This is a genomic window from Bradyrhizobium sp. 604_D8_N2_3 (genome assembly GCF_051810765.1).
Classification (GTDB): domain Bacteria; phylum Pseudomonadota; class Alphaproteobacteria; order Rhizobiales; family Xanthobacteraceae; genus Bradyrhizobium; species Bradyrhizobium barranii.
This window is the reverse complement of the sequence record NZ_JBPWPM010000001.1, coordinates 7786074-7898250: the sequence shown is the minus strand read 5'-3', so window position 1 is coordinate 7898250 and position 112177 is coordinate 7786074. Positions and strand designations below refer to the sequence as shown.

Genomic DNA, 112177 nt, shown 5'->3' with positions numbered 1-112177 from the left:
CGTGAACTTCCAGTTCTTGGTGAAGTCGAACGCGGCGGTGCCGCCGGTGAACTGGGCGTAGACCGCCTTGCGGTGCTTGTCGGCCTGCCAGAACGGGCTGGCCTGGCTTTCTTTGGTCACCGGGAACCAGCGGCCGAGCGCGCCCTCGATATAGGGGCGAACATTTTCTTCCTGGAGCAGGAAGCTGATGAACTGCTTGGCCTCGGCCTTGTTCTTGGCCGCGGTGAACACCAGCCCGGTCTTGACGTCGGAGCGGTAGCGGATGGTCGAACCGTCGGGCGCCTTCGGGAAGGACGCCGTGACGATGTCCTGCTCATAGGCCTTCTTGCCGGCGTCGCGCTGCTCCTGCGTGAGAGCCTGGTTCTGCGAGTCCTCGAACCACTTCGCCGCGATCGAGATCGTGAAGTTGTGGGTCATCACGATGGTCTTGTTGTGGAAGGCGACGTTGTTGTCGGGGTCCTTCCAGGTTGTGGAAGAGGGCGGCGTGCAGCCCTTGATATAGGTGTCGGTGTAATCCTTCAGCGCGCTGATCAGATTCTCGCGCACCTTGGGATCGTCGACCAGGAGCTTGCCGTCGTCGTCGACCAGCTTGACGTGGTAGGCGTCCATGAAGGTGTAGAACGACTGGAAGGCGTCGGTGGATTCCACGCCCATCGGCTGGCCGACGCCGTAGATGCGCTGGCCGGTGGCTTTACGGATACCCGGCTGCACCTTGTCGCACCAGAACGTCCAGTAGCCCGCCCAGTCGGTCGGGATGTCGCTCAGCTTGAAGCCGGCCTTCTCCAGCATGTCGTTCCAGATCTCGACATGCATGCTCTGCTGCTTCAGCGGGAAGCCGTAATAGGCCTTCTTCTTGGTGACGTCGTTATAGAGGATCGACGCGTCCAGCGTGTTCTGCACGAACCGGCCCTTGATCGGCTCCATGACGTCCGTGAGGTCCTCGAGCTTGCCCTCATAGGCCCACTTGCCCTGCGCCTGCACGTCGTAGGAATCGGAATAGGCGACATCGGGCACGGTGCCGGCATCGAGCGCGGCGACCGTCTTCGGAATCATGTCCTGGATCGCGTACTGCGACAATTCGACCTTGATGCCGGTCTTGGCTTCGAACTTCTTGATCGTCTCGATCAGCGCGTCGTCTTCGGACCGATAGAAGCCCTTGCCCCACCAGACCGTGATCGTTTTCTGCTGCGCAAAGGCGGGTGCAGTGGCCGCAAAAAGCCCAACCGCAGCGACCGCCAATGAAACTGCGCCAATAACCTTGGATCTCACGTTTTTCTCCCTCAAACGGCCGGTGTTTTTAACCGGTCGTATAAAACACTAGCGCATGGCCGTCAGCCGATCTAGCGGCATCTTGTCAGACATAGGTCGTGGGGTGTCGGGCCAGCGGAGATGCTTAATCCGCGCATCGATCCAATCGCCGCATCAATTCGGCCGGATCAATTCGCGATGGTCCGGCAGCGCCGGACGATCGCCGTCCTCAGTTGGACTTCGCGTTGCCCTTGGCGTTCTCGGCCGTCGGCGAATCTGTCGGTGCAGGGTGCTTCTCGCCGGTGATGCGCCGCTTCAGGAGGTCCAGGAAGGGGGACGCCGCAGGCGACTGGCGGATCAGGCTTTCGGGGTCGGGGAAGATCAGGGGATCGTCCCAGGGACCCTGCACCATGAAGGGCAATTGAAAGCCGGACGTCGTGTTGAGGCTCGCCACGCCCTTCATGTCGTATTCGCGCGTCGGCACCGAGGCAGTGCCCGTCAGCGTGATCTTCGCAGCCGGCCCCTCGATGCGGATGTCCTCGGCAGTGGCGATCCCATCGGAGAACTTCACCGCGACGGTGAGAGTGTCATAAGGGGTCGAGCCGTTGCGGAAATTGCCGCCACCCGACAGCGGCCGCCGCTCCAGCCGCTTCAGGAGCTGCTCGGCGTTGAAGCCCGAGATCGCACCGTCGTGCCCGGTCACGGTGGCAGTGCCGTCGAGCGACTGCACGAGGCCGAACGGGCTGGAGCCGGAGGCCAGCAGCGAGACGTTGATGTTGCCGCGGCCGGACAGCTTGTTGAGGCCGAACAATTCGGAGGCGCAGGCCTGGAGATCGACATCGGTGAACTGGAATTGCGCCTTGACGTCGGCGACGGTGTCGGAGCGCGCGATCCCGAACGAGCCCTTGGCGATGCCGCCATAGACCTGGGCTTCGCCGACCGAGAGCGCCAGCGTGCCGTTGCGCAGATTGGCGCCGATCGCGGTGCGGCCGAGCTTCGACGACCCGACTGTCAGCCTGGCTGCCGACAGGCGCATGTCGAGGTCGGTGGTCGAAAGCCCGTTGAGATCGAACAGCTGCCTGTTCCAGTCGCGGGCGCCGCTGGCGAGCAGGCGGAAGGTCGAGATATAAGGTGTGAAGTCGAGCGCGTCGGCGGCAAGCGTCGCTTGCAGCGTCTGCCGGCCGTTATTGGCGTAGGTCATCACGCCCTCGGCGGTGTTGCCGTCGAGCTCGACATTGACGTTGGTGAGCGCGATCGAGGCGCCGACGACATTGGCGCGCGCCTTCAGCGCGAAGCGGCCGAAGCCGCCGCTGCCGGGCTGCGGCTGACCGGTCCAGCGCAGCGCATTGCGCAAGGACGGGCTGTCGATGGTGAGCGTGCCTTCCATCATCGGGCTGGTGCGGTTGGCGACGCTGCCGTCGAAGGCGAGCTTGAGCGGGGCGCTGGCGATCCGCGCCTTCAGCCCGGAGCGGTCGCCGGAGAGGGCGGCGACGAAATCGGCGAAGCTGATCGAGCCGTCGACGCGCTCGCCGCGCCAGTCGAATTGTCCGGTCGCGGCGAAGGACCGCGAGATCGAGGGCCAGGCCAGCGACAGGTCGATGTCCTCGAACTTCTCGGCGGCGTGGGTGGTGGCGTCCTCGTAATTGAGCACACCGTCCTGGATCCTGATCTCGGAGAACGACACCTGGTTCTCGGCGCCCGGCTTCATGGTGCGCGCAATGGTCTGGATGAAGGGCGTCCAGTTGCTTTCGCCATCCTGCTTCAGGCTGACATGGATGCGCGGCCGCAGCAGGGTCAGGTCGGCGATCTCGAACCGCTGCAGCAGCAGCGGCAGCAGCCGGAGATTGGCGGTGAGCACGTCGACATGGAGCGCGGGATCGCTGGTGCCGCCGCCCTTCAGGCCGACGTCATGGAAGGAAATGTAGCTCGCCGGCAGCAGCGAAATGTCGATGCTGCCTGCCACGCTGAGCTCGAGCCCGGTGACGTCGCGGATCTGCGTTTCCACCGCCTTGCGCAGCGCGTCGCGGTTGATGAGCCAGGAGGTCGCGATCAGGGCGATCAGCGCGAGGCCGAGCAGCGCCGCGATCGGCGTCCCGAGGCGCTTCATTCCTTGGGCCATGGTCAATGGCATGTCCTGATCGGGTTGGTCGCGGGAGCCAGAAGGGCGGACCGGAAACCTGCGTGCCCACGCCCAACCCCCGCAACTTGATGGGTTTTCTTGTCGCTTTCAAGGCCGCGGACGGGTCTGCCCACGGCGTGGGCAGCTTCTATCACCGGAGGACGGAACGGAGAACCCCGTATCATTGACGGCTTTGGACGATTTCGCCTAATAATCGCCGCCAATGAGGCGCGACGCCTGCCAGCCGAAGGTTCACCCGAAGGTTATTTGCATGAACAAGGTCTATCCCGACGCCAAGTCGGCTCTCGAAGGCGTTCTGAAAGACAACATGATGATCATGTCGGGCGGCTTCGGCCTCTGCGGCATCGCCGAGGAGCTGTCGGACGCAATCCGCGAGTCCGGCGTCAAGGGCCTGACGGTCGTCTCCAACAATGCCGGCGTCGACGGTATCGGCCTCAGCCGCCTGCTCGAAACCCGCCAGATCAAGAAGATGATCTCGTCCTATGTCGGCGAGAACAAGCTGTTCGCCCAGCAATTCCTGGCCGGCGAGCTGGAACTCGAATTCAATCCGCAGGGCACGCTGGCCGAGCGCATCCGCGCCGGCGGCGCCGGTATCCCGGCCTTCTACACCAAGACCGGCGTCGGCACGCTGATCGCCGAAGGCAAGGAAGTGAAGGAGTTCGACGGCGAGAAGTACCTGATGGAGCGCGGCCTGTTCGCCGACCTCGCCATCGTGCACGCCTGGAAGGGCGACACCGCCGGCAACCTCATCTACCGCAAGACCGCGCGTAACTTTAATCCGATGATGGCGACCGCCGCCAAGATCACGGTCGCCGAGGTCGAGCATCTGGTTCCGGCCGGTGAACTCAATCCCGACCACATCCACACGCCCGGCATCTTCGTGAAGCGCATCGTCGAGGTCGGCACGGCCAAGAAGCGCATCGAATTCCGCAACACCCGCCCGCGCACGGCAGCTTGAGATCAGGAGACTAAGATGGCCTGGACCCGTGAACAGATGGCTGCGCGCGCCGCCAAGGAACTGCGCGACGGCTACTACGTCAATCTCGGCATCGGCATCCCGACGCTGGTCTCGAACTTCATCCCCGTTGGCGTCGATGTCAGCCTCCAGAGCGAGAACGGCATGCTCGGCATGGGCCCGTTCCCCTATGAGGACGAGGTGGATGCCGACCTCATCAATGCCGGCAAGCAGACCGTGAGCGAGCTGCCGTCGACCTCGTATTTCTCGAGCGCGGATTCGTTCGGGATGATCCGCGGCGGCCACATGGACCTGTCGATCCTCGGCGCCATGCAGGTGGCCCAGAACGGCGATCTCGCCAATTGGATGATCCCCGGCAAGATGGTCAAGGGCATGGGCGGCGCGATGGATCTCGTCGCCGGCGTCAAGCGCGTCGTCGTCGTGATGGAGCATTCGGCCAAGGACGGCTCGAAGCTGCTGAAGAAGTGCAATCTGCCGCTGACCGGCGAGCGCGTGGTCGACATGGTCGTCACCGATCTCGCCGTCTTCACCATCGACAAGCATGGCGACGGCGGCATGGCGCTGATCGAGCTCGCCGACGGCGTCTCGCTCGACGAGGTCAAGGCCAAGACCGAGGCCGAATTCCGCGTCGCGCTGAAGAACACGTAAGGTCGTCGCAACGGGGGCGCGCATGACGATACGGTCTGCGCGTCCCGAAGACGCCGATTTCATCGCACAAACCATCCTGTCGTCGCAGCGCGGCTATCGGCCGCGCGGTTGGTTCGACGTCACGCTCGGCTGGCCCCAGGCACAGTGCCGCGATTTCATCGCGCGCATCACGACCGCACACGCGGTGTCGATGTGGCATGTCTCGCAATTCCTGATCGCCGAGATCGATGGCAAGCCTGCTGCCGCGTTGTGCGCACTGCCGGCGGCCGGCACGGGACCTGCGGCCTGGCGAGCCATCGAGGAGGTCGGTGCCGCGACCGGGCTGGCCGCGCCGGAGCTGGAAGCCATCCGCCGACGCGGCACCTACACGCGCGCCTGCTGGGTTCAGGGTGGCGAGGGCGACTGGATGATCGAGCACGTCGCGACCGATCCCGCCTATGGCGGTCGCGGCCTCGTGCAGGCGTTGCTTGCGCACGCACTGGATAAGGGACGAGCGGCCGGATTTGCCCGCGCGACGATATCGTTCCTGATCGGCAATCAGCCGGCCGAACGCGCCTACGCCAAGGCAGGATTTGTCTTCGCCGAAGAGAAGCGCGATCCCGCGTTCGAGGCGATCATCGGCGCGCCCGGATTTCGCATGTTCGCGCGAACGATGTGATGCGCCGTAGCCCGGATGGAGCGTAGCGAAATCCGGGGTGCTCGTGGATGGTCCGATCCCGGATTGCGCTGCGCTCCATCCGGGCTACTCGGCGATACCTACGACCTTGCCGCCCACACCTTGCCCCACCGCGCCGACACGCTTGCGACCCATGACGGCTCCTCGCGCACCAGGCGGAAACCGAGATTGGCGGGCGGCACGCCCTGTGCGCAGCCACCGGCGCGGGCGTCGCGGATGAAGTCGGTGACGTAGGCGCGGTGCGCACCCTCGGCGACGCGCACGCCGCAATTCACGGTGGGGCGGCCGGCATTGCCGGCTGCGTCGATCCGCGAGCGCACGAAGCAGGTCGAGGTCCATTCCCAGACATTGCCGGCGAGATCTTCGATACCGTGCTCGTTGGTGCCGAACTTGCCGAACGGATAGGCCGTCGTGTCGGAGAGGTCGCGCTCGGATTCACGCTCGTAACGGCTGATCCAGCGCTTTGAAGGATCGTCTGCGTCCACAGGCGCGCCGTCGTCCCTGAACCGGGAGCCGGCCGCAAAGGCCCATTCCGCGTCGCTCGGCAGGCGATAGGTGTGGCCGGTCTTGCGCGACAGCCAGCCCGCATAGGCCTGCGCATCGTGCCAGCTCACCTGGACCGCGGGACGATCGGACGCAATCGCGACGCCGCGATCGAGCGCGCGGCACGCGCTATCCTGCACGCAAAGCTGATAGTCGGATGACGAGACCTGGTGCCGCATGATCTGCAGCGGCCGGTTGAAGCGCATCGCGCGCAGCGGCACTTCGGCCTGCAGCCCCGCGCGGGTGAAATCGCCGGCCTCGCGATAGGAGAGATTGCCCGGCGCGACCCTGACGATGGCAGGCTCCGTCGCCGCGCGATGGACCGCCATGTCCGAGACCAGCGGCGCCACCGCGATCGGCCCTGCGAGCCCTGCGGCGCAGGCGAGCAGCAGTTTCAGCTTGAATGCGATCAGCATGGTCGTCCCCCGAAGAAGGAAGGGGCCGGCGATGACCGGCCCCCTGTCGCGTCTAATTGGTGTTGGGAGCCGGTATCTCCGCGGGCGCCTTCACCTGGGTCATCAGATCGTCGTTCCACTTGCCTTCGACCTTGAAGTGCGCGGTGGCGCCGAGGTCGGCTGCCTCGATCAGATTATGCGTGACATAGGCGTAGATGCCGGGCTGCAGGAACTTGTAGAGCGCAGCGCCCGCCGAGCCGCCGCGGATGAACCAGGTCTCGAGCCCGGTCTCCGGCGCGTTGGAGAATTTTCCGGTCTCCCAGACATAGTCGCCATGGCCACCGATCAGGTGCGGACGGCTGTCGCGATTGGCCTGCGAATGCACGATCAGCACGTTCTCGCCGACCTTGGCCGTCAGCGCGTTCTTGCCGGTGAGCGCACCGACCTTGCCGTTGAACACGACGTGGGAGGGTATCAGCTTCTTCATCACCTCTTCGGTCTCGGTGAAGGCTTCGCCCGGCGAATCATAGGACTTGAAGTTGCCCTTCTCGTCGCGCGGCACATACATGTCCTGCTCGCCGACATAGTAGACCTTGTCGTATTTCAGCGCGTGGCCCTTGCCGTCATTCAGACCGTCGCGCGGCAGCACCAACACCGCGCCGTTCATGCCGGAGACGACATGCCAGGGGATCATCGGGCCGCCCGGGGCGCAGTGATAGACGAACACGCCGGTCCGCGTTGCCTTCCAGCGCAGCACGACCTGCTCGCCGGGATTGACCAGCGTGAGCTCAGCGCCGCCGAGGGCGCCGGTCGCGGAGTGGAAGTCGATGTTGTGCGGCATGGTGTTGGTCGCGGGATTGACCAGCGTCACCTCGACGTAGTCGCCTTCATGCACGACCATCAGCGGGCCCGGCATCGAGCCGTTGAAGGTCATGGCCTGGAACGTGGTGCCCTTGTCGTCGATGACGACCTTCTTCTCCTCGATGTTGAGCTTGAACTCGACGATCTTGGGCCCCTGCGTCGTCGCTTGCTCGTGCGCGTGCACGAAGGGCGGGGCGACCAGCTCGACCTTCTGTCGCGGCAGCTTGAGGTCGCCGGCGGCGAACGTGGGTGTCGCGAGCATCAGGGCGGTCGCGGCGGCGCTGATCAATGCGGCTCTGCGGGTGAACATCGGAAGCATCCTTCATCTGAAAGGGTTTTGATGACGGATGCAGTCTGCGCCTGTTACGGCAAGAGTGTTTGCGCTGCGACAAGCTTTTGCCGAATTCGCCTCCGGTAAAATCCTTAAGAGGTTTGCCGAAGCGCGTATCGGCCGTGCGAAGCGCACGACGTCGCGCGGCGCCAGTTGCGCCAGCGGCAAATCGTTCGCATGTTCAACGACGCTCGACTGTGAATGTTTGGTTATCGATCAGAGAAGCTGAATCGCAATCCAGACCGTGCCCCAGACCGCGAGCGACAGCGCAGCAAAGATGGCGGCCGTGATCGCCAGCACCCGCACGAGATAACCTGCGCCGACGGAGGGTGCCGCGGGGACGGGACGAAAATCGTCGAAGCGCGGGATATGACCGCGAACGCCGGTGAGCCAGAGAACGAGATCGAGCGCGAGCGACGCCATGGCCTATCTCCAGTGAGTCATGATTGAACGTGATCTTGGCTCCGATCCGGCGCTCGGACTTTGAGCGAGCGCAAGGTGGTTCGCCCGAAAACGGGTCATCCAATGCCATCCGGGATTTGCCGCGCCACCGCGCGGCATCGATTTACGAATGGGTAAGATATGAGGACCGATCTCGCAGCGAGCTACGGCGAAGAGAGATTGCCGCGGTACACGAGCTATCCGACCGCGCCGCATTTTTCGCCGGCGGTCGGCCCGGATACTTATGCCGAATGGCTCGCCGGGCTCCCGGCAGGCGCCAGCGCGTCACTCTATCTGCACGTGCCGTTCTGCCGCGAGATGTGCTGGTATTGCGGCTGCCATACCCAGATCGTTCGCCGCGACGGGCTGATCGCATCCTATCAGCGGACGCTGCGCAGCGAGATCGCGCAGGTGTCTGAGACCATCGGCCGCCGCATCAAGGTCGAGCACATCCATTTCGGCGGCGGCACGCCGACCATCATGGCGCCGGAGGCTTTTGCCGAGTTGATGGCGGCGATGCGCCATTCGTTCTTCGTGCTGCCCTCGGCCGAGATAGCGGTCGAGATCGATCCCCGCACATTGACTGCCGAGATGGTGGAGGCCATGCGGCTCTCCGGCGTCAACCGCGCCAGCCTGGGCGTGCAGAGCTTCGATCCGGTCGTGCAGCGCGCGATCAATCGCGTGCAGAGCTATGAGCAGACGGCCTCCGTCGTCGATAGGCTGCATCGCGCCGGCATCAACGGGATCAACTTCGACCTCATCTATGGGCTGCCGCACCAGACCGTCGCGTCCTGCCTGGACACTGTTCGGCGCAGCCTCGAGCTCGGGCCCGATCGTTTCTCGGTGTTCGGCTATGCGCACGTGCCTGACTTCAAGAAGCACCAGCGCATGATCAACGAGGCCGTGCTGCCCGACGGCCTCGCGCGTCATGACCAGGCCTGCGCGATCGCCAATGCGTTGAAGGAGGCCGGCTACGTCCAGATCGGGCTCGACCATTTCGCGCGCCCCGACGACGCGATGGCCGTGGCCTTCGAGGAACGGACGCTGCGGCGCAATTTCCAAGGCTACACCACCGACAAGGGCGAAGTCCTGCTTGGTTTCGGCGCGAGCGCGATCGGGCATCTGCCGCAGGGCTATGTGCAGAACCAGGTGCAGATCGGCGCCTACGCCCAGAGCGTCGCCGCCGGCCGCCTCGCCACCGCGAAGGGCTACGGGCTCACCGACGACGACCGGCTCCGCGCCGACATCATCGAACGCATCATGTGCGAGTTCAGCGCCGATCTCGGCGACATCTGTGCGCGCCATGGTGCGGAACCCGAAGCGATGCTGAAGTCGGCCGCGCGCCTGAAGCCGTTGATCTCGGACGGCATCGTCAGGCTCGACGGCGACCGTCTCGCGGTCGCAAGCGACTCGCGCTTTCTGGTCCGCAGCGTCGCCGCGGCGTTCGATGCTCATCTGGACCCGGCGAAGCAGTTGCACAGCAGGGCGGTGTAATTCACCTCGCGCCGCCTACGGCAGGGAATTTTGCATATGAGCTTGGCGGGGTCTGAGCGAGCGCCTCGTCCTTCGAGACGACCGCTCCGCGGTCTCTTCAGGATAAGGCTGAGCAGCAGCTTTGCCTGTCGAAATAGCGGCCACGTACTCCGTCCTCATCCTGAGGGCCCGCCGGAGGCGGGCGTCTCGAAGGATGGCCGCAGGCGAGCTTCCCGCCACGTTTTCTCATATGCGATAGCCCTGCGGCTTGCGGGGAGAGGGAGAAGCAACCACCAGCTTGCGCTTCAACAAAGAAGCTCGGACCCACCCCGCTATCGTCACTTCGGAACGGAGTTGTCCATGCCCTTCCGATCCGACGATCTGGTCGATGACATCATGCGTACGGCGCCGCACACGATCCGCGTGTTCCTCGCCTTCAGGATGGCTTGCGTCGGCTGTCCGATCGCGACCTTCCATACCGTGGAAGACGCCTGCCGCGAGCATGGCATCGATCGCGACAAATTCCTCGCTGCGCTGTGCGAATGCGTGCCGGCGTGAGGCGGGTTGGAGTTCGCACGGGTCGCGTGCGGATTCCCGGGTGAGGGCGGGCTTGCGCCGTAAGCGGGAGCGCCCTCACCCCTATCTTACGCAGAATTGCCGTCCGCCGTACGCTCCGCCAGTACGACTATCTTGTGCGGATCGCGCAGGATGATGCGCTGGCGGCCACTCTCGACGAGGCCCTGGCTCTCCCAGCCGCTCAGGATGCGGCTGACGGTGTGCAGCGTGGTGCCGGTCATCTGCGCGATGTCCTGGCGGCTGATCGGGAAGTCGATCTCGATGCCGTGGTCGAGCTTCTTGCCGGACTGTTTTGCGAGCCGCAGCAGCGCATGCGCAACGCGCTGCTCGACCTGCTGGGTCGACATTTCGAGGATGCGGGTGTGGCTCTCCTGCAGCCGCGCGCCGACGGTTTGCAGCGTGTTGGCGGCAATCGCCGGAAACCGCTCGATCAGCCGCGGCCAGGCCGAATTCGGCCAGATCAGCACCACGCTGTCGTCGACCGCCATCGCGGTCGCCGGATAGTGCGCGGCTCCAATCGCCATCGCGAGCCCGAAGGTCTCGCCGGGGGCGACGTAGCGCACCACGATCTGCTCGCCGGTCGGGGTGGTCTTGGCCGCGCGGACGTGGCCGTGCAGCAGCAGGAAGAACGATTGCGCGTCGGCGCCCTGCTCGAAAATGGCGGTGTTCCTGGGGTACCGCGCCGAGCGGGCCTCGCGCAGGATTTCCTCGAGGTCGTCCGGCTTGACGCCTGAAAACAGCGGCAAATGCGCAACCAGCGATGTGTCGACCTTGGCCATTCTGCCTCCTTGGCATCAGGGAGTGTGATGGCACCTGTATTCGTCAGGCAGTTTGCGATAGCGCAAAACGGGCCGGCCGGACGGCAGTATTTTTCCAAATGACGATCCAAGTGACCGTCCGAATTCACAGGAGTTGCCCCCATGGCTGGCGCCCGATCCCGTAACTTTGAGGGCTGGCCGCTGTTTGCGAACAGCTTTCGGCCGTTTTTCCTGCTCGCCGCGATCCAGGCGGGGCTGTCGATCCTGGCGTGGCTGCCGATGTTCTACGGCGAATTGTCGGTCAGTTCCGCGTTTGCGCCGCGCGACTGGCACGTCCACGAAATGCTCTATGGCTTCCTGCCGGCGGTGATCACGGGATTCCTGTTCACGGCGATCCCGAACTGGACCGGGCGGCTGCCGATCCAGGGGACGTCGCTGGGCGCGCTGCTGGTCGTCTGGCTGGCCGGACGTTTTGCAGTGACCCTGTCCGCCGATATCGGTTGGGCGTTCGCGCTCGTCGTCGATGCCGCCTTCCTGGCATTGGTTGTTGCTGCGGCCACGCGCGAGATCATCGCGGGCGGCAATTGGCGCAATCTGCCGGTGGTGGTGCTCGTGCTGGTGCTGCTCGCCGGTAACGTCGCCTTCCATCTCGAAGCGCACTTCGAGGGCGCGGCCGATGTCAGCATCCGCGTCGGCATCGGCGTGGTCGTGCTGCTGATCTCGCTGATCGGCGGCCGCATCATCCCGAGCTTCACCCGCAACTGGCTGGTCAAGTTCAATCCCGGTCGCCTGCCGGTGCCGTTCGGGCGTTTTGACGGCGCGGTGATCGGATTGAGCGCGCTCGCGCTGATCGCATGGATCGTGGCGCCGCTGAACATGATCACCGGCGCGGTGATGGCGCTCGTCGGTGTGCTTCATTTGGTGCGGTTCGCGCGCTGGGCTGGCGATCGCACCACGCGCGAGCGGCTGCTGCTGATCCTCCATGTCGGTTATGTCTTCGTGCCGCTGGGCTTCCTGCTGCATGCCCTGGCTGTCTTCGGGGCGCTGCCGCCGAGCGCGGGAATTCACGCCTGGATGGCTGGCGCGGCCGGAACCATGACGCTTGCGGTGATGACGCGCGCGAGCCTCGGGCATACCGGACAGGCGTTGACGGCCTCGCCCGCGACGCAGGGGATTTACGCTGCGATCATCGTCGCGGCGCTGGCGCGGGTCGCTGCCGTGGTGTTGCCTGCGCATGGCGATATCCTGCTGCACATCGCCGCCTGCGGGTGGGTCGTCGCGTTCCTCGGCTTTGCGATTGCGTTCGGGCCGCTGCTCGCCGGCAGCCCCCGGCGCGCCCTTGCCATCATGGGCGTGCCCGCTCCGGCACGCTGAGCCTAGGCCGTGGACGCCGAGGGAACGCCGGGGCGTTTGGCCAGCGGCCGCACGCCCTTGCGCCATGCGGTGATGGTGCAGCCGAAGCGGCCACGGAACCAGCGCGCCATCGCGCTCTGCGCGGAGAAGCCGAGCTGGGTGGCGATGTCGGCCAGCGGCCGGCCGGGGTCGTCGATCAGCTGGGTCACGAGATCGGCGCGCTGCGCGTCGAGGATCGCCGAGAAGCTGGTGCCTGATGCGGCGAGGTGCCGATGGATGGTGCGGCGGGTGCAGGCGAGATGCTCCGCCACGCGCTCGACCGTGCAGTCGCCGCTTGCGAGCAGGATGCGTACCACCTCGTCGACCTTCTCCTCCCAGCTTGCCGGCCGCGTCTCGATCGCCTCGATCCGTTTGCGCAAATAGCTCGCGATCAGCGGATGCGCGCTCGGGATCCGCCGCTCCATGTCATGCGCCGACAACAGGATCGCATCGTCATCGGCATTGAAGGTAACGCGGCAACCGAAGAAATCGCGGTAGCGCTTGCGGTCGTGTGGCGGCGGATAATGCAGATGCACCTCGAGCGGCCGCCAATCGCTGCTGAACAGCGACTGGATGATGCGGTGGACGCTGCCGAGCGCCATGTCGATCGACTGGCGCGGCGCGGTCGGCTGCCGGCCGCGCAGATGCAGCGTGACCGTCACGGTCTGCTTGTCGCGCGTGACCTCAAGCTTCATGCCGTCGTGATGAACGTGGATGAAGCGCGAGAACGCTTCGATCGCCTCGCTGACGGTCGCCTGTTCGCGCACGATCAAACCGACCGCGCCGAAATTGGTGAGCCCGCCACGCTCGGCGAGCCGCAAGCCGAAATCTTCGGCACCCGATGCCTCTGCCGACAATTCGAGCAGCCGGCGCAGGCTGGTCACGGCAATGGGGGTATCGGGCTTGTCGAGCACGGCCAGCGGCAGCCTGACCTTGCGCATCATCTGTTTGGGGTCGAGTCCGACCGACCGGGCGACATCCGGGTAGTAGCTCAAGCCTGCGCTGCGCATGAGGTCGGTCATGCGACCCGTTCCTGTCAGCCATTCCCGCAGATGTCCCGAAATGTAAAGTTTCTGTCCCGATCCGTCAAATCCGGGAACAGGATGGAACATACATAAGGGAAACCGAAGCACGGGCGTGAATGCCGTGCGTGTGACGACGCGGCGCGACGAAGCCCCGCTGCCGTCTCGGGCCATTTGACCAAGACATTGCTGGATCGGGATGATGCCGGGAAACATGCTTTCCAAGGGTGAGGTATTCGTCATTGAAACTGACGCGGCCTCCCGCGAACAACTTTCAATGGCGCTTCAACAGAGCGCTTATGACGTAATCTGCTTTGCCGACGGCGCGTCGCTGCTCTCGGAAGCAAAGGCGCGGATGCCGGCCTGCGTGCTGCTGGAGATGCCGCCGGATCGTTCCGCCCTCGACGTGCTCAAGCGCCTGCGCGAGGAGAACTGCATGGCGCCGGTTCTGGTGACCTCGGCGAACGGCAGCATCGCCATGGCGGTCGACGCGATCAAGAGCGGCGCGGCCGACTTCATCGAGAAGCCGTTCCGCACCCGCGACATCGTCGACCGGATCGATGCTGCCATCGACGAGTTCGCGCAGCCGGGTTCAAACCGGCAACGCTGGCTGCCCGGCTGCGAGCCCCTGACCGGGCGCGAAGTCGATGTGCTCGAGCACCTTGCTGCCGGCCTGACCAACAAGGAGATCGCCCGGCGCATACATCTGAGTGCGCGGACGGTCGAAGGCTACCGCGCAGGCATCCTGAAGAAGGCCGGCGCCCGCAACGTGACCGATCTGCTCCGCCGCATCTTCGGCCAGGGTTCGCCCACCCCGGTTTAAGGACCTAGGTTTAACGGCTTCGCCGCGAGTCGACGACACGTTCCGCGGCCTTGGTGCGGCCGCGGCGGCGCCCCAAGGAAACCCCAATCGAACCAGTTCCTTCCCTGCCGCGTCCAACCATGTTGGCGAGGCATTCGATCGCACGCGTCCGGCTGGCGGCGCGGCGATACGGCAGGAGGGACTTTATGCGCATCACCGCAAGATGTTTGGCAACGACGAGCCTGGTTCTGGTGACCATGGCGGCCGCGTCGCCATCATGGGCCGCCGATGTGGACGCCACATCGGCCATCGACACCGTCACGGTCTATCCGGACGGCGCCACCGTCACCCGTATCATCGCGCTGGACCTCGCCTCCGGCGACAGCACGCTGGTCGCCAAGGACTTTCCGCTCTCGCTCGATCCGTCCTCCCTCCGTGTCGAGGGCGAGGCGGGCGCAAAACTGACCATCGGGACCATCGACGCGCGGCCGCCGCGCGCGGCACAACCCGCGAATCTGCCCGAGCTCGATAAGCGCATCGAGGCGTTGAAGGATCAGCGCGCCGATCTGCAAGGCGACATCGACGCGGCCAACGCCCGGCGCAAATTCGCGCAGCACTTTGCCGAGGCTTCTCCCGCCGGCCTTGGCGAGAAGGGGGAGGCTCGGCCGATCACCGAATGGCGCGCAGCCTTTACCGCGGTCGCCGAGGAGATCGCGACCGCCGACACAGCGATCCGCGACGCCACGCGAAAGCAGCGCGAGATCGATCGGCAGCTCGCGCAACTTGAAGCGGAGCGTTCGGCCAAGCCGCCGAGCAAGCTCGAGGTTCGCATCGATGTCGCTTCCGCCGCCGCGACGAAGGCGACGTTGCGGGTGACTTATGCAGTCCGCAATGCGCGCTGGCTGCCGCTGTATGACGCCCGGCTCGACACCGGTGCCAAGGACCGCAAGCCGCAGCTCGAGCTGGTTCGCCGCGCCGAGGTTACACAGTCGACCGGCGAAGACTGGTCGAATGTCAGCCTCGGCGTTTCCACCGTTCGCGTCAGCCGCGGCGGTAGCGCGCCGGAGCTGAATTCGCTGGTGGTGAGGTATCCGCAACTGCCGAAGCCGCTGGCATTGGGCGCGGCGTCGGACATGGCGATGCCCGCGCAGCCGATGACGCGGCAGGCGCAATCTCCGGCGATGGCGAAAGCGGCGGAGCCCGAACTGCGTGAGCGCGCGGACGAGCAGCAGGCCAACGCCGAGATCGGTGATTTCCAGGCCGTGTATCAGATCAGCGGCCGCGTCAGTCTTGGCGCCAATGAGGGCGCCAAGAGCCTGCTCATCTCCTCCATGACAGTGACGCCCGACCTCGCCATCCGCGCCGCCCCGGTCGCGGATCCCACCGCTTACCTCGAGGCGTCATTCAAGCTTGCCGAGGATACCAATCTGCTGCCCGGTAAGGTCGCGATCTTCCGCGACGGCACGTTCGTCGGTCGCAGCAAATTTTCGACCGCCGCGCGGAACGACGCGATCCGGCTCGGCTTCGGCGCCGACGACAAGATCAAGATCGAGCGCACCGTCATCAGGCAGAACGAAGGCACGGCCGGCGTGATCTCGTCCTCCAAGACCGACACGCGTTCGTTCCGCACCGTCGTCCGCAACGGGCACGACTTCCCGATCCGCATCGCGATCGAGGATCAGCTTCCGGTCAGCGAGAACGAGGATATTGGCGTCGAGATGCTGTCCTCGACCACGCCGCCCACGACCACCAATCTGCGCGACAAGCGCGGCGTGCTGGAATGGGCGTTCGACGCAAAACCCGGCGAGATCAAGGAGATCAAGTTCGCCTGGCGCGTCCGCTGGCCCAAGGACAAGGGCATGGTGATCGTGCCGGCGGGTTAGGAGCCTGAGGCGTGACGCCCTCTTACCTCGCCCCGCTTGCGGGGAGAGGTCGGATTGCATCGAAGATGCAATCCGGGTGAGGGGGACTCTCCGCGAATTCAACTTTCACCGTCCCCGCGGAGACTCCCCCTCACCCCAACCCTCTCCCCGCAAGCGGGGCGAGGGAGCGCAGCTTCACCGCGGAGGCAGTTCGGCTCGCGCCGCCGGCCGCATCGATTGCGGCAGCACGTAGGGCACGCCGTCGTCGGCCTGATGGACGACGGCGTCGATCTCGAAGATGTCGCGGATGGTCTCCCGTGTAACGACATCGGCACGCGGGCCGTCGGCGGCGAGCCTGCCGCCGTTCAGGACGATCAGCCGGTCGGCGAAGCGGATCGCGAGGTTGAGGTCGTGCAGGATCGCGATGACAGCCGTGCCGCCTGCGGCGCGGCGGCGCGCGGCTTCGACGAGGTCGATCTGGTGACGCAGATCGAGGCTCGATGTCGGCTCGTCCAGCAACAGGAGCCCCGGACCGTGTTCCGATTCGCCGCAGGCGAGCTGCACCAGAACGCGGGCGAAATGGGTGCGCTGCTGCTCGCCGCCCGATAGCGTCGGCAATTGCCGTGCGCGGAAATGTGCGAGGCCAACCTCGTCCAGCGCGGCGTCGACGAGCGACACGGCATCGCGCAGGCTGCGGTCGCCCGCACCCATCAGCACGATCTCCTCGACCGTGAACGGGAAGGTGACGTTGATGTGCTGGGACAGCATCGCGCGGCGCGCGGCAAGCTCGCGCGGCGTATAACTGCTGATGTCGCGCTGCTTCAGGTGCACCTCGCCCTCGCTCGGGCGGAGATCGCCGGAGAGCAGCCGCAGCAGCGTCGACTTGCCGGCGCCGTTCGGGCCGATGATCGCGACCATCTCGCCGGCTTCAACCGACAGGCCGACGCCATCGAGCAGCGTGGCGCGGCCGGCGCGCTTGCTGAGAGATCGCGCCTCGATCACGGCGCTCATAGCGAGGCGAGCCCGCGCTGGCGCAGCAGGATGCCGAGGAAGACAGGCGCGCCGACCGCGGCGGTCAAGATGCCGATCGGCATCTCCGCGGGCGCCACGATCGTGCGCGCCAGCGTGTCGGCGCCGACCATCAGGATCGCGCCGAGCAGCACCGAGGCCGGCAGCAGCAGGCGATGCGCAGGTCCAATAACGAGACGGAGCAGATGCGGTACGACGATGCCGACGAAGCCGATGACGCCGCTGATCGACACCGCGACCCCGGTCATGGCGGAGACCATGACGATCGAGATCCGCTTGAGGCGCTCGACGTCGACGCCGCCGTGAAACGCGTCGGCCTCGCCGAGCACCAGCAGGTCGAGGCCGCGCGCAATATACGCGCAGGCGCCGAGCCCGATGATGAGGATCGGCGCGAGCACGGCGGCCTTGGTCCAGGTCGCGCCGCTCATCGACCCCAGCAGCCAGAATGTAATGTCGCGAAGCTGGCGGTCGTCGGCGATGAACACCAGAAGCCCGATGCCGGCATTAGTGATGGCGGTGATGGCGACGCCGGCGAGCAGGAAGATCGCGATCGAGGTCCGCCCCGCGCGGCTGGAGATGCCGTAAAGGATCGCGGTCGTGGCCAGCGAGCCCGCGAAGGCCGCGAGCGGCAACAGCTCGGTTTGAAGGAAACGCAGCGTCTCGCCGAAGCGCGAGTCCGTGAACACGATCGCGCTTGCCGCCGCGAGCGCGCCGCCGCTGGAGACGCCGACCAGCGCGGGATCGGCGAGCGGGTTACGAAACAGTCCTTGCATGATGGCGCCGGCCGCGGCGAGCAGGCCGCCGACCATCGCGGTCGCCGCGATCCGGGGAATCCGGATCGACCACAGCACGAGCTGGTCGCGCGCCGTCATGGCATCGGCGGCGGAGTTGCCGGCAAGGCCGAGCGCAGCGGGCAGGCGGGAGAGGGGAATGCCGGCTGCGCCCACGGTCAGCGCGACGATGGCGGTGGCCGCGAGGATCACCAGGAGCAGGGGAATGGCAACCGACGTAAATCGCCGTCCTGCGCCCGCGCGCCGCGGGCTCCGCGAGTCCGTCCCGATCGCCACGCTCATTGCCGGCAGTTCGCCGCCGACAGAGCCGACGTGAAGGCGCCGCCGTTAGCCAATGCCGGATAGAGTTTGACGGAGAGATCGCGGGCCGCCGCGGCCGTGCGCGGGCCGAAGCCGAGCAGATAGAGCCCGTCCATCGTGATGAAGCTCTTGTTGGCCGCGACCGGCGTCAGGGCGAAGCCGGGATGGGCGTAGACCGCGTCGGCCTGCAGTGAATCCTTGCCGCGCTCGATCGACAGCACGACGTCGGGTTTTGCCGCGACGATCGCCTCGTCGCCGATGTTCTTGTAGCCGTCGTAATCCTCGACCGCGTTGGTGGCGCCTGCAAGCTGGATGATCTCGTCGGCGGCGGTCTTGTGACCGGCGACCATCGCCCGTCCGTTCAGGAGCGACATCACGAACATCACGCGGACCGGCTTCGTGACCTTGGCACGCAGTGCGCGCAGCTGCGCAAGATCCGTAGCCACTGCGGTGCTCAGGCATTCGGCGCGCGCATCGACGCCCATGGCATGGCCGACCAGCTTGATCTTCTCGATCAGGCCTTCCTCCGAGAAGGTCTCGGGCACCAGCACCAGCGGCACCTTCGCCGTCTCCAGGAGGTCCATGGTCTCGCGCGGGCCCGATCCCTGGATCGCCAGGATCAGGGTCGGGTTGAGGCCCAGCACGCCCTCGGCCGAAATCTGGCGCATGTAGCCGACATTGGGTTTGTCGTGCAGCGCCGCCGCCGGATAGAGGCTCGTGGTGTCGACGCCGACCAGGCGGCTCTCCAGCCCGAGCGCATAGAGGATCTCGGTGATGGCGCCGCCGATCGAGACCGTGCGGGCGAAGTCGGCAACGGCGACATCGCGATTGCGCGCATCATGCACCGTGATACCGGCGGCGTGCGCGGTCGAGGCGAGCGCGATGGTGCCGGTGAACATGAGGTTTGCGAGGGTGCGACAAAATGTCATTGCAGGTTACTTCGTCAGGATCAGCTTGTTCTGCGAGGTCAGGCGAAGGCGATAGGCGTCCTCGCCATGCGCGATGATGATCTCGCGCTCCGCCGCAAACAGCTCGCGGCTGTCGATCCGGCTCCCGCGTATGGTCAAACTTCTCGTTGTTGCAGAAGGGCTTTGTGTCGGCCCTGCCGCATCGCCGCTATTGTCTCCGGACGTTGCTGACATGGTAGGTGTGATGCGCTTTCGAGATTTCAGATGCGTCTTGTTTGTATAAGCGGCATCAGGCGCATTCCAACGGCGGCAATTTACAATCGATATAAACTGCAACCCGATGACATTGACCGTCAGGGTGTTGCCACGTAACCAAATGGAACAATGCGGGCCGGGGGGCCTGCACCAGAGAATAGCCAGCCAGTCGCTCGCCGCGCGAGCGCACGCCAGCCAAACAAGACATATCATGATTGGGTTGGGTGTATGGCTGACGGGGCTAGGTATTCGCGCGCGCTGATTTTGGGCGCGTCGGTGGTTTCAATTGCGGCGGTGTCGCCGGTGAGCAGCTTTGCGCAGACCGCAGATCAAACCGCGCAATCATCCAAGCCGGCGAAGCCCAAGCAGGCCAAGCGCAATCCGGCCAAGCCGCAAGCTGTTCAGCCGCAGCAGGCCAGCACCAGCGTGTGGGATGCGCGCGCGCAGGCGATCGTCGGCGTCCAGGCGCTCGACACCATCACGGCCGCGGCGTCCAAGACCGAAGAGCGCGCGGTCGATGCGCTCGCACCGGTCAGCGTCGTGACGTCGTCGCAGATCCAAAGTCGCCAGGCCAGCACGGTCGGCGATCTCATCTATAATGTGCCGGGCGTATGGGTTCAGAACCGCGGTGACGAGCCGTCGACCTCGATCAATATCCGCGGCCTGCAGGATTTCGGCCGGGTCGCCGTCGTCGTCGACGGCGCGCGGCAGAACTATCAGCGCACGGGCCATTTCGCCAACGGCTCGTTCTTTCTCAACCCCGAGCTGATCAGCGGCATCGACATCGTTCGTGGTCCGACCGCCAACATCTACGGCTCAGGTGCGATCGGCGGCGTGGCGTCGTTCCGCACCAAGGATATCGAGGACGTCGTGCGTGCCGGCGAGCGCTGGGGCGTCGACGTCAAGACCATCCTTGGCAGCAATTACGGACGCGCGCTCGGTTCGGCCTTCGGCGGTGTTCACGTCAATCCGAATGTGGACGTGTTCGCGGGCGGCACCTATTCGACGCAGGAGAGCTACAAAGACGGCACTGGCTTCGAGGTCGCCAATACCGGCAACCGGCTCACCAGCGGTATCGCCAAGCTGACGGTGCGCCCGGCCGACGGGCACGAGATCAAGCTCGGCACCATCTTCCAGGAGGACATCTACAGCGTGGGTCAGCCGCCACGCCGTGCCGGCGATCCCAACTCGACCAATGCGAACGGCGCCAACAACCTGAGCGGCACGTCGATCTACAGGTCCGACGTCAAGAACTACACCACGACGCTCGGCTGGAAATATTCGCAGCCGGATGACCAGTGGTTCGACTGGGATGCGAAGGTCTACTGGAATCGCACCGAGAACGACCAGGTCAAGACCGCGCATACCAGCACGACGCCGTCGGTCTTCTGCGGCGGCGTGCCCGGCAATGCCGTGTCCGGCTGTATCGGCAGCAACCGCGGATATCTGCTCGATACGGTCGGCGTCGACGTGTACAACACCACGCGCTTCGATACCGGCAGCTGGCGTCACGCGGTGACCTACGGACTGGACGCGTTCCAGGACAAGGTGTCGACGCAGGACAGGACCGGCACGTCGGAAGTGACGACGCCTGGCGGTCAGCGCACGGTGTCCGGCGGTTTTGTGCAGTGGAAGGCCAATTACACCTCCATGCTCGAGGTGATCGGCGCGCTTCGTTACGACAATTATCAGCTCTCCTCGGCATCCTCGTCGTCCGGCGGCGACCGTTTGTCGCCGAAGATCACCGTAGGGCTCGTTCCCACGGCGGTCGTGACGCCCTATGTCAGCTACGCCGAAGGTTATCGCGCGCCGTCGATCACGGAAACGCTGGTCAGCGGTCCGCATTCGGGCGCGACGGTCAACGACTCGTTCTTCCGCTGTCCGTCGGGCACGCCGGGTCCGGGCGCGGATTCGACCTTCTGCTTCGTCCCGAATCCGAATCTGCGGCCCGAGGTCGGCAAGAACAAGGAGATCGGCTTCAACATCAAGAAGAACGATCTGTTCACGGCGGGCGATACGCTGCGCGGCAAGATCAACGTGTTCCGCAACGACATCTCCGACTTCATCGATCAGGTCGCCTATGGAAATCCGCTGGTGGTCCCCACCGGCCCGCCGCCGGCGCCCTCCATCACCGTGCTTCCGTTCCTGCAATATCAGAACGTCGCGTCCGCCCGCATCCAGGGTCTCGAGGCCGAGGCGATGTACGACGCGAACACCTGGTTCTTCGGCCTCTCCGGCAGTTACCAGAACGGCAAAAACCTTCAGACGGGATTTGGCCTGTACAGCGTTCCGCCGCAGAAGGTCACGACGACCGCCGGCGTGCGGTTGCTGGACCGGACCCTGATCCTCTCGGTGATGTGGACGTCGGTGATCGCGAACACCGACATTCCGCCGACCTATACGCCGGCGACGTCGTACGATCTCGTCAACCTCTACGCCCAGTATCAGCCGCGGCCCGATCTCACGCTGAACTTCTCGGTCGAAAATCTTCTCAACCAGTACTACCGGCCTTACGCCATTCCGGTCGGCAGCACGGGCGATACGCAAAACGACGTGAAATGGGCGAGCGCCGGCCCCGGGCTCGTGGTCAAGGGAGGCCTGAAGTACCACTTCGGCGGCATCTAAGGAGTACGCCGACGACAGCAAACGGGACGCCGTATTGACCGCCAGAGCCACGCTGATGTCCCAGCGTGGCTTCGGCACGTTCTGAAACATCCGCTCGGCATTCGCCGATCAACAAGACTGACAGGAGAAAAATCTTATGTTCATCGCCATGAATCGTTTCCAGGTGAAGCTCGGCTCGGAAGCTGCTTTCGAGACCGTCTGGCGCACCCGCGAATCCTATCTCGGCAGCATGGCCGGCTTCGTCGAATTCCACCTGCTCAAGGGGCCGCTGCTTGAGGACCACACGCTGTATTCCTCGCACACGGTCTGGGTCGACAAGGCGGCGTTCGAGGCCTGGACGCGGTCGGACGAATTCCGTCGCGCTCACGCGCGCGCCGACAACAAGACCGGCGAAAGCCTCTATCTCGGCCATCCCAAGTTCGAAGGGTTCGAGGTCATCATGACCGAGCGCAAGACGAACGCGGCCGCCTAGATCGCGGCGGATCACGAAAGGGAGCCGGACATGCTGAGCACCGATCTCGCCGATCTCAAGGCGTATATGGCTGACAATCCCGGCGCGGTGATCGAGGACGTTGCGCGCGAGCGCAAGGTCACTCCGCGCGCGGTGATCGAGGCGCTGCCGTCGTCCATGGTGCGCGTTGGTGGCGGCGAGCATTTCGCCGCCGCCATGCAGGACATCGCGGCGTGGGGCGAGGTCACGCTCATCGTGCACACGGATGACGCGATCTTCGAGTTCACGGGCGCGGTCCCGGCGGGCGAGGTCGGCCGCGGCTATTTCAACCTGATGCAGCCGAAGGGATTGCACGGCCACCTCCGCCACGAGCGCTGCGCGGCCTTGGCCTTCGTCGAGCGTCCCTTCATGGGCAAGACCTCGGCTTTCGTCGCCTTCGTCAATGCCGACGGCGGCATCATGTTCAAGGTCTTTGTCGGTCGCGACGAGACCCGGGCGCTGCGGGCGGATCAGCTCGTGCGGTTCCGTCAGCTGGCGGACCGGATCGCGGCGCAGGGCGTGGCATAATTTCCTTCTGCCGATCGGGAGATCAGGATGCAGAGCAATTTCGGGCTTCGGCATGTGATCCTAACAATTGGGCTGGTGCTCGCGCCGGCCCCGGCCTTCGCGATCGACGAAGCGCTGTTGCCGCGCAATCTGTCGCCCTGGGGCATGTTCCTCGGTGCCGACATCATCGTGAAGGTGGTGATGGTCGGGCTCGCCGTCGCTTCGCTGGTGACGTGGACGGTGTGGCTCGCCAAGACCATCGAGCTGCGCCGCAAGAGCGCGCTCGCCGTGCAGCGGACGCGCGCGCTCGAGGGCAGGATGAAGCTGGCGGAGGCGGCGGAGCGGACCGGCGACGCGCATGATGCGGTCGCCCAGCTCATCCAGTCCTGCGCGAAGGAGGCGGAGCTCTCCGGCGGCATTGTCGATGACGGCCTCCAGGAGCGCGTGGCGCTGCGGCTGGAACGGGTCGAGGCGGCGATGTCCAGGCAGATCGCGCGCGGCACCGGCGTGCTCGCGACCATCGGCGCCACCGCGCCGTTCGTCGGGCTGTTCGGCACGGTCTGGGGCATCATGAATTCCTTCATCGGCATCTCCGAGAGCCACACCACGAGCCTTGCAGTGGTCGCGCCCGGCATCGCCGAGGCGCTGCTTGCGACAGCGCTCGGACTCGTCGCGGCTATTCCGGCGGTGGTGATTTACAACCATCTCGTCCGCGGCATCGCCAATTACCGCGTGCTGCTCGGCGACGCCTCGGCGCAGCTCATGCTGTTGGTCAGCCGGCAGCGCGACAACAGAGAGTTCCGCCTGGCGCGGGCGGCGGAGTAGGCCATGGCCGCGAAACTCGGCGCACGCGGGGGATCGCCGCTGAGGCGCGGCGACCCCGGCGATCTCGACGTCACCCATGAGATTAACGTCACGCCGTTCATCGACGTGATGCTGGTGCTGCTGATCATCTTCATGGTGGCGGCCCCGCTTGCCACCGTCGACATCGGCGTCGAGCTGCCGGCCACCGCCGCCGAGCCCGCGCCGCGGCCGGACAAGCCCACCTTCGTGACGGTGAAGCCGGATCTCACGGTGGCCGTCGGCGAGGAGACAATGGCGCGCGAAGGCCTCGTCACGGCGCTCGATGCCGCCACCAAGGGCCGCAAGGACGAGCGCATCTATCTGCGCGCAGACAAGGCTGTCTCTTATGGCGACCTGATGGAAGTGATGAACACCTTGCGCAATGGCGGCTATCTCAAGGTCGCCCTGGTCGGCCTTGACGGACGCAGCTGATGTCGGCGAGCGCTTTTGCCCTGCATGAACCGCTCGGCGAGCGCGAAACCGCGCGCTGGGGTGCATCGGGCGCGGTGATCGTGGCGTTGCATGTCATCGCTGCGGTGATCGCGATGAATTGGGTGCGGTCGCAACCGGAGCAGGGCGTCACCCTGCCTGCGATCATGATCGACATGGCGCCGATCACGTCGGCGCCCGAGGCGACGCCGGACGACGTCGTGCCGGGGCCGGTGATGAAGGAGGCCGATGCCTCACCGCCGGAGCCGATGCAGCGGCAGGCGGTCGAGGAGACCATCGCGCCGACACCGCCGCAGGAGAAGCCCGACGTGGTGGCGCCGCCGGAGCAGAAGCTCGAGCCGACACCGGCCAAGCCGGAGCCCGCGAAAATCGTGCCGCAGGAAAAGCCGGCGCCCGAAAAGCCGAAAGTAGTTCGTCCGGAGGCAAAGAAGCCGTCAGAGGCGCCCCCCGCGCCTCGCACCAGTGCGCCACCGCGCGCCGAGCGGGAGGCACCTGCAGCGTCCGCCATGAGCGCGGGCGCGGTCGCATCGCTGGTTGCGAGTTACAATCAGCGCGTCCGTGCGCATCTGATGCGCCTTCACTCCTATCCGTCCGGCGGCAACGGTCAGCGCGGGCTGGTCCGGGTGAGTTTCACGATCGGCCGTAACGGCCAGGTCACGTCCAGCCGCATCGCTTCGTCCGGCGTTGCCGCGTTCGATGCCAAGGCCACGTCGATGATCCACCAGGCCTCGCCGTTCCCGCCGATCCCGGCGGAGATCAAGAACAGCTCGATGAGCTTTACTGTTCCGGTGGACTTTATCGTGCGGTAGCCCGCTCTTTCTACCTCGCCCCGCGTGCGGGGAGAGGTCGGAATGCGCGCTGAAAGCGCGGATTCCGGGTGAGGGGGACTCTCCGCGAGTCGCACTCCCACCGCCTTCGTGGATGGAGCCCCTCACCCCAGCCCTCTCCCCGTAAGAACGGGAAGAGGGAGAGGAGAGAGCGTCGGCTTACTTCGCCTTCAGGAAATCCGAGACTTCGAGCAGCATGAACTCGTCGTCGTCGGCCTTGTTGGGATCGCGGCTGGACGAGAACGGCAGGTTGTTGTCGTTGCCGACGATGATGTGGGTCTCGTCGACGCGATCGACGTTCTCGATGGTGAAGAACGGGAGGGTGTAGACGCCGTCATTGAGCGGCTTGCGCGCCTTCTTGTCGGGGTCCTGGATCTTCATGAGGTCGATATAGCCGATCTTGCGCACGGGCTTGCCGACATTGGCGTCGGTCAGCTCGATCTTGTAGACGCGCTTGAACTTGGCGATGTCGGGGAAGCAGTTCTCGCCGCGGGTGCCTTGCGGGCAGGCCTTGTCGGCGGTGCCTTCGCCGTTGTCGCGCTCGATGATGAGGCCGGAGGCCTGATCGATCATGTTGAAGTCGCCGATGGCGTTGCCGTTCTGCTCGAACACATACTGCCAGTAGCGGCCGGTGAACTTTTCGGCGGCGACGTCGAATTCGAGGATGCGGGAGGCTTCCTTGCCGTCGACCTTCTCCCAGTCCTTCTTGTCGGCGTCCCACAGCGGGCCCTCGAGCAGGCCGTAGAGGAACTTGCCGTCCTTGGACGACGCAAAGCCCTCATAGCCCTTGGAGCGGCGGAGGTTGACGTTGGTGTAGGTCGCGCCCGGCGCGCCCGGCGTCGCCACGGCCCAGTTGTCCGGCGAGCGCACCGGCTTGCCGTCGGCAACCGTCTCGAACACGCCGAGGATCTTGCCTGATTTGTCGGCCTTCAGGATATAGGGGCCGAACTCGTCGCCGATCCAGAAGGTGTCGCCGATGATCTGGAAACCCTCGGTGTCGAAATCGGAGCCGGTGAGATAACGCTTCTGGGTGTCCTCATGCACGATGCGGAACGGCACCTTCTTGTCGGGATCGTGCAGGAAGATGGTTTCCTGGCGCTCGATCTTGCCGCTGGCCCAATCCATCTTGTAGCGGTTCAGGTACAGCATCGAATCCGGCGAGTTGGCGCGCGCGCCCATGCCGTTGTCGGTGATGACCCAGTAGCTGCCGTCGGACATGTGCTTGATGCCGGAATGGCCCTGCAGCGGCTGGCCCTTGAAGGGCAGCGAGACGCCGGTCGCCCGCTCATAGGACTTGCCCATCACGGTGCCGAGCGCGTCGACGCGCTTGCCGGTGGTGTACTTGCCCGAGGTCTTGAGATCGGCAGGGGCGTCAGCCGGCGCGTCGATGAACGTTGCGGCCGGCATCACCACGTGGCCGGCGAGCTTCGCCGGGAATTCACCCTCGTTCTGTGCAAGCGCGGTGCTCGCGGTGAGAATGATCGTTGCGACGGTGCTGAGAAAAGTCGCGCGCATGTGCGTCTCCTGTTAGTGGACGACGCCTTATGCGGATCGCATGTTGCAGTTTTGTGAAAGCGGGCCAAACGCCGCAGCAGCTATTGTTTCGGCGGTGCCGGAGAGCGCGCCGGAATCTCGAAGCTGATGGTCTTGCTGTCGATCACGCGGTGCGTGGGATCGGCCAACTCGAACAGTACCTTGTGCGGGCCCGGAGGCAGTCCGACCACGATCACGGTCTCGCCACTGGCATCGACAAAATGCCAGGGCGCATCATCGACCGTGATGTGGACGTGACCGATGCGCGGCGACACGTCGAGCGCGCCCTTGCCGAACACCGGCACGATCCGGAGATTTTCCGTGGTGTACTGGATGAAGACGAGGCCCTGCGCCAGTTGTTCGGCCAGCGGTGGATCGACTATCAGGCGGGCGGGCGCCTGCTTGTCGATGGCAACTAGCGGAGAGGGCCCGCGCACGTCGCGGGCGCTTTGGGCGACGGCGGCTGCCGCAAACATTGTGGAGACCGCCAGAGCGGCCACGACGTGGAGGGCCGCGTTCATGTTCGTTCCTTCCAGGTTATCAGGCGATCTTGCGGGCGAGGAAGTCGCGGATCAGCGGAACCATCTCGTCGAACCTGTCCTCGAGCGCGAAATGACCGGTGTTGATCAGGTGAAACTCCACTTGCGGCAGGTCGCGCTTGTAGGGATGGGCGCCGTCGGCCGGGAAGATGAAATCGTTCTTGCCCCAGACGATCAGCGTCGGCGGCTTGTGCTTGCGGAAGTAGGCTTGCACCGCGGGATACAGCGGCAGATTGGTCCGGTAATCGTAGAACAGGTCCATCTGGATATCGCTGTTGCCGGGCCGGTCGAGCAGCGCCTGATCTTGTACCCAATTGTCGGGTGAAATCCGACTCACGTCCGACATGCCGTCGGTGTACTGGAATTTCGTCGTTTCCAGCGTGACCAGCTTCATCAATGCCTGTCGGCTGGTATCGGACCCGTCGGCCCAGTATTGCTTGATCGGATTCCAGAACTCCTTCAGCCCTTCGTCATAGGCGTTGCCGTTCTGCACGATCAGGCCGCTGACGCGCTCGGGATGCTTGAGCGCCAGCCGCCAGCCGACCGGGGCGCCGTAATCCATGACGTACATCGCATAGCGGGTGACACCGAGCTGGCCGAGCAGGCCGTCAACGAGTTCGCCGAAGCGATCGAAGGTGTATTTGAACGATGTGCGCGGTGGCATGTCGCTCTGGCCGTAGCCGGGGTAGTCGGGAGCGATCACGTGATAGCGGTCCGCCAGAGCCGGGATCAGGTTGCGAAACATGTGCGAGGAGGTCGGAAAGCCGTGGAGCAGTAGCACCACCGGTGCATCCTTGGGCCCCGCTTCGCGGTAGAAGATCTTGATCCCGTCGACGGATTTGGTTCGATGGTAGACGACCGGATAAGAACCGGTGGTGCCGCGGCTGTCGCGCTGCGGTTTCGCCGATGCATCCGGTGAAGCAGTGGCAACGGCCAATCCGGACAATCCAACGACCAGGCAACGACGATCGATACGGGTTTGTGGCGGCATGACCTCTGCACTTTTCATGTCGATCTCCCTGTCCAGAATCGGTGGCTTTGCGGACGTCAGTCGTCCGCGGCTTCAAACGCCTTGGTAGACAAGCCGGGTGAAGAAGCCGGGGTCGATCACGAACTGCCCCCATATCGCATCGAAGGCCGCGGTCGGTTTGGCGGCCACGGCTTCGTCCCGCGTTCGTCCCTGGCTCTTGAGACGGGCGACGTTGTCGCGGATCGTCACCAGCATGTCGCGAAACGCCTGGAGTTCGGCTCTGTTGCCAACCGGCTTGCCGTGACCGGAGATCACGATCGTATCCTGTCCGGTCGCTGCGAGATTGGCTTCGGAAGCCGCGATCATCCCGTTGATGCTGCCGCCGGTCGAGTAATCGATGAACGGATAGATGCCGTTCCAGAAGGTATCGCCGACATGAACGACGTTGGCTTCTGCAAAGGTGACGGAGATGTCGCTGTCGGTATGCGCGGGCCCGTAATATTTCAGGCCGATCGAGGTTCCGTTGAGTCTGAGCTCATAGGAGCTGGAAAATACGTCGCTGGGGATGCCGCCTGGTCCCAGCGGAAGGAAATTGTAGTCCCAGTCCTCTACGCGCTGAACTTCGAGGAGGTACTTTCGCGTGTTCTCCTGCGCGATGATCCTGGCGCCAGCGGAATGGAGCCATTCGTTGCCATCGGCGTGATCGAAATGCCAGTGGGTGTTGACGAGATGGGTGACGGGATCGGCGCCGAGATCGGCCATCGCTTTGGTGAGCTGGGGACGCGAGACGCGGATGCCGGCATCGACTAAAACCTTGCCGTCGGGACCGGTCAGGACCGCGACATTTCCGCCGGAGCCTTCGAGCACGGCTATGTTGCCTCGGAGTTTGTGCGTGGTGATCGGCGATGTCGCCGCACTGTCCTTGATCAGGCTGACAAGGCCTCGCGCTTCAGCGTAGGCCTGCCGCGGCGAAAGCCAACCGTTAGTAGCGGCAATCGCCGCACCGCTCAGGCAGCAGAGACAGAAATTGCGGCGCGACAGCAGGGCTCTGGTCTCTAACTCCATAGCGTCCTCGATTGACGGCCGGGCGACGGCATTCAAAACGCACGGCGGCTTTGCGCATATCCACCGCGTAGCCGATTGTCGCTGTGGGGAGCAGACGGTATGCTTGAGAAGCACCTTCTCAAGATATGGAAAGCGTATCCGATGGACCGGTTGGAGGCAATGTCGGTGATCGTCGCGGTCACTGAGACAGGAAGCTTTTCAGCCGCTTCGCGGCGCCTCAACACGCCGGTCGCGACAGTCAGCCGCACGGTCGCCGAGCTGGAGGCGCGGTTGAAGGCCCAACTATTTCAGCGATCCTCGCGCCAGATGAAGCTGACCGATGTCGGACGATCCTACATCGAAGCCTGCAAGCGCATTATCGGGCAGGTAGACGACGCGGAGCGCGAGGTCTCCGGCGAGTACAGGATTCCGAAAGGAGATCTCGCGGTCACGTCGCCCTGGGGGCTCGGACACATGCACCTGTTGCCGATCGCGCTCGAATTCATGGATGCCTTTCCAGACATCGCGCTGCGGCTCGTCCTGACCGACCGCATTGTCAACACGGCCGAGGAGAATATCGACATTTCGGTTCGCATCGGCAACCTCCCGGACAGCAACCTGATCGCGACCCGAGTCGGCTCGGTCCGGTTCGTGCTCTGTGCGAGTCCCGGTTATGTTGCCAAGCACGGCCAACCGAAGGTGCCTGCCGATCTGGCTGCTCATGACTGTATCAGTATCGACAGCCTCGCGGCTCAGCGGAACTGGAAGTTCGTCATCGACGGCCGCGAAGTAGCGGTGCCGATCCGGTCGAGATTGACTTTGAGCGACTCCGAGGCTGCGGTCGAAGCCGCGATCGCGGGTGCCGGCATCACTCGCGTCATGTCGTACAAGATGGAAGCCGCACGGCGCGCAGGAAAGCTCGTTTTGATGCTGGAGCCATTCGAACAGGCGCCATGGCCGGTGCATATCGTCTATGCGGAGCGCAAGCCCGAGCCGCTCAAGCTCCGATCTTTTCTCGACTGGGCCACGCCGCGCCTTAAGGAGCGGCTTGCTTAGCTCGTGTTACTCCTTCACCGCGCCGGTCAGCGAGGACACGTAGTAATCGACGAACAGCGAATAGAAGATCGCAACCGGCAGCGAGCCGAGCAGCGAGCCGGCCATCAGCGCGCCCCACTGGTAGACGTCGCCGGTGACGAGCTCGGTCAGGATCGCGACCGGCACGGTCTTGTTGGCGCCGCTCTGGATGAAGGCGAGCGCGTAGATGAACTCGTTCCAGGACAGCGTGAAGGAGAAGATGCCGGCCGAGATCAGCCCGGGCACCGCCAGCGGCAGCGTGATCCGACGCAGGATCTGGAGGCGCGTCGCGCCGTCGACCAGCGCGCATTCCTCGAGCTCGTAGGGAATCGACTTGAAATAGCCGATCAGGAGCCAGGTGCAGAACGGCACCAGGAAGGTCGGATAGACCAGGATCAGCGCCATCGGTGAGTCGAACAGGCCGAACTGCACCACGACGGTGGCGAGCGGAATGAACAGGATCGACGGTGGCACGAGATAGGCGAGATAAATGCCGAGGCCGACATAGGGACTGCCGCGGAAGCGCAGCCGCTCGATGGCGTAGGCGGCGAGCGTGCTCGCGATCAGCGACAGCGTGGTCGAGCCGATCGCAACGATCATCGTTGTCCACAGCCAGCGCGGATAGGCGGTGTCGAACAGCAGGTGCTTGACGTGCGCCAGCGTCGGCGAGGTGATCCAGAACGGGTTGTGATCCTTGAAGTTCATCAGCTCGGCGTTCGGCTTGAACGACGTGATCGCCATCCAGTAGAACGGAAACAGCAGGATCAGCACGAAGCAGCCGAGCGGCAGGTAGATCATCATCAGCCGCCGCAGCCCGGAATCCCAGGCCATGGTATCGGGCGCCGCCTTCGCGTCGGCCACGGCAGTTTGGGCGACGGTATCAGTCATTGCTCTCTCCCTGCTGCCACTTGCGGCGCGCCAGGCCGAAATATGAGAACAGCGTCGCGAACACCAGGAACGGGATCATCGACACCGCGATCGCGGCACCTTCGCCGAGCTCGCCGCCGGCAATGCCGCGCTGGAACGCGAGCGTCGCCAGCAAATGGGTCGAGTTCACCGGGCCGCCGCGGGTGATGGCGTAGACGAGCTGGAAGTCCGTGAAGGTGAAGATGATCGAGAAGGTCATGACGATGGCGAGGATCGGCATCATCATCGGGAAGGTGATGTAGCGGAAGCGCTGCCAGGCGCTGGCGCCGTCGAGCATCGCGGCCTCGTAGAGCGAGGGCGAAATGGTCTGCAGGCCCGCGAGCAGCGAGATCGCGACGAAGGGAATGCCGCGCCAGATATTCGCCGCGATTAGCGAGAAGCGCGCCGGCCAGGGCGCGCCGAGGAAGTCGATGTTGGTGGTGCGCCAATGCAGCACGTCGACCAGCAAATAGGAGATGATCGAGAATTGCGGATCGTAGATCCACCAGAACGCCAGCGCCGAGAGCACCGTCGGCACGATCCAGGGCAGCAGCACGATGGCGCGGAGCAGGCTCTTGAACGGAAAATGGTTGTTGAGCAGCAGCGCGAGCCAGAAGCCGAGCGCGAACTTTCCGAAGGTCGCGACCGCCGTATAGAACACGCTGTAGAACACCGCGCCCCACCAGAGGGGATCGGTGAGCAGATACTGGAAATTCTCAAGGCCCACGAAGACGCCACGTCGGCCGATCGTGGTGTCGGTGAAGGCGAGCCAGATGCCGAGACCGAGCGGGTAGGTGAGGAAGACGGCGAGCAGCCCGATCGCAGGCGCGAGGCACATCACGATCAGGAACGGCTTGTAGTCGAACAGCCGCACCAGCCAGGATTGCTGCCGGTGCGCCAGTACGGGGGAGGAGAGGGTGGTCACGGACATCGGGTCGTTGTCCTGTTCTAGGCTGTTACCACACCGTCATTGCGAGCGAAGCGACTTGTCCGCCGTAGCCTTGGCGAAGGCGGAAGCAATCCAGTCTGCCTCCGCAGTTGCAGTCTGGATTGCTTCGTCGCGTCGGTCCTCGCAATGACGGCCGCGTTGTCGTCGGCGCTACCTCTGCCTGCGGAAGTACCGCTTGCAGCGCTGTTCCGCTTCCGCAGCCGCGGCTTCGGGCGTCGCCGCACCGGTCGCGACCGAGGCGAACATCTGCACCGTCACATAGTCCGCACGCACCGCACCTGTGGCGGTCGAAATCGGACCCTTGTAGCCGGCGTAATACGTGCTGTTCATGGTGTCCCTGAAGATCGCGACCTTGGGATCGCCCTTCCACACCGCCGCATCGGCGTAAGCCGCAAGCGGTTGCGACCAGTAACCGCTGTTGGCGTTGAGCCACGGCTCGTACTGGTCCTTCTCCAGCATGAACTGCAGGAAGGCCTTCGCCGCGTTCGGATACTGGCTGTGCTTGAACACCATGGCGTTCAGCGTCAGTCCCGACATCGGTGAGATCGGTGCAAGGCCCTTCGGCAGCAGCTGATGTTCGGAATCCTCGGCGATCGCCGCGGTCGCCGGATCGTTCTTCAGGGAGAAATACAGCGAGACGCCGTTCGCCGTCAGCCCGATTTCCTGCGAGGAATAGGCGCGATTGTTGCTGACGTCGTTCCAGGACGGCGTACCGGCGATGAAGGTCGGGTAGAGCTCCTTCACGAAATTCAGCGCCGCGATGGTCTCCTTGCTGTTGATGGTGACATTGCCTTCCTCATCCAGCAGCGAGGCATTGTGCGACCACATCATCCAGTCCGCAAAGCCGTTGCCGTCGCCGACGGCATTGCCCAGCGCAAAGCCAGCGGGCTTGCCGGCCTTCTGCAGCTTCTTGCAGAGGTCCAGGAGCCCGGCATGATCGTCCGGCGCCTTGTCGAACCCGACGGATTTGAGGATGGACTTGCGATAGATCAGGGGACCGGCGGTGGCCCCGAACGGCAGCCCGATCCAGGTATCGCTCTTGGCCTTTTTGCCGTAGGCCTTCGCAAGGTTCTGCCAGCCGCCATACTTCTTGCCGAGATAGTCGGCGACGTCGGTCAGCTCGATCAGCTTGTCAACATAGATGTGCGGCGCGTCGGAGAAGCCGATGATGATGTCGGGGCCGGCGCCGGAATTCGAGGTCACCGCGGTCTGCTGGTTGATGTCTTCCCAGCCGACGAAGTCGACCTTGACCTCGACCCCGGTTTCCTTGGTGAATTTGGCTGCGTTGGCGCGGAATACGTCTTCGTCGGCCTGGACGAAGCGCACCGGCCGCAGCATGCGCAAGGACGCGCCCTTCTCGATCGGCAATTTTGGGGCGGGGACGTCCGCGGCCTTGATCGCGGATTGGGCGTGCGCTGCAACACCGGTTGCCGCGAGCGCCGTAGCAGATAGGCCCAGCACCAAGGCATCACGACGCGTGATGTCGTTCCTCATCAGTTCCTCCCTATGATGTCTCCCTTCCCGGCGTTGATCGCCGGTGAAGGGCCGTTCCGATTCCCGGCGCGCTTGGCGCCGGCCGCCTAGCTGTTCGGTCCGCGATCCATGCTGACGGGTTGCCAGCGGCGAAGCGCGGTGTTCTGCAGCACCGACGGATTGACGCAGCTTACCGGCCACATGCCCTGAAGCACCAGTGACAATTCGTAGCCCACCCGGCGCTTGCGCGCCTCGTCGAACCGTGCCGAGGCCGAGGCGACATGGGCGGTCAGCGTCACGTTCTCCATGCTGAGGATGGGATTGTTGTGCGACGGCGGCTCCTTCTCCAGCACGTCGAGGGCGGCATGCGCAATCCAGCCCTCCTGGAGCGCCTTGATCAGGCTTTCCTCGTCAACGGTGGCGCCGCGGCCGGTATTGATGAAGACCGAGCCTTTCTTCATCTGCCGGAAGTGCTTCTCGGTGAGCATGTGATGCACCTCGGGCCTTGCCGGGGCGTGCATCGAGACGAAGTCCGATTGCGACAGCACCTCGTTCAGCGTCGCCGGGATCACGCCATGGTCGTACATCAGCGTTTCCTGGATGAAGGGATCGTAGGCCATCATGCGCAGGCCGAACGGGGCGGCGCGCTTCGCAACTGCACGCGCGACGCGGCCGAACGAGATGAAGCCGAGCGTCTGGCCCATCAGCCGTGGGATCTTCAACAGCGCTGGCCGGCCTTCGGCCCAGCGCCCGTCGCGCACCATCCTGTCCTGCTCGACCAGGCGGCGGAAGCCGGCGAGCAGCAGCATCATGGCGTGGTCGGCGACCTCCTCGATGAAGGTGTCGGGAATGTTGGTGACGGGAATGCCGCGGGCGGTCGCGGCCTTCACGTCGACGCTGTCGACGCCGACCGAGCCGAGCGTGATCACCTTGCAGCTATCAAGTGCGTCGATGATCGACTTGGTGATGGGGATGCCCTTGGCGTAGATGGCATCGGCGTTTTTCGCGGCGGCGATGAACTCGGCCTCATTGGCGGGGGCTTCGACGATCTCGGCATCGATCGGATCGAGCGCCTCGCGCTCGAAGGAATAGTCGCTGCCTGCGACCGTGAAGCTCGCGCCCTTCGGCGTCACCACCCTGTATTTCGGCATTTCCTGCTCCCGATTTGGTCTGTCGGTTCTTGTTGTGACCCGCACCTTGTGGGCGGGCCTTTGCGTCTTTTACGCGAAATCGGAGCGGTCGCGTACAATCGTCGGTTGCCGCTGCGGCGATTTATTCGACTGTTTCGGCCTTCCGTCCGGGCTTCTACGGAGCCGCCCGTAACAGGTTGATAAGAGGTCACACACTAAAAGTTGAATCAAATTTATCGATTCCCTTGCGCGCCCGTATCCCATTGTTGCCGGAGCTGTCCCGTGAAGTTGAGCAATCTGAAGATCGCCCCCAAGCTCGGTATCCTTGTCGGCGTCACCCTGTTCGGCCTTTGCCTCTCCGGTGTTCTCGCCGGCTATCTGATGAAGCGCGAGATGGTGAATGCGCGCATCGACCAGGCCAAGTCGATCGTCGACCTGGGTCGCAACTACGCCGCGGCGCTGAAGAAACGCGTCGATGCCGGCGAGCTGACCAAGGATGCGGCGCTGGCCGACCTTCGCCGCTACGGCAACGCGATGACCTATGACAACGGCTCGGGCTATTTGTTCGGCACGTCCTATGACGGCATCACCCAGCTCGCGCCCGATCCGAAGCAGATCGGCACCAACCGCATGGATGTCGTGACCAACGGCCGCAAGCTCTCCGTCGAGCTGATGGACGGCGTCAAGGCCAACGGCTCGATCCTGCTCTATTATGATTACGTGAAGCCCGGCCAGGAGACGCCGATCAGCAAGATCGGTTACGCCGTCGCGGTGCCCGGTTTCGACATGTATCTCGGCACCGGCGCCTATCTCAGCGACATCGACGCCAAGATGGGCCCGGTCTACTGGCTGCTAGGTCTTGCCATGCTCGGCATCGTCATCGTCGCCGGCGGCGTTGCCTGGCTGATCAGCCGCGGCATCAGTCGCCCGCTGGAGCTGCTCGGCGCCCGCATGAAGGATCTCGCCGACGGCAAGCTCGAGGGTGAGATTCCCGGGGTTGGTCGCGGCGACGAGGTCGGCGCGATGGCCTCGACCGTCCAGATCTTCAAGGACAACGCGGTCCGCATCCGCGGCCTCGAGAAGACCGAGGCCGATGCCAAGGAGCGTGCCGCGGCGGAACGTCGCAGCGCGATGGAGGGCATCGCCAGCGATTTCGAACGCAGCGTCAATGGCATCGTCCGCTCGGTCTCCTCGGCCGCCGCCGGCATGCAGAGCACGGCGCAGTCGATGACCGCGACGGCCAGCGACGCCTCGTCGCGTGCGGCGACGGTCGGCGCCGCCTCGCAAAAAGCCTCCGGCAATGTCGGCACGGTTGCCGCGGCCGCCGAAGAATTGTCGAGCTCGGTTGCGGAAATCTCCCGCCAGGTCACGCGTTCGACCGAAGTCGCGAGCCGGGCCGTCAGCGATGCCGAGCGCACCAACGCCACCGTGCAGGTGCTCTCGACCGGCGCCGAGAAGATCGGCGAGGTCGTCAAGCTGATCCACTCGATTGCGGCGCAGACCAACCTGCTCGCGCTCAACGCCACCATCGAAGCGGCGCGCGCCGGCGAGTCCGGCCGGGGCTTCGCGGTCGTGGCCTCCGAGGTCAAGGCGCTGGCGAACCAGACCGCGAAGGCGACCGAGGAAATCTCCGCCCAGGTCGCGGCGATGCAGACCTCGACCAGCGACGCGGTCACGGCGATCTCCGGCATCACCCAGACCATCGCCGAGATGAGCGAGATCACTGCCGGCATTTCCGCCTCGATCGAGCAGCAGGGCGAAGCGACCCGCGAGATCGCCCGCAACATCCAGTCGGTCGCGGCCGGCTCGAACGAGATCAACGCCAATATCGGCAGCGTCACCTCGGCCGCGGAAGCGACCGGCTCTGCTGCCACCGACGTGCTCACCAACGCCCGCGAGCTGGACAGCCAGTCCGGCGCGCTGCGCAGCGCGGTCGACGGCTTCCTCGCCAAGGTCCGCGCGGCGTAAAGCCGAACGCACGGAATTCGTAGGGTGGGCAAAGGCGCGCAAGCGCCGTGCCCACCTTTTTGCTTTTTCAACTGTTCGGCTGTCATGCCCCGCGAAGGCGGGGCATCCAGTACGCCGCGGCCCATCGGGTCAATCACCAACGTCTCGGAATACTGGATCGCCCGCCCCAGTGCGCAATTGCGCACAAGGCGGGCGATGACACCTTCCTAGACCCCCTACTGCTTCTCGATCTTCGCGTTCGTGATCAGCTTCTCCCACAGCACCAGCTGCTCGTTCACGAACGTGCCGAGCTGCTCCGGCGTGCCGGAGAAGGCGTCCATGCCGAGCGTGGCGAGCTGGGCCTTGATCTCCGGCTTCTCGACGATCTTCCTGATCTCGGCGTTGAGTCTGGTCACGATCTCCTTGGGCATGCCGGCGGGGCCGAAATAGCCCTGCCACGACGAGATGTCGAAATCCGGCACGCCGGCCTCCTGCATCGAGGGCAGGTTCGGCACCAGCGGCGAGCGGTCCTTGGTGGTGACGGCGAGCGCGCGCAGCGCGTTGCCGTTGACGTGGGGCAGGCCGGTCAGGATGTCGACGAACATCATCGAGACGCGGCCGCCCATGACGTCGTTGAGCGCCGGCGGCGAGCTCTTGTAGGGCACGTGCAGGAGATCGAGCCCGGCATTGTGCGCAAAGGTCGCACCCGACACGATCGCCGATGACGAGCCCGACGCGTAGCTCAGCTTGCCCGGATTGGCCTTGCCGTAGGCGACGAGCTCGCCGACGGTCTTGGCCGGCACCTCCGGATGAACCACCAGCATGAAGGGCAGGTCGCCGGTCCGCGCGATCGGAGTAAAATCCTTGACGGGATCGTAGGTCAGGCTCTTGAGCAGGTAGGGATTGGCCGAATGCGTGGTGTTGGTCGTCACCAGCAGCGTGTAGCCGTCGGGGGCGGCGCGCGCGACATAGGTCGCGGCGATCATGCCGTTGGCGCCCGCCTTGTTCTCGATCACGATGCCGACGCCGAGTGCCTGCGACAAATGCTGCGAGATCAGCCGCGTCGTGGTGTCGGTGCCGCTGCCGGCTGCGAACGGCAGCACCAGCGTGATGTTGCGGCTCGGATAATTGTCGGCCTGCGCGGCGGATGCGGCGGCGAGACAAAGTGCGGCTGCGCCGGCCGTGCGCAGAGCGCGGATCAGTGATGACAGCATGTCTGGACGTTCCCTCTTTTTCGTTGGCGGGGAACCTAGCTTCTCTTCGCAAAAATCGGAAGACGGGAGTTTGCGGCCCACCTCGCGGAATTATTTCACCGCAGAACCCTGTCGCGAGGCGAACACGACGCCGGCGAGCACGAGCGCATAGCCGATCAAATGAAACGGCTGGAGTTTTTCGCCGAGCAGGACGATCGCCATCGCCGAGCCGAACACCGGGACCAGATGGAAGAACGGCGCGGCGCGGTTCGGGCCGATCAGCGCCACGCCGCGGTTGAAGAAGAGATAGGCCAGCGTCGATGGAAAGATCAGGATATAACCCAGCGTCGCCAGCGTCACCCCGTCGAGTTGCAGGACACGGCCGCTGAGGGTTTCCCAGATCGCGGCGGGCAGCAGCATCGTCGCGCCACAGAAGGTGGTGAAGGAGAGAAACGAGAGCTGGTGGATCTTCGGCCGCCGCGGGATGAAGGCGGAGTAGAGCCCGAACGCCACCAGCGAAGAGGCGAACATGATGTCGCCCCTGTTGAAGCTGATGCTCGCGAGCGCGGCGAGATCGCCGCGCAGGATGATGATCAGCACGCCGAGAAGCGAGATCGCGATGCCGGCGAGCTGCGCACCCGTCAGCCGCACGCCGAACAGCACCAGCGACCACAGCGCCACGAACAGCGGTCCGGCCGACTGGATCAGCAGCGCGTTCAGCGCCTCCGTGTATTGCATCGCCCAGTACGAGATCGCGTTGTTGAAGGCAAAGCCGACCAGCGACAGGAACAGCATCAGCGGCAGGCTTTTGCGCAAATTCGGCCAGTCGCGCTTCAGATGCGGCCAGGCGAACGGCAACAGGATCAGGAACACGCCGAACCAGCGGATTGTGGTCACCGTCAGCGGCGGCACATGCGCGCCGACATGGCGCGCGAGCACGATGTTGCCCGCCCAGAACAGCGAGCTCAGGCTGAGCAGCAGGTAAGGCTGGTTGTTGAGCCAACTGGCCGGATTCGAGGCCTTTGGCGCGGGCGAAGCAATCGTCATTGGCGTTGGATGCGACCTTGCGCCGGATTCTTGTTGTGACACAAGTCTCGCGGCCGCAAGGCTACAATGCAGGCATGGCTTGAGGAGGTGTCATTGGCGGTTAATATGTTGAACATCGAGGGCCTGGAGCGGCTCGATGCAAATGCGCCGGTGGTGATGCTGAACCTGATGCGTTTTCACCAGCGCTCGCGCGACGGCGACGGTTCGGGCTGGGACGCATATCTTCGTTACAGTGCGATCACAGTGCCCATGATCAGGGCGCGCGGCGGCACGCTGCTGTGGACCGGCGAAGCCAAGGCGGTCGCGCTCGGCCCGCACGATGGCAACGGCTGGGATTTCGTCGCGCTGGTCTATTACCCGACGGTTACGGCTTTCATCGACATGATGACGTCGGAGGCCTACGAGACGCAGGCCGATCCGCATCGCGTCAACGGCTGCGCCGAGCACGTGATCATCGCGACGAACGAAGCGTACAGCAAGTTCAGGATGAAGTAGCGCTGTCGCGCGGCAAGCTCTTCCCCTCTCCCCTTGTGGGAGAGGGTGGCTCGCCGCGACAGCGGCGAGACGGGTGAGGGGTCTCTCTCCGCGAGTCCGCCTCTCGATTTGAGTCTGCGGGAGCAACCCCTCATCCGGCGCTTCGCGCCACCTTCTCCCACAAGGGGAGAAGGAAGAAGCTACGTCGCCTGCTTCCGCGACGCCACGAATACGCCGGCCAGCACCAGCGCGAAGCCGATGAAGTGGAACGCCTGCGGGTGTTCGCCGAGGAACGCCATCGCCATGATCGAGCCGAACACCGGCACGACGTGGAAGAACGGCGCGGCGCGGTTGGCGCCGATCAGGCGCACGCCGCGATTGAAGCAGAGATAGGCGAGCGTCGACGGGAACACCGCGACATAGAACAGCGTCAGCAGGTTCGGCCCGTCGAGCTTCATCACCGGACGCGCGGACAATTCCCAGATCTCGAGCGGGATGAGACAGGCGGCGCCGGCGCCGAAGGTGAAGGCGAGGAACGACAGGCCGTGCATCGGCGGCCGCTTCAGGGTCAGCACCGAATACAGCGCGAAGATGATCAGCGCGACGATGAAGATGAGGTCGCCCTTGTTGAACGCGATGTTCGACAGCGTGGTGAAATCGCCGTGCAGCAGGATCGTCAGCACGCCGCACATCGAGAGGGCCACGCCGAACGCCTGTGCCGCGGTGAGGCGGACGCCGAGGATCGCCAGCGACCACAGTGCCACGACCAGCGGCGCGGCCGACTGGAGCAGCAGCGTGTTGAGTGCCTGGGTATGTTCCAGCGCCCAATATTGCAGCGTGTTGAAGGCGCCGATGCCGGTGATCGACAGCACGATCATCAGGCCGAGCCTGCTGCGGATCGCGGGCCAGTCCTGGGCGAGATGTTTCCAGGCGAACGGCAGCACCAGCAGGAAGGCGAAGGTCCAGCGCAGGAACGACAGCGTCACCGGCGGGATGTGGCCGGCGGCCAGCCGCCCGACAATGGCGTTGCCGGCCCAGCACATCGCGGTGATGCTGAGCAGGAGATATGGCTGGTTGGCGATCCAGCCGTGACTGGATGATTCGGTGCTCGTGGTCTGGCCGGTGGCGGACATTGTGGTTGTTATGGCCCCCGCGTGGAGTACGCCGAGGCACCGGCCCGGCAAGCTCGGGCCGGCTGATAGCCCGGCATGCCCAAAGACACGGAAATCGAAGTGGCATCAACGGGGGGCGGACGCATCGCGACCATGCAGCGGCGGATCAGCCTCGCGCTTTGGCCGAAGCTTACGAAATGGCCATGGAAGGCTTCTGGATTTTACGGGGATATCAAAGGGTTAAAGTGCGTCTTGAGCCCCGAAAAAGCCCCGTTCTTGCTTGCCTAGAGAGGCTGCTTCCTTTATCCGGTTGGCTGCCTCGCGTGCGAACGGCTCCGGCCGTCAGCTGGGCTGGCGCATCTAAAATCTTCAGAGGATTACCCGCGAATGGCCAACGTTGTCGTCGTCGGAGCCCAGTGGGGCGACGAAGGGAAGGGCAAGATCGTCGACTGGTTGTCGGAGCAGGCGGACATCGTCGTCCGCTTCCAGGGCGGTCATAACGCCGGCCACACGCTCGTCATCAACGGCAAGACCTACAAGCTCGCGCTGCTGCCCTCCGGTGTGCTGCGCGACCAGAAGCTGTCGGTGATCGGCAACGGCGTGGTGTTCGATCCGCAGGCCTTCCTCGACGAGGTCACCAAGCTGCGCTCGCAGGGCGTCGCGATCTCGCCGGACAATCTTCGCGTCGCCGAGAACGTCACCCTGATCCTGCCGCTGCACCGTGAGCTCGACGCGCACCGCGAATCCGCCAATGCGGCAACCGCGATCGGCACCACCCGCCGTGGCATCGGACCTGCCTATGAAGACAAGGTCGGCCGCCGCGCCATCCGCCTGATGGACCTCGCCGATCTCGACACCCTCCCGCACAAGATCGACCGGCTGCTGGCGCATCACAATGCGCTGCGCCGCGGCCTCAACCTGCCGGAGTTCGACGGCAAGGTGATCCTGAAGGAATTGACCGCGCTGGCGCCGGAGCTGCTGCCTTATGCCGAGACGGTGTGGCGGCTGCTCGACATCAAGCGGCGCGAAGGCAAGCGCATGCTGTTCGAGGGCGCACAAGGCGCGCTGCTCGACGTCGACCACGGCACCTATCCCTACGTCACCTCGTCCAACACGGTGGCGGCGCAGGCCGCGACCGGCTCGGGCCTCGGCCCCGGTGCGGTCGGCTATGTGCTCGGCCTGTGCAAGGCCTATACGACCCGGGTCGGCCAGGGCCCGTTCCCGACCGAGCAGGACAACGAGACCGGCCGCAAGATCGGCGAGCGTGGCCGCGAGTTCGGCACCAACACCGGCCGTCCGCGCCGCTGCGGCTGGTTCGACGCCGTGCTGGTCCGCCAGGCGGTCCGGACCTGCGGCATCAACGGCCTGGCGCTGACCAAGCTCGACATCCTCGACGGCTTCGACACGATCGAGGTCTGCACCGGCTACAAGCTCGACGGCAAGGAGATCGACCACTTCCCGGCCGGCGAGGGCGCCCAGGCCCGGGTCGAGCCGATCTACGAGACCATCGAGGGCTGGAAGGAGCCGACCGCCAATGCCCGCTCCTGGGCGGACCTGCCGGCCCAGGCCATCAAATATGTCCGCCGGATCGAGGAATTGGTGGGGTGCCCGGTCGCACTGCTTTCCACCAGCCCGGAACGCGAGGATACTATTCTGGTGCAAAATCCGTTTGAGGCTTAACGATATCTTACCGGGACGTGCGCTAGTTGAGTTGAAATGGCTGATTACTATCCGCTGATCGCCCGCGCTATTTCCGCCCTGGACCCCAACGCTCCCGGCGAAAGCCGTCGCGCGCTCTATGAGCGCGCGCGCACGGCCCTGATCGCGCAGCTCCGCAGCGTGCAGCCGCCGCTCTCCGAATCCGAGATCACCCGCGAACGGCTGTCGCTGGAAGAGGCCGTCCGCAAGGTCGAATCGGAGGCCGCCCAGCGCGCCCGGGAGGCCTCGCGCCCCGGTCCCGGTGGCGGCGCCCGCAGCGGCGGCAGCGGGGACGCCTTCCGCCGGGCCAGCACCCGCGCCGCCGAGGGCAACCCGCCGCCGTCTCAGCCGGCCGCTCCACGCACCCGTCCGGCTCCACCGCCGCCGCGTGCCGACCGACCGTCCTTCAATGTCGATGACCAGGGCGACGCCCCGCGTGCGCCGCGGGCCCCGCGTTTCGACGCACCGCGCCAGCCGGGTCCCCCGGCAGCGCCGCCGATGCCGGAGCCGCCGGCTGCTCCGCCGGCCGGACGTGATCGCCCGCCCGGGCGCCGTCCGCCCGACATCGGGCCGCCACCGCCTCAGCCGCCGGCACCGGGCGTACGCGGTTTTCGCGACATCACCGCCGACGTGAACGACCTCGGCGGCGCTGCCGCGCAGGCCAACCGCGCCGCGCGTCGCACCTACGCCAATGTGCCCTCGCCGTCGCCGGAGTTCGACCGGCTGGAGCCGAGCCTGGAAAACCGCGCCGGCGAGCAGGACGCGCCCTATTCCTACGACGAGTCGATCGAGGAGGCCGAGCGCTACACGCCGCAGCCGCCATCGTCGCGTCCGCGCGTCGCGCCCGAGCGCGAAGCCAAGAAGCGCGCCCGCACCGGCTCCGCCTTCCCGTTCAAGAGCGCGATCGCCGTCGGCATCGTGCTCATCCTGGTCGGCGCCGGCATCCTCTGGGGCAAGCCGCTGATCCAGACGGTGAGCGGTCTGTTCAAGTCCTCGCCGACCCAGGTGGTGGAGGCGCCGAAGGATCCGGCCCAGCCGCAGAGCAAGCCCAAGATTCCGGATCGCGTCGGCCAGCCTTCGGCCAGCGACCAGCCGGTCGCGCCGGTGGCGCAGAAGGTCGTGCTCTATGACGAGGATCCGTCCGACCCGAAGGGCAAGCAATATGTCGGCTCGGTGGTGTGGCGGCTCGAGCCGATCAAGGCCTCGGGCAACCAGAAGGCCGACGTCGCCGTGCGCGCCGACATCGAGATCCCCGACCGCAAGTTCAAGATGACGATGTCGTTCCGCCGCAACACCGACTCGTCGCTGCCGGCGAGCCACACCGCGGAATTGACCTTCATCCTGCCGCCGGACTTTCCGGGCGGCAGCATCTCCAACGTGCCGGGCATCCTGATGAAGTCGAACGAGCAGGCGCGCGGCACGCCGCTCGCGGGTCTCGCGGTCAAGGTCACCGACGGCTTCTTCCTGGTCGGCCTCTCCAATGTCGACGCCGACCGCGCCCGTAACGTCCAGCTCCTGAAAGAGCGCTCATGGTTCGACGTGCCGCTGGTCTACGCCAACCAGCGCCGCGCCATCATCGCCATCGAGAAGGGCGCACCCGGCGAGCGCGCCTTCAACGATGCGTTCGCGCAGTGGGGCGACTAGAGCGTTTTCGAGCGAAGTGGATACCGGTTCGCGTCAAGAAAACGCGTCAAAACAAGAATCTAGAGCCCCGTTCCGATTCCATCGGAACGGGAAAGGCTCTAGGGCCGGCGCGTGACCGATCTTCACCTCTCCCGACGAGAGAGGTGAATCGAACTCTCAAGCGATCCGATCGGGATTGAATCGACCTATTGCGCCGCGGCCTCCCGCTTGCGCGCGGCCGCGTGCTCGCGGTCCATCACGGCGCGGCAGCCGGGGCTGACCTGCGCCTTCTTCTGCACCATGCAGGCCCTGACGCGCGAGATGTCGGGAATCTCACTGGAGCACAGCCGCATCGCATCACCTGTGCACATCTGCTGTGCTTCGGACGAGAAGGCGAGTGCGGGCGATGTCTGGAGTACGATGGCGGTGGTTGCGAAAGCGAAGAGCGAAACGATGGTCGTGTAGTGTGTCATGACGAATGCGTCCCCGAGTTCCGTGGTTTGAACCACTTGGTTTTGGGGCGCCGCACGCGGCTTGATCTGCCGCATGTCACAGCCTTCACGCCGGGAACTTTGGTCCCGCATGTGGTCGCTCGATCTCTCGTGGTGTTCGAATCGAAAAGTGCTGCGCCGCCCGATTCGAGTATGCGCGATTGTCACAGGGCTGCAATGGTCCGCTCGAATGAATTCGCAATTGTTGCGTGTCCGTCACGCAGCATGCGGCGCGAGATCAGATCAACCGATCGGACGACGCGTTCGCTTCTTCCGCATCGCTCGCGCCTGATGCTGCGGGGTGTTCCTCGACGGCCGTGACGCCTTTCGCAGTGAGCTCGAACAGATCGCCGTCCTTCATCACGTAGCCGTCGGCGATCAGCTCGCCGATCTTGCCGTGCCGGTCGTCGGCAAAGGCGACCGACTGGCTGATGTCCCGCAGGATCGAGAGCTGTTCCTCGCGCAACATGGCTTCACTCTCCGTGCGCCGGGGATCGTTCCCGGCCTTACATGCCGTGGCTCTGAAACACCTTGCTGCAGGACTTCGACAGCTTGGCCCGGTTGGCCTGCAGGCACGCCTGCACAGCGCCGTCATTGCCGAGGTCCTTCCGGCAGAACCGCGAGGCGTCACGCGAGCAGGCGTTCTGCTCCTGCGGCGTACCCATGTGGCCCTGCGCGAGAGCAGGCGTGATCGACATGCCGCTCAGGGCTGTCAGGGCGAGCGTCGCCATAAGGACGGATTTCCGGGACATCGACAAACTCCAATCTGACTGCAGGTATGAATTTCAGTCCTGTCTGAACTCGTCGCCTTGCCGCTTGTTCCCGTCCGGACGGGCCGGCGCCCCGCTATTCAAGGTTCCCGCGTCGCTGCTATAACAGCGGCGAAGGATGAGGATACTTGATGAAACGCTATCTGGTGTTTGCGCTGGTCGGTCCGTTCGTCGGCGGGTTCCTGCTGCTGCTGACGACGACCTATCAGTCCGGTTATTGGGCCCAGACCAATCTCGGCGAGGTCGGAAAGCTGTTCGCGGTGTTCTTCAAATCGCTGCAATACAGCTATCTGTTCGGCTTCCTGCCCTCGCTGATGATCGGTGCGGTCGACGACATCCTGATCCATGTCCGCCGGATCGGCCCGGTGCTGCGGATGATCCTGGTCGGCCTGTTCGCCTTCGTGCTGGCGTCGCTGACCTACAGCTCGCGCGGGCCGGATTCGGGCACGGTGCAATTCATCCTGTACGGCCTCGTCGGATTCGTGCCGGCGGTGCTTTCATCCTGGCTCGTGCATAGATATGTCGAGGAGCCGCAGCCGGCTGCGGCTTAGACCTGAACGCGCGACGTTCGGGCGCGGCGCGGCAACTTCCGCCACACCAGTGCGTTCTCCAAAGGCCATGACCATGTCCGACGACGATATTCTTGCTCCGCTCAGACCCCGTTCCGGGTCCCGCGCGCGCGGGAGTTTTTCGGGCACCGAAGCGCGCGGGCCGATCATCGACCAGGACGGCCATGAGATCCGTCCCGAAACACTGGAGCAGGGGTTTCGCGAGTTTCGCTTCGAGTTCGGCCAGGGAAACCCGTTCGGCGATCTGACGCGGGAACAGCGGGTGGCGCGGATCGAGGCGATCGCAAAGCTGCTCGATGTCGCCTTCATCCTGCCCGGCACGAATATCCGCTATGGCATCGACGGCCTGATCGGGCTGATCCCGATCGTCGGCGACATCATCACCACCGCGATCTCGCTGTGGCTGGTGCGCGAGGCCCGCGCGCTGGGCGCGCCGTGGTATCTCACCGCGCGCATGCTCGGCAATGTCGCGGTCGACGGCGTGGTCGGCATGGTGCCGTTCGCGGGCGATGCCTTCGACGTCATGTTCCGCGCCAACATGCGCAATGTCCGCCTGCTGCGCCGCTGGCTCGACAAGCAGCCACGGATTTAGCGTGGCGCTTCTTTCTTCGCCTCTCCCGGCTTGCGGGGAGAGGGAGAAGACATAGCTTCCAAAAAGCAAAAAGCGCGACGGCCTTTCGGCCATCGCGCTTTCAACGCAAATCGGGTTGAGCGAAAACTTACGCCGCGTCGGCGTCAGTCTCGGGGGCCGGCGCCGGCCGGGGACGGCGGGGCAGCGGGAAAGCTTCGCTCTCATAGAGCGAGCGGATGCCGTTCTGGTCGAAGCGCGCTTCCTCGACCTGAAGATAGGCGCCGTTCAGCGAATCCGTCGGCAACTGCTCCATCGCGAACTGCACGGCTTCGGCCGCGGTGCCGAACCGGCGATAGGTGAAGCCTGCACGCTTCTTCTTGCGGATCGCGGCGGGGAAGAGCTCGGCAGAAGTGTTGAAGTTGAACGGACGCAGTGGACGCATGGTCAAAGACCTCGTGATCTTGTCTGGGGCTTTAAGCGCGTGGGGTTTTGAAAGGCAGGGGCCACCATCGAGTGGGCCCGCCGCACATGTCATTTTCGCCCTCTAATATAGGCTGTTTTGACAGAAATGCGACCCCCGCGATGGGAGATGATGAATCCGCGCATGGCAGCTCCGCGAGCGCCGTAAACCAAATAATTTCAATATGTTAGATGGTTTACAGTTTGCCAAGCAGCAGCAGCACGACCAGGACCACCAGCACGACGCCGCCGATCCCCATGCCGGAATGGCCCATGCCATAGCCGTAACCACCGAACCGGCCGGACATGCCGCCCAGCAGATAGATGATCACCAGGATGATCAGGATGGTCCCAAGCGTCATGGCATCCTCCCTGGCGGCTGCCGGATTGCGCGCATCGGCCGCACCGCCAGAAGAGAAAAGCACATCGCGCCGCCGGGTTCCATGACGGAACCGGGCGGCGCGCAATGTTATTTGGGCTCGAGCTTCAGCGCGGCCGAGTTGATGCAGTAGCGCAGGCCGGTCGGGCCGGGGCCGTCGGGGAAGACGTGGCCGAGATGGCCGCTGCACTTGGAGCACAGCACCTCGGTGCGGACCATGCCGTGGCTGGCATCGTGCTCCTCGTCGACATGGCTATCGACCGCGGGCTGGGTGAAGCTCGGCCACCCGCAGCCGGAATCGAACTTGGCATCGGACTCGAACAGCACATTGCCGCAGCCGGCGCAGACATAGGTGCCGGCGCGGTGGTCGTGCTCATATTCGCCGGAGAAGGGACGCTCGGTCGCCTTCTCGCGCAGCACCGCGTACTGCATCGGCGACAATTCGCTGCGCCACTGCTCTTCGCTCTTGATGACCTTGTCGTCGGTGGTTTTCGTCTTGGTGTCGGGCATGGGTCTCCCGTTTGTTTGGTGAACTTGTTTTCGGTGATCTTGCGATCAGTTGGTGGCCTTGCTGGCGCTCACCAGCGTCGGCTTTTCAATGTAGTTATCCGCGAACAGCTTTTTCAGGTTCTCGACCTTCGGAATGTCGTTGTAGGCGATGTAGGGCTGGTTCGGGTGCAGCGTCAGATAGTCCTGGTGATAGGCCTCCGCCGGGTAGAACGCTTCCAGCGCGCCGACCTTGGTCACGATCGGCTTGCTGAATACCTTGGCGCCGTTGAGCTGGGCGATATAGGCGTCCGCCACCTTCTTCTGCTCGTCGGAGGTGGTGAAGATCGCAGAGCGATATTGCGTGCCGGAGTCGGGGCCCTGGCGGTTGAGCTGGGTCGGGTCGTGGGCCACCGAGAAGTAGATCTGGAGGATCTTGCCGTAGGAGATCTTCTTCGGGTCGAACTTGATCTCGACCGACTCGGCATGGCCGGTCCGGCCGCTCGAGACCGTCTGGTAATCGGCCGTCGCCTTGGTGCCGCCGGCATAGCCGGAGACTGCGTTGACGACGCCGGCGGTGTGCTGGAAGACGCCCTGGACGCCCCAGAAGCAGCCGCCGGCGATGACGGCGGTCTGGATCCCGGTTGCGGGCGACGCATCCACGGTGGGCGCGGGGATCACGACGGCATCCTCCGCGGCCCTGGACGGCACGGCGAAGGCCAGCGTCAGTGCGGTGGTGGCGGCGAGCAGCGAGGCGAGGGCGGTGCGGCGCATGGCGATCCTCTTCGGAAGGTCTGACAGTGTAGGGCGGCCGGGGACGGGCGAACAGCCTGTTTGGCCGCGTTTTCGGACATCTGAGATACGGGCGCAGACGGCGATTGTTACGGGGAAACGGACACGAGTCTGTGAAAAATAGCCTCAGACGGCGCGGCTTGGCGAGGCCGGGAACTCCGGGCTAGATGAACGCGCGCGATCGCGCTCGACTCAATCATGTGGTGGCTGGAGCTGACCTGACAACATGCTGCGTGTCATTCCCCTGACCCTCGCCATCATGATCTCAAATGCCGCGATCGCCGCGGCCGAGCCGCAAGCCGGCGAGGACCTCGCCACCTGTCGCGACCGCCAGGCGGAGGCCCAGGTCCGCGCGACGGCCTGCGACAATTTGTTGAAGGCCGATAAGCTCGGCGGCAAGGACAAGTCGCTCGCGCTCGTCGTGCGTGGCAATGCGCTGATCAACAAGCGCGACTATGACCGCGCCATCGAGGCGTTGTCGTCCGCCATCGATCTCGATCCGGACAATGTCGGCGCCATCAACCTGCGCGGGCTCTCCCATGAGCGCAAGGGCGAGGACGATCTCGCCATGGCCGACTACAATCTCGCCATCCAGAAGCGCGCGAATTTCGGCTATGCCTACAACAATCGCGGCACCATCCATCTGCGCCGGGGCGCGCTGCAAAGCGCGCTCGACGACTTCAACCTGTCGATCAAATACACGCCGACGTTCCTGCTCGGCTGGACCAATCGTGCCCGCATGCGCACGCTGAACAAGGATTTCGACGGCGCGATTGCCGACTTTGCGGCAGCCGAGAAGATCGACCCGGCCGCGCCGCAGATCGCCGGCAACCGCTGCATCACCTACGGCATGATGGGCAAGTACGACCAGGCTTTCGCCGACTGCGACGGCCTGATCCAGAAGCAGCCCAGGAATACCTTCGCGATCAACAATCGCGCCGAGGTCAACGTGATGAAGGGCGACCTCGACGCCGCGCTGAAGGACTACAACACGGTCATCCAGCTCAATCCGAACAGTGTGCGCGCCCATTCCGGCCGCGGCCAGATCTACGAGCGCAGGAAGGATCTCGCCCAGGCCCGCGCCGACTACCGCGCGGCGGCCTATTCGCTGACGAGGTTCGACGAGCCCGACGTCGCGCGCGCCCGCGCCATCGCGCAGGAGCGCCTGGCCGCACTGACCCCGCAGGCGCCGGCCGGGTCCACCGGGCGCCGCGTGGCGCTCGTGATCGGCAACGGCGCCTACAAGAACGTCCACGCCTTGCCCAATCCGCCGCGCGACGCGAAAATGATTGCAAACGTGCTGCGCGATGTCGGCTTCCAGACCGTGATCTCCGTCAGCGACCTCTCCCGCGACAAGTTCTTCGAGGCGCTGCAGACGTTTGCCACCGAAGCGGAGAATGCGGATTGGGCGGTGGTCTATTACGCCGGCCACGGTTTCGAGATCGGCGGCGTCAACTATCTCGTCCCTGTTGACGCCAAGCTTGCCGCCGACAGGGACGCCGAGACCCAGGCGGTCGCGCTGGAGCAGGTGATCGCAGCGGTGGGCGCTGCGAGAAAAGTGCGTCTGGTGATGCTGGATGCCTGCCGCGACAATCCCTTTGCGCCGGCCATGCAGCGCACGCTGTCGCTCAAGCTGGTGGACAAGGGCTTTTCCAACATCGAGCCCGGCGCCGGCTTCATGGTGGTCTACGCCGCCAAGCACGGCGAGACCGCGCTGGACGGTGATGGCGGCGCCGACAGCCCCTTCGCCACCGCGCTCGCCCGCGAGATCAAGGTGCCGAAGGTCGAGATCCGGAAACTGTTCGACATCGTCCGCGATGACGTCTGGTCCGCCACCAAGCACGAGCAGCAGCCGTTTTCATACGGCTCGCCGCCGGGACGCGAGGATTTTTATTTCGTGGCGGGGAAGTGAGGGCTGCCGGTGTGAGACGGGAAAGCCGCGCCTCATTCGCCGTGTCGTAGGGTGGGAAAAGCGACTTGTCCGCCGTAGCTCGAAGAGCGAAGGCGGAAGCGTGCCCACCATTCTTATTGAATGTTTGGAGAAATGGTGGGCACGGCGCGTTGCGCCTTTGCCCACCCTACGGCAGCGTCAAACAACGATGCTCAACCGCTTCGCCGCCCGCGTAATCCCCGTATACAGCCACCGCGCCCGGCTATCCTGAAACGCAAAGCTCTCGTCGAACAGCACGACGTCGTCCCATTGCGAGCCCTGCGATTTGTGCACGGTCAGCACATAGCCGTAGTCGAACTCGTCATACGGCTTGCGCTGCTCCCAGGCAATCGCCTCGACGCCGCCCTCGAAGCAATCGGCGCGCACCGAGACCTTTATCACCTTGTGACCGAAGTCTTCATCCGGCGACAGCCGCATGCTGAGGATGCGCGATTTCGAGCGCGAGGTGTTGCGCGACTTCACGCGCCACAGGCCGCCGTTGAACAGGCCCTTCTTGCGGTTGTTGCGCAGGCACACCAGCTTGTCGCCGGCGACCGGGAAGACATCCTCGATGTTCTGGCGCTGGCGCACCCGCATGTTGTAGGCGCGGCGCGTGTTGTTGCGGCCGACCAGCACCTGGTCGGCGCCCATGACGCGGTCCGGGTCGAGCTCTTTCCGCGACACCACCTCGCTCTCGCCGTAACGGCCGATGTCGAGCTCGCGGCCCTCGCGGACGTCCATCGACATCCGCACGATCGGATCGTCCTGGGCCTGGCGATGCACTTCGGTCAGCATCGCGTCCGGCTCGGTGTTGGTGAAGAAGCCGCCGCCCTGGATCGGCGGCAGCTGCGCGGGGTCGCCCAGCACCAGCAGCGGGCAATCGAACGACATCAGGTCACGGCCCAATTCGGCGTCGACCATCGAGCATTCGTCGATCACGATCAGCTTGGCCTTGGAGGCCGGCGCGTCGTCCCACAGCTCGAAGCTCGGCTGCTCCTCGCCGGATTCGCGGGCGCGGTAGATCAGCGAGTGAATGGTGGAGGCCTCGTCGCAACCCTTGTTGCGCATGACCAGCGCGGCCTTGCCGGTGAAGGCGGCGAACTTCACCTCGCCGTCGACGCCTTCGGCGATGTGCCGCGCCAGCGTGGTCTTGCCGGTGCCGGCAAAGCCAAACAGGCGGAACACCGGCGGCGTGCCGTTGCGGCCGGGTTTTGCCTTGAGCCAGTCGGCAACGGCTTTGAGCGCGGCATCCTGATGCGGGGTGAAAGTGGCCATGTCTGTCTTGAGGAAGGGCAGAATCGAGGCGATTCGCCATCCCTCGAAACTAACCATTCGGCCCAAGGGTTCAAGCGGCCCAGCCGCCCCTATTGCCAGCCGGGAACGCCGCGCATGTCGGGCAGGTGGTGGGCGATGCCCTTGTGGCAGTCGATGCAGGTCTTTTCCTTCGTGAACAGGAAGCGCTGGTGCGCCACCGAGGCCCGTGGCGACTGCTTGGTGATGTCCATGGAATCGGCGCTGTGGCAGTTGCGGCATTCCAGGGAATCGTTGGCCTTGAAACGCGCCCATTCGTGTGCGGCGAGCTCGAGCCGGTGGTCCAAGAATTTCTCGCGGGTGTCGATCGTGCCGAAGATCTTGCCCCAGACCTCCTTGGAGGCCTGCATCTTGCGCGCGATCTTGTCGGTCCAGTTGTGCGGGACGTGGCAGTCCGGGCAGGTCGCGCGCACGCCGGAGCGGTTGGTGAAGTGGATGGTCGACTTCAGCTCGGCGAAGACGTTTTCGCGCATCTCGTGACAGCCGGTGCAGAACTTCTCGGTGTTGGTCAGTTCCAGCGCGGTGTTGAAGCCACCCCAGAAGATCACGCCCGCCGCAAAGCCCGCGAGCACCAGCACGCCGAGCCCGAACACCGAGCTCGGCCGGATCAGCACCTGCCAGAGCTCGCGCGCGAAGTCCCAGCAGCGCAGCATAAAGCTACGCTTGGCTTCCACCTTTCCCTTGGGCTCGTCAGCGGCCGTCGTCATCGGCGGCCACCGGGGCTGGCGCGCGAGAGCAGCGTGTCGATGTCGATGAAATCGTTGCTCACCGGCGGCGTCGCGGTGTTCTGCGGCACGTGGCATTCCGTACAGAAGAAGCGCCGCGGCGAAATCGAGGCCAGGAACTGGCCGTCGCGGTCCATGAAATGCGTGATCGAGACCATCGGCGCCTGCGATTCCGCGATGCGTGCCCGCGCATGGCAGGACAGGCATTTGTTGCCGTTGAGGTCGATCTGGTAGCCGTCGATGGTGTGCGGGATCACCGGCGGCTGCTCCGGATAGTTGCGCACCTCTCTCTCGGACGTATTGCGGTTCGGCAGCATTGGCGGCGCCGCGCCCTCGTCATTGAGCGGGGCCGGTCCGCGCAGGCCTGACGTTACCGTCTGCGCGGTGAGAGAGCTCGCGCCCGCTGCGATCGCGACCGCGAGCAGGGCTATGCCAAATCGTTTCATCATGACAGGTTCACCCGCTCGATGCGCACGGCGCATTTCTTGTAATCGGTCTGCAGCGAGATCGGATCGGTCGCGTCCAGCGTCACCTTGTTGATCATCTTGGATTCGTCGAACCACGGCACGAACACGAGGCCACGCGGCGGCCGGTCGCGGCCGCGCGTCTCGACGCGGGCGCGGATGAAGCCGCGGCGGGATTCCACCTTCACCTCGTCGCCGCGCCGGAGTTTTGCTTCCGACGCATCGTCGGGATGCATGAAGCAGACCGCCTCGGGGAACGCCTTGTAGAGCTCGGGCACGCGGCGCGTCATGGTGCCGGAATGCCAGTGCTCCAGCACGCGGCCGGTCGAGAGCCAGAACGGATATTCGCTGTCGGGCGATTCCGCCGGCGGCTCGTAGGGCAGGGCGAAGATGCGCGCCCTGCCGTCGGGATAGCCGTAGAACTGCACGTCGGTGCCCTGCTTGACATAGGGGTCGCTGCCCTCGCGGAAACGCCATTTGGTTTCCTGGCCGTTGACGACGGGCCAGCGCAGCCCGCGCTCGCGGTGATAGGCCTCGAACGGCGCGAGGTCGTGACCGTGGCCGCGGCCGAACGAGGCGTACTCTTCAAAGAGCCCCTTCTGAACATAGAAGCCGAACGCCTTGGATTCCGTGTTGGCGTAGCCTTCCTCGATCTCCGAGGTCGGAAACTTGTCGACCTGGCCGTTCTTGTAGAGCACGTCGAACAGCGTCTTGCCGCGAACCTCCGGCTTCTTGGCGATCAACTCCTCCGGCCAGACTTCCTCGATCTTGAAGCGCTTGGAGAACTCCATGAGCTGCCAGAGGTCGGACTTGGCCTCGCCGGGCGCGTTGACGAGCTGGTGCCAGAACTGCGTGCGCCGCTCGGCATTGCCGTAGGCGCCTTCCTTCTCCACCCACATCGCGGTCGGCAGGATCAGATCGGCGGCCAGCGCCGTCACCGACGGATAGGCGTCCGAGACCACGATGAAATTGTCGGGATTGCGGAAGCCCGGATAGGTCTCCTCGTTGGCGTTGGGACCGGCCTGGAGGTTGTTGTTGACCTGCACCCAATAGGCGTTGATCAGGCCGTCCTTCAGCATCCGGCTCTGCAGCACGGCGTGGGCGCCGTTCTTGTCGGGAATGGTGCCTTCCGGCAGCAGCCAGAGATGCTCGGCCTTGTCGCGATGCGCCTTGTTGGTGACGACCATGTCGGCCGGCAGGCGGTGCGAGAAGGTGCCGACCTCGCGCGCGGTGCCGCAGGCCGAGGGCTGGCCGGTCAGCGAGAACGGGCTGTTGCCGGGCGAGGAGATCTTTCCGGTCAGCAGATGGATGTTGTAGACGAGGTTGTTGCACCAGACGCCGCGGGTGTGCTGGTTGAAGCCCATGGTCCAGAACGAGACCACTTTTGTCTTCGGATCGGCGTAGAGCTCGGCGAGCGCCTCGAGCCGGTTCATCGGCACGCCGGACATCTCGGCCGCCTTCTCCAGCGTGTAGTCCGAGACGAATTTGACGAATTCGTCATAGCTCATGTCGGTGGAGTCGTTGGCCTTGGCCGCACCGGTTGCTTTTTTCTGGAGCGGATGCTCGGGCCGCAATCCATAGCCGATGTCGGTCTGCCCGCGCCGGAAGATCGTATGCGCAGCGACGAAATCCTTGTTGACGCGTCCGGTCTTGATGATGTGGTTGGCGATGGCGTTGAGGATGTAGAGGTCGGTCTGCGGCTTGAACACCATGCCGATGTCGGCGAGGTCGAACGAGCGGTGCTCGAAGGTCGAGAGCACGGCGACACGGACATGCGGCGCGGACAGCCGGCGGTCGGCCAGCCGCGTCCACAAAATGGGATGCATCTCCGCCATGTTGGAGCCCCACAGCACGAAGGCGTCGGTGGCCTCGATGTCGTCATAGCAGCCGGCCGGCTCGTCGATGCCGAAGGTGCGCATCATGCCGGCGACGGCGGAGGCCATGCAGTGGCGCGCATTGGGGTCGATGTTGTTGGTGCGGAAGCCGGCCTTGTAGAGCTTCGAGGCGGCGTAACCTTCCCAGATCGTCCACTGGCCGGAGCCGAACATGGCGAGACCGTTGGGCCCGCGCTTCTTCAGCGTTTCCTTCCACTTCACCTCCATGATGTCGAAGGCTTCGGTCCAGCTGATTGGCGTGAACTCGCCGTTCTTGTCGTACTTGCCGCCGGTCTTGCGCAGCATCGGCTGCGTCAGCCGGTCGTGGCCGTACATGATCTTGGAGAGGAAGTAGCCCTTGACGCAGTTGAGGCCGCGATTGACCTCGGCCTTGATGTCGCCGTGGGTGGCGACGACGCGGTTGTCCTTGGTCGCGACCATCACGGAGCAGCCGGTGCCGCAGAAGCGGCAGGCGGCCTTGTCCCATTTCAGTTCGCTGTTGTCGCGCTCGGCGACGAGATTGGCGGCGAGCGCGGGTGCCGGCATGCCTGCGGCGGCGGCCGCGATCGCGGCGGCCTCGAGCTTCAGCATCTGGCGGCGGTCGAGCTTCGGCGATGTCATGATGGCTCTCCCGGCCGTTAGGCGGTTTCGATGGCGTGGAAGACCAGCGCCGCGGAATAGACGTTGGGCAGCGACTGGATGGTGTTGAGCAGGGTGCCGAGGCTGCCGGCATCCGGCGCTTCGGTCACGACAACGAGTTTTCCGCGCGGGTCTCGGCCGTGAATCTCGCAGCCGGGCATCGCGGCGATCTCGGCTTCCAGTTCGTCCAGGCGCTCGGGGCGGGCCTGCACGATGATGCTGGCGATCTCGCAACCTGGCGGCGCGACGACGCGGTCGGCGGTGAGCACCCGGCCGGTGATCAATGCGCGGCGGTTGAGTGTGGATTGGGCCATGATGCCTGTCTTTCGCTGTTCGGAGGTCAATGCGGGGAGGGTGGCGGGCCGGGAGGGCCGGCGAACATCTGGTAGATCCAGACGCCGAGCCCGTATGAGCCGACCGTTCCGACCGCGAGGACGGGCATCACGACCGCGGTCAGGAACAGGAAAGCGAAAATCTCCATGCGCTTACGGCGCACGCGCGAAGTCGTGTCGTCAGGGGCCGACATATTCGGTCTCTCTGAAATGGTGCTGGAATCGGGACGGCATCCGGGCCGTTGCCTTGCTGCACTTTAAATGGAGCAGGGCTGCTAACGCGTTGATCTGGATCAACCCGTCGACTTGACCGGATGTCGCGGCGCGGCCAACGGACCGAGCCGCGGCGCTCCGTGCGCGCGAGAGAAGCAAGCGGCAACGATCGTTACCCAAAAGCGAAGATGCTTTGCGGCTCGGGGGTCAGGCCGCATACATCTTCTCTTGCCTCGGAAATGCCCGCGACCTACTACCAGTGGTAGCGGGCGCCGCAACATCCATCGCTGCTACTTGGCGGGAGCTACATATGAGGCGAATCCGAATCATTCATAAGACCGAATATTTTTACAGTCAGCCGGTCACCTTCGGCACTCATCGAGCCATGATGCGGCCTCGCGAGGGACATGACGTCCACATCGTGAGAGGGTCGGTCGATATCGAGCCGAACGCCGAAGTTCGCTGGTTGCGCGACAATTACGACAATGCCATCGCAGTCGTGACCTTTTTGGAATTATCCGACACGCTCAGGATCGCAAGCGAGGTCGACGTCGACCTTTACCACGACGACCCCATTGAATGGCGGATTGCGCCATTCGCCAGTTCATTTCCCTTCCAATATCCCCCGGAGGAGCAGCTTGAGCTGACGGTGTATCGTCTCCCGAGCTATCTCTACGACGCCACCGCCCTGCTCGAATGGTTGCGCGATCTCTACAAACCCGGTCAGTTGATCGGCACGCTGGACCTTCTGAACAATTTGAATACTCACATCTACCGATCGTTCAAATACGTTTCCCGCGAGGCTCACGGGGTTCAATCACCCAACGAAACGCTGCGGCTCGGCAGCGGGACCTGTCGCGACTATGCGGTGTTCATGATGGAAGCTGCCCGCTACTGGGGATTTGGTGCGCGCTTTGTCACCGGCTACATCCAGATGTCCGAGGGACAACACGGCGCCACGCACGCCTGGACCGAGATCTATATCCCCGGAGCCGGGTGGCGCGGCTATGATCCCACCAACAACAAGATCGTCGGCAGCGAACACATACCCGTCGCCGTGACGCGCGAACAGGAAAGGGCCTCTCCGCTTTCCGGGACGTGGGATGGTCCGGCGGATGCATTCAGCCGGATGAACGTCTCGGTGCAAGTCATATCAATACCAGCATCGCCATGATCGTAGTCCACGGTCGATCACGGCAAGCGCGGGTTGGCGGCCAGTCGGTGTGTCCTTGATCCCTCGCCCGTCTTGATCGGGCAGATTGCCGGAAACAAGCCTTTCACCAGCAAGCGAGTCCGTCCATGTCCCGATCGACCGCCATCGCCCCCGCATCGGAACGGCTGCACGCGCTCGACGCGGTCAGGGGTTTTGCCCTGTTGCTCGGCATCGTCCTGCACGCAACCCTGTCGTTCGTGCCGGCCCCGACCAGGATCTGGATCATACAGGATACCCATCAAAGCCTGGCCCTGGGCCTGCTGTTCTTCGTCATCCACGTCTTCCGGATGACGACCTTCTTCCTGATGGCGGGTTTCTTCGCTCGCATGAGCTTTCATCGCCGGGGAATCTGGGGCTTCGTCACGGACAGGTTGCAGAGGATCGGACTGCCGCTAGTGGTCGGCTGGCCGATCGTGTTTACGCCGATGGCCCTGGTGGTCATATGGGCCGCGGGCTTTCCGAACGGCGGCCCGATCCCCGGCGCACCTCGCTGGCCGCCGGTGCTGCCGAATTTCCCGCTGACCCATCTCTGGTTTCTCTATGTGCTGCTGGAGCTATATGTCGCCATGCTCCTGCTGCGCGGCGCAATTGTCTGGCTCGATGTATCAGGCACGCTGCGAACGGTTGTCGACCGCCTCTTTGCGCAGATTATGCGAAATCCGCTGGCGCCCCTGGTTCTGGCGATCCCGATCGGCATCGCTTTCTGCCTCGATCAAAGATGGATCAATGTGATGGGCGTGAGGACGCCGGATCAATCGCTCGTCACGAACCTCCAGGCGTGGGTCGGCTTCGGCACCGCCTTCGGCTTCGGTTGGTTGCTGCATCGGCAGACCGATCTACTGCGGATTTTGGAGCGACGCTGGCTGTGGAATCTCTTGCCGGCGCTCGGCCTCATTCTGATCAGTTTCGTGCTTGTCGGGGTGATGATGTCCGTGCCGGGTGCGCCGAAACTGCCGGTTAGTTTCGCCACGCTCAGGCTTGTCTCCGCCATCCTGTATGCACCGGCGATATGGATCTCGACCTTCGCGGTCCTCGGCCTCGCACTTCGCTTCATGTCCGGCTTCAGCCCGATCCGGCGCTACCTCGCCGATGCGTCCTACTGGCTCTATCTGATCCACATGCCGATCGTGATGGCGCTACAGGTCGTGCTGTCGCAGCTCGACTGGCCCGGGCCGATCAAGTTCGCCATCATTCTCGTCGTCGCGATTCTCCCGATGTTGGCGAGCTATCATCTGCTGGTGCGCTTCACCTTCATCGGCGCGGTGCTGAATGGCCGCCGCGCCGAAAAGCGCGTTCTCCCGCGCGGCGGAATTGCGACCGCGTAGACAGCGCCTCCCCGCTCATTAAGATGAGCGCAACAAGAATAAGCGGGAGAGGCGTCATGAAGTTCGGCATCTTCTATGAGCTGCAGCTGCCACGGCCCTGGGTGGCCGGCGACGAGCTGAAGCTCTACCAGAACGCGCTCTCGCAGATGGAACTTGCCGATAGGCTCGGTTACGACCATGCCTGGGTCGTCGAGCATCACTTCCTCGAAGAGTACTCGCACTCACCCTCGCCGGAATCGTTCCTCGCCGCCGCCAGCCAGCGCACGAAAAACATCAGGCTTGGCCACGGTATCCTCCAGCTCACGACGAACCACCCGGCGCGCGTCGCCGAGCGCGTCGCGGTGCTCGACCTGCTCTCCAACGGCCGTTGCGAATTCGGCATGGGGGAGAGCGCCTCCATCACCGAGCTGACGCCGTTCGGCCGCGACATGGAGACCAAGAAGGAGGTCTTTGAGGAGGCGGTGCAGGCGATCTTCCCGATGTTCAAGGATGCAGGGAGCGAGCACCACGGCAAATATTTCGACATTCCCTTGCGCAATGTTGTGCCGAAACCGGTGCAGAAACCGCATCCGCCGCTGTGGATGGCCTGCTCGCAGCTGCCGACCATCGAACGCGCCGGACGCCACGGCTTTGGCGCCCTGGGCTTTCAGTTCGTCAGCGCGGATGCCGCGCATGCCTGGGTGCACGCCTATTACAATGCAATGACCAAGCGATTGCACAAGCTCGCCGACTACGAGATCAACCCAAACATGGCGCTGGTCTCGTTCTTCATGTGCGCCAAGACCGACGAGGAGGCGCGTGCGCGCGCCGACGGCGCCACCTTCTTCCAGTTCGCGCTGCGCTTCTACGGCGCCTCGCAGAATCGCCAGCGTCCCGCGCCCTACACCGTCAACATGTGGGACGAGTACAACAAGTGGAAGCGCGACAATCCGGAAGCACAAGAGGCGGCGCTGCGCGGCGGCCTGATCGGCTCGCCCGAGACGATCCGCAGGAAGCTGAAGCGCTTCCAGTCCTCCCATATCGACCAGGTCATCCTGCTCAACCAGGCCGGCAAGAACAGCCACGAGCACATCTGCGAATCGCTGGAGCTGTTCGGCCGCGAGGTGATGCCGGAGTTCCAGAACGATCCGGCCCAGGCGGCGTGGAAGCAGGGCGTCATGAGCGGCGAGATCAAGCTGGAAGAGATCGACACCGAGGCGTTTACGGATCGCTACGGCAAGCTCGCGATCAACGTCGCGCCGGCGAAGGCCGCCGCGGGGTAGGGGAGCTGCATCCGGCATGGGCCCCGGCTTAGCAGCGCCATAGCGCGTCGAAGACGCGCGTAAACGCGCTTATGTCACGCTGCGCTGCGTCCGGGGCACGAGACCTTTTCCGCATCGGCCAGCAAGACTCTCGTGTCCCGGACGCGCTGCAGAGTGCAACGCTGCTGCGCAGAGCCGGGACCCGGAAGCGGCATAGGCCGCCGTCTCCGACTTTCGGTCAAACCCGGCTGCTGATATCTTCCGCCAAAAGAACTTTTGCGGAGGAACCAATGCGGCCCCACGGCATGGCCTCAACTCCAGCGGCGAACGACATCGCGCCGGCGGTGCTCGCCATCGGCCGACCTGATTTCCCGAATGTCCTGATCGACACGTTGCGCCGGCAGGCCGGCGTCGGCCATTGCATGGTGTTCGCGCTGACACGCACCGGCGCGGCGAGCTGTCTGCTCGACGCCGGCAACATCCCGATCGGCAGCGATCTCGGCGCGGCCTATGCCGGTCAGTTCCACGAATCCGATCCCAATCGTGATGCGCTGTTCGAAGGCGAGGGCAGCGCGCCGATCATGCTGCCGTCGTTCGCGCCGCGCATGTATGGCGCGCGCTACCGGAAAATCTTCTTCAACGACTCTGATATCGTCGACAAATATGCGACGGCGATCTGGGTCGGCGACACCTGCTTTTATGTCAATTTCTACCGCATCACCGCCCAGGGCTGCTTTGGCGACGTCGAGCGTGCGCGGCTCCAGGTTATTGCGCCTGCGATCGGCGCCAGCGTTGCGCGTCATTTCCAGCAGGCGGCCACCGCGACGCCCGACCAGAACCTCGCCGCGTTGTTCGCAACGCGCGCGCCCCTCTCCGCACTGACGCCGCGCGAGCAGGACGTCTGCCGCCGCATCCTGCTCGGTTTCAGCTCCGAGGCGATCTCGCAAGCGCTGGGCATCAGCCTGCATTCGACCCTGACCTACCGCAAGCGCGCCTATGAGCGGCTCGGCATCTCCTCGCAGAACGAGTTGTTTGCGATCGTGCTGGGCTTGCTCTCGGGGCCGGGCCACCTGAACTAAAGGGGACTCTAGATCCTCGATATCTGCTTCCGAGAGCAAAGCCGACACGCAGCCGGCCCTCCGGGATCGTCGCCTTTTGACCCAAGGCCGACATCCGCGGCGCGAATCCTCTTCAAGGATACTTACGCTTTCCCAAGTCGGATATGGTGTTGACCAGAATCAAGGGGCAAAGGTGCAATTTCCAATGAGGCAAATCATACTCTCAATAGTCGCTGTTTTGTCGTTCTCATCTGCGCGTGCTGAGATGGTCAAGATACCTTGGCATACTTCAGCGCAGTCCTTGCCTTGGATTCCCGGCAACGAATACATCGACGGCAGGTCGAAAAACTTCATGGACGGCACCGTCGAGGAAAAGGGTAAGGTAAAGGCCGAGGGCGAACTGTCGGCGGACATTATGCGGCCGCAGGGCGCCAAGGGACCAATCCCCTTCGTGATCATGCTGCACGGCTGCGACGGGTTCGGCCGGGTCGAGAGGAAATGGGGGGGTGACTACGGCGGCAGATTGGTCGGAGCAGGCTATGGTGTTCTCCTGCTCGACAGCTTCGGCAGCCGGGGATTGGGACCCGACGGCGTCTGCTCGGATCCCAGCCAGTTGACTTGGGCGCGGCGCCGGGCTGACGATGCGTATGCGGCGCTGGACTGGCTCATCGGACAGAAGATCGCCGATCCCAAGCGGGTCTACGTCCTTGGCCGCAGCAACGGTGCGACCACGACCTTGATCATCATGAACCGGGCGATCGGCGACCTGCACGAGCACATGTTCGCGGGCGGCTTCGCGATGCAGCCGTCCTGTTATTTGATGAAGAACGTCGAGTTCTACGCCCCGGTCCATCTCTTCCTAGCAGAGAAGGACGAGGCGACCAGCCCCATCCTCTGCGGCCAGATGGCCGAGAGCAAGCGGTCGATTCCCGTGAAGACGGTGCTGTGGAAGGGGGCGAACCACAGCTTCGAAGATCACGAGCCAATCCACGTTTTCCATGGCTACCATGTCGGATACAATGCCGCGGCTGCGGAAGGCACCATCAAGGCAATCATTAGTGCGTTGAACGAGGCCAAGAAAGCGGAAAACTGACCGCGCGGAGTCGCACAGCCTGTAGGTATGCGACGACGGCCGAATGGCGGCGGATAGATGCGGGAAGTCCGCCTGAACGACTTCCGCTCGTGGCCCGAAGCCGCCGTCAATGAAGGAGCGGAGCGCGTTCGCTCTGCCCGGCGATTCAGACCCCGACTCGTTCCGCGATGAGAAGCGCGTCGTCCTCGTCGCGACCTGAATATCGAGCGGTACGCCCAATTTTATGTTGCCGAACAAGAGTTCGGCGTTAACCACGACTAACGGTTCCAGTCCGTGCGACATCGCTTCGAAGTTTCTTAAATCTTGCCGGGTACCTCTCTGGGGCATGGTGACCTGGGGAACGACATGAGTAAGCGGGCCAAACGTAAGAAGGCAGAGGCCCTCGCAATACCCATGGCCGCGAGAGTTGCGATTGGCGCCGTGGCCGTCGCCGTGGTGGGGTATAGCTTGCTGTCTAGCCCGGCGGACGTGCAACCGATACGAAAACCGTCCGCACAGCAGGCCCAGGCGTCGTCAACTCCGGTTTACGTGTCGACTCCAGTTCGTGCATCAGCGCCAGCTCCGGCTGCGATTCCGGTCCCGGCTCCGATCCCGGCCCCGGCGCCTCTGGTCGAACCACCCAAAGCCGACGCTGGCGTTCCCGGAGCACTTGTCCGGCAGGTGGTTGACTACGCCAGCCGTCAGGCGCCGGGCACGGTGATCATCGATACCGGAAACACATTCCTCTATTTCGTTCTGAACGACAGGCAGGCGATGCGCTACGGCATCGGTGTCGGCCGCGAGGGTTTCACATGGTCCGGTGAGCAGACTGTGGCCCGTAAGGCAGAATGGCCGGATTGGCATCCGCCTGTGGAGATGGTCTCGCGTCAGCCCTATCTGCCGCGGTTCATGGCGGGCGGTCCCGGCAATCCGCTCGGCGCCCGGGCGATGTATCTCGGCGAGACCGAATATCGCATTCACGGCACCAACAACCCCGATACGATCGGGAAGAAGGTTTCGTCCGGCTGCATCCGGCTGACCAATGACGACGTCACGGACCTCTATGAGCGGGTGAAAGTCGGAGCGAAAGTGATCGTGCTTCCGGCAACCGCCGCCCGCAGGCCCTCCCAGGGAGCGCCAGCCGACGCCGCTTTCCGGTTGCCGGACCCGGCATCGCCGTCGAAGCGGCCCCTGGCGGCTAACGCGCAGATGTTGTCATCCGGACCGAAGATCGCCGAAGCTCGGTAAGTCAGTCCTCTGTCCCCGGTCTGCAACTGAGGACAAGGAGGCAATTCAAGTCGTCGCGTTTAAGTCAGTTGCGGGCCCTAGGCGAGCCGCGGGTATAGCTGATTTACCGACCGATCTTCTTGATGCAAGTGGGTTCGCCGCGCGGGTGAGGTGTGCAATCCCAGTCGGATCCAAAGCCCGCACTGGCGTTCCGCTGTGGTAGGAAAGGATAGTAAACTACAACTGCCGCAAAGATGGTGACCGCGACAACTACTGACACCATCATCCATGCAATGCCCGCGCGATCCGGACTCCAGTAGAGTCGCCGAATGGATCGATGCTTCCTTGAATTGGGGTGCTTCACCGCCGTACCATCGATGTCGTCTCGCCGATACTTTGCGAATTCAAGCGGTTTCGCCACTTCCATCGACCTGGGATTGTGCTCTGCCAATCCCAAGCTCAAGCGCTGCAGCGATCCGCTCCAAGCCTGCGTTCGTTCTGCGCGTTTCGGCAATCTGCTGCTCATATAGATCAATCATCGTGGCGCCCGACGAAGTGCGTTGGCGCATCACACGCATTGCTAAGGTCGATCCACCCACTATCAGGATGAACGGCCACCAAGAGTACATCGCAAGCAGTATATCGACCACAGTCATCCACAACCTCCTAAAGCAACTCTGATCAGTTCCTGCGGTTTTTCTCGAGAACAGCTGCGATCCTCTCCATCGCAGCGCTCGTCCGATATGTTTCTGTGAGGTGCTGCTCCCGCAACTCAATCATCGATGCGCCGGAAGCTGCACGTTCCCGGCACAATCGCCCTAACAGGATCCATCCCGCAGGTATCAAGATGACTGGCCACATGTAGTACAGGACAACAGCCCAATCGTATGTTTGCATGCGATTTGCACCAAAGCTTTCAATCATATCGATTGCAACCTAAGCGATAATCGATCAAGTCGCACGTGAAGCGCGCGCTCACGATTAATAGATCGTTGCTCGGGGCTATCGGCGGCGGACGGGCGGAATTGCCCTTAACAAACGTCCGCTCACGCGTTTGTCGATGTCCGCCGTTGTGGGCCATGCGGACTCCGCTATCGCGGCCGCGTGTCATCCGGCTCGTGACGACACGCCCTGATGGCGTCTGTCCCTATCGCTGGGGACAGACGCCGGCGCCAGATTTCGATAGTCTGTCCTGAAGCACACGAGAATCCAGGGGAGACCGCCTTGAGCACCGCGCCGCGCATCGACATCGACCCTGCTTCGTTCTGGGCCGATCCCTATCCGATGCTCGTGAAGATGCGGAAGGAAGCGCCGATCGCCTTCGTGCCGCAGCTCGGCTCGACGCTGCTGACGAGCCGCGACGACATCTCGATCTCCGAGAAGCAGATCGACGTGTTCTCCTCGCACCAGCCCGCCGGCCTGATGAACCGGCTGATGGGGCACAACATGATGCGCAAGGACGGCGAGGCGCATCAAATCGAGCGGCGCGCGATGTTTCCGACGGTGTCGCCGAGGACAGTGAAGGCGCACTGGACCGCGCTGTTCCAGGCCCATGCCGACCGCATCATCGGTGCGATCGAGCCGGGGCGGATCGATTTCATGCGCGACTTCGCGCTGCCGTTTTCCGGCGAATGCCTGAAGTCGATCACCGGCCTCACCAACATCGGCTTCCAGGACATGGACGCGTGGTCGCAAGGCATGATCGAGGGGATCGCGAACTATGGCGGCGATCCCGCCGTCGAGGCGCGCTGCCATGCCGCGACGTCGGGCATCGATGCTGCGATCGACGACATTCTGCCCGTGATGCGCAAGCATCCCGATCAAAGTATCCTCGGCGTACTCCTCGCTGCGGGCATGCCGATGGAGAGCGTGCGCGCAAATGTAAAACTCGCGATCTCTGGCGGCCAGAACGAGCCGCGCAAGGCGATCGCCGGCACGGTGTGGGCGCTGCTCTCCCATCCCGAGCAACTCGATCTCGTGCGCAAGGGCGAGGTGACCTGGCTCGAGGCGTTCGAGGAATATGCCCGCTGGATCTCGCCGATCGGCATGTCGCCGCGGCGCATCGCAAAGCCGTGGACGATCCGCGACGTGTCTTTCGAGCTAGATGAGCGCGTGTTCCTGATGTTCGGCTCCGCCAATCGCGACGAGAAGCATTTTGAGCGCGCCGACGAGTTCGACGTGCGGCGTGATACCACCAAGAGCGTCGCCTTCGGCGCCGGCCCGCATTTCTGTGCCGGCGCCTGGGCCTCGCGCGCGATGATCGCGGACGTCGCGCTGCCGACGGTGTTCGCGAGGGCGAGCCGTCTCGAACTTGCCGACGATGAGCCTGTGCGGATCGGAGGCTGGGCGTTCCGCGGCCTGCTGAACCTGCCGGTGAGGTGGGTGCACTGACCAGACGACGGTCGCCGTGACGGCGAACTCGTGTCGTCGGACGATTGAACCGCATCGTTCCCCGGCGACACACATGACGTCATGTCCATTGGCGTCATGTCCATCCAGTTCTGGCCCAAGCCGTGGCTTGAATCGTCTCTGGCTGCCGCGTCGGCGCTGATCGCGTTGCTGGTCGTCGTGCCGGCGCGCGCCGCCGGACCGTCCTCCATTTCCGGCTGCTGGACGCAGACCTCGCTTGTGCCTTACGCCCAGACGCCGCCCGGCAAGGAGTGGGGTTCGCGGACCTGGTGCTTCAGGCCAGATGGGACGATGACCAGTGTCCACATCGCATGCGGCCGCGGCGGTTGCGACGGTTGGGATCGGGACGGACGTTACCGCTGGCGACGGCCGATCGTGTGGATCTCCGACGTCGATACGTCAGACGACGGCAAGCATCAGACAAAGGTGTGGCGTCGATGTCGCGTCAGTTTCCGCGCCAGGGATCGCATGGTGCTCGAGAATTGCTATTTCTCGTCCGATCCCTGGGTGCGCGAGCACTGACCGCGCCTTGTCGGAGGCCCCGATCCACACACTGCCATGATGCCATCATGCTCCTGTTTTGCCCGACGTGTCAAACGAACTTCGGATAATACGTAAGTAACTATTTTCGCACGCCCCGGCTACTGTGCATGGGGTTGTTTTCGCGGTTTTTGGTTTCGGCCGCCAGTCATGAGATCGAACGCGCGCGGCCTTCACATCCGCGTGCAGAAAAATTCCATCTTCATTCGCTCCGCCGATTGAAAGATTAATCATGCGCTCCGCCACACGCGTAGTGCTCGCATCGCTATTTTCCCGCGCGTCTCGACACCTTTCCCTCCCCGCACCATCATTCCCCAGACCTGAATGAATGACGGCCGCGTGTGGCCGGGAGTCTGGAATGCAGCGTCGTGACTTCTTGAAATTGTCCGCTGGAACCGCAGTCGCGGCGGCGTTCACCTCCCGCGCGAACGCGCAAGGCGTGGTGAAGGAAATTCGTATCGGCTACCAGAAGACAGGCGTGCTGGTTATCACGCGCCAGCAGGCTTCCTTGGAAAAGCATTTCAATCCGCAAGGCATCGACGTGAAATGGGTCGAGTTCTCCTCGGGCCCGCCGATGATGGAGGCGATGAACGTCGGTAGTGTCGACTTCGGTTCTGTCGGCGATTCCCCGCCGGTGTTCGCCCAGGCCGCGGGTGCCGCGATCGTCTATGCCGCGGGCCAGCCCATCACCAACGGCCAGGGCATCCTGGTGCCGAAGGATTCGCCGATCCGCTCGATCGCCGACCTGAAGGGCAAGCGTATCGGTTTCACCAAGGGGTCCAGCGCCCACAATGTCGTGGTGCAGACGCTGGAGAAGGCCGGGCTCACCTATGCCGACATCACGCCGGTCTATCTGACGCCGCCCGATGCCGGTCCCGCCTTCGCCAATGGCAGCATCGAGGCCTGGGCGATCTGGGATCCCTATTTCGCGATCGGTGAGACCAAGCAGGGCGGCCGCATCCTGATCAATGCGCGCGAAGTCACCAAGACCAATTCCTTCTACATCGCCAACCGCGAGTTCGCGAAGACCTACGGCTCCATCCTGCAGCAGATCGTCGACGTCACGACCGCGACCGGCAAATGGGCCGAACAGCACCGCGGTGAGGTCGCCAGATCGCTCGCCGCCGTCACCGGCGTCCCGCTGGACATCCAGACGGTTGCGGCCGACCGCGCGAACTTCGTGGTTGGCCCCGTCACCGACGACATCGTCACGACCCAGCAGGGCGTCGCCGACCGCTTCTACAAGCTCGGCCTGATCCCGAAGCCGGTCGTCATTCGCGACATCGTCTGGCGAAACCCGGCAGCCTGATCGTGCCGACTACTCTTCCCACGCACAAGGGTTTGAACATGAGGCGTATCATTCAGCGTCTGATCGCGGCCATCGTTCTGTCGATCGGCATCGTCGCCGCCGCGGTCGGCACGTCCTACGGCCAGGACAAACAAGAGAAGGTGGTCCGCATCGGCTACCAAAAGTACGGCAAGCTGGTGCTGCTCAAGAGCAAGGGCACGCTGGAGCCGAAGCTCGCCGCCGACGGGTACAAGGTGGTGTGGACCGAATTCCCGTCCGGCCCGCCGCTGCTCGAAGCGCTCAATGTCGGCGCGATCGATTTCGGCAACACCGGTGAAGCCCCGCCGATCTTCGCGCAGGCCGCCGGCGCGCCGATCCAGTACGTCGCCTACGAGCCGCCAGCGCCGAAGGGCGAGGCGATCCTGGTGCCGAAGGACAGCCCGCTGAAATCGGTCGCCGATCTCAAGGGCAAGAAGGTCGCGCTCAACAAGGGCTCCAACGTCCACTATCTCCTGGTCAAGGCGCTGGAGAAGGCGGGCGTCAAATATTCCGAGATCGAGCCGGTGTTCCTGGCGCCGGCCGATGCGCGCGCCGCCTTCGAGCGCGGCGCGGTCGATGCCTGGGTGATCTGGGATCCGTTCCAGGCCGCGGCGGAAGCCGCCACCGGCGCGCGCACGCTCGCCGACGGCACCGGCATCGTCGCCAACTACCAGTTCTATTTCGCCTCGAAGAAATTCCTCGAAGCCAACCCGAAGATCGTCGACGCCGTGCTGGCTGAGCTGAGTTCGGTCGACGATTGGGCCAAGGGCGACATCCACGCGGTTGCCGAGCAGCTCGCGCCGGCGATCGGCCTGTCCGTCCCGGTGGTCGAGGTGGCGCTGAAGCGGCAGGCCTACGGCATCAAGCCGATCACCGATGCCGTCATCGCCGATCAGCAGCAGGTTGCGGATGCGTTCTTCGCGCTCAACCTGATCCCCAAATCCATCAAGATTTCCGACGTGGCTCGGAAACCAGGATCGTGAGCAAGCACATGAGTAAGCAGTCCAACGCCAACATCCTCTGGTTCCTGCCGACCCACGGCGATGGCCGTTATCTCGGTACGGGAATCGGCGGCCGCGAGGTCAACTTCAACTATCTGCGCCAGATCGCGCAGGCCGCCGACCAGCTCGGCTATTACGGCGTGCTGCTGCCGACCGGGCGGTCTTGCGAGGATTCCTGGATCGTCGCTTCCTCGGTCGCGCCGTTCACTGAGCGGCTGCGCTATCTGGTGGCTGTCCGTCCCGGCCTGCAATCGCCGAGCGTGGCGGCGCGCATGACCGCGACGCTCGACCGCGTCACCAATGGTCGGCTTCTCGTCAACGTCGTCACCGGCGGCGATCCCGTCGAGAACAAGGGCGACGGTATCTTCCTCGGCCATGACGAGCGCTACGAGGTCACCCGCGAATTCCTCAACGTCTATAGCGACCTGCTCGCCGGCAAGACCGTCAATGTCGAGGGCAAGCACATCCATGTCGAGGGTGGCAAGTTGCTGTTTCCGCCGGTGCAGTCGCCGCGGCCGCCGCTCTATTTCGGCGGTTCGTCCGATGCCGGCATCGACGTCGCCGTCGACGCCGTCGACAAATATCTCACCTGGGGTGAGCCGCCGGCTCTGGTTGCCGAGAAGATCGCGAAGGTGAGGGAGGTCGCAGCTGCGCGCGGCCGCAAGCTCTCCTTCGGCATTCGGCTTCATGTGATCGTCCGCGAGACCAATGACGAGGCCTGGCGCGCCGCGAACGAGCTGATCAGGCATGTCAGCGACGAGACCATCGCGCTGGCGCAGAAGAACTTTGCCCGCATGGACTCCGTCGGCCAGCAGCGCATGGCGCAGCTCCATGGCGGCAAGCGCGACAAGCTCGAGATCGCCCCGAACCTGTGGGCCGGTGTCGGTCTCGTGCGCGGCGGCGCCGGCACGGCGCTGGTCGGCGACGCCCAGACGGTGGCGGCCCGCATCAGGGAGTATCAGGACATCGGCATCGATACCTTCATCATGTCGGGCTATCCGCATCTGGAGGAAGCCTATCGCTTCGCCGAGCTGGTGTTCCCGCTGCTCTCGCTGGAGCAGCCGAGCAACGTGACCAAACTGCACTTCAATAGCGGTCCCTTTGGCGAGACCGTCGGCAGCGATTACCGTCCGCAGCAGCGAGTGTCCGAGTCATGAGCCTGATCGACAGCGTTTCACTTCCGCGCAGCTTCCGCCTGCCGCGGGTTGACGGCCTGATCCAGTGGGTCGTGCCGCTCGCCATCATCGCGATCTGGCAGGTCGCGAGCGTCACCGGCTTCGTGCCGGTTCGCGTGCTGCCGGCGCCGAGCGATGTCGTGCTCGCCGGCTGGAAGCTGCTGCTCTCCGGCGAGCTCGTCCGCAACATCTGGGTGTCGTTCTGGCGCGCCTCGATCGGCTTCCTGATCGGCGGCGGCATCGGTTTCGCGTTCGGGCTCGCCAACGGCCTGTCGCAGCTCTCGGCCAAGCTCACCGACACGACGTTACAGATGGTGCGCAACGTGCCGCATCTGGCGCTGATCCCGCTGGTCATTCTGTGGTTCGGCATCGACGAGAGCGCAAAACTGTTCCTGGTGGCGCTCGGCGTGTTCTTCCCGATCTACCTCAACACGCTGCACGGCATCCGTACCGTCGATCCGCAGCTGATCGAGATGGGCCGCATCTACGGCATGACCGACAGCGAGCTGTTCCGCCGCGTGATCTTCCCCGGCGCGTTGCCCTCGATCTTCGTCGGCATCCGCTTTGCGCTCGGCATCATGTGGCTCACCCTGATCGTCGCCGAGACCATCGCGGCGTCTTCAGGCCTCGGCTACATGGCGATGCAGGCGCGCGAGTTCATGCTGATCGACGTCGTCGTGCTCTCGATCCTGATCTACGCCCTGCTCGGCAAGCTCGCCGACAGCGCCTCCCGCGTGCTGGAGCGCCTGACGCTCTCCTGGCACCCCGCCTTCCAGAAACGCTGAGAGTGACATGCAGACAGCTCTTCGTACGGCCCTTCCCGAAACCGAGCTCGCCAGCCGCGCCAATTTCGTGCCGCAGGCACGCGTCGTGCGCGAGGAGCGCCCGGCGCAGACGACAGGCCTGCCGCTCAGCATCCGTGGCTTGCGCAAATCCTACGGCGACAACGAGGTGCTGCGCGGCATCGACCTGCACATTCCCGCCGGCCAGTTCGTCGCCATCGTCGGCAAGAGCGGTTGCGGCAAGAGCACGCTGTTGCGGCTGATCGCCGGCCTGGAAAAGTTCGAGGCCGGCAGCATCAGCTTCGGCCAGGATGTCCAGCCCGAGGACATCCGCGTGATGTTCCAGGAGCCACGGCTGCTGCCCTGGGCGCGGGTGCTCTCCAATGTCGAGGTCGGTCTCGGCCGTAATCGCTCATCCAGTGATGCGCATGCGCGCGCCGAGAAGGCGCTGACCGAGGTTGGGCTGACCGACAAGCGTGATCAGTGGCCGTCGGTGCTGTCGGGCGGCCAAAAGCAGCGCGTTGCGCTCGCCCGTGCGCTGGTCTCCCATCCGCGTGTGCTCGCCTTCGACGAGCCGCTCGGCGCGCTGGACGCGCTTACCCGGATCTCGATGCAGCGGCTGCTGGAGCGGGTCTGGCGCGACCAGGGCTTTACCGCGATCCTGGTGACCCATGACGTCGCCGAGGCCGTCGCGCTGGCCGACCGGGTCCTGGTGATCGACGAGGGCCGGATTGCCCACGATGTTACGGTTAACACCGCCCGGCCGCGCGAACGCGGCTCCGCCGAGCTCGCAAGCCTCGAAGGCTCGATCCTGAGCCATCTTTTGTCGGCGGACGATCGTACCTAAATACAGGGGAACCCCGCTTCGGGGACCATGCCATGAATGTAGTGCCTCGCGATCTCATGACTGAAACTGCCGTCTCGTCCGCCGATTTCCGCGGCGCCATGCGCCACCTCACCGGCGGTGTCAGCGTCATCACCGCCGGGCGGGGCAAGGACATCACCGGCATGACGGTGACCTCGGTGACCTCGCTGGCGGTCGAACCGCCGACGCTGCTGGTCAGCATCAACCGCGATGCCTCGTCCTTCCCGCTGATCCGCCGCTACGGCGCCTTCGGCGTCAACATCCTCGCGGCTGACCAGCTGGACGTCGCCGAGCGTTTTGCCGGCAAGGGCGGGCTGAAGGGGGCCGATCGCTTTGCGGGCAGCCAGTGGGTCACCGCGGTCTCGGGCGTTCCGCTGCTGGTCGGTGCATTGTCCGCGGTCGATTGCGAGGTCGAGGAGATCGTCGAGCGCCACTCGCACGGCATCGTCATCGGGCGCGTCAGCAGCGTCAGGAATTCGACCCGCAATGCTGCATTGGCCTATTGGCACGGCCAGTATGTGGCGGTCGACCAGGACGAAGACGCGGCGAGGCTCGCCGAGGTCAGCGTTCCCGCCCGCGGCCTGCGCGGCGTTTGATCGCTGCGCTAGGGCGGCCCGCAGGCTGGCCTTTTCCCCGTCATCGCTCTAGAAGCGCCCTTAGCCGTCCCGTCCGGGACGGCAATGGAGCGGAACGATGAAGCGCGTCGCGACCTGGGCCTTCTACGCCATCGGCGCGCTCGCGATCGGCTACCTCGCGCTCTACGCCTATGCGATGTTCAGCGGCCAGCCGATCGTGCCGGGCGACCCCATCCACATCTTCCGCAAGCCGGACGCGCCGAGTTATTCGTAGTCTCTCTCCTCGTCATGGCCGGGCTCGACCCGGCCATCCACGTACGAGTCTCGTAGGGTGGGCAAAGGCGCTCTTGCGCCGTGCCCACCATCTATCCGCGGCGACCGAATTGGTGGGCACGCTTCGCTTTGCCCACCCTACGGCACCTTCGTTCACCCCCGCAAAATCGCCAGCGCCAGCGCCTGGGCGCGCGGCACGATGCTGTCGAGTTCGAGATATTCCTCCGGCGTGTGCGCGAGCCCGCCGACCGGCCCGAGGCCGCAGATGGTCGGTGTGCCGACTGCCGCCGTGAAGCCGGAATCGGCGCAGCCGCCTGAAAACTCGCCTTGGAGCGTGGTGAGGCCGACCTGCTTCGCGGCGGCTTGATAGCCTTCGAACAGCGCCTTCGACTCCGCGCTCTGCACCACGGGCACGAACTCGCCCTTGACGGTCAGCGTCGCGCTGGTGCCGGGCACGTAAGGTGTCGCGATGATCTTCTCGATCGCCGCCATGATCCTCGCACGATCCGCCGGATCGACGTAACGCAGGTCGATCTGGCCCTCGGCTGAGGGCGCCGTGGTGTTCACCGACTGTCCGCCCGAGACGAGACCGACATTCAGCGTGATGCCCTTGTCGAGATCGGTCAGCGCGTGGATATGGACGATCTTGTGCGCGAGCTCGCCGATCGCGCTGACGCCCGCGGCGAAATTGGCGCCGGAATGCGCGGCTTTGCCGGTGATGGCAAAGTGCATGAAGATGCCGCCCTTGCGGCCGGTGACGATGTTGCCGGTCGGCCGTCCCGGCTCGGAATTGAACACGGCGCGTGCGGCGCGTCCCTCGCGCTCGATCACCGGGCGCGAGGAGGGCGAGCCGATCTCCTCGTCCGAGGTGATCAGCACCTTGATCGGATGCGGGCTGCCGCCGAACTTGTGGAAGGCGGTCGCCACGAAGATGTTCATTACGACGCCGGACTTCATGTCGGCAACGCCGGGTCCATAGGCGCGCTTGCCCTCAATCGTGAACGGACGCCGTCCGGCCTCGCCCTTGCCGAACACGGTGTCGCGATGGCCCATCAACAGCACCGGCTTCTCGTTGCTGCCGGGTTTGGCGATCTCGGCATGGATCGCATCGCCGAAGGTGGCGTTGCTCTCGCGCCGGAACAAAATGCCGTGCTCGGCAAAATGCCGCTCGAACCGCGCACCGACCGCATCGACGCCTTCCTTGTCATAGGATCCGGAATCGATGTTCACGACATCGCGCAGCAGATCGATCATCGCCTGCCGCTGCGACGCCAGCCAGTCCGTGATTTGAGCTTCCGACATGTGTATCCTCGCGTTGTTCTCACGCGGGGTTATAGGGCCTGACGTCGCCATGGCCTAGTCGGCTAGCGCGGTCCCGTTATGCGAGGAGCGCTCTCAACGCCGTCATTGCGAGCGTAGCGAAGCAATCCAGCTATCACCGCGGAGGAATTCTGGATTGCTTCGCTGCGCTCGCAATGACGAGGTTGGCAGCCTGCATCCAAAAAAATGCCCGGGACCAGCCCGGGCATCTGCATTCTTTCAGTAGGGGGAGAGACTTACGCCCCCACCATCGGCATCCGCGGATATTCGCCCGGCGTTCCCGCCGGCGTGATCGGGATGCCGCCGTCGGAATATTCGTTGAGCTTGTTGCGCAGCGTGCGGATCGAGATGCCGAGGATGTTGGCGGCATGGGTCCGGTTGCCGAGGCAGTGCTTCAGCGTCTCCAGGATCAGGTCGCGTTCGACGTCAGCGACGGTGCGTCCCACAAGCGCCCGCGTCACCTGCTCGGCGGCCATGGTCGCATGCGCCACGGCCGGCGCGGTCTTGGCGAGGTCGAGGCGGTCGCCGTCGGGTGTGAGGATCGCGTCGGGGCCGATCTCGTCGCCCTGCGCCATCAGCACCGAGCGGTGCATGGTGTTTTCGAGCTCGCGGACGTTGCCCTGCCAGCGGTTGGTGGAGAGCACGCGGCGCGCGTCCGCGGAGATCGGGCGCACCGGTACGCCGTTGGCGTCGGCATATTTCTTCACGAAGTGCTGGGCGAGCTCGAGGATGTCGAGGGGACGCTCGCGCAGCGGCGGGATCTTCAAATTCACGACGTTGAGGCGGAACAGCAGATCCTCGCGGAACGTGCCTTCGCGCACGGCTTCCGCCAGGTTGCGGTTCGAGGTCGCGATGATGCGGATGTCCACTGGCACCGGCTTGGTGCCGCCGACGCGGTCGATCACGCGCTCCTGGATGGCGCGCAGCAGTTTTGATTGCAGGCGGACGTCCATCTCCGAGATTTCGTCGAGCAGCAGCGTGCCGCCGGTCGCTTCCTCGAACTTGCCGATGCGGCGCGCGATCGCGCCGGTGAAGGCGCCCTTCTCGTGGCCGAACAGTTCGGATTCCAGCAGATGCTCCGGGATCGCGGCGCAGTTGATCGAGATGAAGGGACGCTTGGCGCGGGCCGAGCGGGTGTGGACGTAGCGGGCCAGCACTTCCTTGCCGGTGCCGGATTCGCCGGTGACCATCACCGAGGCGTCGGAGCCCGCGATCTGCTGGGCGAGCTTGATCACCTTGGCCATGGCTTCGTCGCGATAGACCAGCTCGCGGGAATCGTTGGCGACCGCGGCCAGCACCGCGGCGATCAGCTCCGGATCCGGCGGCAGCGGAATGTATTCCTTGGCGCCGGCGTGGATCGCCGCGACCGCGGCGCGGGCGTCGTTGGTGATGCCGCAGGCGACGATCGGCGCGTGGATGTGCTCGGCCTCGAGCCGCATCACGAGGTCGCGGATGTCGAGGGCGACGTCGACCAGCAGGAGGTCGGCGCCCTTGCCGCCGCGCAGCACGCGCATCGCCTGCTCGTGATCCTCGGCATGGGTCACGGTGGCGCCGTTCTCCATCGCGATCTTGGTGGCGGTGGTGAGCTGGCCCTTCAATGTGCCAACGATGAGAAGCCGCATGTCAGTCTCCTGTCCGTCTGGTCGCGCTGCCGCGCGTCATTCCTTGCGCTACTAGCTGCGTTCGGTCTTGATGATTTCGGTCATGGTCACGCCGAGCTTGTCCTCGACCAGGACGACTTCACCGCGGGCGACCAGCTTGTTGTTGACGTAGATGTCGATGGCCTCGCCGACGCGCCGGTCGAGCTCGAGCACGGTGCCGGGCCCGAGCTTCAACAGCTCGCTGACGTCCATCTTGGAGCGGCCGAGCACGGCCGAGACCTGCACCGGCACGTCGAACACGGCCTCGAGGTCGGCGGCGGCGCGCGCAGCATATTCGTCCTCGTTGTAGCCGACGTCCGTACCGGTCGGCGGCATCGGGCCGTTGAGATCGGGCAGCGGGACCTGTCCGTCGGTGTCGCTCATGGCTTAGCTCCCCCTGCGGGACGCGATATAGCGTCCGACCATTTCGTCGATCTTGGCCGCGATGGCGCCGCGTTCCAGCACGACGCCGCCGTCGGCCCATTCGATCCGGCAGTCGCCGGTGGCGATATCGGGCTCGGCCAGGATCACCAGCCGGCCCTCGAAGCCGCTCTGCTTGGCGAGCCGCTCCATCTTCTCGCGCGCGCTGTCGTAGAGCGCGTCGTTGATGCGCACGACGAGATGCGGCGTCGCGACAAGGTGCGAGAAGCAGTCCTTGACCAGCGCCATGATCTCGCCGAGCGGTTCGGCAGCGACCAGATCGGCGCACAGCTTGCGCGCCACCGCCACCGCCACGTCGACCGCCTCGGTCTCCATCTTGGTCTCGATGTTGCCGATGCCGGCGGCGACGCCGCGGACACTGATGTTGATCTCTTCCATGGCGAGCGCGACGCGGCGGTCGCTCTCGGCCTTGGCTTCGCGCTGGCCGGCGGCAAAGCCGTCCTGATAGGCGCGTGCCTCGGCTTCCGCGATCTTCTGGGCGATCTCGGCGGCGGTCGCAGCCTTCTCGCGCGGCGACCGCTCGGGCGCCGCGAAGTCGGTGTCGAACAGGAATTTTGCCGGGGCGCCCATCAGTACACCAGCTCGTCGTCGGCGCGGTTCTTGGTCAGCATGATCTCGCCCTTGGCGGCGAGGTCCTTGGCGAGGTTGACCAGCAGCGCCTGGGCCTCGTCGACGTCGCGCAAGCGGACCGGGCCCATCGCCGCCATGTCGTCCTGGAGCATCTTGGCCGCGCGCGAGGACATGTTGCCGAAGAAGAAGTTGCGGACGTCCTCGTTGGCGCTCTTGAGCGCGACGCCGAGCTTGTCCTTGTCGACATTGCGCATCAGGGTCTGGGCCGAGCCGGAATCCAGCTTCACGAGGTCGTCGAAGGTGAACATCAGCGCCTTGATGCGCTCTGCCGATTCGCGGTTGTCCTCCTCCAGCGAGGTGATGAAGCGGGTTTCGGTCTGGCGGTCGAAATTGTTGAAGATTTCCGCCATCACCTCGTGGGCGTCGCGGCGGCGGGTCTGTGACAGGTTGGACATGAATTCGGTGCGCAGCGTCTTCTCTACGCTCTCGATCACCTCCTTCTGCACCGCTTCCATCTTCAGCATGCGGTTGACGACGTCGAGCGCGAGCTCCTCGGGGAAGATGCCGAGCACGCGCGCGGCGTGTTCCGGCTTCAGCTTCGACAGCACGACTGCGATGGTCTGCGGATATTCGTTCTTGAGGTAGTTGGCGAGGACCTCTTCCTGCACGTTGGAGAGCTTTTCCCACATGTTGCGGCCGGCGGGGCCGCGGATCTCGTCCATGATGCCGTTGACGCGCTCCGGCGGCAGGTACTGCTGCAGCAGCCGCTCGGTGGCGTCGAAATTGCCCATCAGCGCGCCGGAAGCCGACATGCGCGAGACGAATTCGAGCAGCATGTCCTCGACCGTGTCGACCTCGACGGTGCCGAGCGTCGACATTTCCAGCGAGAGCTGGCGCACCTCGTCGTCGTCGAGCATCGACCAGATCTTGCCGCCATATTGCTCGCCCAGCGCCAGCATCAGGATCGCGGCGCGCTTGGGTCCCGTCACCGCTTCGGTCTTGCCGCCCGCGCGGCTGCCCTGGCGGGCACCGAGCGTCGAGATCACGCTGGTGATGTCGTTGGAGTTGGCGTTTTGCAGGTTGCCGGCCATGTCAGTTCACTTCTCGATTATTTCGCGGGTTCGGTCAGCCATTGGCGGATGATGGCGACGGTTTCGTTGGGGTTGCGCTCGGCGAGCTCGCCGACGCGATGAACGGACTGGGCATGGACCTGGCCCTGAATGGTGGCGACGTCGATCGCGCTCGCGGCGCCGCCCGGCAGCAGCGCCTGCCCGGCAGGCGCTGCCTCCTCCGAAGCGGCGGGGCCGGCGAGGGCGCCGGAGATCGCGGCGGCGACCTCCTCGGAGGCGAGGATGCGCTTGACCAGCGGCCGGATCACCAGGAACAGCACGACCAGGCCGAGCAGCATCATCACGCCGAGCTCGACGAAGTACATGACGTCGTCCTTGGTGAACTGGAGCATGCCAAGGAAACCGGAGGGCTCGGCGATCGGGGCGGTGGAGGGGGCGTCGGCAAAGCGCAGGTTGACGACCTCGACCTGGTCGCCGCGCTTCTGGTCGAAGCCGATCGCCGAGCGCACCAGGGTGGCGATGCGGTCGAGCTGTTCCTTGGTGCGGTCCGTGTAGGCGAGCTCGCCCTTGTCGTTCTTGGAATAGATGCCGTCGACCAGCACCGCGACCGAGATGCGGTTGACCCGGCCGGCCTCGGTCACCTCGGTCTTGGTGGTGCGGGAGATCTCGTAATTGTTGGTCTCTTCGGTCTTCTTGCTCTGGTCCTTCGCCGTCGGACCGCTGTTCTGCTGGTTGCCGGGCAGCTCGTTGTTGACGGTGACCTGGCCGTTGTTGTCGGCGGTGAGGCTGCTCTCTTCCCGGGTCTGGCTCGAGCGCAGCACGCGGCCCTCGGGATCGAACTTGTCCGAGGTCTGGGTGATCTTGTTGAAGTCGAAATCGGCGGAGAGCTGGACGCGGGCGCGGCCGGAGCCGACCACGGAGGAGACGATGTCCTCGACCTGCTTGCGCATCCGCTTCTCGAAGGCGGTGCGGCGCTCGTCGCCGACCGCCTGCTCCGGATCGGTCGCGGCGCCGTCGGCGAGCAACGAGCCGGCCTCGTCGACGATCGAGACCCGCTGCGGCTTCAGCCCGTTGACGGCGGAGGCGACGAGGTGACGGATGGCACGGATCTGCTGGGCCTCGAGCGAGCCGCGGACCCGCACCACGATCGAGGCCGACGGCTCCGGCGCCTCGCGCGAGAACAGCGGGCGCTCGGGCAGCACGAGGTGGACGCGGGCGGCCTGGATGCGGTCGATGGCGCGGATGGTGCGGGCGAGCTCGCCTTCGAGTGCGCGGAGATGATTGATGTTCTGGACGAAAGAGGTGGTGCCGAGCGCATCCGACTTGTCGAACACTTCGTAGCCGACGCCGCCGCCCTTTGGCAGGCCGCCCTCGGCGAGCTTCATCCGCAGGCGGGTGACCTTGTCCTTGGGCACCATGATGATGCTGCCTTCATTGCGCAGCTCGAACTGGATGCCCTGTCGCTCCAAATCCTTGATAATGCCCGAAGAATCCTCGACCGAGAGGTCGGTGAACAGCGTCGTCATCTGCGGCGTGGTCACGCGCATGATGACGAACGCGAAGAAGCCGATGAGCGCGGCGGTGACCGCGATCATCGCCCCGAACCGGGCGGCGCCGATACCCTTCAAAAAGTCCGCAAGACCTTGCAAGCAACCGCCCCGAAGCTTCGACCCGCAACCGAGCGGTCGACTGGGCAATTATTGCCTAGGTGATGGTTTCGATATGGTTAACGAAGGTTAAGAGCTGGGACAAAAGTCGCGCCAAAAGGAAACATGAAAAAAATCGGCCTCGCGGTGCGAGGCCGATTTTCGTCAAAAGCTGCAGATTTCCGGATCGCTTACTGGCGATATTGCTGGATGCGGGTGGTGCGAAGACCCGCCAGACCGTGCTGGTCGATGGAAAACTGCCAGGAGAGGAATTCGTCGACCGTCAGGGTATAACGGCTGCAGGCCTCCTCGAGGGAGAGAAGTCCGCCACGCACAGCGGCGACGACTTCGGCCTTGCGGCGGATGACCCAGCGTTTGGTGCCGGGTGCGGGCAGATCTGCGATCGTCAGCGGACTGCCGTCCGGCCCGATGACGTATTTTACCCTCGGGCGATGGGGTTCTGTCATGGCGTACTCACAAACTCTCAACCACTGAACTCACGCCGTAACCCTACGCGTGCGGGCTTAAAAATCCGCTAAGCCTAAGGCTTCAATACAATTCTCGTTGAAAATGGCTGGAACACAGCCGGCCCGGAGGGCTGGACACCATGATCCGAGCCGTCCGAGCAGGGTCTTCGTAAATACTTTACTAACGAATGGAGCCGGCGAAGCCCCAACTGTCGTCCCGGGGCGCGCGTAGCGCGAGCCCGGGACCCATAACCCCAGTGAGTAGTTTGACGACGACTCGGGGTTACGGTCTCACGCGAAAACGACGTCCTGTGGTGATGGATCCCCGCGCCGTGCGCAGTTGCGCACTAGGCGGGGATCACATCTCGTGTGTGGCGAGGCGCGCGCCTTTAGTTGCTGCTGGTGGCGATGATGCTCTTCACCTGGCTCAGGGTGTAGCTGGCGCCGTCGATGGTGAGCAGCGGCGGCGACTGGGTCAGGTCGACGGACGACACCACGCCCTGCACCTGCGCGGCGATGCCGACATTGTTGTTCGCCACGTCCTTACCCGTCGCCGTGATCGTGTACTTGCCGTCCGGCCATTGCGTGCCGTCATTGCCCATTCCGCTCCAGGTGAAGGGAATGTCGGTGCCGGCAGCGGCGGTATATTTACCGGTGAACACCGTCTGGCCGGTGGAATTGGCAACGGTGATGTCCACGGTCGAGTCGGTCGGCACGTTGAGATGCCAGGTCGCCGACGAGTTCGTCATGGTCGCGGTCGAGCCGTCGACCAGCGCGGTCTTGCCGACGAAGCCCAGTGCCTGAGTCGCCTGCGTGGTCTGTTGCAGGGTGACGAGCTGGGACAGTGAATCGTTGGTCTTGAGCTGCTGCTCGACGCCGGCGAACTGCACGAGCTGCTGGGTGAACTGGTTGGTGTCGAGCGGATCGAGCGGGTTCTGGTTCTGCAGCTGCGTCGTCAGCAGCGTCAGGAAGGTCTGGAAGTTGCCGGCGAGCGTCGCGCCCGTGTTCGAGCTCAGCGAGTTCGACGAGGACGACTTCGGGACGTCGGTGGTCCCGGAGACGGGCGTCGGGGCGGTGGCGGCATTCGTGGTGGTCATGTTCGAATACTCCTCACACTCTGATGTCGACGCCGCTGCTCGATCCGAGCATGCGGCCGTAGCCGCGCCCGACGGGCGCCGCAGCAACGGTGTCGTCTTCGCTGATGATCAGCCGGCGGGCATTGCCGCCATTGTCGTTGTTCTGGCCGGAATTCTGGCCCGATGAATTCTGGTCGCGCAGGCTGAAGGACAGCCCGTTGCTGCCGGTCTTGAGGCCGGCATCGTCGAGCGCGCGCTGCAATTGCGGTGCGTCCTGCCGCAGCATCTGCAGCGTCTCCGGCTTCTCGACGGTGAGATGCGAGGTGACCTGGCCGTTGCGGTCGACATTGATGCGGACGTCGATGCGGCCGAGGTCGATCGGATCGAGGCTGATGTCGAAGCGCGTCTTGCCGGCCCGCGCGGCCGCCGCGATCTCGACCGGCACGCCGCTGATCGGCACGGGTGTGGAATTTGCCGCGGTCGCGGTGAGCGTCGCAGTCGATGCGGTGGCGGCCGACGTCGTATTGGTCAGCGGCGCCTGGATGGCGGAGGCGGCCTGCGCGCCGGTGTCGGTCGTGGGCACTGCGGCCTGCGTGCCCGCATGCGCGTGCGTGGTTGCCGTCACCGGCGTCGCATCGGAGCGGTCGGAGGCGCCGGCCTTCGCGTCGGTCGGGTTCGCCTCGGCCTGCGGCTTGGCGGCTTGCGCATGCGCGGTCGTCGCCGCGGTTTGCGTGGCGTTCGCCTTGCCCGCGTCCTGGCCGATATTGGAGACGTCGCTCTCGCGTTGCGCGGTCGCGACGGCCTTGAACGAAGGCTTCGGCGTGCCCTGGTCCACGGCGGTGACCAAGCCGCCATTGGTCTTGGCATCGGTCGCGGTGCCGTCGGTCGTGCCGGTGGCGGCATCGCCCAGCGTCGTCGTGGTGTCGGCATCGACCTTGGCACCCGCGGTCTTGGCGCCCTTGTCGCTCGCCGTGGCGGTGTCGGTCTTGCCGCCTGCGATCTGCGCCGCGGTCGAGGCGCTGGCGGCGATGCCGGCGGCCGCAATCGTCAGCGGCGAGGCGGCGGCGTCGCCGGCCTGGCTCGCGGCTGCGTTCGGATCGACCGGCACCACGGGCTGGGCCACCACTATGGCGTTCGGATCGGGCATAGCGACCTGCGCTGCGTCGGGCTGCACGGCGGCATCGGCGGTGGCGGCAACGGTGCCGTCGGTCTTGTCGCCCTTGGTGTTGTCGGATTTATCCGACGATTTGGCGTCGGAGGCCTCGGACTTGTCCTTGGTCGGCTTGGCCGGATCGGCCGTCGCGTCGCTCGCGGTGGGGGCCGATGTGTCGGTGTCGTCGTTCGCCTTGCTCTGCGAGGGCTGGTCGGTCGCGGCGGTATCGCGCGGGCCCTTGTCCGGGGCGGATGACGACGACTCGGTCCGCCGCGGCGCGGTGTCCTGCGACGGCGCGTTGTTGCTGATCGCCTGGGTGTTGCTGTCGACCAGCGAGCCGAAGGAGTCGTTGGTGGACGTGTCTTTGGAGCTCTGCGACCGGGCAGGCTTTTGCGGCGCGCTCTGGACTTGCACGCTGGCTGCTACGTCTGACGCCCGACCGACCACGGAAAACCTCTTGGCAACATCTTCGGCATAGGGGTAGCAAGGAGCGGGCCAGCTTCCTGAAGAGCTTCTTTATCAAGTAAAATCAAAATCTTGTGTGATTTTCGCCCTCGCCGCGAGGGGCGCCAAAGCCCCACCATTTCTGCCTCCCCGGCAAGAATTGCCCTAAGCGGCCGCCCGCGTGATTGCTTCACCGGAATGCGGCCTATATTAAAGAGCTGCTCTCAGCCGCTTTCGACCGGGCAGTCGTGCCCCCGGGGGAACCAAAGTTCCCGGGGAGCGTCGATGTCCCGCCGGAAGCCGAAATGTCCAAGTCATCGCGGATCGCGAACGCCGCCGTCACAACGCTTTAAGGCCCATGCTGAACAGTCTGGATCTCGAAGGCCGTCCTGAGGACACCAGGGTCGTCGTTGCCATGTCGGGCGGCGTCGATTCCTCGACGACGGCTGCGCTGCTCAAGGCCGAGGGCTATGACGTCGTCGGCATCACGCTGCAGCTCTACGACCATGGCGCGGCGACCCATCGCAAGGGCGCCTGCTGCGCCGGCCAGGACATCCACGACGCCCGCGACGTCGCCGCCAAGCTCGGCATCCCCCATTACGTGCTCGACTACGAGGATCGCTTTCGCGAGTCCGTCATCGACAATTTCGCCGACTCTTACGCGCTCGGCGAGACGCCGGTGCCGTGCATCGAGTGCAACCGCTCGGTCAAGTTCCGCGACCTCCTGAAGACCGCGCGCGAGCTCGGCGCGCAGGCGCTCGCCACCGGCCATTACGTCGCCTCGCGCCGCCGCGACGACGGCTCGCGCGCGCTGGTCTGCGCGGCCGACAGCGACCGCGACCAGAGCTACTTCCTGTTCGCGACCACGCAGGAGCAGCTCGACTTCCTGCGCTTCCCGCTCGGTGACATGACCAAGCCCGAGACGCGCGAGCTCGCGCGCCGCTTCGGTCTTGCGGTTGCCGACAAGCACGACAGCCAGGACATCTGCTTCGTGCCGACCGGCCGCTACACCGACATCATCACCCGCCTGCGTCCGAACGCGATGGACCCCGGCGACATCGTCGATCTCGAGGGACGCGTGCTCGGCCGGCACAACGGCATCGCCAATTTCACCGTCGGCCAGCGCCGCGGCCTCGGCATCGCCGCTCACGCGCCGCTGTTCGTGGTGCGGCTGGATGCTCCGGGCCGCCGCGTCGTCGTCGGCCCGCGCGATGCGCTGAAGATGCACCGCATCGTGCTGCGCGACGTCAACTGGATCGGCGACGGCGACATCGACCGCGCCATCGGCGCCGGCCTCGAGATGTTCGTGCGCGTCCGCTCGACCCGCAGCCCGCAGCCGGCCTGGCTGCGCGGCGGCAATGGCCATTACGAAGTCGAGCTCGTCGCCGGCGAGGAGGGCGTCTCGCCCGGCCAGGCCTGCGTGTTCTACGACGCGCCTTCGGGCCAGGCGCGCGTGCTCGGCGGCGGCTTCATCCAGAGCGCCGCCGCGAAAGTCGCAACGAGCACTGCGAGGCCGCTGGTGGAAGCGGTACGCGGCTAGAAAATTTCCGGGGCAGGGGGCATGGCAGCAGACATCTCGCGGGCCGGGGTCGAGAAGGCCTATGGCCGCTGGGCGCCGGTCTACGATCTCGTGTTCGGCAAGGTTTTTGACGCCGGACGGCAGTCGACCATCGCCGAGGCCGACCGGATCGGCGGCCGCATCCTCGACGTCGGCGTCGGCACCGGGCTTTCACTCTCCGATTATTCGCGCACCACGAAGATTTGCGGCGTCGACATCTCCGAGCCGATGCTGCGCAAGGCGCAGGCGCGCGTGCGCGCGCTGCGGCTTAGCAATGTCGAAGTGCTCTCGGTGATGGACGCGAAGAATCTCGCCTTCCCCGAAAACTTTTTCGATGCGGTGGTCGCGCAATATGTCATCACCGCCGTGCCCGATCCCGAAGGTACGCTCGACGAGTTCGTACGCGTGCTCAAGCCCGGCGGCGAGCTGATCCTGGTCAACCACATCGGCGCCGAGAGCGGCCCGCGCAAGCTGTTCGAGCTCGCCTTCGCGCCCATCGCCCGCCGCCTCGGCTGGCGCCCGGAATTCCCGTGGGACCGCCTCGTCAACTGGGCCGCCAGGCACCGCGGCGTCACGCTCGCCGAGCGCCGTCCGATGCCGCCGATGGGGCACTTCTCGCTGATCCGCTACGTCAAATCGTGAGAGCGATTTGCCGGGATCGCGCCGTCGGCCAGCACTGTTGCCGCGCAAGGCGTCTCGAAGGATCGGCCGCGAGGAAACCGCCAGCCAACTTCCCGCGCTTCAATTCGCCGTGCGTCGGCCGGAACCTCCGCATGGCCGGAGACGTTTCCTTCCCATGCGCACGACATCAAACATCATCCTGGCCAGCCTCCTGATCGCCGCCTCAGGCGCCGCGATCGCGCAGGCCCCGCCGCGACCTGCAACGCCGCCGCAAGCGACCGCGCCGCCGTCGGCCCAGCACGCCGCCAATTGCATGCCGCAGGACCGCCCGAACCGCGCCACCACGCCCGACGGCACCACCACCGGCCAGTCCCGGGAACCGCTCGGCGACAAACTGGCCAAATCCGACGGCGTGCTCTGCCCGCCCTCCGGCGTCGACCCCGACATGCACGCTCCGGCCCCCTCTACGGACGGTGCCATGCCGGTCATCCCGCCCCCCGGCAGCCCCGGCGGCGACCCGACGGTCAGGCCGAAATAGGCTGATTCTTCCTTCGCCCCTCCCGCTTGCGGGGAGAGGCCGGAGCGCATCGAAGGTGCGATCCGGGTGAGGGGGACTCCCCACGAGTCCGGTGCCGAAAAACCGCAGATTCTGGTGCCAAATTCGGCACAAACGGCCTTGTCCCGCCAAAGCTTTAGCGAAGGCGGATTGACAGCCCGCCGCCCCCTTCCTTATATGCCGCGCGTTCGCGAGATCGGCCGTTCCGCCGCTCGCGACCCTGTGGCGGGGTAGCTCAGCTGGTTAGAGCACGGGAATCATAATCCTGGGGTCGGGGGTTCGAGTCCCTCTCCCGCTACCACGATTCCATCGTAGTATCAGGCAGTTAGGCTGCGCGAGAAAACTCGCGAACGGTCTCGTAGCAAATCGGTAGCACGCATCCCCGACCCGACGGCAATCGAATCCTTGCTGAAAAGTGGTGTCTGCAACTACGATGGGCTGGACGGGCTCTCTTTCGTTCGCCTAGCGCATGAAGGATTCGCCTAATCGTTGTCGTGAGATCGAGCAGGGAACAGAAGCGCCGTGCGATGCTTTGTGGTTGTCCGGCTGCCGATTCCCAGGTTCGAGCCGTGGTGCGCCCACCAAGCTTTTCAATAGCTTAGGGGTTTGTCACGGTCGTCATTCCGACAGACGGGTCATGGCTATTCCGACAAACCGGCTGTCTTTGTACTTTTCTTCACGCCGTTTCTTCGTGCCGGAAATTAGCTGTTTCCGTGTGCGCTTTGCATAGGTCGGCAACTGCCGCGATGAGCGATGGCGGCCCGCGGCCCTGAGCTCAGCGTCCGTCAGATCGCTGTCAACGCCCTCGGTGAACCCGCCGTGGCGGAATGATGTAAAGGACAGTTCTTCCCGAAGATCGGCAGCGTGAACGATCTTTTTCACGACCCCGCGCAGGTAGCGAAGATCCTGCTTGGCTGTGATCCATGGCAGCGGGGTAGGTGACCTCCGGTGCGAATGGTCGCGTCGAAAGACCAGGCCGGACACGGTCGTCTGCTTGATTTCATTCAGCTCGGCCATCAGCTCCGGGAACAAGGTCGAGCCGGTCTCATCGAAAAGCGGCCACCAGGCTTCCTCGTCATTCTTTGGATGGACGATGCGCACGCTGTTCGGACGCTCTTTCGGTCGATAGTGGCTGATCTCGAGAGCACCAAAGACGTGCTCTTCTCTCCGGAGCCACTTGCGCCTGCCGTCTGCCACGTCGTGCTGATGCGGAGCGCGATAAAAGAGCCTGTGTCAATCGGTCAGGTTGAGCGTCTTATCGGCGCAGACGTTGATGCCGGAGGCATCCGTCGACTGGCCGTCGTCGAACGTCCCGCGCAGATCGAAGCGGCAATCGCTGGCCTGTGGCAGTTTAGCCGACGCTTGCTTGCCGGATTTCAGCGGGCCGAGTACTTCCTTCCAGTCTGGCGACCCGGACTTGGCCGCCTCCAGCTGGACTAGATCCGCTTTGCGCGAGTTCGTCACGGTGACCGTGACCGTGACCGCGCCCGCCTGTTTCGCCTTGGGCTTCGGCGCGGCCTGCGCAGCGGTAAGGCCGAACAGAGTTGCTCCCACGAGCGCTGCACCAAGTGTCCGAGTGTTCATCGGATTGTCTCCGTTTGGCCCCCAGCAGCGACGGTCTCATTCTTCAACGCGATGCGGTCCCGGTTATGGCCAGTTCGCGTATTCCATAGATCAAGGTGAAGGAACTCTTTCAGCCCTGTAGCCCGGTGCGCGCTGCCTGCCGTCCCGCGAGGTCGAACTGTCCGCGTTTTCAGCGGCCTTCGCCCGCGCATTGTGAGGAGGCGCAGGATGACTTCTGCCGCACCATCGATGCGGCGCGCACGCCTGATGGCGTCTCGCCGAAGTGTCGGCGGAACGAGCGATTGAAATGAGAAACATCACCAAAGCCGACTGCAAACGCGATATCGATGATGGCCAAATGCAGATGGTGCGGGTCAGTCAACATCGCGAAGGCACGCTCAAGCCGACACGCTGCAAGGTGCTCGGTGAACGACTTTCCGGTCTCTTCGAGCAACTTTTGCACGTATCGCCGCGACATACCGAGCGCTCCAGCAACATTGTTCAGATCGACATTGGGATCGCCGAAGCGTTGCGCGACCTCCGCCAGGATCGCCTGCAGCTTGGCGGCCTTCACACCACGCTCCGTAACGAGGTTTGCAGCTTCGACGGTCGGCCCGAGCGTCGCGGCCACAAGATCGAGGAGATGTGTGCCGACGGTGGAGGCGAGTTTTGATGACGGAGGTTCTTTGAAGGATGCGAGCGATTGCAGGTAGAGGTGGAGCAGGCGAAGCGCCGGTCCAGGACGCACCGGCCGACCTGATAGATCTTCCGGCTGTGCAACCAGCGACCTAAGGGCGGCAGCCGGCACGGTCACGAATTTGACGCTGGCGCCACGCGACCCAAATACTCGCAGCAGCCTTCCCCGGTCAACCAAACAAGCGGCGCCGGCATCATAGACATGTTCTTGGCCAGCATTTGCAAATTGGACCGGGCCAGCTTCGACGATGTTAAGTCCGAATTGGTCACGGCTATCCTTGAGGTGGCGTTTGTGACGGATAAACTCCACCGGCGTGGTGACAATGCTACAAACGCCAACCGGGCCGAGCGGCAAGTAGGTGACATTGATACGCGGGCGGCCGCCGCTGTGATCTATCACGTCCAAGGCGAGGTTCAGCCGCGTAAACTCTTCACGGAACGTGGAGAACCTTGTTCGCTCCGGCAGCATCTCAGTCGACCATCGCACAAGGGGAGATGACGTTGGCATGCCGGCCTCCCGTTTCAGTGCCCAACCACGCAAGAACGACTGAGCGCCCGAACGAAATCTGTAAATTCCTCGAATGACGCCAAGACTGAGACAATATCGGACCGCAGCTTCGCTGCAGGTGTGAGGTGGATTACAAATGGAGGTAGGGACCTCAAGAAAATGATGAGGAATTTCCCGTCAGGCTTTCGATGCCGACACGGTTCGCATCGAGGTTGCTATGATGCGCGAAATGCCGCAAGGGCACGAAGAATTTGCGTGAGCAACGTTCAGGATGCGCATGTGTGATCCACAGCCGATACGACTGGCGTCACTCCTCAAAAGGTGAAGAAAGCGTCGTGCCTAAAGGCCGCCAACCGAGACGGCTTGCTTCTTTAGCAAGCCCACATCATCCGCGAGCTGCGGGCGGCCGGAAAAGCCAGTCTACGTTCCATTGCAGAGGAGCGGAACGAAGCCGGCAACTCGGTTGCGCGCGCGGAAGACTCAGTTTGCTCGGTTCAGCGGTTGCGAGTGTCTTGACCATCGCAAGATCGAATGGGGTTGGGATAGAAGCAGCGATGCGGGCCCGAATGGGATCGCCCAAAAATGTCACTGCAATCGTGATCATCACTACAGATACTAGGACTACGAGCACATCAGTCATGATGGCCTCGAAAAGTGCTTCGTCATGATTTGAACCCCTCACAACCAATGACGCGCGCGTGCGCAGCTATAATCAATTTGGCATGTAGCAGCGATCCAGACCCAATTTAGCGGATGCGTCAAAACTGATGTCCTCGCAGGACGCGATAGCTTCCACGTCGTGCATCGCACGGACACGACAGGATGGTCGAGGGTCCTATGGAGGGCGACGAAAAGCGCGGGGACCGTGCGGCCGAACCTATCGAGATTATCTGGCGCGAGAAAATCCGTGGTTGCAGTTGCAGAGGACATGCATCTGTTTCGGACGCGCGCTCATCATCGCGCTAGGCGGTCTACCTTGAACTGAGACATTGTGCCGCAACCGATTTGTAAACTGTGGTTGAGGTTCGTCTTGCGTGCCAATGTTCTCATCACGCCGGGCTCAAGCGACTGAGCTGATTATTCCATCGAGATCGAGGAGTAAATTTCATGGCGCAAATTCTTGCTCATAACCTCAAACCCGCCGCGACTTGGGGTTCCGGCGGCGCGTCCTACGATACCGTGAGCCAAAGTATAGCAGACGCCATTGATCACGTCGTGAATCGAATCTGGCCGCAACCGGGAGAGCGCATCCTTGACGTTGCGACAGGCACGGGCTGGACTGCGCGGCGGTTATCTAATCGAGGCGCAAAGGTGACTGGTATCGATATTGGTGAAGGCGTTATCGAGGCGGCGAAACTGATTGCACCGGAGATCGACTTCAAGGTCGGCGATGCCGAAGCGCTGGAATTTCCGGATCAAAGCTTTGACTGTGTGACTTCGACGTTCGGTGTCATGTTTGTCTCGCGCCCCGAGGCTGCAGCTGCCGAGTTGGCACGTGTCACGCGCAAGGGCGGGCGACTGGGGTTGGTCACTTGGCTGCCTGGCAGCGCGGTTGAAGAAATATTCCAGACAATGCGGCCATACATGCCGCCACCGCCTGACAATCCTCCTCCTTCGCCATTCGCGTGGGGCCGGGAAGGCCGCGTTCGGGAATTGCTTGGCGATACATTCGATCTGGCCTTTGAACCTGGCACCACGGTACTCCGCATGCCGAGCGGCCAAACGGTATGGGACATATTTGTGACTGGCTATGGTCCAACAAAAACGCTGGCTGCGTCGCTCGACCCTGAAAGGCGCACGGCACTTCAGCGAGACTTCATCGCGATGCATGAGAAGCACCGCTCGCCGGTCGGGTTAGCCATGCCGCGCGACTATCTCTGTACGATTGGAACTCGAAAATAACGCACCCGGCACTGCGTGCCCATCAGCCATCCTGGGAAACGCATCCGCAGTGGACCAAGCGTCCCATCATCGACCTCGACGCGAGCGCGTCAACGCGGGGGCCTCCGTTGTGTCCGGCACGTTGTCCACCGCAATCGGTAGCGGCTTGCCTCTCCCGCTCGGGGCGGCGCATCGCCGCGCAACCGGAGCTATCACCGAGGAGTAACACCAAACTTGAGGCGCACAACGGGTGGGGTTAGGCTTCCGGCGAAGTGAAGAAGCAATGGCCTGATAACCCGGCGGTGGTTTACATGCGCCATACGATTAAGACCGCACCAAACGTCGTCATCCTCGAGGCGTCACACGCGCGGCGGGGATTTGCAATTTCCTGGATCGCCCGAACCCTCGTCGCGGCGGCACTCATCGGGTTCTGTCTCAACGCCGACGTCGTCGCCTATGTGGCACGATACGCCACTCAGCAGGAGTTATCTAAGCTCATCACGATCGTCCCGCCGGTCATGGCGCAACAGACGCCATTCTCGAAGGGCGACGAGGCGGCGCAGCTCAAGCAGGCGGTCGACAGCGCGACAGCGGAACTGCGGCAGTCTCTGCAGCAAGAGCACGCCAGGGCTGAGGCGCTCGAAAAAGAACTTGTGAAGGCATGGCGGTACGTCGGGAAACTGCTGTCGGTGCCCAACGGCGAGGCGCACCAGTTCAGCCAAGCGGTCGACAGCGCGACGGCGGTACTGTGGCAGTCTCTGCAGCAGGAGCACGACAGGGCCGAAGCGCTTGCAACCGAACTGGCGGACGCGCGGCGCTCCATGGAACAGAAACCTGCCGTTGTGGAAGAGAGGCCCGGTGTCTCCTTGCCTGCCTGGGCAAACAGCTACGCCGCCTTCGTGAACCCCGCCCAGACCGCAGGTCAACCGGACGTGGCCACGGAGAACAGCAAATCGGCAATTAGACCAGGCGAATCAGCTCGCGTTGAACACAAACCGCGCGGGGGCTACGGCTGCCAGCACTTTCAGACCTACGATCCGGCTTCCGGGACTTACATCGGCTATGACGGACGGCGGCGTTCCTGCCCATAAGTGCGGGGCGGTGTTTCGGCAACAAGTCTAGCTGACCTGCCGCTATGGCAGCGAGATGCAGCCGCCCTCACTCGTCTGCTGCGGCTTCCTGACGACGTCACCGAACGTGTCGTCTTGTCGATCCATGCGAAGGCCTGATCCTGACCACCGATGAGGAACGCGATGTCTGGATGCGCGCGCCGTGGGATGAGGCCAAGGCGTTGCAGCGGCCATTGCCGGACAACACGCTTAAGATCGTGATGCGGGGTGAGGATAAGGAAAATCGCGCTGCCGCATAAGCCCCAGCATTCGCTAAGAAAAAAGGCGAATTAACCTTTCCTTAACCATAACCGTTCAGCCTCCTCTCGGGGCAGCTCGATGGAGTAACGGGCTATGTCCGACCGAGCAGCAAAGCCTGATGGGAATTTGCTTTCTGCGTTCGCGTTGATGATTGGTGGCACATTAGGTATCAGCCTGCCGATAACGCTGGTGATCATTTGGATTTGTGCCTAGCGGCCTTCCGATATTGCGCCGCCGCCTTGTTGTCGCTCGTGGCGTGTACGAGCGCAGCTTTCACTGTTGACCTAATCGGCCAAGCCAGCATCATCGACGGCGACACTCTTGAAATCCACGGAGCGCGCATCCGGCTCTGGGGCATTGACGCGCCCGAGAGCAGCCAGCTTTGCCGGGGCGAGGACAGCCTGCAGTATCGTGCGGCGCAAAAGCTGCGAACGAATTGGCGGCCTTCATTGGTGACCGTCACGCGCACGCGCCAATCTGGGGCAGATGGATCAGCTGGGATCCCTTCGGGCGCAACGAACGCCACGCGGCGAATCGCCGAAGCGAGCTCGGAACAAGCGATTGAAATGCGAAACATCCGAGAAGCCGACCTCTAGGGCGATATCGGAAATCAGCCGCGCGCTGGCGCTGGGCTCGGTCAGCAGTTTGAGCGCTCGTTGGAGGCGTAACTCATTCACGTGCCCGGTGAACGATGATCCTGATGATGCCATCAGGCGCTGCAGATAGCGAGGTGAGATGCCTTGGCAACGAGCTACCATCTCGACGCTGAGCCCTGGTTCTTGAAAGTGTGTCTCGATGTAATCGAGGGCGGCGTCGTGGCGCGCAGTCACGACAGCGCTCGCACTGCTCTCGCCCAAGGGAGCGCACTCGCCGATTGCGAGCGCCAGGAGATCGTGGATGTGAGCCACGACCGCATCTCGCAGCATCGGGGTGGCCAGAACGCTCTCAGTAAATGCCGACTTGAGATAAGCCATGAGAAGTCGGAGCGCTTCACTTCGGTGAGAAATCGGCCGCATGGCGCGGCTTTCGACGTTCGTCACGCGCTGTGCAAGCGCGTCGCGCGGTACGGCAAGACCGAATAGCAATCCGTCGACATAGGTGACGGTGACCGGTTCGGAATGCAGAATTGCGATGGCGTCGCTGGCGTGAAGCTCGATTTCTTGACAGCGCTGCGATAGTTGACTTTTGCCGGGAGAACAGAGGATGACTCCGATCGAGTCATCACCATCAGCGATGCTCGCCTGCAAGCGCTTGAAACGCATAGGGGAGCCTTTGAGCGCGAGCCTGCGCAAACCTCGGATCGCTTGCAGCGTTGCGTAGGCCTGAAACGGTGCGTTCGATAGCGGCTCAATATCAGCGTGGACTATGCCTCGCCCAAAGTCCTCGCACCATAGCGGGATTCGCATCCGCTCCGGAAACTCCCGAGTCGAGAAACGATGTGATACAAATTCGGCTGCGTCCATAGACATGGGGACCTCCAGCCTTGTTGGACATCGGGATCAAATGCGACAAACTCACCGGTATCTGCATTTTGCAGTTGGCGCACCGAACTTGTTTGATCTGTGCGCAAGAGTCCAAGAAGCTACGCCATTGGCCTGCTAGTCTCGCTCAGCTAAGTTCAATGCTGATGTGAACTCGTTCACTTAGCGGCCGGAAATTAGGTTTATAGTGATTGCGAAGGCCGTGGCGTCAAAAAATCTCCTTTAAGAGGAGGCGGTCGTGATGGCTCTATTTCTGATTGCCGTTATCGGATCTAGTTTAGATATCCTTGGCGGGGTGAACCCGTAAGCTCCGCTTCTATGATTCTCGCGATTGATCGAACTCAACGATCCGCGGACAGACTGTCCTGCAGCACTAGACGTTCTCTGATACCGATTTTGTGTCGCGCCTCGTCGGCCACATCGTCGTCATCCGAGTTCGTCGGACACAAACTACTCCGGCGCCGTTGATATTTACCGCCGGTTGAAATGGTCGAAATCTATCGTCAATGGTGATGATCAAGCGAGGGTTCGATCATGTCCACCCTAGTCGAGATGTTTTACCGTGAGTATTGCCGTGCCCGCCTCGCCGAAATGCGGAAGCAGCTTCTGATACCGGTTGCCAGCGACGACATATTGCAAACGTTTTGGGAGGACGGCGAAGCTTCCGGCCCAGGCAATCAAAGCGCCGGTTGGCGAACGAAAGAGCCTCCAACCATCAGGTAGCTCAGGCTCGTAACCGCATCGTTTGGTCGGATACCCCGCTCGGCAACACCCCCAGCCCGGAGCAGCGGAGCCTCTCATCGACCGATGTGCGAGCACGCCGGCAGGTCAAACAGATGCACGATCGAACTCACACCTCGAAGCGATTGATCGGCGAAACTCCGCCGGAGTTCCGGGGGGCTGGCCGCGACCTGCGCATCGATGTCTGTCGAGGGATCGCGCTATGGTGGATCTTTCTTGATCATGTTCCCAACAACATCGGAAGCTGGCTGACACCGCGCAACTACGGCTTCTGCGATGCCGCCGAAATATTCATGTTCATTTCGGGCGTGACCTGCGCGCTGGCCTACGGCAGGGCACGTCAGCGCGAGGGCTGGAGCGGCATGATTGGTCGTTCGCTGCGGCGGGGATGGGACATCTATGCCGCGTTTCTGCTGCTCACGCTCGCTTGCACCGTCCTCGTCTACCTCGCGGGCAACGATCGGCTTGCCGACGAGAGCAATACGCGGATTCTGCTCGATCATCCGGGCGCGACGCTTGCGCATGCCGCAATCCTGCAATATCGCCCTGTCAACACCGACGTCTTGCCGACTTTCGTCATCTTTCACGTGTTGTTCGCGCCGCTGTTGTGGCTGCTGCTGCGTGCACCAAACGTTACGCTTGGTGTTTCGCTGTTGCTTTATGCGCTCGTGCACATCTTCGGCTGGAGCGTTCCAGCCTGGCCCAGCGGCGCCTGGTTCTTCAACCCGTTGGCTTGGCAGCTTTTGATCGTGCTGGGCGCCTGGTGCGTCATCGGAGGGGAGAGGGTCTGGCCCTGGGTGACGTCGCGCACGACGCTTACTCTTGCTGTTGTCTATCTGGTTTTTGGCCTGGTCCTGACGCTGAGTTGCAGCGGCAAACCGCTGGTCCCGCAAAATTTGACGAACCTGCTCTTCCCGCTAGATAAATCGAATCTCAGTCCGTTCCGGCTGCTGCATTTCTTGGCTATTGCAACTGTGGTGCTATGGTTCATTCCTCGGGATTGGCGAGGGCTAGCGACACCAGTCATGCGCTGCGCTAGGTGCTGTGGCGAGAATTCGCTGCCAATCTACTGTCTCGGCGTCCTCCTGGCGCTGGCCAGCCACCGGACGCTGCTTGACATTTCGGACCGGCCTGCGATGCAGATCGTGCTCAGTCTTGCTGGAATCCTGGCGATGATCGTCGTCGCGATGCTGCTGAACCGGATCAGCGTCAGACGCGGTCATTACCCCGGGTGGACGCAATCGACCGAGAAGATCGGGTCCGTATTCTCTAGCTGGCAGGTTGCGGATGGAGCGCGCAGGGAAGCTCTTGGCCCTTAGCTGACGTAACCGCCCGGCTACCATGACCGCCTGAAGGCGATCCGCGCACTCTACGCAGCGTGGACGCACGAGGAGGCGACCGTCTGGCGGATGTAGAGATCTACTGGATCACCCGATAGGCGCGCGCGGTCCTCTTCCTGAACGGCCCCGGCTTGCCGTGGTTCAGCGCCCGCAGCATTCCGACGCGTGCCTATTTCCTCCCTGATGGCATTCATCTGACGGCCGCGGGATATGCGCTGGTCGAGGCGGTTCGTAAGCGGCTTGAGATCGCCTAGCTGGCGCTTCCCATAGGTACTGTCCGTATTTAGGCGTCAGCATTCCAAGCTGAAACGTGGAGTGTCCTACTTCGCGCCCACAATGCACTCAGTCGACACGATGATCGCCGCAGACCGCTGAGTCAGATACGGCTTCGGGATGTTCAATTGTTTAGCCGCAACATCGCATTGTTCTTGCGTGTCGAACTTGAAGGTTGTGACCGTAGAGTGAACTCCGTTGGTCGGGGGGACTCCCACCAAAGCCGTGATGAAAACCAAGGTCCACATGCGGGGCTCCTCCTATAAAATAAATTGGCGGCCTATTTCACGTCATTCAATCAATTAGGACATCGGGTGGTTAAATACGGACAGCACGCGAAAACCTGGTGACTGCCCAATCCGACATTCGTATCAAAACTCCCTGGACTTAGCCGGGTGGGTTCAATTCTTCACGTTGATCCATTCCTTCGTGCGGCCCGCGATGTAGCGGCGATCGCGACGTTTCGAGACCAATCCCTCAAGGCCCATGCCACAGGCTGCCTTGAATAGGTCCGGCCCAATTCGCCCGCCCTCAAACGGTGCGACAAAGATGCCATCCGGACGGCCACGTAACAAGCGGGTTAGGTTGGTCTTGCGCATCGTCAACGGCAGCTGGCGCAGATCCTCGCCGCCGAGCGCCAGATTGTCGAATGCATAGAGCTGAACCTCGTCATCGTGCCGGCGGGAGTGCAGGGCGTTGAAGTCTGAGACGCCGTCCACACCAAGCACCACGGCCCAGACCGGCTTCCGGCCGTGGAGTTCCCGGTATCTGGCACAATCGACCGGAGCCCTGCCTGTAAGCTCACCCTTGAGTGGGCCGCAGCGGAACTGCCAGAAGGGCGCCCTGATCAGCAGATCTAACCCTTTTTGAACGGCAGAACTTTGCCGGACTTTACTGGCGATGAAGGAGGTTCTGGCTCAGGCGCTTCGGGGTCGAGGCCGTAGAGGTCTTCCACGGTGACTTCAATTTTCCTCAATCGCTTGCCGCTTTCGTTGTAGGCGAGAGCCGAGCCTGTCCCCAAACTTTCGGATCGGCTGCTCTGATGCTCCAATCAGACGGTTGTCAGGGAAGCAGATGACCTCGCCGTGAGTGGCCTTCAACACGCCCTTCGGTTCGAGAATAGGCCCTGCAAACTGAATGTGTCGGATATCGTAATAAGGACCGGTTCGGTGGCTCGTTTCATCGATACCGAACATGTAGTCGAAACGCCAACGTTCGATCTGAACGACGTGCTTGACCTTCTCAACGCGCGGGCATGAACATCCCAGCCCGCTATTGTGCAGGCTATCTCGGCGATATTGGCGTCCCGCGAAATCCAGCGCCGATGGATTTTAGCGCCTGGTTTGAAGCGTACATTGGCGGGAAGTGGTATACGTTCGACGCGAGGCACAACCATCCCCGCATCGGCCGCATCGTCATCGCTCGCGGAAGAGATGCTGCTGACGTCGCTATCTCAACTGCGTTTGGCCCGACGAAGGTGGTACGCTTCAACGTAATGACTGAAGAAGTGTTGGTCGACGATGCGGTTTCGCTTCAGCCGAATGGCGATGCATCGCAGCAGATTGCCAAACGGCAACGTGCTTGAGCAATTCGAGGCCACGCCTGAGTTTGGGAACGACAAGCTAGGTAAAGCCGATCCTTTCCCGTCGCTTCACTTGAGGTTTTCTGAAACCACTTGAGTGGTGTTCACCCTGGGTGGCAACCGGGGAGCTTTATGTAGGCGCTGATTTGGTCACGCAGAGGCTGGCCTCAGGCCTGCATCGCCTCCAGCAATCCGCCTCGCTGCAACAAACAGATCAAGCTTGCGGCGCAGCGCTACGAACTCGCGGCAGACCTCACGAATGGCCTTGCCATTGTCCTTGCAGAAATCTGCGATGGTCTTGAAGTCCGGCGCCAACTGCCCAGTCAACCAGATCATCTCGATATTACGCTGCCATTCTCGCTCCAGGCGTCGGTTCGACGGCACGCGATTGAGGCAGCCGTAGATGCAGAGCTTGAGCATAACACCGGGGTGATAGCTGGGTCGGCCGGTGTCGAGCGGCTGGACACCGAAAAATCCGAGCTTGTCGAGATCGATACCGTCAACAAACACGTCGACCGCTCGCACCGGGGTTATCCTCGGTCACATAGTCGTCGAGCGATGCCGGAAACAGTGTGCTCTGGCCGCGATCCAATCCTTCAACAAAGCGCTCGTCGGGCGAGTTGGATGTGTTTCAAAGGAGGAACTATTGTCACTCAGCATCCCGATGACGGACGACGAAACTCGCTCCGTCGATCGTTCGCTTCGTATTGGCGTCACGTACGATCAGCGTGTGAGGCCCAAGTTCTCGGGGGGCTTTGATAATAGTCTTCAGAAAACCGCTGCGGTCGCCCTCGGTCTTTCCTATAGCACTTCCATCCAAAACGATTTCCAGTACTGCGCCGCTGGGCATTCGTTCGCCTGTCAGCGTCAGCGGATCTTCCGGTTCGACGTTGTCCATTCCCTTGCCCGTCGCCGAAAGCGAAATGTACGGCTTCGATAAGGTCGGAGAGCGATTTTGCTGCAGAACAAAGCGCGCGTCAGCGGTTCTCACGTCCTGTCGCGTCGCGGATTTATCAGAGAGCGGAATTCTCCCGCTCGTGTAAAGCGCTCCAAATAGCCCACCGCGTTCGTCCAGCGCAAGTCCGGTCAGCAACCTGCCGGAGGGCAGTGCAAAGGTCTTGTTAGTTTCTATCCCGATGATTCCGATACGCTGGTTCGTGTACCGTATGGCGAGTTTTACAGGAGCGCCGACAAACGCAAGCGAGGTTTGCGGCGTAACTGACAATTCACGAAGCGCTCCGGCTTCTACGCGGGCGCCCATGATCTCTCCTTCGAACACAACAATACCGCGTTTGAATCGATCGGGTGAGGGATCACCTTTAAAGATATATTTAATGCGGCAGGATTGGATGACGCAAAGCGGGCGTACGCTCGTAACGACCTGACTGCCGGTCAGCTTCCAAAGGCCACGGCCCAGGGTTGAGACAAAGGCATCCGTCGGGGACATCCAGTCGATGGAGGTGATGGCCGTAGCGCGCTCCGAATTCGGTACCTTGATCCAAGTAGCGCCCCTGTCCCTGGAGACAAAGAGGCCGTTCTGTTGAGTGCCAATGGCAACGCTGTTGGGATCATCGCCGGAGAATGAAACGTGCGAGGCGAACGGGAAGTGCCCAACGTCGAACGGGAAGGCTGGGAAAATCCCGACGTTGAACGGGCTGGCCCCCGCGCCAGACCGGAATCGACCCGCATCGGTTACAAGAGACGTGAGCCCCGGAATTTCGCTCCAGTTGTCGCCGCCATCGTGCGATTCCATTATCTTTCCATTGATGACATCGGGCGCAATCAGATGCTGGCTGTCTTTAGGGTCAACTCCAAAAACATGATGCCAGTCCCAATCGGGGGGAGAGATGCCAATGCCTCCAAACCCATTCATTGCCGGGAAATACACGCTTGCCATCGTGCTTGGGGGGGACATCGTCAACCTCACGAGATGTACGATCTCGAAATTTCGGGTTGCGTCGAATCCGGTCCTGATCGCTTGGTACTGCACCGGCAGTTGACGGTGCGCAACGCGAATCGCGCTGAGCTTCGGAATGTCCCGGCGGTCTGCCGGTACGACGGCATATTGGGTCCAACTCGAGCCCAGATCGTGAGTCGCAGCAAACCCCTTTAAGAATTTGCCTGGTGTGTCGTCGACCCCCTGGTTATGGAACGACTTGAAAATAGAGGTCGGATGTCCAACGACCGGGCCGGGAGGATCGGGCCATTGATGCAGTCCGGAAAACGCCGCTCCATATGTTTGGGAAAACACCCTTCCGCCTACTTTATTTGTGCAAGGATCACACGCAGTCACGGTGACCACGCTGTCGGCCGGCGACCGGAAGTGCTTTTGCATCTCGATGTTGAGGCCCTCGGGACCAGCATTAGGGGGCGGCCAAGTCAAGCCTCCATCCCCGGAGGCCCAAATGCCGTTGTCCTGGACCGCTATGTAGAGATCGTACTTTGCCAGGTTATCGATCCATTGACCTTTCACTTCAGTAATTTGCAACGCGTTGTAGCCGTTCGGGCCCGAGCCTGTGAGCGTCCAGTTGACGCCACCGTCCAATGTGCGATGCACGCCTCCATCGGTAGCCAGTAGAAGCGGCGCGCCCGTGTCCGGCCCCTGCGTGCGAAATGCCATATCGCGCGTATCCCAGTGATCGGCGGTCGACTGGATCACCGGGCCGCTATAGTCGAAACGAGATGTTCCCGGAATCTGCGGAGCTACAAGCTTCGCAACGGTGCAGCGGTTCCCCAACCACAAAGTCAGGCCTGTGGGCGTCGCCAAAGGTTTGACGAATCCAATTCCGCCGCAAAAGTCTTGCGGGCCACGTGAAAACGTCGGGACGATCTTCGACCAGCTCACTCCGCCATCCTCACTGACGAAAAAGTCTGGATCGCCATAGGCGTAGAAGGTATTGGCGTCGAGGGGCGAGGCGGCAAGCGCGTGCAAGTCGAAGACAGGGACCGGAAAACTGACAGGGACCGGAAAATTTGTGGCGGCCCAAGTTGCGCCACCATCGTCCGAGCGAACGACCTTGGTGGAGAATCTTGAATCATTTGAGCCAGCAATCACAAGATTACCGGATTGGGCCGACACAGAGATTGCCGCAAAGTTGATGGGGCCCCTGACAATCCAGCTTGCGCCTTGGTCGCTGCTCTTGGCCACACCGTAGCTCGTCGCAACAAAAATATCGCCAGTGTCCGGTGCAATGGAAATTTCCCTTGCATCAAAGCGGAGATCCCTAGGACCGCCGAGAGAGGGGCTGGGGATGTGCGACCAAGTAACGCCGCCATCGGAACTTCGCCAGATGCCGCCTCCTTCGTTCCCTACGCTGAACCGATCCGTCGCTGTTGCCAGAAGAATGTCTGATGTCACATACGCGACGGCCGACGTGTAATAGGCGCCAAGCGTATCCACATGGCTCCAATGCGTTCCGCCGTCGGTAGTCTTGAAGAGGCCACCCGATTCCGAAGCCACAAACATAATGCGGTTGTCGGAGGGGTTGACCGCGATCGTGTCGGCTCGTCCACCGTAGGGTACGTTGGGCTGAAATTCTTCGAGTGTCCAATCGATTGGTGATGGCTGAGACTGCGCGGGAAGCGCGAATCCTACAACTGCAAGGAAAAGTGCCGAGTACATCTGGCATTTCATTTTTCCCTCCATTTGCCCGAAGGATTAAGGACGATAACGCCCCCGCAACAGCCCGATAAATCCGGGCGCAGGGGGCACTTTCCCTGGAGAGGAACATTCGCTCCACCCCAGCGTGCAAGATGGAAGTGAAAGCAACCCTCAACCAATATAAATGGACGTGAACTATCTCACACAACCGCAAATTTTAGCGCAGTAGTCATGACCACTGTCGCTCCCACTGCAAGGCGGGCTCGCCGACATCGAGATCTCGAAGTTCTGGAGCGGATACCTAATTACCATCGGGAGATTTCGGTTCGCCCTACCGCTCTGCGCCCGCCGCGATCGCGCCCCGCGAGAATCGCGGCGCACTGTGCGATTACCTCGCGAAACAAAACTTCAAACCACGTTCCCGCCGCTATGCGAAGCTGTGCTGACGTTAAAGTCAGCAAGGGGTCAAAGCGGGCCGCTTTTGTCGCAAAGCGGTCGTTGAGCCATCGAGCGCCGCTACACGGCGTTGGACACCTTCTCATGACGGTGGTGCTCGAGAGGCTCCTTGAAGACAGGCTTTGCTAAAAACGAAATGCGTTTTGCTTGAATCGCTTTTTGGATTCGATCGCGGTATCTCTGATTCACGCTGCCGACCTGATGATGAGCGATGAGATATTCCGTTTGCGTTGCTGAGTACGAGTGATAGGACAGCTTCGCTGATCAACCGTAGGCCATTTTCTGCGGTGACACGGCGAAGCGCTACAGCACTCGCCGCTGGTCATATCTGCTCGCCATTTCTGACTTCCATATGTGCACTGGGACACCAATTATGAGTGTCGCTCGTTCACTGGCCGACTTCTTCCGTAACATCTGATCTGCGAATCTCTGTTCTTGGTCGCGCAGCAACTCGGATGCGCTCCAAACGAAGCTCAATGCTTTCGCGTGAGAAGCCAAATCCATCAGCGATCGAATCCACCAAAGCTCTGGACCCGCTTGCGCCGCCGGCGGCGGAAGACCGCCCGTGCGTGCGCAAGGGGCGCCGAACTCCTTCGGGGGTCGCAATGACCGTCCTTCTGCCAGGCGGCTTTTAGCCCTGACCCGGGCCACGTCCCAGGCGCCGCGGCAGAATGTACTCGACGTCAATGCTAATGCCGTCCCCGCTCAGGGGGGTCGCCGTGTAGACCGCTGAGACGGCTAAGTCGAAGAAGCTTCCGATGGTGAGGTAGCCGATCGTGAGCCCTGACTCTCGGCTTGGGGGGCCGCCGAGCAGCAATTCCGCGATACGGCAGCAATCGTCCATCGTCGCCCCCAGCGGTGGAAGCGTGATGAGCTCGCCAGTGTTCTGAGAAACCTTGGCTGGATCGGCGAATTTGGGCTCGCGCCCGATAACGGCGCCCGCGTTGATCAAAGGTACGAAGAATTTCGCGACCTGCGCCGGCAGACCGGTGATATTTTGAATGTTGACCTCGGTCGCGTACACGCCCGGCCGGGCGCCTGCGGTACAGCAGCAGTTCGTCTCGGTCTGCTTGCCGCACACGACCTTCACGCTGTGCACGAGGAACTCGGCTTGCGGTGGCACGGAAGCGGTAGCAAGCAAGTCGCGGAACGGATGCGGGAGCCGGTCATTCCCTGAGCCTGTTGGATTCTTGGCCATTTCGATCTCCACGATGGTTTGCGGAAGACGACCTCCACGTGCACCTTACGCCAGACTCGACCCAATCTTTTGAGAGATGGCTCACACACGTGGAAGAAGCCGCGACAGGCCCGCAGCTCCTCGCGAGCAGTGCAACGGATCGTCAGGCGACGATCACTCGATTGTCCTTTGAAGGGCGACAAGAGACGCTAAGACAAGCAACAGGGCTCCGGCGAAGGTGATGCCAAGGAAAACATTGTGCATGACGCCGCATCTCCCATTCACCGCTCTCCCAGCCACCTTGTTGACGACGGGGACCGGATCACCAAATGGCCCCTCAGCCGTCGGTCATTCGTTGCGCTTCAGTTCGACAACGAACCCCTCCGGCAGATCGTCAGGATCGGTGCGCTCGCAGGCTGGACAAGGCAGCCTCGTGCTGGTGCAGTATCTCCTTCGAAGAGAACTCGCTCCCTAGGTGTCTCACCAGTCGTGTTCGCCATTTTCCAGGTGCGATCGCGGTCAGCCACAACGATGAAGTTGGGGAATAGCATCATCGCCGTGTCTCGAGCTGGGACTTCGAAGCAGTGGTAGTCAAGGGTTCGAGGCTTGCCATCAGTTTTGCCTGCGCTTGCCCCAACCCTTCCTTCAAGCTGTCCAACAAAGACAATTCAGCGACTGCAGGTGGAGTCGTGGCTTTGTCGTTCCTCGAGGGTTCGATATTCGTCTTTGACGCTGCATGATGAACAGCAACCTTCTTCGAACGCCTGCATGACCGTCGGATACGTGGCGCAGTGCGCGGTGCGTGGAATCACCCTCGAAAGCTTGTCGATCGAGACCGATGGCGACATCGATCTTCGTGGCTTCCTCGGGATCGATCCTGCCGTGCCGCCCGGCTACGAGACCCTCAGCTATACCGTCCGGATCAAAGGCCGTGGTACAGAAGAGCAATTCGCTGAGGTTCATGAGGCGGTGATGGCGACCTCGCCCAATTTCTACAATTTATCCCGGGCTGTGGCTCTCGAACCTGTCTTGATCGTCGAGTGATTGCACGATGGCGCACATCCCGGACGAAGTCCGTCAACATTGACGCCCCGACCTAGGCAACGTTGATGTACGGCATTGAGCCTCATGAACGATTTGATCGGGGGAGTTTTCAACCCACTCGGAAACGAGCTAGTAGGCTGCACAGATGTTCTATTCGGCGCGCCCACACTCCCTCGGTCCAGCCATTGTGCTGGCAGCTTGCATCTTCCTCATGGACACGCTGTCGTCTCTTCAATTTGCTGTGGCCTCTCTGTACGTAGCTGTCATTTTGATCAGCGCATACGATCTTCAATGCCGTGGCATCATTTTGACCGGGATTTGGTGCGCGGCGTTGACTGCGCTTAGCTATGTGCTTACACACGGATTCACGGTAGCTGGCACAGCGCCGTTGAGATCTTTAATAAGCTACGTATCGATCACGATCACGGTAGTCTTGGTGATCAGGAATCGTTCGGCAAACGAGCGCCTTGCGGAAGTCAAACGAGAGCGCACAAACCTAGCGCGTTTCTTCTCCCCAAAAATTGTTGAACAGCTTGTTCAGATCGACGTGCCCCTTTCTGTCGCGCGGCGCCAGAAAGCAGCGGTGCTATTCGCCGACATCGTGGGATTTGCAGCACATGCATCTGGCAAGGCGCCTGACGAAGTCATTAAGCTGCTGCGCGATTTGCTAGGCTTGCTCAGCGAGGCCGTCTTTATATGCGAGGGCTCGATAGATAAGTTCCTCGGGGACGGTCTCATGGCCGTGTTCGGCCCGCCGATTGCCAGCAAGCAAGATGCAACAAACGCGGCGCTCTGTGCATTGCAGATCCATGAGCGTCTTGGCCGTTGGAATGAACAACATGCTGAAAACCCCGATATGGCCATTCGCGTTGCCGTCGGTATCCATTGCGGCGAGGTTGTACAGGGCGATGTTGGCACCGACAATCGGCTTGAATTCACGGTGGTCGGCGACGCTGTGAACATCGCGAGCCGTGTCGAAGCTTACTGCCGGGTTCTTGATGCGACGGTGCTCGTCACTGGCGATTTTATACGATGTCTTCTTGCGGAGGGTAGCTTCGACCTCGCCAAAGCTTTCACGAGTGAAGGCAAGCATCGGCTTCGAGGCTACAAAGAGCCCATTCAACTCTACAGTTTAAAAGCAGGGTGAGCCTTCGTACGTCCGAGCATGGATTGCACGGATCCGAGATCAATCAAATCCGGTGTGTGATAGTGGGGTGGATGGTTGCTTGAGGACAAGGGCGCCTGTTTGAATACGATCAAGCGCGGCGTTTTCGGACAGCCAGGGTCAGAGGTCGACCGTTTCGAGCGCAGCGTGTCTACTAAAGGCCAGAAGACGCCGCTCCAGCCGATATCCAACGTCTCAACCTCGGGGTGGGGAGGCGCGGCCGCTAGCCAGCACCGACAGCAGTGCGGCCACGCCGAACGCCGCCGCCACCCAGCCGAGCCAATCCACTCCGCCATGGGCGATGACCAGCGCGCCAATGGCCGCGCCTGTAGCGCTGCCTAGATAAATGGCCGACGAGTTCAGCGACAGACTGACCGCGGCCAGAGCTGGGCTTAGCGCGACCAGCCGCGCCTGCTGTGCCGTCATCAGGCCCCAGCTGGCCAAGCCCCAGAGCGGAATGGCTGGTAAGATAACGAGCATGGCTCGCGCAGGCTCGAGCGCCGCGCCCAGCGAGAGGACAGGATAAGCAGTAAGGCCACCGCCCACGATCACTGCATTGTCCGCACCCCAGTGGTCCGCCGCGGTGCCACCGAGCCGGGTACCGGCCGCGCTGGCGACTCCGAAGCCGAATAACACCAGAGCCAGGCCCTGAGGTCTGATCCCGGCGACATCTGCGAGGAAGACGCCCAGGTACGTATAAAGCGTGAAGGTTGCAGAGACCGTCAGCACGCTGGTCGCCAGGATCGCCATCATGTCGGGGCGCTTGGCTAGTGCCCAACGCCCTCCGAGACCCGCAGTGGAAACGGGCGGCTGACTCGGCATTCCCACGAGGGTCCCGAGCAGCGAGAGTGTCGCCAGCCCTGCGACGCTGAGAAAGGTCGCGCGCCAGCCGAAGCTTTCTCCGACCAGCACTCCGAGCGGCACGCCGGCGATGATTGCCAAGGTCAGCCCGTTGGTGACCATTGACAAAGCCCGACCCCGCCGCTCCGGTCCACCCAGTGCGGCTGCATATCCGCCGGCGGCCGGCATGAAGCTGGCGGCAGATAGGGCCAGCAGCAACCGAGCTATCAGCAGTTCGGCGTAGCTCGGTGCCAATGCGGCGAGCAGATTCGCAATGCTGAACCCTGCCATGGCGATGGCGAGCAAGCGCCGCCGTTCCAGTCCGGCGGTCAGCATGGCTATCGTGGGGGCGCCTATGGCGTAAGCGAGGGAGAAGGCGGTGACCAGGTGGCCGGTGGCGGGCAGGGTGACATCCAGGTCTCGCGCCAAGCGTGGCAACAGTCCGGCAATCATGAAGCCTTCGGTTCCGATCGCGAAAGCGCCGAGTGTCAACCAGAGCAGTGAGTTTAGCGATCCAGGCACACCGAGCCCTCGTACATTGGAACACGTGTGTTCTACGATTGCCTCGATCCGCCTAAATATCGATGCTGCCGTGCTTTTCCTGACGCCGTCGTTTCACCGCGAATTTGTCCGTGGCGAATTCCGCGCTCCTTACGCGATGCACCCGCACGCTTTCGGGCATGATGCGTAGACTATAGTCGCGCCAATTAGCATCGCGAGGGGCAGCCGGCGCAGCTTTCGCGGTTGTAACGGCGGGGCATGTCGGCTCTTGCTCGTTGTTATCAACGTCCCCCTGAGTTGACGGAACTTTCTCAAGCACCTCGTAGTCGTCCACCCAGCCATCCTCTGCCCAACGGCCCGTGCTCGCGCTGATCTCTGCCCCCTCTGGCACGTTCATGGGCTCAACACGGGCCGCCCCGTAAAAAAGGACGATATTAAAAGCGTCTCCGACCGCCTGTACTGATGGAAAGATGATGCCATCAATAGGCGCCGAGGCCTCTGTCGCAAGAAAATGGGCCATGGCTTCCGTTGCGAGATACTCAGACCCATCGTCATCGGGTATTGCCGGCCGCGTGAGACGTGACCTTAGCAACTTCAGAAAAACGGCGCCCTCCATCCTCCCAGCCAGCCCGCAATCAGCAAGGCCTTCAGTGATGCGGACGTCACCGAGGGCGGTCACGTCGAGCAGTCGAAGCGTTCTGATGATCTCGAATTGAGCCACCGCGATCCGACTACCAACAGGTGGCCGCACCTCGGCTACAGCCACTTTCTGATTGTTTGCACCGTAGAAAGCCAAGATACCGCGCGCATTCATGCGACCGGCCGCCGCTGAGGGCACTGGCGGTGAGCCGAGGTGGATGTCTGGCCTGGTGAGGGCTGCTTTTAGCTTGTCGTCAGATTGAAAGACCCGGGCGCGATAAAGGGTAGGGAAATCCGTTCGAGGACCAGCATCCAAGATGAGCGGGTGGCCTTCGCGCGCTTCCAGTTCGCCTATGCAATCGAAGAACGATGCGAGATTTTCCGCTGCTTTCGGGCTGAATAAGCGCGCCTCAGCTTTGAGTAAATTCGCCAAGCTGCGCCATCCCGTACCTAGAGTCATGCGTGTTCTCCTGAGAAGTACCGCGCCTTGGCCGAGCAAAGACGGCTGACGTGATCACGCCCACCGCTTTAGAACCGTCGTGCCACGGGTCGAAGTTGCATCTGCCGTTGGTCATGACGGATCGATGCGCGATGCGCGCTCTTAAAACAGTACCAAGATCGTTGATTCTGGCTGTACCACCGCGCGATGGCACGGCGCTCGCGAGTGGGGCAGATTGCTGGGCCGAAGCGGCAATATGCGTCTTTTATTCGCTCGCGTTCGGCGCCGAGGGCGGTCGATCGCGGACCGAGAATGGATGGATCGCCGTGCCCTTTTGCGATCGCATCCACCAGTCGTTCGATTTCTCGATTCAACTGTCTAAGCTGTTGTTCGAGACGCTGCCTTTTTCCATTCGATGTGATTGCGAGGCGCTTTCGCTCTTCGAGATAAGTACGCACGTACTCCGCAATAACTTTCGGCGCGCTCAATTCAGCCCGCAAACCACTGAGAACTGCGCTCTCAACCGTGTCTAAATAGAAGGTCCAATTCCACTGGCGAGGGGAATTCTCTCAGAACCGGTGACCTCCCTGTCACCAGCTTCGATGACACCCGGAGAGTGCGAAGGCACTTGGCCTAACCATTCCCGAGCCCTTTCTGCTGCGCGCTGACAAGGCGGCCATTGCGCCGGCGAGTGCGGAGACCCGGAAATGGCATGGGGCTCGCAATCCGCGAGCCCCGCTGTGCCCTCGGCAATTTCAGGCCTTGTGATGGACAGTCTGCAGGCCGTAGACCGGCGTCGGGATGCTCTCGTAGCGCGCCTTCAACTGCAGGGAAAGGAATTGCGAGTAATGTCGCGACTGATGCAGATTGCCGCCGTGGAACCATAGGCCTTCCTGCTGCGTCGGCTTCCACATGTTGCGCTGCTCACCTTCCCATGGGCCGGGGTCCTTTGTCGTACTCGAGCCGAGGCCCCAGACCTTGCCGACTTTGTCGGCCATTTCCGGACTCACGAGATCGGCGACAAAGCCGTTCATCGAGCTGTAGCCGGTGGCATAGACGATCACGTCCGCCGGCAATTCCTTGCCGTTGTCGAGCCTGACGCCGTTGGGCGTGATTTCCTCGACCTGTCCAGCGAACAGTTTGATTTTGCCGTCAATGATAAGCTGTGAGGCGCCGACGTCGATGTAATAGCCCGAGCCGCGGCGCAGATATTTCATGAATAGCCCGGAATCGTCGTCACCGAAGTCGAGCCTGAAGCCGGCCTTCTCCAGCCCGGCATAGAAAGCGGCGTCGTCCTGACGGATCTTGTCGTAGACCGGCTTTTGAAACTGATTCAATATCCGGTAGGGCAGTGAAGCGAAGATCAGATCGGCCTTTGCCGTCGTCATTCCGCCGCGGACGGCGCGTTCGGAATAAAGATCGCCGATACTCTCCATCAGCGAATCCGAGCGCACAATGTGGGTCGTCGAGCGCTGCACCATCGTTACGTCGATGCCGGCCTCGTACAGCGCAGCGCAGATGTCATGGGCCGAATTGTTCGAGCCGATCACCACCACCTTCTTGCCTTTGTAGCCGCCTGAGCCGGGATGGCGTGAGGAATGGTGTTGCTCGCCCTTGAACGTTTCCATGCCTTTGATTTTCGGCATGTTCGGCTTGGCCGACATGCCGGTCGCGAACACAAGCTGCCTGGGCCGCAGAGTAATCTCCTTGCCATCGCGTTCGACGATGACGGTCCATTCCTTCTTGGTGTCGTCCCAACTGGCGCGTTTGGCCGTGGTGTTCGTCCAGTAGTTCAGCTCCATGACCTTGGTGTACATTTCCAGCCAATCGCCGATTTTGTCCTTGGGCGAGAACACAGGCCAGTTCTTGGGGAAATCGATGTAGGGCAAGTGATCGTACCAGACGGGGTCGTGCAGGCAGAGCGACTTGTAGCGGTTGCGCCAGGAATCGCCGGCGCGTGCGTTCTTTTCGACGATGATCGTCGGCACACCGAGTTGGCGCAGCCGGGCCCCGAGCGCAATGCCTCCCTGCCCGCCGCCGATGACAAGCACGTAGGGCTGGCTCTTGAAGCCAAGTTGCTCTACTTCCTCGTCACGCAGTTCCTTCCAGGTCTTGGCGCCGGGATTGACGCCATGCCTGGCGCCGAGCGGTCGGCTGAAGCCAGCCTTTTCCTCATGGGCCTTCAGTTCGGCCATGGTCGTCAAGAGCGTCCAGATCTGACCGTTCTGCAGGCGGATGAGTCCATATCCGCGCGCGACCTCGGTCTCGAACGTGATCCAAGATTCGGTCACGCCGCCGGCCTCGGTTGGCGTTTCACCCTCGGCGATTTTCCAGCTGCGCGGCTTCACATGCGCGAGGCAATGCGCGAGCATGTCGCGGACCTGATCGCGGCCTTCCATGGTCTTGATGTTCCAGGTGAAGGTAACGAGGTCGCGCCAGTAGCATTCCGGAGCGAACATCCCTACGGCGGCGTCGAGATCGCCCGCCGCAAGCGCGGCTTCAAACTTGTCGAGGAAAACCTGGACGCGCGCGCTAAGCGTGGTGTCGAGCATCACTTCCTCCCGGATGTCGTTTGCAATTGTTCCGCGCAGGCTCGCACGACCTTACTCCAACCATCGCGGGAATCCAGACTCGCGCGGCAGGGTTCCCGGTCGGCTTCAGCGCCTCTCAGCGCTCGCCTGCAACAACGCCGCTTCGCCCACCGACGATGGGGTAGACTAAGAGCTCTATTTGCTGCGGTGCATGCGTCCGGAATTTGGCCCGCAGGCTCCTGTAACGGAGGGGCAGAGCATGTCCACTACCCCGGACAGCTCACGATCGCCATGATTCGGCGGACTGCAACCCGATGCCAGTCCCCCACTGAAATCAACGAAACTACTGCTCACCGATTCGCGCTAAGCTGCGGTATGATCCGGGAGATCAACGATGCGATTGTCTAGCCTTGCCACTTTGGCGCTTGTCGCGGGAGCTTCCAGCCCAACTTATGTTTCTATCGTCCTGGCGGCTTCGGAATGTTCCAGATCAATGGAATTGGCGGATTGGGGCGAGAACTCGACCGGCGACATCAGCGTCGCGTCTGGGGACAGTTGCATCTTCCCGATCACGTTGCGCGGCGCGGCGAGTAGCTCGGAAATCTCGCAAAAGCCAGCACACGGCAAACTGAAGAAGCTCAACGTTGCGACTTACGAGTACAGGACGAAGGCGAGATACAAAGGAAGTGACACCTTTGCCATCAAAGCAACCGGCAAGGGGCCGAAGGCTTCTGGCACGTCGGTCATCACAGTGCACGCGACGATCAAGTAGGTGGGTCGAGCATTGGCGTGACGCCGAGTTGATGCGCGTCGCGTGAGGGCGGGGAGCAATAAGCGTGCCCCAACCCGTCCGAGACGCTCCCAGAACAGCACCCGGTGGCGGATCGTGATCAGGGCCTGGTTGAGAACGTAAGCCAACAGCATCGGCGGAAGTGATTTGAAGGCAGGATCCGGAGTGGCCTCAATGCGATTGCGGTCTCGCGCGGGGATGCTCCATCCGCAACTCCGCGAGCTGCTTAAGCGGGTTGGGCCCAGACGCAAACTTGGTTTTGTCGGTATTGCAGCTAAGCTGCTCTCCGCTATGCCCAGAAAGACCCAGCCTCGGAGAGTTGGTTTTCGTTTAGCCAGAGGAGTGCCTGACGAAGACTCAATGGGACCAGTCGCTCCCTACCAAGAGGCGGTGGGGCTCCATCTGTTAGATAGAGCATAAAGCCGTCTTTGCTTCGGAAAAGTGCTTCTTTCGCCTCACAACATTCAAGGGACTCTACGTCAAGAGTAGGCAAGCTGCGCTGGACGATCAGCTCCATGTTTTGCATGGCGCTCACGACGCAGACTTCCTCTTATCGTGGATGAAATGCACGCCAGCGGCTGGTCGATCCAACCAGACCGACTGACAGCGACGAAATGCGAGGCCCGTTGACGATAGAACTAGGAAGAACTTTCGCGAGGTTAGGACGTCAGTCGAGCCCTCAACCTCTAGCTTTGCCCCCGTTACTGAAATGTCTTTGAGAACGCAGACTCGGCTCCAAGTGCCATCCACAGCCATCAAGTTGACGGCGTGCTGATGGGCAAATTGAACACGGTCCGATTTTCTTCGACCAAAGGCCATGCGCGGCAAAAAAATAGAAGTATGAAATATCTGACGTAGAGCGTGTGCCCCAATGATTAACAAGGGTTAGCGATTCGCGCTTTGCAGCTCGACTAATCGCTAGCGAAAATTGGCGAACTTCAGTGAGACAGTGCGTGCCGCCAAAAACGGTCGGAGCCATCGCATCCTCTGGCGGTGCCAGGAGGCGAACGATGCGATCAGTCATTGCCATTGTTGTAACGGTGGGGGCGTCCTCGCCTGTGTTCGCCCTGACGCAGGGGGAGATTGAGGCCAAGCTACCTGCCGCGGGCTATTCGCAGATTCAGGAGGTCCCGAGCGGCAAGATCAAGACCTACCGAGCAATCAAGGAGGGTACGGAGCGGTCGCTCATCGTCGACAGCACCGGCCACATCAAGGAGCTTCGGTAGCGCTCTCGCTGGGTGGCCAGTGTTCGGTCAGGGACGCTGCCGAATACTCGCGCCAGGCGGCCCGCCTACCATTTGTATCGGTTCACCTGCCGCACGGTCCAGCGGCGGGTGTGGCCTAGCGAGGCCTACCGTTCCGGGAGCTGCGTCGTTGCTGGCCGTACGAGTATCGAGGCGCTCTGACGTGATTGCCGATCCAATGGCGATGGCCAGAGCGATAGCAGATAGGAGTAAAGCTGCTCGATTCGGGTCCATCATTAGACCTCCGCGAAACGGCTCCATAGTGCCGGGATAACGCCGATCTGGTGATTTGGTTCTTAGGTTCGCCCACAAAGGTGTCCGAACAACACTCGCGCAATTACGCGACTTAAGCCGATCGTTTGCGATGGTTCTTGCGGTGTTTGCCTTGGGGGCGCCCGTGCGATCGCTCCAGTACTTTCGGCAGAGAAGCCGCCGCTGGAGGAGCTATTGGCGAGGCTTGCTCGACCTCAACCGGCTCGGCTGGGTCGGGGGGCCGTATGGCCGGCGTTGCACCCAAGGCAGCCTCCTCGAGTTTGGCAAGGAAGTCGCGTCCTTGGTTCGTGATAGTCCATGCGCCGCGTTCACGAGTGATGAGTCCTTGGCTGAACGCATCAAGATCCGGCGCAAGTTCAGCGAGACGCTTCATACGCAACGTCCATTCAGGGCCGCTCGTATAGAAAACCGCGAGATGCAGCTTGATAAGCTCAAGGTTTCCCCGGCCGTCTGGCTGCCCTGCCAAAATCTTCAAAATGGAAAGCTGAAAACTCACGCGCGCCACTCGAACGCAACGACTCAATCCTTGCAATCTATCGGTTCTGGCCAACGGCTCATAGATCGGCCGTCAAGCTTCTCGCGGAGATGCTTGCTCGGTAAGCCTAACCGCCAAGGTTAACCGTGCCTGGAGGGTCAAAGGCAGACTTCGACGAGATAAAGGCGCTTGTAACGGAATCGATCCAGGTGGCTCCTTCCGTTACCGAAACACATCCGCCGCTTCGTTAGACCATAACTCCATCACCGCCAGCTTTTCCAGGATGGTTGGGCCATGAAGTACCGGCGCTTGCCGGTATCGCTGCCGCGGTCCAGATCGGATCTGTGATCGCCTGGCATTTCATGAGCGATCATGAAGCAAGGTGGTGCTTTAAGCAAAGTAGGTTTGGTCTAAATTACCGACGCAATATTCCGACGCCGTGGCGCGATCGCGCCCGACGCATTCGAATCGTCGTGCCACAGGTCGAAGTTACATCCGAGTTGCCGTTGGTCTTGGCAGATAGATGCGCGATGCCCGCTCAAAAAAACAGTACCAAGATTGTCGATTTTGGCTGTACCACCGCGCGATGTCATGGCGCTCGCGAGTAGGGCGGGATTGCAGGGGCGAAGATGCAACAAGTGTCATTTGAAAGCGGGCGCGGATGAAGCTCGCGCCGCCGCGCATGTTCAACGAGCGGTCACTCGTGGTTCTCACGATCGTGATTGGAATGACGAACGCCTATAAGCGTATCCCCATTGGGATTGAAATGCACAGCAAGCTCCGGGACGATTTGAATACGGCAGAGAATGACCATCTTGTCGCGCCTGTTGGCGCTTGTCGCAGTCGCGTTATTGCCCGCTATCTCGATTCAGGCGTACAACGAAGTTAACCTTCGACGCGCGCGCCAGGTGGACGTACAGAATCAGGCGCTCGGTCTCGCTAAGCTCGCCGCCGAACAGCAGCAACAGATCGTTCAGGGCATTCGGCAGGTCCTGATTGCGCTGTCCGAACTCCCTGCGATAAAGGCGAAAGATAG

At 63.2% G+C, this 112177-nt stretch carries 105 protein-coding genes, 1 tRNA gene and 3 pseudogenes (2 of these 109 only partly in view); 51 read left to right on the top strand and 58 right to left on the bottom strand.

What is annotated here, in order from left to right:
- A protein-coding gene (locus tag AB7245_RS37910; protein ID WP_028151660.1) for an ABC transporter substrate-binding protein crosses the window boundary here: on the bottom strand, positions 1–1269 show its 5' portion. The gene continues 117 nt to the left of window position 1, outside the view; 1269 of the gene's 1386 nt are visible here — the first part of the coding sequence; it begins with the start codon at positions 1267–1269; its stop codon lies beyond the left edge, outside the window.
- A 208-nt stretch (positions 1270–1477) separates the two neighbouring features.
- Complete coding sequence (locus AB7245_RS37905; protein ID WP_085400790.1) at positions 1478–3367, bottom strand: AsmA family protein; 1890 nt, start codon at positions 3365–3367, stop codon at positions 1478–1480.
- Between the two features lie 271 nt (positions 3368–3638).
- Here AB7245_RS37905 and AB7245_RS37900 point away from each other — a divergent pair, with 271 nt between their 5' ends.
- Genes AB7245_RS37900 through AB7245_RS37890 form a run of 3 tightly spaced genes read left to right on the top strand, consistent with a single transcriptional unit; the run spans position 3639 to position 5670 of the window.
- Positions 3639–4346, top strand: a complete 708-nt coding sequence (locus tag AB7245_RS37900) for a CoA transferase subunit A (RefSeq protein ID WP_028151658.1) — start codon at positions 3639–3641, stop codon at positions 4344–4346.
- Positions 4347–4361: 15 nt separating this feature from the next.
- Positions 4362–5012, top strand: a complete 651-nt coding sequence (locus AB7245_RS37895; RefSeq protein ID WP_085400788.1) for a 3-oxoacid CoA-transferase subunit B — start codon at positions 4362–4364, stop codon at positions 5010–5012.
- Between the two features lie 22 nt (positions 5013–5034).
- Positions 5035–5670, top strand: a complete 636-nt coding sequence (locus tag AB7245_RS37890) for a GNAT family N-acetyltransferase (protein ID WP_085400787.1) — start codon at positions 5035–5037, stop codon at positions 5668–5670.
- A 98-nt stretch (positions 5671–5768) separates the two neighbouring features.
- Here AB7245_RS37890 and AB7245_RS37885 read toward each other — a convergent pair whose 3' ends face one another.
- The 3 genes from AB7245_RS37885 to AB7245_RS37875 form a co-directional block, all read right to left on the bottom strand.
- On the bottom strand, positions 5769–6647 hold the full coding sequence (locus tag AB7245_RS37885; protein WP_085400785.1) for an SUMF1/EgtB/PvdO family nonheme iron enzyme: 879 nt from the start codon (positions 6645–6647) through the stop codon (positions 5769–5771).
- 52 nt (positions 6648–6699) lie between these two features.
- Complete coding sequence (gene nirK / locus AB7245_RS37880) at positions 6700–7797, bottom strand: copper-containing nitrite reductase (protein WP_439035544.1); 1098 nt, start codon at positions 7795–7797, stop codon at positions 6700–6702.
- Between the two features lie 237 nt (positions 7798–8034).
- Positions 8035–8241, bottom strand: a complete 207-nt coding sequence (locus tag AB7245_RS37875; RefSeq protein WP_085400783.1) for a hypothetical protein — start codon at positions 8239–8241, stop codon at positions 8035–8037.
- 159 nt (positions 8242–8400) lie between these two features.
- Between AB7245_RS37875 and hemN the strand changes: the two genes are divergently transcribed.
- Entirely contained in the window at positions 8401–9753 is a 1353-nt protein-coding gene (gene hemN / locus AB7245_RS37870) for an oxygen-independent coproporphyrinogen III oxidase (RefSeq protein WP_085400782.1), read from the top strand.
- A gap of 339 nt (positions 9754–10092) precedes the next feature.
- Positions 10093–10290: a DUF1858 domain-containing protein gene (locus AB7245_RS37865; protein ID WP_074119546.1), complete on the top strand. Its 198-nt coding sequence runs from the start codon at positions 10093–10095 to the stop codon at positions 10288–10290.
- Between the two features lie 86 nt (positions 10291–10376).
- Here AB7245_RS37865 and AB7245_RS37860 read toward each other — a convergent pair whose 3' ends face one another.
- Positions 10377–11087 carry a Crp/Fnr family transcriptional regulator gene (locus tag AB7245_RS37860; protein WP_071909780.1) on the bottom strand — a complete coding sequence of 237 codons (711 nt, stop codon included), beginning with the start codon at positions 11085–11087 and terminating at the stop codon, positions 10377–10379.
- 141 nt (positions 11088–11228) lie between these two features.
- Here AB7245_RS37860 and AB7245_RS37855 point away from each other — a divergent pair, with 141 nt between their 5' ends.
- Positions 11229–12440 (top strand): NnrS family protein, encoded by a 1212-nt coding sequence (locus AB7245_RS37855; protein WP_085400780.1) that lies wholly within the window; start codon positions 11229–11231, stop codon positions 12438–12440.
- A gap of 2 nt (positions 12441–12442) precedes the next feature.
- Here AB7245_RS37855 and AB7245_RS37850 read toward each other — a convergent pair whose 3' ends face one another.
- On the bottom strand, positions 12443–13480 hold the full coding sequence (locus tag AB7245_RS37850; protein WP_354078685.1) for an AraC family transcriptional regulator: 1038 nt from the start codon (positions 13478–13480) through the stop codon (positions 12443–12445).
- Between the two features lie 202 nt (positions 13481–13682).
- On the opposite strand from AB7245_RS37850, the gene AB7245_RS37845 reads away from it, so the two are divergent.
- The gene (locus AB7245_RS37845) at positions 13683–14303 is read left to right on the top strand and encodes a response regulator transcription factor (RefSeq protein WP_063986095.1); all 621 of its coding nucleotides are present in this window, start codon (positions 13683–13685) and stop codon (positions 14301–14303) included.
- A 185-nt stretch (positions 14304–14488) separates the two neighbouring features.
- Positions 14489–16165: a mucoidy inhibitor MuiA family protein gene (locus tag AB7245_RS37840; RefSeq protein WP_085400855.1), complete on the top strand. Its 1677-nt coding sequence runs from the start codon at positions 14489–14491 to the stop codon at positions 16163–16165.
- Positions 16166–16339: 174 nt separating this feature from the next.
- On the opposite strand, the gene AB7245_RS37835 is transcribed toward AB7245_RS37840, so the two are convergent.
- Genes AB7245_RS37835 through AB7245_RS37820 form a run of 4 tightly spaced genes read right to left on the bottom strand, consistent with a single transcriptional unit; the run spans position 16340 to position 19406 of the window.
- On the bottom strand, positions 16340–17155 hold the full coding sequence (locus AB7245_RS37835) for a heme ABC transporter ATP-binding protein (protein ID WP_085398959.1): 816 nt from the start codon (positions 17153–17155) through the stop codon (positions 16340–16342).
- Complete coding sequence (locus AB7245_RS37830; protein ID WP_085398958.1) at positions 17152–18246, bottom strand: FecCD family ABC transporter permease; 1095 nt, start codon at positions 18244–18246, stop codon at positions 17152–17154. The genes AB7245_RS37835 and AB7245_RS37830 overlap by 4 nt, the downstream gene beginning before the upstream one ends.
- Entirely contained in the window at positions 18243–19193 is a 951-nt protein-coding gene (locus tag AB7245_RS37825) for a heme/hemin ABC transporter substrate-binding protein (RefSeq protein ID WP_085398957.1), read from the bottom strand. The genes AB7245_RS37830 and AB7245_RS37825 overlap by 4 nt, the downstream gene beginning before the upstream one ends.
- Before the next feature lie 6 nt (positions 19194–19199).
- Positions 19200–19406: a hemin uptake protein HemP gene (locus AB7245_RS37820; protein WP_063981151.1), complete on the bottom strand. Its 207-nt coding sequence runs from the start codon at positions 19404–19406 to the stop codon at positions 19200–19202.
- A 249-nt stretch (positions 19407–19655) separates the two neighbouring features.
- Here AB7245_RS37820 and AB7245_RS37815 point away from each other — a divergent pair, with 249 nt between their 5' ends.
- The 6 genes from AB7245_RS37815 (at position 19656) to AB7245_RS37790 (ending at position 25151) form a co-directional block, all read left to right on the top strand.
- On the top strand, positions 19656–22052 hold the full coding sequence (locus AB7245_RS37815; protein ID WP_085398956.1) for a TonB-dependent hemoglobin/transferrin/lactoferrin family receptor: 2397 nt from the start codon (positions 19656–19658) through the stop codon (positions 22050–22052).
- Positions 22053–22188: 136 nt separating this feature from the next.
- A complete protein-coding gene (locus AB7245_RS37810) occupies positions 22189–22524 on the top strand; it encodes an antibiotic biosynthesis monooxygenase family protein (protein WP_028151060.1) in 336 nt (111 codons plus the stop codon).
- Positions 22525–22554: 30 nt separating this feature from the next.
- Positions 22555–23070 (top strand): heme utilization cystosolic carrier protein HutX, encoded by a 516-nt coding sequence (gene hutX / locus AB7245_RS37805; protein ID WP_085398955.1) that lies wholly within the window; start codon positions 22555–22557, stop codon positions 23068–23070.
- Between the two features lie 27 nt (positions 23071–23097).
- Complete coding sequence (gene exbB / locus AB7245_RS37800) at positions 23098–23874, top strand: tonB-system energizer ExbB (protein ID WP_439035543.1); 777 nt, start codon at positions 23098–23100, stop codon at positions 23872–23874.
- Between the two features lie 3 nt (positions 23875–23877).
- Positions 23878–24324: a TonB system transport protein ExbD gene (gene exbD, locus AB7245_RS37795; protein ID WP_063981157.1), complete on the top strand. Its 447-nt coding sequence runs from the start codon at positions 23878–23880 to the stop codon at positions 24322–24324.
- Positions 24324–25151: a TonB family protein gene (locus AB7245_RS37790; protein WP_085398953.1), complete on the top strand. Its 828-nt coding sequence runs from the start codon at positions 24324–24326 to the stop codon at positions 25149–25151. Before exbD ends, AB7245_RS37790 begins: the two co-directional genes overlap by 1 nt.
- A 177-nt stretch (positions 25152–25328) precedes the next feature.
- Here the strand turns inward: AB7245_RS37790 and AB7245_RS37785 are convergent, their stop codons facing one another.
- From AB7245_RS37785 to AB7245_RS37770, 4 genes are all read right to left on the bottom strand, one after another.
- Positions 25329–26684 (bottom strand): esterase-like activity of phytase family protein, encoded by a 1356-nt coding sequence (locus AB7245_RS37785; protein ID WP_085398952.1) that lies wholly within the window; start codon positions 26682–26684, stop codon positions 25329–25331.
- A gap of 80 nt (positions 26685–26764) precedes the next feature.
- Positions 26765–27223: a DUF6130 family protein gene (locus tag AB7245_RS37780; protein ID WP_085398951.1), complete on the bottom strand. Its 459-nt coding sequence runs from the start codon at positions 27221–27223 to the stop codon at positions 26765–26767.
- 19 nt (positions 27224–27242) lie between these two features.
- Positions 27243–28250: an alpha/beta fold hydrolase gene (locus AB7245_RS37775; RefSeq protein ID WP_354078679.1), complete on the bottom strand. Its 1008-nt coding sequence runs from the start codon at positions 28248–28250 to the stop codon at positions 27243–27245.
- A gap of 54 nt (positions 28251–28304) precedes the next feature.
- Positions 28305–29276, bottom strand: coding sequence for an MBL fold metallo-hydrolase (locus tag AB7245_RS37770; protein ID WP_085398949.1), 972 nt, complete (start codon positions 29274–29276; stop codon positions 28305–28307).
- A gap of 141 nt (positions 29277–29417) precedes the next feature.
- On the opposite strand from AB7245_RS37770, the gene AB7245_RS37765 reads away from it, so the two are divergent.
- On the top strand, positions 29418–30311 hold the full coding sequence (locus AB7245_RS37765; RefSeq protein WP_085398962.1) for a LysR family transcriptional regulator: 894 nt from the start codon (positions 29418–29420) through the stop codon (positions 30309–30311).
- 6 nt (positions 30312–30317) lie between these two features.
- Here AB7245_RS37765 and AB7245_RS37760 read toward each other — a convergent pair whose 3' ends face one another.
- From AB7245_RS37760 to AB7245_RS37745, 4 genes are all read right to left on the bottom strand, one after another.
- Positions 30318–31217 carry a carbohydrate ABC transporter permease gene (locus tag AB7245_RS37760; RefSeq protein ID WP_085398948.1) on the bottom strand — a complete coding sequence of 300 codons (900 nt, stop codon included), beginning with the start codon at positions 31215–31217 and terminating at the stop codon, positions 30318–30320.
- Positions 31210–32166 carry a carbohydrate ABC transporter permease gene (locus AB7245_RS37755; protein ID WP_063981164.1) on the bottom strand — a complete coding sequence of 319 codons (957 nt, stop codon included), beginning with the start codon at positions 32164–32166 and terminating at the stop codon, positions 31210–31212. Before AB7245_RS37755 ends, AB7245_RS37760 begins: the two co-directional genes overlap by 8 nt.
- Before the next feature lie 168 nt (positions 32167–32334).
- Entirely contained in the window at positions 32335–33678 is a 1344-nt protein-coding gene (locus AB7245_RS37750; protein WP_085398947.1) for an ABC transporter substrate-binding protein, read from the bottom strand.
- Positions 33679–33764: 86 nt separating this feature from the next.
- A complete protein-coding gene (locus AB7245_RS37745; protein WP_028151051.1) occupies positions 33765–34808 on the bottom strand; it encodes a C-terminal binding protein in 1044 nt (347 codons plus the stop codon).
- 261 nt (positions 34809–35069) lie between these two features.
- Here AB7245_RS37745 and AB7245_RS37740 point away from each other — a divergent pair, with 261 nt between their 5' ends.
- Complete coding sequence (locus tag AB7245_RS37740; protein ID WP_071909796.1) at positions 35070–36755, top strand: methyl-accepting chemotaxis protein; 1686 nt, start codon at positions 35070–35072, stop codon at positions 36753–36755.
- Positions 36756–36970: 215 nt separating this feature from the next.
- Here AB7245_RS37740 and AB7245_RS37735 read toward each other — a convergent pair whose 3' ends face one another.
- Positions 36971–37948, bottom strand: a complete 978-nt coding sequence (locus tag AB7245_RS37735) for a Bug family tripartite tricarboxylate transporter substrate binding protein (RefSeq protein ID WP_028161006.1) — start codon at positions 37946–37948, stop codon at positions 36971–36973.
- Between the two features lie 90 nt (positions 37949–38038).
- On the bottom strand, positions 38039–38974 hold the full coding sequence (locus AB7245_RS37730) for a DMT family transporter (RefSeq protein WP_085398946.1): 936 nt from the start codon (positions 38972–38974) through the stop codon (positions 38039–38041).
- A 105-nt stretch (positions 38975–39079) separates the two neighbouring features.
- On the opposite strand from AB7245_RS37730, the gene AB7245_RS37725 reads away from it, so the two are divergent.
- Positions 39080–39469 carry a DUF1330 domain-containing protein gene (locus AB7245_RS37725; protein ID WP_201266125.1) on the top strand — a complete coding sequence of 130 codons (390 nt, stop codon included), beginning with the start codon at positions 39080–39082 and terminating at the stop codon, positions 39467–39469.
- A gap of 179 nt (positions 39470–39648) precedes the next feature.
- Here AB7245_RS37725 and AB7245_RS37720 read toward each other — a convergent pair whose 3' ends face one another.
- A complete protein-coding gene (locus AB7245_RS37720; protein ID WP_063981169.1) occupies positions 39649–40581 on the bottom strand; it encodes a DMT family transporter in 933 nt (310 codons plus the stop codon).
- 366 nt (positions 40582–40947) lie between these two features.
- Here AB7245_RS37720 and AB7245_RS37715 point away from each other — a divergent pair, with 366 nt between their 5' ends.
- Together AB7245_RS37715 and AB7245_RS37710 are read left to right on the top strand one after the other, a co-directional pair.
- Entirely contained in the window at positions 40948–42240 is a 1293-nt protein-coding gene (locus tag AB7245_RS37715) for an adenylosuccinate synthase (RefSeq protein ID WP_085398944.1), read from the top strand.
- Positions 42241–42276: 36 nt separating this feature from the next.
- Positions 42277–43902 carry a hypothetical protein gene (locus AB7245_RS37710; RefSeq protein WP_085398943.1) on the top strand — a complete coding sequence of 542 codons (1626 nt, stop codon included), beginning with the start codon at positions 42277–42279 and terminating at the stop codon, positions 43900–43902.
- A gap of 185 nt (positions 43903–44087) precedes the next feature.
- On the opposite strand, the gene AB7245_RS37705 is transcribed toward AB7245_RS37710, so the two are convergent.
- From AB7245_RS37705 to AB7245_RS37695, 3 genes are all read right to left on the bottom strand, one after another.
- Positions 44088–44354, bottom strand: coding sequence for a hypothetical protein (locus tag AB7245_RS37705; RefSeq protein WP_245343952.1), 267 nt, complete (start codon positions 44352–44354; stop codon positions 44088–44090).
- A 256-nt stretch (positions 44355–44610) separates the two neighbouring features.
- Positions 44611–44841 carry a hypothetical protein gene (locus AB7245_RS37700; RefSeq protein ID WP_071909802.1) on the bottom strand — a complete coding sequence of 77 codons (231 nt, stop codon included), beginning with the start codon at positions 44839–44841 and terminating at the stop codon, positions 44611–44613.
- 37 nt (positions 44842–44878) lie between these two features.
- A complete protein-coding gene (locus AB7245_RS37695) occupies positions 44879–45124 on the bottom strand; it encodes a cysteine rich repeat-containing protein (protein ID WP_071909803.1) in 246 nt (81 codons plus the stop codon).
- Positions 45125–45273: 149 nt separating this feature from the next.
- On the opposite strand from AB7245_RS37695, the gene AB7245_RS37690 reads away from it, so the two are divergent.
- Positions 45274–45693: a DUF5413 family protein gene (locus AB7245_RS37690; RefSeq protein ID WP_085398942.1), complete on the top strand. Its 420-nt coding sequence runs from the start codon at positions 45274–45276 to the stop codon at positions 45691–45693.
- Between the two features lie 67 nt (positions 45694–45760).
- Positions 45761–46303 (top strand): DUF4112 domain-containing protein, encoded by a 543-nt coding sequence (locus AB7245_RS37685; RefSeq protein ID WP_081369133.1) that lies wholly within the window; start codon positions 45761–45763, stop codon positions 46301–46303.
- A gap of 127 nt (positions 46304–46430) precedes the next feature.
- Here AB7245_RS37685 and AB7245_RS37680 read toward each other — a convergent pair whose 3' ends face one another.
- The 4 genes from AB7245_RS37680 to msrA form a co-directional block, all read right to left on the bottom strand.
- Positions 46431–46724, bottom strand: a complete 294-nt coding sequence (locus tag AB7245_RS37680; RefSeq protein WP_063981175.1) for a hypothetical protein — start codon at positions 46722–46724, stop codon at positions 46431–46433.
- Between the two features lie 214 nt (positions 46725–46938).
- On the bottom strand, positions 46939–47103 hold the full coding sequence (locus tag AB7245_RS37675) for a DUF3309 family protein (RefSeq protein WP_014492503.1): 165 nt from the start codon (positions 47101–47103) through the stop codon (positions 46939–46941).
- Positions 47104–47210: 107 nt separating this feature from the next.
- On the bottom strand, positions 47211–47630 hold the full coding sequence (gene msrB, locus AB7245_RS37670; protein WP_085398941.1) for a peptide-methionine (R)-S-oxide reductase MsrB: 420 nt from the start codon (positions 47628–47630) through the stop codon (positions 47211–47213).
- A gap of 45 nt (positions 47631–47675) precedes the next feature.
- Complete coding sequence (gene msrA / locus AB7245_RS37665; RefSeq protein WP_063981177.1) at positions 47676–48380, bottom strand: peptide-methionine (S)-S-oxide reductase MsrA; 705 nt, start codon at positions 48378–48380, stop codon at positions 47676–47678.
- Positions 48381–48624: 244 nt separating this feature from the next.
- Between msrA and AB7245_RS37660 the strand changes: the two genes are divergently transcribed.
- Positions 48625–50310, top strand: a complete 1686-nt coding sequence (locus tag AB7245_RS37660) for a caspase family protein (protein WP_354080740.1) — start codon at positions 48625–48627, stop codon at positions 50308–50310.
- Positions 50311–50487: 177 nt separating this feature from the next.
- Here AB7245_RS37660 and AB7245_RS37655 read toward each other — a convergent pair whose 3' ends face one another.
- From AB7245_RS37655 to napE, 6 genes are all read right to left on the bottom strand, one after another.
- Positions 50488–51603 carry an ATP-dependent DNA helicase gene (locus AB7245_RS37655; RefSeq protein WP_085398960.1) on the bottom strand — a complete coding sequence of 372 codons (1116 nt, stop codon included), beginning with the start codon at positions 51601–51603 and terminating at the stop codon, positions 50488–50490.
- A gap of 89 nt (positions 51604–51692) precedes the next feature.
- Entirely contained in the window at positions 51693–52346 is a 654-nt protein-coding gene (locus AB7245_RS37650) for a NapC/NirT family cytochrome c (RefSeq protein ID WP_085398940.1), read from the bottom strand.
- Positions 52343–52813, bottom strand: coding sequence for a nitrate reductase cytochrome c-type subunit (locus tag AB7245_RS37645; RefSeq protein WP_028151035.1), 471 nt, complete (start codon positions 52811–52813; stop codon positions 52343–52345). The genes AB7245_RS37650 and AB7245_RS37645 overlap by 4 nt, the downstream gene beginning before the upstream one ends.
- The gene (gene napA, locus AB7245_RS37640) at positions 52810–55323 is read right to left on the bottom strand and encodes a nitrate reductase catalytic subunit NapA (RefSeq protein ID WP_354080743.1); all 2514 of its coding nucleotides are present in this window, start codon (positions 55321–55323) and stop codon (positions 52810–52812) included. Before napA ends, AB7245_RS37645 begins: the two co-directional genes overlap by 4 nt.
- Positions 55324–55340: 17 nt before the next feature.
- A complete protein-coding gene (locus tag AB7245_RS37635; RefSeq protein WP_354080745.1) occupies positions 55341–55655 on the bottom strand; it encodes a chaperone NapD in 315 nt (104 codons plus the stop codon).
- A gap of 26 nt (positions 55656–55681) precedes the next feature.
- Positions 55682–55867: a periplasmic nitrate reductase, NapE protein gene (gene napE, locus AB7245_RS37630; RefSeq protein ID WP_027532529.1), complete on the bottom strand. Its 186-nt coding sequence runs from the start codon at positions 55865–55867 to the stop codon at positions 55682–55684.
- Positions 55868–56196: 329 nt separating this feature from the next.
- Here napE and AB7245_RS37625 point away from each other — a divergent pair, with 329 nt between their 5' ends.
- The 6 genes from AB7245_RS37625 (at position 56197) to AB7245_RS37600 (ending at position 63043) form a co-directional block, all read left to right on the top strand.
- Positions 56197–57060 (top strand): transglutaminase family protein, encoded by an 864-nt coding sequence (locus tag AB7245_RS37625; protein ID WP_085399158.1) that lies wholly within the window; start codon positions 56197–56199, stop codon positions 57058–57060.
- Between the two features lie 125 nt (positions 57061–57185).
- Positions 57186–58424: an acyltransferase family protein gene (locus AB7245_RS37620; protein WP_085399157.1), complete on the top strand. Its 1239-nt coding sequence runs from the start codon at positions 57186–57188 to the stop codon at positions 58422–58424.
- A 56-nt stretch (positions 58425–58480) separates the two neighbouring features.
- Complete coding sequence (locus AB7245_RS37615; protein ID WP_085399156.1) at positions 58481–59686, top strand: LLM class flavin-dependent oxidoreductase; 1206 nt, start codon at positions 58481–58483, stop codon at positions 59684–59686.
- Between the two features lie 269 nt (positions 59687–59955).
- Positions 59956–60744, top strand: coding sequence for a helix-turn-helix transcriptional regulator (locus tag AB7245_RS37610; RefSeq protein ID WP_063981189.1), 789 nt, complete (start codon positions 59956–59958; stop codon positions 60742–60744).
- Positions 60745–61075: 331 nt separating this feature from the next.
- On the top strand, positions 61076–61816 hold the full coding sequence (locus AB7245_RS37605) for a dienelactone hydrolase family protein (RefSeq protein ID WP_354134714.1): 741 nt from the start codon (positions 61076–61078) through the stop codon (positions 61814–61816).
- A gap of 345 nt (positions 61817–62161) precedes the next feature.
- Complete coding sequence (locus AB7245_RS37600; protein WP_085399162.1) at positions 62162–63043, top strand: L,D-transpeptidase; 882 nt, start codon at positions 62162–62164, stop codon at positions 63041–63043.
- A 383-nt stretch (positions 63044–63426) separates the two neighbouring features.
- Here the strand turns inward: AB7245_RS37600 and AB7245_RS37595 are convergent, their stop codons facing one another.
- Positions 63427–63678 carry a hypothetical protein gene (locus AB7245_RS37595; protein WP_085399154.1) on the bottom strand — a complete coding sequence of 84 codons (252 nt, stop codon included), beginning with the start codon at positions 63676–63678 and terminating at the stop codon, positions 63427–63429.
- 568 nt (positions 63679–64246) lie between these two features.
- Here AB7245_RS37595 and AB7245_RS37590 point away from each other — a divergent pair.
- The 9 genes from AB7245_RS37590 (at position 64247) to AB7245_RS37550 (ending at position 71970) form a co-directional block, all read left to right on the top strand.
- A complete protein-coding gene (locus tag AB7245_RS37590; RefSeq protein ID WP_439035542.1) occupies positions 64247–65413 on the top strand; it encodes a cytochrome P450 in 1167 nt (388 codons plus the stop codon).
- An 81-nt stretch (positions 65414–65494) separates the two neighbouring features.
- The gene (locus AB7245_RS37585) at positions 65495–65953 is read left to right on the top strand and encodes a hypothetical protein (protein WP_245343970.1); all 459 of its coding nucleotides are present in this window, start codon (positions 65495–65497) and stop codon (positions 65951–65953) included.
- A 376-nt stretch (positions 65954–66329) separates the two neighbouring features.
- A complete protein-coding gene (locus AB7245_RS37580; RefSeq protein ID WP_085399151.1) occupies positions 66330–67280 on the top strand; it encodes an aliphatic sulfonate ABC transporter substrate-binding protein in 951 nt (316 codons plus the stop codon).
- Positions 67281–67318: 38 nt separating this feature from the next.
- Positions 67319–68281 (top strand): sulfonate ABC transporter substrate-binding protein, encoded by a 963-nt coding sequence (locus AB7245_RS37575; RefSeq protein WP_085399150.1) that lies wholly within the window; start codon positions 67319–67321, stop codon positions 68279–68281.
- Positions 68282–68289: 8 nt separating this feature from the next.
- Entirely contained in the window at positions 68290–69456 is a 1167-nt protein-coding gene (gene ssuD / locus AB7245_RS37570; protein ID WP_354080754.1) for an FMNH2-dependent alkanesulfonate monooxygenase, read from the top strand.
- Positions 69453–70259, top strand: coding sequence for an ABC transporter permease subunit (locus AB7245_RS37565; protein ID WP_085399149.1), 807 nt, complete (start codon positions 69453–69455; stop codon positions 70257–70259). Before ssuD ends, AB7245_RS37565 begins: the two co-directional genes overlap by 4 nt.
- 7 nt (positions 70260–70266) lie before the next feature.
- A complete protein-coding gene (locus tag AB7245_RS37560) occupies positions 70267–71103 on the top strand; it encodes an ATP-binding cassette domain-containing protein (protein WP_063981197.1) in 837 nt (278 codons plus the stop codon).
- A gap of 32 nt (positions 71104–71135) precedes the next feature.
- Entirely contained in the window at positions 71136–71717 is a 582-nt protein-coding gene (locus tag AB7245_RS37555) for a flavin reductase family protein (protein WP_354080758.1), read from the top strand.
- Between the two features lie 97 nt (positions 71718–71814).
- Positions 71815–71970, top strand: a complete 156-nt coding sequence (locus AB7245_RS37550) for a hypothetical protein (RefSeq protein ID WP_028160973.1) — start codon at positions 71815–71817, stop codon at positions 71968–71970.
- A gap of 152 nt (positions 71971–72122) precedes the next feature.
- Here AB7245_RS37550 and AB7245_RS37545 read toward each other — a convergent pair whose 3' ends face one another.
- The 9 genes from AB7245_RS37545 to AB7245_RS37505 all read right to left on the bottom strand — a co-directional run bounded on the left by AB7245_RS37545 (position 72123) and on the right by AB7245_RS37505 (position 81799).
- The gene (locus AB7245_RS37545; protein WP_085399147.1) at positions 72123–73271 is read right to left on the bottom strand and encodes a M20 family metallopeptidase; all 1149 of its coding nucleotides are present in this window, start codon (positions 73269–73271) and stop codon (positions 72123–72125) included.
- 254 nt (positions 73272–73525) lie between these two features.
- Positions 73526–74911: a sigma-54-dependent transcriptional regulator FlbD gene (flbD, locus tag AB7245_RS37540; protein ID WP_085399146.1), complete on the bottom strand. Its 1386-nt coding sequence runs from the start codon at positions 74909–74911 to the stop codon at positions 73526–73528.
- 51 nt (positions 74912–74962) lie between these two features.
- The gene (gene fliN, locus AB7245_RS37535; RefSeq protein ID WP_018318401.1) at positions 74963–75313 is read right to left on the bottom strand and encodes a flagellar motor switch protein FliN; all 351 of its coding nucleotides are present in this window, start codon (positions 75311–75313) and stop codon (positions 74963–74965) included.
- Positions 75314–75316: 3 nt separating this feature from the next.
- A complete protein-coding gene (locus AB7245_RS37530) occupies positions 75317–75940 on the bottom strand; it encodes a FliH/SctL family protein (RefSeq protein WP_085399145.1) in 624 nt (207 codons plus the stop codon).
- Positions 75940–77031, bottom strand: coding sequence for a flagellar motor switch protein FliG (gene fliG / locus AB7245_RS37525; protein WP_028153248.1), 1092 nt, complete (start codon positions 77029–77031; stop codon positions 75940–75942). Before fliG ends, AB7245_RS37530 begins: the two co-directional genes overlap by 1 nt.
- 17 nt (positions 77032–77048) lie before the next feature.
- The gene (gene fliF, locus AB7245_RS37520) at positions 77049–78659 is read right to left on the bottom strand and encodes a flagellar basal-body MS-ring/collar protein FliF (protein WP_028153249.1); all 1611 of its coding nucleotides are present in this window, start codon (positions 78657–78659) and stop codon (positions 77049–77051) included.
- A 188-nt stretch (positions 78660–78847) separates the two neighbouring features.
- Positions 78848–79123, bottom strand: coding sequence for a CtrA inhibitor SciP (sciP, locus tag AB7245_RS37515; RefSeq protein ID WP_002714638.1), 276 nt, complete (start codon positions 79121–79123; stop codon positions 78848–78850).
- A 389-nt stretch (positions 79124–79512) separates the two neighbouring features.
- Positions 79513–80220, bottom strand: a complete 708-nt coding sequence (locus AB7245_RS37510) for a flagellar hook assembly protein FlgD (protein WP_085399144.1) — start codon at positions 80218–80220, stop codon at positions 79513–79515.
- A 13-nt stretch (positions 80221–80233) separates the two neighbouring features.
- Entirely contained in the window at positions 80234–81799 is a 1566-nt protein-coding gene (locus tag AB7245_RS37505; RefSeq protein ID WP_439035541.1) for a flagellar hook-length control protein FliK, read from the bottom strand.
- Between the two features lie 355 nt (positions 81800–82154).
- Between AB7245_RS37505 and mnmA the strand changes: the two genes are divergently transcribed.
- The 4 genes from mnmA to AB7245_RS37485 all read left to right on the top strand — a co-directional run bounded on the left by mnmA (position 82155) and on the right by AB7245_RS37485 (position 84832).
- Positions 82155–83336 carry a tRNA 2-thiouridine(34) synthase MnmA gene (gene mnmA / locus AB7245_RS37500; RefSeq protein ID WP_085399142.1) on the top strand — a complete coding sequence of 394 codons (1182 nt, stop codon included), beginning with the start codon at positions 82155–82157 and terminating at the stop codon, positions 83334–83336.
- Positions 83337–83357: 21 nt separating this feature from the next.
- A complete protein-coding gene (locus tag AB7245_RS37495; protein WP_063981205.1) occupies positions 83358–83996 on the top strand; it encodes a class I SAM-dependent methyltransferase in 639 nt (212 codons plus the stop codon).
- Between the two features lie 154 nt (positions 83997–84150).
- A complete protein-coding gene (locus tag AB7245_RS37490) occupies positions 84151–84513 on the top strand; it encodes a hypothetical protein (RefSeq protein WP_085399141.1) in 363 nt (120 codons plus the stop codon).
- Positions 84514–84755: 242 nt separating this feature from the next.
- Positions 84756–84832, top strand: a tRNA-Met gene (locus AB7245_RS37485).
- Positions 84833–85149: 317 nt separating this feature from the next.
- Here AB7245_RS37485 and AB7245_RS37480 read toward each other — a convergent pair.
- The 3 genes from AB7245_RS37480 to AB7245_RS37470 all read right to left on the bottom strand — a co-directional run bounded on the left by AB7245_RS37480 (position 85150) and on the right by AB7245_RS37470 (position 87298).
- Positions 85150–85728 (bottom strand): hypothetical protein, encoded by a 579-nt coding sequence (locus AB7245_RS37480; RefSeq protein WP_085399140.1) that lies wholly within the window; start codon positions 85726–85728, stop codon positions 85150–85152.
- Between the two features lie 36 nt (positions 85729–85764).
- The gene (locus AB7245_RS37475; protein ID WP_144030629.1) at positions 85765–86115 is read right to left on the bottom strand and encodes a hypothetical protein; all 351 of its coding nucleotides are present in this window, start codon (positions 86113–86115) and stop codon (positions 85765–85767) included.
- 169 nt (positions 86116–86284) lie between these two features.
- Positions 86285–87298, bottom strand: coding sequence for a helix-turn-helix transcriptional regulator (locus tag AB7245_RS37470; protein WP_081369135.1), 1014 nt, complete (start codon positions 87296–87298; stop codon positions 86285–86287).
- 1107 nt (positions 87299–88405) lie between these two features.
- Between AB7245_RS37470 and AB7245_RS37465 the strand changes: the two genes are divergently transcribed.
- Both AB7245_RS37465 and AB7245_RS37460 read left to right on the top strand, forming a co-directional pair.
- Positions 88406–89200 (top strand): class I SAM-dependent methyltransferase, encoded by a 795-nt coding sequence (locus tag AB7245_RS37465; RefSeq protein WP_014493350.1) that lies wholly within the window; start codon positions 88406–88408, stop codon positions 89198–89200.
- A 251-nt stretch (positions 89201–89451) separates the two neighbouring features.
- A complete protein-coding gene (locus AB7245_RS37460) occupies positions 89452–90270 on the top strand; it encodes a BA14K family protein (protein WP_161495760.1) in 819 nt (272 codons plus the stop codon).
- A gap of 770 nt (positions 90271–91040) precedes the next feature.
- Here the strand turns inward: AB7245_RS37460 and AB7245_RS37455 are convergent.
- Positions 91041–92018, bottom strand: coding sequence for an AraC family transcriptional regulator (locus AB7245_RS37455; RefSeq protein ID WP_085399136.1), 978 nt, complete (start codon positions 92016–92018; stop codon positions 91041–91043).
- 848 nt (positions 92019–92866) lie between these two features.
- On the opposite strand from AB7245_RS37455, the gene AB7245_RS37450 reads away from it, so the two are divergent.
- A complete protein-coding gene (locus AB7245_RS37450) occupies positions 92867–94090 on the top strand; it encodes an OpgC family protein (protein ID WP_085399135.1) in 1224 nt (407 codons plus the stop codon).
- A 695-nt stretch (positions 94091–94785) separates the two neighbouring features.
- Here the strand turns inward: AB7245_RS37450 and AB7245_RS37445 are convergent.
- Positions 94786–95118 (bottom strand): annotated as a pseudogene (locus AB7245_RS37445) (ATP-dependent DNA ligase); the annotation flags it as partial.
- A 521-nt stretch (positions 95119–95639) separates the two neighbouring features.
- On the opposite strand from AB7245_RS37445, the pseudogene AB7245_RS37440 reads away from it, so the two are divergent.
- Positions 95640–95969: pseudogene (locus tag AB7245_RS37440) on the top strand (transglutaminase-like domain-containing protein); the annotation flags it as partial.
- A gap of 204 nt (positions 95970–96173) precedes the next feature.
- On the opposite strand, the pseudogene AB7245_RS37435 reads toward AB7245_RS37440, so the two are convergent.
- The 3 genes and pseudogenes from AB7245_RS37435 to AB7245_RS37425 form a co-directional block, all read right to left on the bottom strand.
- Positions 96174–96558: pseudogene (locus AB7245_RS37435) on the bottom strand (transposase); the annotation flags it as partial.
- 57 nt (positions 96559–96615) lie between these two features.
- Positions 96616–99600, bottom strand: a complete 2985-nt coding sequence (locus tag AB7245_RS37430; RefSeq protein WP_439035540.1) for a WD40/YVTN/BNR-like repeat-containing protein — start codon at positions 99598–99600, stop codon at positions 96616–96618.
- Between the two features lie 1054 nt (positions 99601–100654).
- The gene (locus AB7245_RS37425) at positions 100655–101221 is read right to left on the bottom strand and encodes a hypothetical protein (protein WP_354080771.1); all 567 of its coding nucleotides are present in this window, start codon (positions 101219–101221) and stop codon (positions 100655–100657) included.
- A 705-nt stretch (positions 101222–101926) separates the two neighbouring features.
- On the opposite strand from AB7245_RS37425, the gene AB7245_RS37420 reads away from it, so the two are divergent.
- Together AB7245_RS37420 and AB7245_RS37415 are read left to right on the top strand one after the other, a co-directional pair.
- A complete protein-coding gene (locus AB7245_RS37420) occupies positions 101927–102244 on the top strand; it encodes an OsmC family protein (RefSeq protein ID WP_439035539.1) in 318 nt (105 codons plus the stop codon).
- A 145-nt stretch (positions 102245–102389) separates the two neighbouring features.
- Entirely contained in the window at positions 102390–103391 is a 1002-nt protein-coding gene (locus AB7245_RS37415) for an adenylate/guanylate cyclase domain-containing protein (RefSeq protein ID WP_085400574.1), read from the top strand.
- A 213-nt stretch (positions 103392–103604) separates the two neighbouring features.
- On the opposite strand, the gene AB7245_RS37410 is transcribed toward AB7245_RS37415, so the two are convergent.
- Both AB7245_RS37410 and AB7245_RS37405 read right to left on the bottom strand, forming a co-directional pair.
- Complete coding sequence (locus AB7245_RS37410; RefSeq protein WP_085400576.1) at positions 103605–104771, bottom strand: MFS transporter; 1167 nt, start codon at positions 104769–104771, stop codon at positions 103605–103607.
- 52 nt (positions 104772–104823) lie between these two features.
- Complete coding sequence (locus AB7245_RS37405; protein WP_085400578.1) at positions 104824–105849, bottom strand: RES family NAD+ phosphorylase; 1026 nt, start codon at positions 105847–105849, stop codon at positions 104824–104826.
- 50 nt (positions 105850–105899) lie between these two features.
- On the opposite strand from AB7245_RS37405, the gene AB7245_RS37400 reads away from it, so the two are divergent.
- Positions 105900–106361, top strand: a complete 462-nt coding sequence (locus AB7245_RS37400; protein WP_201266161.1) for a hypothetical protein — start codon at positions 105900–105902, stop codon at positions 106359–106361.
- A 222-nt stretch (positions 106362–106583) separates the two neighbouring features.
- Here AB7245_RS37400 and AB7245_RS37395 read toward each other — a convergent pair whose 3' ends face one another.
- Complete coding sequence (locus tag AB7245_RS37395; protein WP_085400579.1) at positions 106584–108380, bottom strand: flavin-containing monooxygenase; 1797 nt, start codon at positions 108378–108380, stop codon at positions 106584–106586.
- Positions 108381–108753: 373 nt separating this feature from the next.
- Here AB7245_RS37395 and AB7245_RS37390 point away from each other — a divergent pair, with 373 nt between their 5' ends.
- Positions 108754–109131 (top strand): hypothetical protein, encoded by a 378-nt coding sequence (locus tag AB7245_RS37390; protein ID WP_201266162.1) that lies wholly within the window; start codon positions 108754–108756, stop codon positions 109129–109131.
- A 549-nt stretch (positions 109132–109680) separates the two neighbouring features.
- On the opposite strand, the gene AB7245_RS37385 is transcribed toward AB7245_RS37390, so the two are convergent.
- Positions 109681–109968 carry a PilZ domain-containing protein gene (locus tag AB7245_RS37385; RefSeq protein WP_085400583.1) on the bottom strand — a complete coding sequence of 96 codons (288 nt, stop codon included), beginning with the start codon at positions 109966–109968 and terminating at the stop codon, positions 109681–109683.
- A 191-nt stretch (positions 109969–110159) separates the two neighbouring features.
- Here AB7245_RS37385 and AB7245_RS37380 point away from each other — a divergent pair, with 191 nt between their 5' ends.
- Positions 110160–110375, top strand: a complete 216-nt coding sequence (locus AB7245_RS37380) for a hypothetical protein (protein WP_085400585.1) — start codon at positions 110160–110162, stop codon at positions 110373–110375.
- A gap of 364 nt (positions 110376–110739) precedes the next feature.
- Here AB7245_RS37380 and AB7245_RS37375 read toward each other — a convergent pair whose 3' ends face one another.
- Positions 110740–111162, bottom strand: coding sequence for a hypothetical protein (locus AB7245_RS37375; protein WP_080586612.1), 423 nt, complete (start codon positions 111160–111162; stop codon positions 110740–110742).
- A gap of 785 nt (positions 111163–111947) precedes the next feature.
- Between AB7245_RS37375 and AB7245_RS37370 the strand changes: the two genes are divergently transcribed.
- Positions 111948–112177: the 5' portion of an ATP-binding protein gene (locus tag AB7245_RS37370; RefSeq protein ID WP_354080116.1), read on the top strand. Its footprint extends 2341 nt past the window's final position; 230 of the gene's 2571 nt are visible here — the first part of the coding sequence; its start codon is at positions 111948–111950; its stop codon lies beyond the right edge, outside the window.

Excerpts from the sequence above, each read along its gene's own strand:
- AB7245_RS37905 (WP_085400790.1), bottom strand. The coding sequence starts at position 3,367 with ATGGCCCAAGGAATGAAGCGCCTCGGGACGCCGATCGCGGCGCTGCTC.
- AB7245_RS37900 (WP_028151658.1), top strand. The coding sequence starts at position 3,639 with ATGAACAAGGTCTATCCCGACGCCAAGTCGGCTCTCGAAGGCGTTCTG.
- AB7245_RS37895 (WP_085400788.1), top strand. The coding sequence starts at position 4,362 with ATGGCCTGGACCCGTGAACAGATGGCTGCGCGCGCCGCCAAGGAACTG.
- AB7245_RS37890 (WP_085400787.1), top strand. The coding sequence starts at position 5,035 with ATGACGATACGGTCTGCGCGTCCCGAAGACGCCGATTTCATCGCACAA.
- AB7245_RS37885 (WP_085400785.1), bottom strand. The coding sequence starts at position 6,647 with ATGCTGATCGCATTCAAGCTGAAACTGCTGCTCGCCTGCGCCGCAGGG.
- nirK (WP_439035544.1), bottom strand. The coding sequence starts at position 7,797 with ATGTTCACCCGCAGAGCCGCATTGATCAGCGCCGCCGCGACCGCCCTG.
- AB7245_RS37875 (WP_085400783.1), bottom strand. The coding sequence starts at position 8,241 with ATGGCGTCGCTCGCGCTCGATCTCGTTCTCTGGCTCACCGGCGTTCGC.
- hemN (WP_085400782.1), top strand. The coding sequence starts at position 8,401 with ATGAGGACCGATCTCGCAGCGAGCTACGGCGAAGAGAGATTGCCGCGG.
- AB7245_RS37865 (WP_074119546.1), top strand. The coding sequence starts at position 10,093 with ATGCCCTTCCGATCCGACGATCTGGTCGATGACATCATGCGTACGGCG.
- AB7245_RS37860 (WP_071909780.1), bottom strand. The coding sequence starts at position 11,087 with ATGGCCAAGGTCGACACATCGCTGGTTGCGCATTTGCCGCTGTTTTCA.
- AB7245_RS37855 (WP_085400780.1), top strand. The coding sequence starts at position 11,229 with ATGGCTGGCGCCCGATCCCGTAACTTTGAGGGCTGGCCGCTGTTTGCG.
- AB7245_RS37850 (WP_354078685.1), bottom strand. The coding sequence starts at position 13,480 with ATGACCGACCTCATGCGCAGCGCAGGCTTGAGCTACTACCCGGATGTC.
- AB7245_RS37845 (WP_063986095.1), top strand. The coding sequence starts at position 13,683 with ATGCCGGGAAACATGCTTTCCAAGGGTGAGGTATTCGTCATTGAAACT.
- AB7245_RS37840 (WP_085400855.1), top strand. The coding sequence starts at position 14,489 with ATGCGCATCACCGCAAGATGTTTGGCAACGACGAGCCTGGTTCTGGTG.
- AB7245_RS37835 (WP_085398959.1), bottom strand. The coding sequence starts at position 17,155 with ATGAGCGCCGTGATCGAGGCGCGATCTCTCAGCAAGCGCGCCGGCCGC.
- AB7245_RS37830 (WP_085398958.1), bottom strand. The coding sequence starts at position 18,246 with ATGAGCGTGGCGATCGGGACGGACTCGCGGAGCCCGCGGCGCGCGGGC.
- AB7245_RS37825 (WP_085398957.1), bottom strand. The coding sequence starts at position 19,193 with ATGACATTTTGTCGCACCCTCGCAAACCTCATGTTCACCGGCACCATC.
- AB7245_RS37820 (WP_063981151.1), bottom strand. The coding sequence starts at position 19,406 with ATGTCAGCAACGTCCGGAGACAATAGCGGCGATGCGGCAGGGCCGACA.
- AB7245_RS37815 (WP_085398956.1), top strand. The coding sequence starts at position 19,656 with ATGGCTGACGGGGCTAGGTATTCGCGCGCGCTGATTTTGGGCGCGTCG.
- AB7245_RS37810 (WP_028151060.1), top strand. The coding sequence starts at position 22,189 with ATGTTCATCGCCATGAATCGTTTCCAGGTGAAGCTCGGCTCGGAAGCT.
- hutX (WP_085398955.1), top strand. The coding sequence starts at position 22,555 with ATGCTGAGCACCGATCTCGCCGATCTCAAGGCGTATATGGCTGACAAT.
- exbB (WP_439035543.1), top strand. The coding sequence starts at position 23,098 with ATGCAGAGCAATTTCGGGCTTCGGCATGTGATCCTAACAATTGGGCTG.
- exbD (WP_063981157.1), top strand. The coding sequence starts at position 23,878 with ATGGCCGCGAAACTCGGCGCACGCGGGGGATCGCCGCTGAGGCGCGGC.
- AB7245_RS37790 (WP_085398953.1), top strand. The coding sequence starts at position 24,324 with ATGTCGGCGAGCGCTTTTGCCCTGCATGAACCGCTCGGCGAGCGCGAA.
- AB7245_RS37785 (WP_085398952.1), bottom strand. The coding sequence starts at position 26,684 with ATGCGCGCGACTTTTCTCAGCACCGTCGCAACGATCATTCTCACCGCG.
- AB7245_RS37780 (WP_085398951.1), bottom strand. The coding sequence starts at position 27,223 with ATGAACGCGGCCCTCCACGTCGTGGCCGCTCTGGCGGTCTCCACAATG.
- AB7245_RS37775 (WP_354078679.1), bottom strand. The coding sequence starts at position 28,250 with ATGAAAAGTGCAGAGGTCATGCCGCCACAAACCCGTATCGATCGTCGT.
- AB7245_RS37770 (WP_085398949.1), bottom strand. The coding sequence starts at position 29,276 with ATGGAGTTAGAGACCAGAGCCCTGCTGTCGCGCCGCAATTTCTGTCTC.
- AB7245_RS37765 (WP_085398962.1), top strand. The coding sequence starts at position 29,418 with ATGGACCGGTTGGAGGCAATGTCGGTGATCGTCGCGGTCACTGAGACA.
- AB7245_RS37760 (WP_085398948.1), bottom strand. The coding sequence starts at position 31,217 with ATGACTGATACCGTCGCCCAAACTGCCGTGGCCGACGCGAAGGCGGCG.
- AB7245_RS37755 (WP_063981164.1), bottom strand. The coding sequence starts at position 32,166 with ATGTCCGTGACCACCCTCTCCTCCCCCGTACTGGCGCACCGGCAGCAA.
- AB7245_RS37750 (WP_085398947.1), bottom strand. The coding sequence starts at position 33,678 with ATGAGGAACGACATCACGCGTCGTGATGCCTTGGTGCTGGGCCTATCT.
- AB7245_RS37745 (WP_028151051.1), bottom strand. The coding sequence starts at position 34,808 with ATGCCGAAATACAGGGTGGTGACGCCGAAGGGCGCGAGCTTCACGGTC.
- AB7245_RS37735 (WP_028161006.1), bottom strand. The coding sequence starts at position 37,948 with ATGCTGTCATCACTGATCCGCGCTCTGCGCACGGCCGGCGCAGCCGCA.
- AB7245_RS37730 (WP_085398946.1), bottom strand. The coding sequence starts at position 38,974 with ATGACGATTGCTTCGCCCGCGCCAAAGGCCTCGAATCCGGCCAGTTGG.
- AB7245_RS37725 (WP_201266125.1), top strand. The coding sequence starts at position 39,080 with ATGTTGAACATCGAGGGCCTGGAGCGGCTCGATGCAAATGCGCCGGTG.
- AB7245_RS37720 (WP_063981169.1), bottom strand. The coding sequence starts at position 40,581 with ATGTCCGCCACCGGCCAGACCACGAGCACCGAATCATCCAGTCACGGC.
- AB7245_RS37715 (WP_085398944.1), top strand. The coding sequence starts at position 40,948 with ATGGCCAACGTTGTCGTCGTCGGAGCCCAGTGGGGCGACGAAGGGAAG.
- AB7245_RS37710 (WP_085398943.1), top strand. The coding sequence starts at position 42,277 with ATGGCTGATTACTATCCGCTGATCGCCCGCGCTATTTCCGCCCTGGAC.
- AB7245_RS37705 (WP_245343952.1), bottom strand. The coding sequence starts at position 44,354 with ATGACACACTACACGACCATCGTTTCGCTCTTCGCTTTCGCAACCACC.
- AB7245_RS37700 (WP_071909802.1), bottom strand. The coding sequence starts at position 44,841 with ATGTTGCGCGAGGAACAGCTCTCGATCCTGCGGGACATCAGCCAGTCG.
- AB7245_RS37695 (WP_071909803.1), bottom strand. The coding sequence starts at position 45,124 with ATGTCCCGGAAATCCGTCCTTATGGCGACGCTCGCCCTGACAGCCCTG.
- AB7245_RS37690 (WP_085398942.1), top strand. The coding sequence starts at position 45,274 with ATGAAACGCTATCTGGTGTTTGCGCTGGTCGGTCCGTTCGTCGGCGGG.
- AB7245_RS37685 (WP_081369133.1), top strand. The coding sequence starts at position 45,761 with ATGACCATGTCCGACGACGATATTCTTGCTCCGCTCAGACCCCGTTCC.
- AB7245_RS37680 (WP_063981175.1), bottom strand. The coding sequence starts at position 46,724 with ATGCGTCCACTGCGTCCGTTCAACTTCAACACTTCTGCCGAGCTCTTC.
- AB7245_RS37675 (WP_014492503.1), bottom strand. The coding sequence starts at position 47,103 with ATGACGCTTGGGACCATCCTGATCATCCTGGTGATCATCTATCTGCTG.
- msrB (WP_085398941.1), bottom strand. The coding sequence starts at position 47,630 with ATGCCCGACACCAAGACGAAAACCACCGACGACAAGGTCATCAAGAGC.
- msrA (WP_063981177.1), bottom strand. The coding sequence starts at position 48,380 with ATGCGCCGCACCGCCCTCGCCTCGCTGCTCGCCGCCACCACCGCACTG.
- AB7245_RS37660 (WP_354080740.1), top strand. The coding sequence starts at position 48,625 with ATGCTGCGTGTCATTCCCCTGACCCTCGCCATCATGATCTCAAATGCC.
- AB7245_RS37655 (WP_085398960.1), bottom strand. The coding sequence starts at position 51,603 with ATGGCCACTTTCACCCCGCATCAGGATGCCGCGCTCAAAGCCGTTGCC.
- AB7245_RS37650 (WP_085398940.1), bottom strand. The coding sequence starts at position 52,346 with ATGACGACGGCCGCTGACGAGCCCAAGGGAAAGGTGGAAGCCAAGCGT.
- AB7245_RS37645 (WP_028151035.1), bottom strand. The coding sequence starts at position 52,813 with ATGATGAAACGATTTGGCATAGCCCTGCTCGCGGTCGCGATCGCAGCG.
- napA (WP_354080743.1), bottom strand. The coding sequence starts at position 55,323 with ATGACATCGCCGAAGCTCGACCGCCGCCAGATGCTGAAGCTCGAGGCC.
- AB7245_RS37635 (WP_354080745.1), bottom strand. The coding sequence starts at position 55,655 with ATGGCCCAATCCACACTCAACCGCCGCGCATTGATCACCGGCCGGGTG.
- napE (WP_027532529.1), bottom strand. The coding sequence starts at position 55,867 with ATGTCGGCCCCTGACGACACGACTTCGCGCGTGCGCCGTAAGCGCATG.
- AB7245_RS37625 (WP_085399158.1), top strand. The coding sequence starts at position 56,197 with ATGAGGCGAATCCGAATCATTCATAAGACCGAATATTTTTACAGTCAG.
- AB7245_RS37620 (WP_085399157.1), top strand. The coding sequence starts at position 57,186 with ATGTCCCGATCGACCGCCATCGCCCCCGCATCGGAACGGCTGCACGCG.
- AB7245_RS37615 (WP_085399156.1), top strand. The coding sequence starts at position 58,481 with ATGAAGTTCGGCATCTTCTATGAGCTGCAGCTGCCACGGCCCTGGGTG.
- AB7245_RS37610 (WP_063981189.1), top strand. The coding sequence starts at position 59,956 with ATGCGGCCCCACGGCATGGCCTCAACTCCAGCGGCGAACGACATCGCG.
- AB7245_RS37605 (WP_354134714.1), top strand. The coding sequence starts at position 61,076 with ATGGACGGCACCGTCGAGGAAAAGGGTAAGGTAAAGGCCGAGGGCGAA.
- AB7245_RS37600 (WP_085399162.1), top strand. The coding sequence starts at position 62,162 with ATGAGTAAGCGGGCCAAACGTAAGAAGGCAGAGGCCCTCGCAATACCC.
- AB7245_RS37595 (WP_085399154.1), bottom strand. The coding sequence starts at position 63,678 with ATGACTGTGGTCGATATACTGCTTGCGATGTACTCTTGGTGGCCGTTC.
- AB7245_RS37585 (WP_245343970.1), top strand. The coding sequence starts at position 65,495 with ATGTCCATTGGCGTCATGTCCATCCAGTTCTGGCCCAAGCCGTGGCTT.
- AB7245_RS37580 (WP_085399151.1), top strand. The coding sequence starts at position 66,330 with ATGCAGCGTCGTGACTTCTTGAAATTGTCCGCTGGAACCGCAGTCGCG.
- AB7245_RS37575 (WP_085399150.1), top strand. The coding sequence starts at position 67,319 with ATGAGGCGTATCATTCAGCGTCTGATCGCGGCCATCGTTCTGTCGATC.
- ssuD (WP_354080754.1), top strand. The coding sequence starts at position 68,290 with ATGAGTAAGCAGTCCAACGCCAACATCCTCTGGTTCCTGCCGACCCAC.
- AB7245_RS37565 (WP_085399149.1), top strand. The coding sequence starts at position 69,453 with ATGAGCCTGATCGACAGCGTTTCACTTCCGCGCAGCTTCCGCCTGCCG.
- AB7245_RS37560 (WP_063981197.1), top strand. The coding sequence starts at position 70,267 with ATGCAGACAGCTCTTCGTACGGCCCTTCCCGAAACCGAGCTCGCCAGC.
- AB7245_RS37555 (WP_354080758.1), top strand. The coding sequence starts at position 71,136 with ATGAATGTAGTGCCTCGCGATCTCATGACTGAAACTGCCGTCTCGTCC.
- AB7245_RS37550 (WP_028160973.1), top strand. The coding sequence starts at position 71,815 with ATGAAGCGCGTCGCGACCTGGGCCTTCTACGCCATCGGCGCGCTCGCG.
- AB7245_RS37545 (WP_085399147.1), bottom strand. The coding sequence starts at position 73,271 with ATGTCGGAAGCTCAAATCACGGACTGGCTGGCGTCGCAGCGGCAGGCG.
- flbD (WP_085399146.1), bottom strand. The coding sequence starts at position 74,911 with ATGCGGCTTCTCATCGTTGGCACATTGAAGGGCCAGCTCACCACCGCC.
- fliN (WP_018318401.1), bottom strand. The coding sequence starts at position 75,313 with ATGAGCGACACCGACGGACAGGTCCCGCTGCCCGATCTCAACGGCCCG.
- AB7245_RS37530 (WP_085399145.1), bottom strand. The coding sequence starts at position 75,940 with ATGGGCGCCCCGGCAAAATTCCTGTTCGACACCGACTTCGCGGCGCCC.
- fliG (WP_028153248.1), bottom strand. The coding sequence starts at position 77,031 with ATGGCCGGCAACCTGCAAAACGCCAACTCCAACGACATCACCAGCGTG.
- sciP (WP_002714638.1), bottom strand. The coding sequence starts at position 79,123 with ATGACAGAACCCCATCGCCCGAGGGTAAAATACGTCATCGGGCCGGAC.
- AB7245_RS37510 (WP_085399144.1), bottom strand. The coding sequence starts at position 80,220 with ATGACCACCACGAATGCCGCCACCGCCCCGACGCCCGTCTCCGGGACC.
- mnmA (WP_085399142.1), top strand. The coding sequence starts at position 82,155 with ATGCTGAACAGTCTGGATCTCGAAGGCCGTCCTGAGGACACCAGGGTC.
- AB7245_RS37495 (WP_063981205.1), top strand. The coding sequence starts at position 83,358 with ATGGCAGCAGACATCTCGCGGGCCGGGGTCGAGAAGGCCTATGGCCGC.
- AB7245_RS37490 (WP_085399141.1), top strand. The coding sequence starts at position 84,151 with ATGCGCACGACATCAAACATCATCCTGGCCAGCCTCCTGATCGCCGCC.
- AB7245_RS37475 (WP_144030629.1), bottom strand. The coding sequence starts at position 86,115 with ATGAACACTCGGACACTTGGTGCAGCGCTCGTGGGAGCAACTCTGTTC.
- AB7245_RS37470 (WP_081369135.1), bottom strand. The coding sequence starts at position 87,298 with ATGCCAACGTCATCTCCCCTTGTGCGATGGTCGACTGAGATGCTGCCG.
- AB7245_RS37465 (WP_014493350.1), top strand. The coding sequence starts at position 88,406 with ATGGCGCAAATTCTTGCTCATAACCTCAAACCCGCCGCGACTTGGGGT.
- AB7245_RS37455 (WP_085399136.1), bottom strand. The coding sequence starts at position 92,018 with ATGTCTATGGACGCAGCCGAATTTGTATCACATCGTTTCTCGACTCGG.
- AB7245_RS37450 (WP_085399135.1), top strand. The coding sequence starts at position 92,867 with ATGCACGATCGAACTCACACCTCGAAGCGATTGATCGGCGAAACTCCG.
- AB7245_RS37430 (WP_439035540.1), bottom strand. The coding sequence starts at position 99,600 with ATGAAATGCCAGATGTACTCGGCACTTTTCCTTGCAGTTGTAGGATTC.
- AB7245_RS37425 (WP_354080771.1), bottom strand. The coding sequence starts at position 101,221 with ATGGCCAAGAATCCAACAGGCTCAGGGAATGACCGGCTCCCGCATCCG.
- AB7245_RS37415 (WP_085400574.1), top strand. The coding sequence starts at position 102,390 with ATGTTCTATTCGGCGCGCCCACACTCCCTCGGTCCAGCCATTGTGCTG.
- AB7245_RS37405 (WP_085400578.1), bottom strand. The coding sequence starts at position 105,849 with ATGACTCTAGGTACGGGATGGCGCAGCTTGGCGAATTTACTCAAAGCT.
- AB7245_RS37395 (WP_085400579.1), bottom strand. The coding sequence starts at position 108,380 with ATGCTCGACACCACGCTTAGCGCGCGCGTCCAGGTTTTCCTCGACAAG.
- AB7245_RS37390 (WP_201266162.1), top strand. The coding sequence starts at position 108,754 with ATGCGATTGTCTAGCCTTGCCACTTTGGCGCTTGTCGCGGGAGCTTCC.
- AB7245_RS37385 (WP_085400583.1), bottom strand. The coding sequence starts at position 109,968 with ATGGCCTTTGGTCGAAGAAAATCGGACCGTGTTCAATTTGCCCATCAG.
- AB7245_RS37380 (WP_085400585.1), top strand. The coding sequence starts at position 110,160 with ATGCGATCAGTCATTGCCATTGTTGTAACGGTGGGGGCGTCCTCGCCT.